Source organism: Mucilaginibacter sp. OK268, assembly GCF_900103125.1.
GTDB lineage: Bacteria > Bacteroidota > Bacteroidia > Sphingobacteriales > Sphingobacteriaceae > Mucilaginibacter.
Map to the genome: position 1 here is coordinate 1 of NZ_FNJV01000006.1, position 115,343 is coordinate 115,343.

At 42.8% G+C, this 115,343-nt stretch carries 102 protein-coding genes, 1 pseudogene and 2 riboswitches (1 of these 105 running past the window's edge); of the genes and pseudogenes, 66 read left to right on the forward strand and 37 right to left on the reverse strand.

The window, feature by feature from the left end; translation table 11 throughout:
* Nucleotides 1-263 precede the first annotated feature (263 nt).
* From BLR84_RS18425 to BLR84_RS18455, 7 genes are all read right to left on the reverse strand, one after another.
* Complete coding sequence (locus BLR84_RS18425; protein ID WP_090471076.1) at nucleotides 264-956, reverse strand: flavin reductase family protein; 693 nt, start codon at nucleotides 954-956, stop codon at nucleotides 264-266.
* Between the two features lie 378 nt (nucleotides 957-1,334).
* Nucleotides 1,335-1,682: an antibiotic biosynthesis monooxygenase family protein gene (locus BLR84_RS18430; protein WP_090471078.1), complete on the reverse strand. Its 348-nt coding sequence runs from the start codon at nucleotides 1,680-1,682 to the stop codon at nucleotides 1,335-1,337.
* 493 nt (nucleotides 1,683-2,175) lie between these two features.
* Complete coding sequence (locus BLR84_RS18435; protein ID WP_090471080.1) at nucleotides 2,176-2,484, reverse strand: 2Fe-2S iron-sulfur cluster-binding protein; 309 nt, start codon at nucleotides 2,482-2,484, stop codon at nucleotides 2,176-2,178.
* 2 nt (nucleotides 2,485-2,486) lie between these two features.
* Nucleotides 2,487-3,497, reverse strand: a complete 1,011-nt coding sequence (locus BLR84_RS18440) for an NAD(P)/FAD-dependent oxidoreductase (protein WP_090471082.1) — start codon at nucleotides 3,495-3,497, stop codon at nucleotides 2,487-2,489.
* Nucleotides 3,498-3,626: 129 nt separating this feature from the next.
* The gene (locus BLR84_RS18445; RefSeq protein ID WP_090471084.1) at nucleotides 3,627-3,980 is read right to left on the reverse strand and encodes a type II toxin-antitoxin system PemK/MazF family toxin; all 354 of its coding nucleotides are present in this window, start codon (nucleotides 3,978-3,980) and stop codon (nucleotides 3,627-3,629) included.
* Between the two features lies 1 nt (nucleotide 3,981).
* Entirely contained in the window at nucleotides 3,982-4,419 is a 438-nt protein-coding gene (locus BLR84_RS18450; protein ID WP_090471086.1) for a hypothetical protein, read from the reverse strand.
* 410 nt (nucleotides 4,420-4,829) lie between these two features.
* Nucleotides 4,830-5,729, reverse strand: coding sequence for a LysR substrate-binding domain-containing protein (locus BLR84_RS18455; RefSeq protein ID WP_255366982.1), 900 nt, complete (start codon nucleotides 5,727-5,729; stop codon nucleotides 4,830-4,832).
* A 461-nt stretch (nucleotides 5,730-6,190) separates the two neighbouring features.
* On the opposite strand from BLR84_RS18455, the gene BLR84_RS18460 reads away from it, so the two are divergent.
* Together BLR84_RS18460 and BLR84_RS18465 are read left to right on the forward strand one after the other, a co-directional pair.
* A complete protein-coding gene (locus BLR84_RS18460; protein WP_090471088.1) occupies nucleotides 6,191-6,802 on the forward strand; it encodes a class I SAM-dependent methyltransferase in 612 nt (203 codons plus the stop codon).
* A gap of 72 nt (nucleotides 6,803-6,874) precedes the next feature.
* Nucleotides 6,875-7,561, forward strand: a complete 687-nt coding sequence (locus BLR84_RS18465) for a VIT1/CCC1 transporter family protein (RefSeq protein ID WP_176852099.1) — start codon at nucleotides 6,875-6,877, stop codon at nucleotides 7,559-7,561.
* Nucleotides 7,562-7,659: 98 nt separating this feature from the next.
* On the opposite strand, the gene BLR84_RS18470 is transcribed toward BLR84_RS18465, so the two are convergent.
* Entirely contained in the window at nucleotides 7,660-8,181 is a 522-nt protein-coding gene (locus BLR84_RS18470) for an NADPH-dependent FMN reductase (RefSeq protein WP_090471092.1), read from the reverse strand.
* Nucleotides 8,182-8,494: 313 nt separating this feature from the next.
* Here BLR84_RS18470 and BLR84_RS18475 point away from each other — a divergent pair, with 313 nt between their 5' ends.
* The 7 genes from BLR84_RS18475 (at nucleotide 8,495) to lepB (BLR84_RS18505) (ending at nucleotide 16,571) form a co-directional block, all read left to right on the forward strand.
* Nucleotides 8,495-9,298 carry a ParA family protein gene (locus BLR84_RS18475; protein ID WP_090471095.1) on the forward strand — a complete coding sequence of 268 codons (804 nt, stop codon included), beginning with the start codon at nucleotides 8,495-8,497 and terminating at the stop codon, nucleotides 9,296-9,298.
* Nucleotides 9,299-9,301: 3 nt separating this feature from the next.
* Nucleotides 9,302-10,225 carry a ParB/RepB/Spo0J family partition protein gene (locus BLR84_RS18480; RefSeq protein WP_090471097.1) on the forward strand — a complete coding sequence of 308 codons (924 nt, stop codon included), beginning with the start codon at nucleotides 9,302-9,304 and terminating at the stop codon, nucleotides 10,223-10,225.
* Nucleotides 10,226-10,336: 111 nt separating this feature from the next.
* Nucleotides 10,337-11,023 (forward strand): DUF5683 domain-containing protein, encoded by a 687-nt coding sequence (locus BLR84_RS18485; protein ID WP_090471099.1) that lies wholly within the window; start codon nucleotides 10,337-10,339, stop codon nucleotides 11,021-11,023.
* Between the two features lie 115 nt (nucleotides 11,024-11,138).
* Nucleotides 11,139-11,885 carry a 4-hydroxy-tetrahydrodipicolinate reductase gene (gene dapB / locus BLR84_RS18490; protein WP_090471101.1) on the forward strand — a complete coding sequence of 249 codons (747 nt, stop codon included), beginning with the start codon at nucleotides 11,139-11,141 and terminating at the stop codon, nucleotides 11,883-11,885.
* Nucleotides 11,886-11,900: 15 nt separating this feature from the next.
* A complete protein-coding gene (gene lepB / locus BLR84_RS18495; protein ID WP_090471103.1) occupies nucleotides 11,901-13,352 on the forward strand; it encodes a signal peptidase I in 1,452 nt (483 codons plus the stop codon).
* A gap of 265 nt (nucleotides 13,353-13,617) precedes the next feature.
* Nucleotides 13,618-14,763 carry a signal peptidase I gene (lepB, locus tag BLR84_RS18500; protein ID WP_090471105.1) on the forward strand — a complete coding sequence of 382 codons (1,146 nt, stop codon included), beginning with the start codon at nucleotides 13,618-13,620 and terminating at the stop codon, nucleotides 14,761-14,763.
* A gap of 326 nt (nucleotides 14,764-15,089) precedes the next feature.
* Entirely contained in the window at nucleotides 15,090-16,571 is a 1,482-nt protein-coding gene (gene lepB, locus BLR84_RS18505) for a signal peptidase I (protein ID WP_255366983.1), read from the forward strand.
* A gap of 400 nt (nucleotides 16,572-16,971) precedes the next feature.
* Here lepB (BLR84_RS18505) and BLR84_RS18510 read toward each other — a convergent pair whose 3' ends face one another.
* From BLR84_RS18510 to asnS, 4 genes are all read right to left on the reverse strand, one after another.
* Nucleotides 16,972-18,054, reverse strand: a complete 1,083-nt coding sequence (locus BLR84_RS18510) for an Ldh family oxidoreductase (RefSeq protein ID WP_090471107.1) — start codon at nucleotides 18,052-18,054, stop codon at nucleotides 16,972-16,974.
* 155 nt (nucleotides 18,055-18,209) lie between these two features.
* Nucleotides 18,210-18,746 (reverse strand): RBBP9/YdeN family alpha/beta hydrolase, encoded by a 537-nt coding sequence (locus tag BLR84_RS18515; RefSeq protein WP_090471110.1) that lies wholly within the window; start codon nucleotides 18,744-18,746, stop codon nucleotides 18,210-18,212.
* Between the two features lie 119 nt (nucleotides 18,747-18,865).
* The gene (locus BLR84_RS18520; RefSeq protein WP_090471112.1) at nucleotides 18,866-19,318 is read right to left on the reverse strand and encodes an SRPBCC family protein; all 453 of its coding nucleotides are present in this window, start codon (nucleotides 19,316-19,318) and stop codon (nucleotides 18,866-18,868) included.
* A 50-nt stretch (nucleotides 19,319-19,368) separates the two neighbouring features.
* Nucleotides 19,369-20,805 (reverse strand): asparagine--tRNA ligase, encoded by a 1,437-nt coding sequence (gene asnS, locus BLR84_RS18525; protein ID WP_090471114.1) that lies wholly within the window; start codon nucleotides 20,803-20,805, stop codon nucleotides 19,369-19,371.
* 224 nt (nucleotides 20,806-21,029) lie between these two features.
* Here asnS and BLR84_RS18530 point away from each other — a divergent pair, with 224 nt between their 5' ends.
* From BLR84_RS18530 to BLR84_RS18545, 4 genes are all read left to right on the forward strand, one after another.
* Nucleotides 21,030-21,893, forward strand: coding sequence for a DMT family transporter (locus tag BLR84_RS18530; protein ID WP_090471116.1), 864 nt, complete (start codon nucleotides 21,030-21,032; stop codon nucleotides 21,891-21,893).
* Nucleotides 21,894-22,004: 111 nt separating this feature from the next.
* A complete protein-coding gene (gene dnaG / locus BLR84_RS18535; RefSeq protein ID WP_090471118.1) occupies nucleotides 22,005-23,939 on the forward strand; it encodes a DNA primase in 1,935 nt (644 codons plus the stop codon).
* Between the two features lie 162 nt (nucleotides 23,940-24,101).
* Complete coding sequence (locus BLR84_RS18540; protein ID WP_090471120.1) at nucleotides 24,102-24,470, forward strand: YraN family protein; 369 nt, start codon at nucleotides 24,102-24,104, stop codon at nucleotides 24,468-24,470.
* A 7-nt stretch (nucleotides 24,471-24,477) separates the two neighbouring features.
* Nucleotides 24,478-25,563 (forward strand): glutaminyl-peptide cyclotransferase, encoded by a 1,086-nt coding sequence (locus BLR84_RS18545; RefSeq protein ID WP_090471122.1) that lies wholly within the window; start codon nucleotides 24,478-24,480, stop codon nucleotides 25,561-25,563.
* A 49-nt stretch (nucleotides 25,564-25,612) separates the two neighbouring features.
* Here BLR84_RS18545 and BLR84_RS18550 read toward each other — a convergent pair whose 3' ends face one another.
* From BLR84_RS18550 to pgi, 3 genes are all read right to left on the reverse strand, one after another.
* Nucleotides 25,613-26,440 carry a CPBP family intramembrane glutamic endopeptidase gene (locus tag BLR84_RS18550; protein ID WP_090471124.1) on the reverse strand — a complete coding sequence of 276 codons (828 nt, stop codon included), beginning with the start codon at nucleotides 26,438-26,440 and terminating at the stop codon, nucleotides 25,613-25,615.
* A gap of 210 nt (nucleotides 26,441-26,650) precedes the next feature.
* A complete protein-coding gene (locus tag BLR84_RS18555) occupies nucleotides 26,651-27,004 on the reverse strand; it encodes an outer membrane protein assembly factor BamD (RefSeq protein WP_090471126.1) in 354 nt (117 codons plus the stop codon).
* Between the two features lie 231 nt (nucleotides 27,005-27,235).
* Nucleotides 27,236-28,882: a glucose-6-phosphate isomerase gene (gene pgi / locus BLR84_RS18560; RefSeq protein WP_090471128.1), complete on the reverse strand. Its 1,647-nt coding sequence runs from the start codon at nucleotides 28,880-28,882 to the stop codon at nucleotides 27,236-27,238.
* A 254-nt stretch (nucleotides 28,883-29,136) separates the two neighbouring features.
* Between pgi and BLR84_RS18565 the strand changes: the two genes are divergently transcribed.
* From BLR84_RS18565 to BLR84_RS18580, 4 genes are all read left to right on the forward strand, one after another.
* Nucleotides 29,137-29,574, forward strand: coding sequence for a hypothetical protein (locus BLR84_RS18565; protein ID WP_143013941.1), 438 nt, complete (start codon nucleotides 29,137-29,139; stop codon nucleotides 29,572-29,574).
* Between the two features lie 531 nt (nucleotides 29,575-30,105).
* Nucleotides 30,106-31,198 (forward strand): peptide chain release factor 2 gene (prfB, locus tag BLR84_RS18570; RefSeq protein WP_143013942.1). Its coding sequence is split into 2 segments (ribosomal slippage): nucleotides 30,106-30,165 and nucleotides 30,167-31,198, totalling 1,092 coding nucleotides; the frame shifts between segments, so codons are not numbered across the junction.
* Nucleotides 31,199-31,339: 141 nt separating this feature from the next.
* Complete coding sequence (locus BLR84_RS18575) at nucleotides 31,340-32,254, forward strand: alpha/beta hydrolase (RefSeq protein ID WP_090471132.1); 915 nt, start codon at nucleotides 31,340-31,342, stop codon at nucleotides 32,252-32,254.
* Nucleotides 32,255-32,259: 5 nt separating this feature from the next.
* Nucleotides 32,260-32,664, forward strand: a complete 405-nt coding sequence (locus BLR84_RS18580) for a hypothetical protein (protein WP_090471134.1) — start codon at nucleotides 32,260-32,262, stop codon at nucleotides 32,662-32,664.
* On the opposite strand, the gene BLR84_RS18585 is transcribed toward BLR84_RS18580, so the two are convergent.
* Both BLR84_RS18585 and BLR84_RS18590 read right to left on the reverse strand, forming a co-directional pair.
* A complete protein-coding gene (locus tag BLR84_RS18585) occupies nucleotides 32,654-33,229 on the reverse strand; it encodes a GNAT family N-acetyltransferase (protein WP_090471136.1) in 576 nt (191 codons plus the stop codon). The genes BLR84_RS18580 and BLR84_RS18585 overlap by 11 nt on opposite strands.
* A gap of 21 nt (nucleotides 33,230-33,250) precedes the next feature.
* Nucleotides 33,251-34,108: a transglutaminase family protein gene (locus BLR84_RS18590; RefSeq protein WP_090471138.1), complete on the reverse strand. Its 858-nt coding sequence runs from the start codon at nucleotides 34,106-34,108 to the stop codon at nucleotides 33,251-33,253.
* Between the two features lie 45 nt (nucleotides 34,109-34,153).
* On the opposite strand from BLR84_RS18590, the gene BLR84_RS18595 reads away from it, so the two are divergent.
* On the forward strand, nucleotides 34,154-34,942 hold the full coding sequence (locus BLR84_RS18595; RefSeq protein WP_090471140.1) for an O-methyltransferase: 789 nt from the start codon (nucleotides 34,154-34,156) through the stop codon (nucleotides 34,940-34,942).
* Between the two features lie 108 nt (nucleotides 34,943-35,050).
* On the opposite strand, the gene BLR84_RS18600 is transcribed toward BLR84_RS18595, so the two are convergent.
* A complete protein-coding gene (locus BLR84_RS18600; protein ID WP_090471143.1) occupies nucleotides 35,051-36,184 on the reverse strand; it encodes a BamA/TamA family outer membrane protein in 1,134 nt (377 codons plus the stop codon).
* Nucleotides 36,185-36,413: 229 nt separating this feature from the next.
* Here BLR84_RS18600 and BLR84_RS18605 point away from each other — a divergent pair, with 229 nt between their 5' ends.
* From BLR84_RS18605 to BLR84_RS18700, 20 genes are all read left to right on the forward strand, one after another.
* Nucleotides 36,414-37,394 (forward strand): deoxyhypusine synthase family protein, encoded by a 981-nt coding sequence (locus tag BLR84_RS18605; RefSeq protein WP_076378712.1) that lies wholly within the window; start codon nucleotides 36,414-36,416, stop codon nucleotides 37,392-37,394.
* Between the two features lie 253 nt (nucleotides 37,395-37,647).
* Nucleotides 37,648-38,928 (forward strand): c-type cytochrome, encoded by a 1,281-nt coding sequence (locus tag BLR84_RS18610; RefSeq protein WP_090471145.1) that lies wholly within the window; start codon nucleotides 37,648-37,650, stop codon nucleotides 38,926-38,928.
* A 38-nt stretch (nucleotides 38,929-38,966) separates the two neighbouring features.
* Nucleotides 38,967-42,029: a TAT-variant-translocated molybdopterin oxidoreductase gene (locus tag BLR84_RS18615; protein ID WP_090471146.1), complete on the forward strand. Its 3,063-nt coding sequence runs from the start codon at nucleotides 38,967-38,969 to the stop codon at nucleotides 42,027-42,029.
* A gap of 27 nt (nucleotides 42,030-42,056) precedes the next feature.
* Nucleotides 42,057-43,529 carry an NrfD/PsrC family molybdoenzyme membrane anchor subunit gene (gene nrfD, locus BLR84_RS18620; protein ID WP_090471148.1) on the forward strand — a complete coding sequence of 491 codons (1,473 nt, stop codon included), beginning with the start codon at nucleotides 42,057-42,059 and terminating at the stop codon, nucleotides 43,527-43,529.
* Between the two features lie 5 nt (nucleotides 43,530-43,534).
* Nucleotides 43,535-44,071: a DUF3341 domain-containing protein gene (locus tag BLR84_RS18625; RefSeq protein WP_090471150.1), complete on the forward strand. Its 537-nt coding sequence runs from the start codon at nucleotides 43,535-43,537 to the stop codon at nucleotides 44,069-44,071.
* Entirely contained in the window at nucleotides 44,055-44,639 is a 585-nt protein-coding gene (locus BLR84_RS18630) for a c-type cytochrome (RefSeq protein ID WP_090471152.1), read from the forward strand. Before BLR84_RS18625 ends, BLR84_RS18630 begins: the two co-directional genes overlap by 17 nt.
* 13 nt (nucleotides 44,640-44,652) lie before the next feature.
* The gene (locus tag BLR84_RS18635) at nucleotides 44,653-45,906 is read left to right on the forward strand and encodes a quinol:cytochrome C oxidoreductase (protein ID WP_090471154.1); all 1,254 of its coding nucleotides are present in this window, start codon (nucleotides 44,653-44,655) and stop codon (nucleotides 45,904-45,906) included.
* 48 nt (nucleotides 45,907-45,954) lie between these two features.
* The gene (locus tag BLR84_RS18640) at nucleotides 45,955-47,142 is read left to right on the forward strand and encodes a cytochrome c oxidase subunit II (RefSeq protein ID WP_090471156.1); all 1,188 of its coding nucleotides are present in this window, start codon (nucleotides 45,955-45,957) and stop codon (nucleotides 47,140-47,142) included.
* An 18-nt stretch (nucleotides 47,143-47,160) separates the two neighbouring features.
* Nucleotides 47,161-49,050 (forward strand): cytochrome c oxidase subunit I, encoded by a 1,890-nt coding sequence (locus BLR84_RS18645; RefSeq protein ID WP_176852100.1) that lies wholly within the window; start codon nucleotides 47,161-47,163, stop codon nucleotides 49,048-49,050.
* A 95-nt stretch (nucleotides 49,051-49,145) separates the two neighbouring features.
* A complete protein-coding gene (locus BLR84_RS18650; protein ID WP_090471160.1) occupies nucleotides 49,146-50,207 on the forward strand; it encodes a COX15/CtaA family protein in 1,062 nt (353 codons plus the stop codon).
* Nucleotides 50,204-51,067 (forward strand): heme o synthase, encoded by an 864-nt coding sequence (cyoE, locus tag BLR84_RS18655; RefSeq protein ID WP_369829187.1) that lies wholly within the window; start codon nucleotides 50,204-50,206, stop codon nucleotides 51,065-51,067. The genes BLR84_RS18650 and cyoE overlap by 4 nt, the downstream gene beginning before the upstream one ends.
* Complete coding sequence (locus BLR84_RS18660; protein ID WP_255366984.1) at nucleotides 51,064-51,648, forward strand: cytochrome c oxidase subunit 3; 585 nt, start codon at nucleotides 51,064-51,066, stop codon at nucleotides 51,646-51,648. The genes cyoE and BLR84_RS18660 overlap by 4 nt, the downstream gene beginning before the upstream one ends.
* Before the next feature lie 21 nt (nucleotides 51,649-51,669).
* A complete protein-coding gene (locus BLR84_RS18665; protein WP_090471162.1) occupies nucleotides 51,670-52,395 on the forward strand; it encodes a cytochrome c oxidase subunit 3 in 726 nt (241 codons plus the stop codon).
* 11 nt (nucleotides 52,396-52,406) lie between these two features.
* Nucleotides 52,407-52,751, forward strand: a complete 345-nt coding sequence (locus BLR84_RS18670) for a cytochrome C oxidase subunit IV family protein (protein WP_090471712.1) — start codon at nucleotides 52,407-52,409, stop codon at nucleotides 52,749-52,751.
* The gene (locus BLR84_RS18675) at nucleotides 52,751-53,446 is read left to right on the forward strand and encodes an SCO family protein (protein WP_090471164.1); all 696 of its coding nucleotides are present in this window, start codon (nucleotides 52,751-52,753) and stop codon (nucleotides 53,444-53,446) included. Before BLR84_RS18670 ends, BLR84_RS18675 begins: the two co-directional genes overlap by 1 nt.
* A 139-nt stretch (nucleotides 53,447-53,585) precedes the next feature.
* Nucleotides 53,586-54,161, forward strand: a complete 576-nt coding sequence (locus tag BLR84_RS18680) for a DUF420 domain-containing protein (RefSeq protein ID WP_090471166.1) — start codon at nucleotides 53,586-53,588, stop codon at nucleotides 54,159-54,161.
* A gap of 184 nt (nucleotides 54,162-54,345) precedes the next feature.
* Nucleotides 54,346-54,624, forward strand: a complete 279-nt coding sequence (locus BLR84_RS18685) for a hypothetical protein (RefSeq protein WP_090471168.1) — start codon at nucleotides 54,346-54,348, stop codon at nucleotides 54,622-54,624.
* A gap of 135 nt (nucleotides 54,625-54,759) precedes the next feature.
* The gene (locus BLR84_RS18690; RefSeq protein WP_090471714.1) at nucleotides 54,760-55,164 is read left to right on the forward strand and encodes a DUF983 domain-containing protein; all 405 of its coding nucleotides are present in this window, start codon (nucleotides 54,760-54,762) and stop codon (nucleotides 55,162-55,164) included.
* Nucleotides 55,142-55,807, forward strand: a complete 666-nt coding sequence (locus BLR84_RS18695; RefSeq protein WP_090471170.1) for a DUF2461 domain-containing protein — start codon at nucleotides 55,142-55,144, stop codon at nucleotides 55,805-55,807. The genes BLR84_RS18690 and BLR84_RS18695 overlap by 23 nt, the downstream gene beginning before the upstream one ends.
* Nucleotides 55,808-55,900: 93 nt before the next feature.
* Nucleotides 55,901-56,710, forward strand: coding sequence for an OmpA/MotB family protein (locus BLR84_RS18700; protein WP_090471172.1), 810 nt, complete (start codon nucleotides 55,901-55,903; stop codon nucleotides 56,708-56,710).
* A 445-nt stretch (nucleotides 56,711-57,155) separates the two neighbouring features.
* Here the strand turns inward: BLR84_RS18700 and BLR84_RS18705 are convergent, their stop codons facing one another.
* Nucleotides 57,156-57,458, reverse strand: coding sequence for a DUF4286 family protein (locus BLR84_RS18705; RefSeq protein ID WP_090471174.1), 303 nt, complete (start codon nucleotides 57,456-57,458; stop codon nucleotides 57,156-57,158).
* Nucleotides 57,459-57,811: 353 nt separating this feature from the next.
* The gene (locus BLR84_RS18710; RefSeq protein WP_090471176.1) at nucleotides 57,812-59,617 is read right to left on the reverse strand and encodes a tetratricopeptide repeat protein; all 1,806 of its coding nucleotides are present in this window, start codon (nucleotides 59,615-59,617) and stop codon (nucleotides 57,812-57,814) included.
* A 267-nt stretch (nucleotides 59,618-59,884) separates the two neighbouring features.
* Here BLR84_RS18710 and BLR84_RS18715 point away from each other — a divergent pair, with 267 nt between their 5' ends.
* From BLR84_RS18715 to BLR84_RS18725, 3 genes are read left to right on the forward strand one after another with little or no spacing between them, the layout of a single operon-like run.
* Nucleotides 59,885-61,669: an alpha/beta hydrolase family protein gene (locus tag BLR84_RS18715; RefSeq protein ID WP_176852101.1), complete on the forward strand. Its 1,785-nt coding sequence runs from the start codon at nucleotides 59,885-59,887 to the stop codon at nucleotides 61,667-61,669.
* A gap of 8 nt (nucleotides 61,670-61,677) precedes the next feature.
* Complete coding sequence (locus BLR84_RS18720) at nucleotides 61,678-63,321, forward strand: sensor histidine kinase (RefSeq protein ID WP_090471181.1); 1,644 nt, start codon at nucleotides 61,678-61,680, stop codon at nucleotides 63,319-63,321.
* A gap of 3 nt (nucleotides 63,322-63,324) precedes the next feature.
* Nucleotides 63,325-64,017 carry a response regulator transcription factor gene (locus BLR84_RS18725; protein WP_090471183.1) on the forward strand — a complete coding sequence of 231 codons (693 nt, stop codon included), beginning with the start codon at nucleotides 63,325-63,327 and terminating at the stop codon, nucleotides 64,015-64,017.
* A 363-nt stretch (nucleotides 64,018-64,380) separates the two neighbouring features.
* On the opposite strand, the gene BLR84_RS18730 is transcribed toward BLR84_RS18725, so the two are convergent.
* From BLR84_RS18730 to BLR84_RS18760, 7 genes are all read right to left on the reverse strand, one after another.
* Nucleotides 64,381-65,004 carry a class I SAM-dependent methyltransferase gene (locus tag BLR84_RS18730; protein ID WP_090471185.1) on the reverse strand — a complete coding sequence of 208 codons (624 nt, stop codon included), beginning with the start codon at nucleotides 65,002-65,004 and terminating at the stop codon, nucleotides 64,381-64,383.
* Nucleotides 65,005-65,008: 4 nt separating this feature from the next.
* Entirely contained in the window at nucleotides 65,009-65,893 is an 885-nt protein-coding gene (locus BLR84_RS18735; protein ID WP_176852102.1) for a UbiA family prenyltransferase, read from the reverse strand.
* Nucleotides 65,894-65,925: 32 nt separating this feature from the next.
* Nucleotides 65,926-67,203 carry a metallophosphoesterase gene (locus tag BLR84_RS18740; RefSeq protein WP_090471187.1) on the reverse strand — a complete coding sequence of 426 codons (1,278 nt, stop codon included), beginning with the start codon at nucleotides 67,201-67,203 and terminating at the stop codon, nucleotides 65,926-65,928.
* A gap of 107 nt (nucleotides 67,204-67,310) precedes the next feature.
* Nucleotides 67,311-68,819: a sigma 54-interacting transcriptional regulator gene (locus tag BLR84_RS18745; protein ID WP_090471190.1), complete on the reverse strand. Its 1,509-nt coding sequence runs from the start codon at nucleotides 68,817-68,819 to the stop codon at nucleotides 67,311-67,313.
* A gap of 12 nt (nucleotides 68,820-68,831) precedes the next feature.
* Nucleotides 68,832-69,209: a VOC family protein gene (locus BLR84_RS18750; protein ID WP_090471192.1), complete on the reverse strand. Its 378-nt coding sequence runs from the start codon at nucleotides 69,207-69,209 to the stop codon at nucleotides 68,832-68,834.
* A gap of 82 nt (nucleotides 69,210-69,291) precedes the next feature.
* Nucleotides 69,292-70,389, reverse strand: a complete 1,098-nt coding sequence (locus BLR84_RS18755) for a vWA domain-containing protein (protein WP_090471194.1) — start codon at nucleotides 70,387-70,389, stop codon at nucleotides 69,292-69,294.
* A 349-nt stretch (nucleotides 70,390-70,738) separates the two neighbouring features.
* The gene (locus BLR84_RS18760) at nucleotides 70,739-71,617 is read right to left on the reverse strand and encodes a carbohydrate kinase family protein (protein ID WP_090471197.1); all 879 of its coding nucleotides are present in this window, start codon (nucleotides 71,615-71,617) and stop codon (nucleotides 70,739-70,741) included.
* Nucleotides 71,618-71,788: 171 nt separating this feature from the next.
* Between BLR84_RS18760 and BLR84_RS18765 the strand changes: the two genes are divergently transcribed.
* Nucleotides 71,789-72,208 (forward strand): YybH family protein, encoded by a 420-nt coding sequence (locus BLR84_RS18765; protein WP_090471198.1) that lies wholly within the window; start codon nucleotides 71,789-71,791, stop codon nucleotides 72,206-72,208.
* A gap of 112 nt (nucleotides 72,209-72,320) precedes the next feature.
* Here the strand turns inward: BLR84_RS18765 and BLR84_RS18770 are convergent, their stop codons facing one another.
* From BLR84_RS18770 to hemW, 3 genes are all read right to left on the reverse strand, one after another.
* On the reverse strand, nucleotides 72,321-73,202 hold the full coding sequence (locus BLR84_RS18770; protein WP_090471200.1) for a cupin-like domain-containing protein: 882 nt from the start codon (nucleotides 73,200-73,202) through the stop codon (nucleotides 72,321-72,323).
* A gap of 258 nt (nucleotides 73,203-73,460) precedes the next feature.
* On the reverse strand, nucleotides 73,461-74,009 hold the full coding sequence (locus BLR84_RS18775) for a fasciclin domain-containing protein (protein ID WP_090471202.1): 549 nt from the start codon (nucleotides 74,007-74,009) through the stop codon (nucleotides 73,461-73,463).
* 213 nt (nucleotides 74,010-74,222) lie between these two features.
* Nucleotides 74,223-75,344, reverse strand: a complete 1,122-nt coding sequence (gene hemW, locus BLR84_RS18780) for a radical SAM family heme chaperone HemW (RefSeq protein ID WP_090471204.1) — start codon at nucleotides 75,342-75,344, stop codon at nucleotides 74,223-74,225.
* Nucleotides 75,345-75,528: 184 nt separating this feature from the next.
* Here hemW and BLR84_RS30590 point away from each other — a divergent pair, with 184 nt between their 5' ends.
* The 16 genes and pseudogenes from BLR84_RS30590 to BLR84_RS18860 all read left to right on the forward strand — a co-directional run bounded on the left by BLR84_RS30590 (nucleotide 75,529) and on the right by BLR84_RS18860 (nucleotide 95,754).
* Nucleotides 75,529-75,897, forward strand: a complete 369-nt coding sequence (locus tag BLR84_RS30590; protein ID WP_090471206.1) for a hypothetical protein — start codon at nucleotides 75,529-75,531, stop codon at nucleotides 75,895-75,897.
* Nucleotides 75,849-76,892: a site-specific integrase gene (locus BLR84_RS18790; protein ID WP_176852103.1), complete on the forward strand. Its 1,044-nt coding sequence runs from the start codon at nucleotides 75,849-75,851 to the stop codon at nucleotides 76,890-76,892. Before BLR84_RS30590 ends, BLR84_RS18790 begins: the two co-directional genes overlap by 49 nt.
* A gap of 644 nt (nucleotides 76,893-77,536) precedes the next feature.
* On the forward strand, nucleotides 77,537-77,956 hold the full coding sequence (locus tag BLR84_RS18800; protein ID WP_143013943.1) for a hypothetical protein: 420 nt from the start codon (nucleotides 77,537-77,539) through the stop codon (nucleotides 77,954-77,956).
* Nucleotides 77,957-78,081: 125 nt separating this feature from the next.
* Complete coding sequence (locus BLR84_RS18805; RefSeq protein ID WP_143013944.1) at nucleotides 78,082-78,429, forward strand: helix-turn-helix transcriptional regulator; 348 nt, start codon at nucleotides 78,082-78,084, stop codon at nucleotides 78,427-78,429.
* Nucleotides 78,430-78,688: 259 nt separating this feature from the next.
* The gene (locus BLR84_RS18810) at nucleotides 78,689-79,375 is read left to right on the forward strand and encodes a toprim domain-containing protein (RefSeq protein ID WP_090471215.1); all 687 of its coding nucleotides are present in this window, start codon (nucleotides 78,689-78,691) and stop codon (nucleotides 79,373-79,375) included.
* 238 nt (nucleotides 79,376-79,613) lie between these two features.
* On the forward strand, nucleotides 79,614-79,994 hold the full coding sequence (locus BLR84_RS18815; RefSeq protein WP_090471217.1) for a plasmid mobilization protein: 381 nt from the start codon (nucleotides 79,614-79,616) through the stop codon (nucleotides 79,992-79,994).
* Nucleotides 79,991-80,686, forward strand: a complete 696-nt coding sequence (locus BLR84_RS18820) for a relaxase/mobilization nuclease domain-containing protein (RefSeq protein ID WP_255366985.1) — start codon at nucleotides 79,991-79,993, stop codon at nucleotides 80,684-80,686. Before BLR84_RS18815 ends, BLR84_RS18820 begins: the two co-directional genes overlap by 4 nt.
* 87 nt (nucleotides 80,687-80,773) lie before the next feature.
* Nucleotides 80,774-81,052 carry a hypothetical protein gene (locus BLR84_RS30405; RefSeq protein WP_255366986.1) on the forward strand — a complete coding sequence of 93 codons (279 nt, stop codon included), beginning with the start codon at nucleotides 80,774-80,776 and terminating at the stop codon, nucleotides 81,050-81,052.
* 40 nt (nucleotides 81,053-81,092) lie between these two features.
* Nucleotides 81,093-81,233, forward strand: a complete 141-nt coding sequence (locus tag BLR84_RS30095) for a hypothetical protein (protein WP_176852104.1) — start codon at nucleotides 81,093-81,095, stop codon at nucleotides 81,231-81,233.
* 56 nt (nucleotides 81,234-81,289) lie between these two features.
* Nucleotides 81,290-81,577, forward strand: coding sequence for a hypothetical protein (locus BLR84_RS18825; protein ID WP_090471219.1), 288 nt, complete (start codon nucleotides 81,290-81,292; stop codon nucleotides 81,575-81,577).
* Nucleotides 81,578-81,877: 300 nt separating this feature from the next.
* The gene (locus tag BLR84_RS18830) at nucleotides 81,878-82,093 is read left to right on the forward strand and encodes a hypothetical protein (RefSeq protein ID WP_143013945.1); all 216 of its coding nucleotides are present in this window, start codon (nucleotides 81,878-81,880) and stop codon (nucleotides 82,091-82,093) included.
* Between the two features lie 26 nt (nucleotides 82,094-82,119).
* Nucleotides 82,120-82,578 (forward strand): annotated as a pseudogene (locus BLR84_RS30410) (zeta toxin family protein).
* Nucleotides 82,579-83,646: 1,068 nt separating this feature from the next.
* Nucleotides 83,647-87,051 (forward strand): RHS repeat domain-containing protein, encoded by a 3,405-nt coding sequence (locus tag BLR84_RS18845; protein ID WP_090471227.1) that lies wholly within the window; start codon nucleotides 83,647-83,649, stop codon nucleotides 87,049-87,051.
* Between the two features lie 32 nt (nucleotides 87,052-87,083).
* Nucleotides 87,084-92,675 carry a DUF6443 domain-containing protein gene (locus tag BLR84_RS18850; RefSeq protein WP_090471229.1) on the forward strand — a complete coding sequence of 1,864 codons (5,592 nt, stop codon included), beginning with the start codon at nucleotides 87,084-87,086 and terminating at the stop codon, nucleotides 92,673-92,675.
* 6 nt (nucleotides 92,676-92,681) lie between these two features.
* Entirely contained in the window at nucleotides 92,682-93,389 is a 708-nt protein-coding gene (locus BLR84_RS18855) for a DUF4262 domain-containing protein (protein ID WP_090471231.1), read from the forward strand.
* An 856-nt stretch (nucleotides 93,390-94,245) separates the two neighbouring features.
* On the forward strand, nucleotides 94,246-95,754 hold the full coding sequence (locus tag BLR84_RS18860; protein WP_090471233.1) for a M60 family metallopeptidase: 1,509 nt from the start codon (nucleotides 94,246-94,248) through the stop codon (nucleotides 95,752-95,754).
* A gap of 93 nt (nucleotides 95,755-95,847) precedes the next feature.
* Here BLR84_RS18860 and BLR84_RS18865 read toward each other — a convergent pair whose 3' ends face one another.
* The 4 genes from BLR84_RS18865 to BLR84_RS18880 are packed head-to-tail and all read right to left on the reverse strand — an operon-like array spanning nucleotide 95,848 to nucleotide 100,796.
* Nucleotides 95,848-97,134, reverse strand: coding sequence for a cation:proton antiporter (locus tag BLR84_RS18865; RefSeq protein WP_090471235.1), 1,287 nt, complete (start codon nucleotides 97,132-97,134; stop codon nucleotides 95,848-95,850).
* 9 nt (nucleotides 97,135-97,143) lie between these two features.
* The gene (locus tag BLR84_RS18870) at nucleotides 97,144-97,962 is read right to left on the reverse strand and encodes a serine O-acetyltransferase (protein ID WP_090471237.1); all 819 of its coding nucleotides are present in this window, start codon (nucleotides 97,960-97,962) and stop codon (nucleotides 97,144-97,146) included.
* A gap of 7 nt (nucleotides 97,963-97,969) precedes the next feature.
* Nucleotides 97,970-99,892, reverse strand: a complete 1,923-nt coding sequence (locus BLR84_RS18875) for a family 2A encapsulin nanocompartment cargo protein cysteine desulfurase (protein WP_090471239.1) — start codon at nucleotides 99,890-99,892, stop codon at nucleotides 97,970-97,972.
* Complete coding sequence (locus BLR84_RS18880) at nucleotides 99,876-100,796, reverse strand: family 2A encapsulin nanocompartment shell protein (RefSeq protein WP_090471241.1); 921 nt, start codon at nucleotides 100,794-100,796, stop codon at nucleotides 99,876-99,878. The genes BLR84_RS18875 and BLR84_RS18880 overlap by 17 nt, the downstream gene beginning before the upstream one ends.
* A gap of 149 nt (nucleotides 100,797-100,945) precedes the next feature.
* Nucleotides 100,946-101,061: riboswitch (SAM riboswitch) on the forward strand.
* Between the two features lie 617 nt (nucleotides 101,062-101,678).
* Nucleotides 101,679-101,782, forward strand: a riboswitch (SAM riboswitch).
* 226 nt (nucleotides 101,783-102,008) lie between these two features.
* Here BLR84_RS18880 and BLR84_RS18885 point away from each other — a divergent pair.
* From BLR84_RS18885 to BLR84_RS18915, 8 genes are all read left to right on the forward strand, one after another.
* Nucleotides 102,009-103,325, forward strand: a complete 1,317-nt coding sequence (locus BLR84_RS18885) for a peroxiredoxin family protein (RefSeq protein WP_090471718.1) — start codon at nucleotides 102,009-102,011, stop codon at nucleotides 103,323-103,325.
* A gap of 26 nt (nucleotides 103,326-103,351) precedes the next feature.
* Nucleotides 103,352-104,674: a peroxiredoxin family protein gene (locus BLR84_RS18890; protein WP_090471243.1), complete on the forward strand. Its 1,323-nt coding sequence runs from the start codon at nucleotides 103,352-103,354 to the stop codon at nucleotides 104,672-104,674.
* A gap of 83 nt (nucleotides 104,675-104,757) precedes the next feature.
* Complete coding sequence (locus BLR84_RS18895; protein ID WP_090471244.1) at nucleotides 104,758-105,420, forward strand: YceI family protein; 663 nt, start codon at nucleotides 104,758-104,760, stop codon at nucleotides 105,418-105,420.
* Between the two features lie 184 nt (nucleotides 105,421-105,604).
* Entirely contained in the window at nucleotides 105,605-106,567 is a 963-nt protein-coding gene (locus tag BLR84_RS18900) for a cytochrome-c peroxidase (protein WP_218128387.1), read from the forward strand.
* Nucleotides 106,568-106,669: 102 nt separating this feature from the next.
* The gene (locus tag BLR84_RS18905) at nucleotides 106,670-109,432 is read left to right on the forward strand and encodes a TonB-dependent receptor (RefSeq protein WP_090471247.1); all 2,763 of its coding nucleotides are present in this window, start codon (nucleotides 106,670-106,672) and stop codon (nucleotides 109,430-109,432) included.
* Between the two features lie 18 nt (nucleotides 109,433-109,450).
* Nucleotides 109,451-110,290 (forward strand): DUF4397 domain-containing protein, encoded by an 840-nt coding sequence (locus tag BLR84_RS18910; RefSeq protein WP_090471250.1) that lies wholly within the window; start codon nucleotides 109,451-109,453, stop codon nucleotides 110,288-110,290.
* Between the two features lie 99 nt (nucleotides 110,291-110,389).
* Nucleotides 110,390-110,593 (forward strand): hypothetical protein, encoded by a 204-nt coding sequence (locus BLR84_RS29750; protein WP_143013947.1) that lies wholly within the window; start codon nucleotides 110,390-110,392, stop codon nucleotides 110,591-110,593.
* 54 nt (nucleotides 110,594-110,647) lie between these two features.
* Nucleotides 110,648-111,391 (forward strand): superoxide dismutase, encoded by a 744-nt coding sequence (locus tag BLR84_RS18915; RefSeq protein WP_090471252.1) that lies wholly within the window; start codon nucleotides 110,648-110,650, stop codon nucleotides 111,389-111,391.
* Between the two features lie 231 nt (nucleotides 111,392-111,622).
* Here the strand turns inward: BLR84_RS18915 and BLR84_RS18920 are convergent, their stop codons facing one another.
* The 3 genes from BLR84_RS18920 to BLR84_RS18930 all read right to left on the reverse strand — a co-directional run.
* A complete protein-coding gene (locus BLR84_RS18920; RefSeq protein ID WP_090471254.1) occupies nucleotides 111,623-112,969 on the reverse strand; it encodes an MATE family efflux transporter in 1,347 nt (448 codons plus the stop codon).
* Between the two features lie 227 nt (nucleotides 112,970-113,196).
* Nucleotides 113,197-114,486, reverse strand: coding sequence for a lysine N(6)-hydroxylase/L-ornithine N(5)-oxygenase family protein (locus tag BLR84_RS18925; RefSeq protein ID WP_090471256.1), 1,290 nt, complete (start codon nucleotides 114,484-114,486; stop codon nucleotides 113,197-113,199).
* A gap of 95 nt (nucleotides 114,487-114,581) precedes the next feature.
* Nucleotides 114,582-115,343 carry the final stretch of a GNAT family N-acetyltransferase gene (locus tag BLR84_RS18930; RefSeq protein WP_090471258.1) on the reverse strand. It continues 1,677 nt past the right edge of the window, so 762 of the gene's 2,439 nt are visible here — the last part of the coding sequence; its start codon lies beyond the right edge, outside the window — the gene reads right to left on this strand; the stop codon is at nucleotides 114,582-114,584.

Consider the following 115,343-nt stretch of genomic DNA (forward strand, 5'->3'; position numbering starts at 1 on the left):
AATGTGAGTCACTAACTCGGAGCGAAGCTTAGTTTACCCTGCTTCTTGCTCAATCAAATAGTCCAATATAATAATTATGCTAATCTAAAGGAGCGGAGCGTGGCAATCTCATCCCAGGTAGAGGTGCGCGAGGAGATTGCTTCGTCGTTCCTCCTCGCAATGACATGAGGGAGACAGGCCATGCACCGTCGAAGCATGGTGGGCAGGCCTCTGCGCCCTACCCTTCGACGGTGCTCAGGGTGACACCCCCTTTTTACGTTTTCTCAGGCATCCACCGGCTCCATGATACTTTTCATATTCCGGGCTATCTCTATATCCGGGCTGCGGTATTTGTTCTCCGGAATGCTGGCCAGCGACGAATCCTGTACCTGTTCGCCCAGGCCATAAAACTGCTGGAAACTCATGATGAGTGGTCGCCATTTGTCGGGGTCAACACGGTTAGGGTCGTCATTCATGATGATGGATTCTTCCAGGTAAACCTGTACTATTTTTAACTCCATGGTCACGATGCGGCCGCGTTGCTGTTCGTTATCTTCGCCAATGGGGTGGATTTCGGCTACGTGTGCCTCCATTTGTACCGGGCATTCCATGGCCCGCGGAGCAGCCACTTTTTGCGATGGTACGGGTGTTAATCCGGCAACACCAAACTTATCGGGCTCATAATAATAACCCCTGCCTTGTTTAGCCTCGGGTACCGGGTTCATGCCGGTTTTCAGGGCCAGGTTATTAACCGCCTGCACCTCATTAACCGATGGCAGGTTTAAAACACACTGTCCAGTACGCCGTAGGTTTTGCACCGTTTTGGAGGTGGTGGCCATACCGATGATACAACGCCAGCCCAGCCAGAAAACTGATGATATGGGCGCTAAATTATATGATCCATCCTCGTTCAGGGTACTGATGAGCACCACCGGGGTGCCGAAGTACAGGATGGCGGGTTCGCTTATTTTATGCATGATGATATCGTTTTGATAATTATTGAATACGCTTATTTACTTATTCAAAATTGCCAAATCATGCGCCTCCGTGAAACCCGGAACTTGCGGTGTTTGGTCAGCTTTGCGTCATCCTGATTTATAAAATTTGGTGAAACTCTGAAAGGGAAATGACATGTTGTAAAGGAAAACTCAGTTATTTATAGAATATGTCATTGCGAGCGCAGCGTGGCAACCTCATCCTAAGTAGAGGCACGTGAGGAGATTGCTTCGTCGTACCTCCTTGCAATGACATAAAGGAGGGGTGTCATGGTGAGCTCCGTCGAACCATGGTGGGCAGGCCTCTGCGCGCGCGTCTTCCACAAGCTCAGACTGACAGGCTTTTCTTTATACAATAAGTTACCCATGATGGGCCTGCTTACTATCCTGGGGTGCTTCCTTTCTATCGAACATGCCGTAATCACGTACCACATGTGCTATGCGTAAGTGATAATCTTTAAATACATAGTCTCGACCTTTGGCCTGGGCATCCCGGTGTACTTCTACATTGCGCCATTGTTTTACAGCCTCCTCATCGCGCCAAAAGGATAAGGATAATATTTTATCCGGATCGGTCAGGCTTTGAAAACGTTCTATCGAAATAAAACCATCAATAGTTACCAGCGTCGGTTTCAGATCAGCGGCTATATCCAGGTATTCCTGTTTTTTACCCTCCGCGGGCATTACTTCAAAAATTACGGCTACCATTTTATTTGTTTTTGATGATGTAACAGATCAAAGGTAGGGTAATTTGGGGAGGGATATTTCGGATTGGGGTGAAGTGTGAGGGAGAAGAATAAAAAAACACGTCACTGCGAGCGTAGCGTGGACAACCGACCGGAGGGAGCTCATTAATACCTTTAAAGATAATTAACAATATTAATAATCCCCAATTAGCAGGGCCGCTCTGTAAGTAGGGGATTGCCACGTCGTTCCTCCTCGCAATGACTCGTGAAGAGAAAGGGCATCCCTTCCTTTCCGCGGAGGGCGCACATGGGCTGAGTCTTCGCCGCTAAGGCAAATCTCCCGGTTTTAGCACCATAACTTAGTGTATCAATTTTGCACCTATTTTCCCCTATTTGTTAAAAAGTGTTAAAATGACCCATTTTTGAACGTTTAACATCAAAAAGCGATCTTTTTGATCGCTTAAATTGTTAAAATATGTCAAGTTTACTTAGTGTACGAAAACTTTGCACATAACTTAAAGTAATCTAAACACCATCCCATCCATTTCCTGGCTCAGGTGGATCTGGCAGGCCAGGCGGCTGTCCGGACCGGCATTGGGCAGGGTGTCGAGCATGTCGAGCTCATTATCTGTAGGGGTAAAATATTGTTCAGGACCTTCCACTACCTGTACATGGCAGGTGGCGCACAGTGCCATGCCGCCGCAGGTAGCCAGTATCTCGTATTCCGATGCTTTGAGCACTTCCATCAAACTCAGGTTGATGCCCTCTGGAATCTCGACTGGGGCACGATGGCCTTCGCGGTCTTCAATTATTAAGTTGATCATGGCTAAAACTCGGTTACGCCGTAAACGGTGGTGTATTTAAAACTTAGTTTTTGTTCGGGGTAAACGTATTTAAAGGCGCTTTGAGCCATCAATGCCGCCTCATGGAAGCCACAAAGTATCAGCTTTAATTTACCGGGATAGGTATTGATATCGCCAATGGCATAAATCCGTTCTACGCTGGTGCTGTAATCGCGGGTGTTCACCACGATGGCCGAAAAATCGATGTTGAGACCCCAGTTGGCAATTGGTCCCAATTTAGGGCTGAGGCCAAACAAGGGTATCAGGTTGTCGGCAGCAATATGGCTCACCTCGTTATTACGATCCAATAAAGTAACCTCCTGCAGGTGCCCTTCGCCGGTTAAAGCTACTACGTTCGATTTCAGGATCAGGTCGATCTTGCCTTGTTTGGCCAGTTCAAAAACTTTTTCGGCAGCATCGGGCGTACCACGGAAAGTATCGCCCCGGTGTACCAGCGTAACCCGTTCGGCCACATCGGCCAAAAATATGGCCCAGTCCAGCGCCGAATCACCGCCACCAGCGATCACCACTTTGCGGCCGCGCAAGGCTTCGGGGTTTTTAACCATATAAGCTACGCCTTTGCCTTCAAATTCCAGTAGGCGGTCAATCTCCGGTTTGCGGGGTTCAAAGCAACCCAGGCCACCTGCAATTACTACCACCTGACAATGTACGGTGGTGCCGTCGTTGGTTTGTATAAAATAGGAGCCATCGTCGTTTTTAGTTAATGTTTCAACCCGTTCGCCCAAACTAAAAGTAGGGTGGAAGGGCGCTCCCTGCTCCATGAGCCGGTCGACCAGTTGCTGGGCGGTAATATCCGGATAACCGGGAATATCGTAAATAGGTTTGTGAGGATATATTTCGGAAAGCTGACCGCCAACCTGCGGCAGCACGTCAATTAAATGGCAGCGCATTTTAAGTAAACCCGCTTCAAAAACAGCAAATAAACCAACAGGGCCTGCGCCTATAATGCAAATATCGGTATTGATGTGTTCCATAAAAATGCTTTTACTAAGCACTCAAATGTGGCTATAAGTCATTCAGAAATCAAATGATATTTAGTAATGTACGATTACTTTAGGTTATAGTTGGCTAAGCAGAAACGCTTAAAAAGATCGATCAGTGGATTATGCAGCATCAAAGGTGGCATCATTTATATGGGCGATTAGACGTTCCATAGCTTGTGGTGTTAGTTTATTAAAAGGCTGCAAATCAAGGATATACTTTTCTAATACATAAAGAATTAAATGGCATCTGACTTGAGATTTTTTACCTATATGGGGCTTTTCATACATTGTGCTATCTAATTTAAAAGAAAATCTGTCTGTTTGTTCCGTGCCTGAAATCATAACGCATACATAACATTTATCTTTACTATAGACTTCATCACAAGAAATAATTACAGCTGGATGTTCAAGATAACTTCCGTCATTAGGCATTTCAAAGTTTAAAGCAACTATGTGACCCTCCTTAAAAGACATTTTAAAGATGTGAAAGTATAGACTTAGTCCCTAAATTAGATATTTGATTTTTAAGGGTTTCTGAGGTCTCTATAACTTCATTGTCCATATAAGCAATCCTGTGTAGTCTTGCTTCAGTTTTGTAGGTTATTTTTTTTAATTGTCTAAATGCAGCCTTGATTTTATGACTATCAACTTCGTAAAGTGATTTATCAACTTTATTTATAAAGTTTACAAAGATTTTAAAGTATTTTAATTCTTTTAATGCTTCTTTTGGAGTAAGCTTAGACAATTGTAAAAAATCATTTTCTAATGCGCGATAGTCCCGTTCAAAATCTTTTACAAGGGAAGCCTCAAGCTTATTACTATAAGATTTTAAATGATTATAAACCCAAATGTTAAATAAAATTAAAAATGAAGGTTTATTGCTTTTATATAGATATGTATCAGCAGTCAACATATTTTAAAAGATGATTGAGCAAGTTGGTTGTTAATCTAAAAATTAAATGAACCATAACACTAATAGATTCTGCTATTGTATTATAATTATTTTTAATTGGGTTAATGTTCTGTTACAAATGTAGACAATAAATGTACCATTTTGAATGTTTACATAAAAGTTATCAACAAAACACTACTTTTTGATGATAATTATATATGAAATGTTAATAACTATTGCGTTAAAACATTTGCAATTGTTATTTATTGTAAAATAAACTATTGAAACTATAGTCAAAATAAAGAAATACCAACATTTCTTTATTTCATTTTAAGCTATATACATTTCTTTTGTCATCTCTTACAGCAGTTATCTGATCTATCTTAAACAGTTTACTTGATGCATAAGTAATATGCCTGTAAAATGTCCAATTACTTTAAGTTATAATTAGCGAGACAGAAACGCTTAAAAAGATCGATCAATTTGCTGTTTTTGCCATGCAGCTGGATGAACTGAAAAGTGCGGAAAATTTCCATCCCCTTAATTTCAATAATGCTCAACTCATTGTATTTCAGCTCACTTAATACTGATTGGATAGACAGAAAGGTGGCGGTATCTGAGTACAGTAAATATTGTTTGATGGCGATGCTGCTTTCCAGCTGTATCTCGATGTTCAGGTCCTTGGGGTTGATCTGTACATTGGCCAGGGCATTAAAGATCACATCCAGCGTGCCTGAACCGGCTTCACGTAGTACCAGTGGTATATCCAGTAATTGTTTGGGACTAATCTCCTGTTTTTTGGATAACTTATTGTTGGCCCGGGTCACCAGAACGATCTCGTCCTTGGCAAAAGGGGAGTAGGCCAGCTGGGGCGAATGGGCGGCACCTTCCACAATAGCTACGTCAATTTTTTCGTCGAGGATCAGCTGCGAAATATAGTCGGTATTACCCTGTATAAAGTTGAAGGTAACATCGGGATAGGTCTTTTTGAACAGCGCCAGGATCTTGGGTAAAATAGTTTGGGCCACGGTAGTGCTGGCGCCAATGTGCAGCGTACCGGCCTCCATATTGTTGAGCTGGGCCAGTTCGGTTTCGAGTTCGGTATAAGTTTGGAAGATCTTTTCGGCGTATTGAACCAGTACTTTACCCGCTACGGTAAGCGCTATATTATTGCCATTGCGCTTAAACAGCTGTATGTTCAACTGCTGCTCCAGCTCTTTAATATGTTTGGTAACCGCCGGTTGGGTAATGTACAGCTCATGGGCAGCCTTGGTAAAGCTAAACCTTTGGGCAACCGTATAAAAAACCTTTAACCTGAAATCAAAAATCATTGGGTTAAAATTAGTGGTTTTATGGCAGAAAACAGGATGGAACTATTGCTCCCGCGAACATTTCATAAGGTTGGCAAAAGGAGCCGAAGTAAAGGCAATTACAGCCAGACAACATACCGAGATAATTCTTGTACTGAGGTAGATGAATGTTTCCATACCTATGAGATTTATTTTGGCAGGAAATGTTACAGTGGAAATTAATCAATGTCCCTGAAAAATTGAGTTAAACCCCATCGGGGTTAAAGGTCGGTAGAAAATAAAAGTATAAGAATGTCGTGCCGTAGGTATGAAACTGTCGCGGTTGTGTATCAACACGGTGGGGTAGCGTACCTACGGCACGCAAAATAGCCTTATGTTAATTTCTATCGAGCTTTTGCACCTAACGGTGCACTACTAATCAACTAATCAAATAAATGACATTGGCTAAAATTCCTTAATTTTCCCCTCCAAATCATCACCCCATGCAAAATAACCTGCAGCAAAGCTTTGGCAATATTGATATCTATTTGTTTGATCAATTATTGAAAGGGCGCTTTGACCATTGCGCAACCGTACTGGATGCCGGCTGCGGCGGCGGGCGCAACCTGGTATATTTTATGCAGAACGGCTTTGATGTATATGGTATAGATCAAAGTGTAGAAGCCGTGGAGGCGGTAAGGCAGCTCTCGGCAAAACTTTCATCTACACATGCGCTCAACAAGTTCCGGGTATCGGGAGTAGAAGACATGCCCTTGGCCGGTGATTTTTTCGACCTGGTGATCTGCAGCGCCGTATTACATTTTGCCAAAAACGAACAGCATTTTGATCGCATGATGCGCTCCCTGTGGCGGGTGCTGAAACCCGGCGGTTATCTGTTTGCGCGCCTGGCATCGGATATTGGTATCGAAGAACTGGTAGTAAGCAGAGGTAATGGCCGTTACCTGCTGCCCGATGGTTCTGAACGTTTTTTGGTGAACGAGCAAACGCTGCTCCGCTACACCGCCGAATTAGGCGGCTCCCTTTATGAACCTATCAAAACCACCAATGTGCAAAACCTGCGTTGCATGACCACCTGGTGTGTGCAAAAGCAGTAAAGTTTAATTCAAACTAATAACAAATAGTTATTTATACCGATTACTAAGCTTAATGCAGGTACATTTATCATTATGCATCACGAACATCATTTACAAAGCTCAGACACCATCAGGGATATTGTTATTGGCATGTCTGATGGCTTAACGGTACCTTTTGCGCTGGCCGCGGGTTTAAGCGGGGCGGTAAATTCATCGGGTATTGTAATCACAGCCGGGATAGCCGAAATTGTGGCGGGTTCCATCGCTATGGGCCTGGGTGGATTTTTAGCCGGTCGCACCGAAGTTGATCATTATGCCTCCGAACTGAAACGGGAGTATGAAGAGGTAGAAAAAGTACCTGAGCAGGAAAAAGCGGAAGTAAAGGAAGTGTTCGCTGCCTTTGGTCTGTCGGAAAAACTACAGAACGAGGTTGCCGAAGAAATGGCCAAAGACAAAGATAAATGGGTTGATTTTATGATGCGCTATGAACTGGGACTGGAAGAGCCCAAAGCTAACCGGGCCACGCAAAGTGCCATCACTATTGGTGTATCCTATATTGTTGGGGGCATTATCCCGCTGTCGCCCTATTTTTTTATCGCCGATTCTACACAAGCCTTGTATTACTCCTGTGGTATCACCATGATCTGCCTGTTTGTGTTCGGTTATTTCAAAAGCAGGGTAACCGGGCAGCCTGCCATCAAAGGAGCGCTGAAAGTATTATTGATAGGGGCTTTAGCCGCAGCCGCAGCGTTTGGTATGGCCAAATTGATCAGCGGGTAGTATTCTTACGTAGAGACGCATCACATGCGTCTCCCGATTGCAACCACCATTTGGATTTTTTGGAGACGCAAATATGCGTCTCTAAGGTTAAATGATGATCAGAATTTAATAAACTTATCTATCTGCTCGTTGGTAAACTTTAAAGTATCGGCATTTAACAAATTGCCATCCTGATCCATCTCTTTGTTAATAGATGAAATATGGATTTTTAACGACATGATATTGAGGTGCATATAATGACAAACTCCTGTAAAGTGGTCGATACCCCTGATGTTGCCGTACTTGCCTGACGACAGGCCAACCAGCGCGGCTTTTTTATCGTAAAAGCTAGCCGGAAAATCGCAGGCATCCATCAACACTTTCAGTACTCCGGGGAAACTGCCATTGTATTCGGGAATAATAAATATGAATTTATCGGTGCGACTGATCAGGTCCTGTATGGGTAGGAACTCCGGGCTGCGTTTGCCGTAAAGATCAGTCTGTATTACGTTTGCCGGCAGATCGGCCAATGAAAATATACCTGCCTCAAGGCCTTTCTCGCTCAATTTTTGCTGATAATATTGAGCAAGTTTAAGTGTATGGCTCCCGGGGCGGTTGGTTGACGATATAATAGTGATCATTTATTTAATTAATGAATTATTGGGTTAGTGATTTATTGAATTATTTAAAATGCTGAGTTGATAATTTTTTAACTATAATAAAAATAATGACTATTTAATTCTGATAATCAGGGCTTAAAGTAGTCGCTCAATCACTAACTCAATAATTCACTAACTAAAATATTGTTTGTAAATTGCCAAAACCTGTGGATTTCGGAATAGTTTTAAATCCGTATCTTTAGCACCGGACAAAAACTTTTACGAAAGTAGAAATTTCCGGTTCTATTTTTCGTTGTTATAAATCATTGTAATATAAATTTTGTAAGGATATAGAATGAGTAAAATAATTGCTTTAGCCAACCAGAAAGGTGGCGTAGGAAAAACTACATCATCTATAAATCTGGCCGCAAGTTTGGCCGTATTAGATTTTAAAACCTTGTTGGTTGATGCGGATCCGCAGGCTAATTCAACATCGGGTATCGGTTTTGATCCCCGTAACATCAAGAATAGTATTTACGAGTGCATCATTAACCAGGTTGACCCACATGAGGCTATCCAGAAAACGGATACCCCTAATCTCGACCTGCTGCCGGCTCACATAGACCTGGTAGGTGCCGAGATAGAGATGATCAATCTGAGCGGACGCGAGTATAAAATGAAACAGGTATTTGAAGCCATACAAAACGAGTATGACTTTATTATTATCGACTGCTCGCCATCATTAGGTTTGATCACTATTAACGCCTTAACCGCTGCCAACTCGGTAATCATCCCCGTACAGTGCGAGTATTTCGCCTTGGAAGGTTTGGGTAAATTGCTTAACACCATCAAAATTGTACAGTCGCGCCTGAACCCGCAGCTGGAAATTGAAGGTATTTTGTTAACCATGTACGATGTGCGTCTGCGTCTGAGCAACCAGGTGGTTGATGAGGTGAAAACGCATTTTGAGGATATGGTTTTTGATACCATTATTCAGCGTAACACCCGTTTAAGCGAGGCGCCAAGCTTTGGCGTATCGGTAATTATGCACGATGCCACCTGTAAAGGTGCCATCAATTATTTAAACCTGGCCCGCGAAATTATTGAAAAGAACGGCCTGACCAAGGATGAGGCAAAAGCAGCCACCGCAACAGTGTAACCAATGAGTAGTGAAAGAAGAAATGCCCTGGGCAAAGGATTAAGTGCGCTGTTGAATGATTCTGTAAACGTACAACCTTATAATAAAACTAAGGACAAAGATAAAGAAGCCTCCACATCAGCTGCGGAGGTTAACAGCCTGGGCTCGGTAAATGAGATACAGCTGGCCGAAATTGAGGTAAACCCTTTTCAGCCCCGTACCGATTTTGATGAACAGGCACTGGCCGAACTGGCCGACTCCATCAAATTACAGGGCTTAATACAACCCATTACCGTAAGGCGCATCAACGCGCATAAATACCAGCTCATATCGGGCGAGCGCCGTTTCCGTGCTTCAAAAATAGCCGGCTTAACGCAGATCCCCGCCTATGTGCGTACGGCCAACGACCAGCAAATGCTGGAAATGGCCCTGATCGAGAACATCCAGCGCGAAAACCTGAATGCCATTGAAGTGGCGCTCAGCTTTCAGCGTATGATAGAAGAGTGTAACCTGAAACAGGAAGAACTGGGCGACAGGGTGAGCAAAAACCGCTCAACCGTAACCAACTATCTGCGCCTGTTAAAGTTGCCGCCAAGCATACAGGCATCCATCCGCGATGGTGGGCTTACCATGGGACATGCCAAGGCTTTGATCACTATTGACGATCCCGCCAAACAATTATATTTACATCAACATATCATTCAGCAAGGTTTATCCGTTCGTAAAGCTGAAGAACTGGCTCGTGAAATGCAGAAATCGCCGGTAAAGAAGGAAGGTAAACAACCCGAACCGGTATCATACCAGCTGCAAAAAATACAGGACGATCTGGCTTCAAAGTTTAGTACAAGGGTAAAACTCAAGGTAGGCAACAAAGGAAGTGGTGTTATTGAAATACCTTTTCTTTCAGAAGATGATCTGGGCCGGATCCTCGAGATGCTGGATTGGTAAGACCGAGATCCAAGAAATTAGAGTCAAGAATCAAGACATGAAGATAAATCTATGATTATCACTTTTTCTTGATTCTTGTCTCTTGATTCTTGCCTCTTAAATATTATAAAGATGTATAAATTCCTGCTTGTTATTGGTTTGGTTTCGGTATTTGCCTTAACGGCGAAAGCACAGGGGCTTGGACCGGATACCGCGAAGTCTGGTAAAAGCGATACTTTAAAAAAAGCGTCGAACACAGCCCCCGGCTCCTTTGCGCCACCCATCAGAAAAGAAAAAGCCTATCACCCCGATAGCTTGCATAGTCCGCACAAAGCTGTCATGCACTCCTTAATGGTGCCGGGATGGGGCCAGCTATACAATCATCGCTGGTGGAAAGTGCCTATCGTTTATGGCGGTATAGGGCTTTTGGTTTCGGCGGTTATATTTAACCAAAAATATTATAACCAGGATCTGGCGATATACAATTACCGAAAGCAGGGTATAGCCCCCACGCCCGGTCAAAAGTATTATGCCGAATACCAGCTATATGCCCAATATAATGTACCCGATGCCAGCATCATCAGCGAGCTTGATGGCTACAGACGTAACCGCGACCTGAGTATTCTGGGTATTTTGGCTTTCTGGGGTATCCAAACCATTGATGCTTATATCGATGCTAAATTCATACATTCCTATACGGTTGATAATAACCTGGGCATGAATATGAAAGTTACCCCTGGTTTAATGAACCAGCCACTTTTTGCACAAAGTGGTAATCCTTCTTATATTCCGTCGATAAAAATTACCTTTACGTTTTAGGATAGTATCGAATTTTAGTATCAGGTAGTTAGTATCAAGTATCAAGATTTTTAAAATCTAACTATACCAGATACAGGGGTCTTGATACTAGCTACTTGATACCAATATAAAAATTATGAAAATTGCATTACTGGGTTATGGAAAAATGGGCAAGATCATCGAGAAGATCGCCATTAGCCGCAAACATGAAATTGTATTAACGATAGATCACGACACCCTGGATGATCTGACGGTTGAAAACTTACAAAAAGCCGATGTGGCTATTGAATTTACCATGCCGGCATCAGTATTAGGTAACATTAAGCAATGCTTTAGCGCGGGCGTACCCATTGTAGTTGGTACAACCGGCTGGTACGATCAGATCCCTGAAATAAAACAGCTTTGTCAGGAAAACAACAGCACCTTGTTGTACGGCTCAAACTTTAGCGTCGGCGTAAATATATTTTTTCATGTTAACCGACTGTTGGCCAAGGTGATGAATAACTATCCTTATTATGATGTGCAGGTAGAAGAAATTCATCATACCCAAAAGCTCGACTCGCCCAGCGGTACCGCTATCACCATTGCCGAAGGTATCCTGGAAAACCTGGAGACAAAATCTGAATGGGTTAATGTTTTAACTACCGATGATAAGAGCGATGATGACGCGGTTTCCAATAACCAATTGCTCATCGAGTCTTTACGTATCGACAGCGTTCCGGGTACGCATACCGTTATTTACGACTCCGAAGTAGATACCATCGAATTTAAACATACCGCCCATAACCGTAACGGGTTTGCCCTGGGCGCGGTACTGGCCGCCGAGTGGCTGCACAATAAAAAAGGTTTCTATTCTGTTGATGCTATGTTTGATTTTAAATAGCACCGCTATTTTTAAATGGATATAGCAACTTATACCGCCTTCTGCTTAACTGCCGGGCCGATAATAATTTTAATTACTATCGGCTTATGGAAGCTATTTGAAAAAGCCGGTCGTCCGGGTTGGGAATCGCTGATCCCGGTTTACAGTATCTATATCATGCTCAAACTCAGCGGCAGGCCCTGGTGGCTATTATTGCTGTTGCTTATACCCGGCATCAACATTATTGTTGGTGTAGGCATAGCGATTGACTTTATCAAATCATACGGCAAATTTAAAATAAGCCAAAACGCAGCGGTTATTCTGCTGCCGTTCATTTGCCTGCCCAAATGGGGTTTTGATAAAAACACACGCTACCTGGGTCCATCGGCAAGTGCCGATTTTCATGAAGAACACCACAAGGATCTTCGTAAATCAAGCACCCGCGAATGGGCCGAAGCGGTTATTTTTGCAGTAGTTGCCGCCACGCTTATCCGTTCGCTTTTTATCGAGGCCTATACCATCCCCACACCATCTATGGAAAGCTCCTTACTTGTGGGCGATTTTTTGTTTGTGAGCAAAATAAATTATGGTGCCCGCCTGCCCATGACGCCCGTTGCCTTCCCCTTTGCACACCATACCATGCCGCTTACCGGTGGCAAGGCTTATTGGGATGGCATCAAACTGCCCTATTTCAGGCTGCCCGGTTTTGGCGATATAAAAAGGGGTGATGTGGTGGTGTTTAATTATCCCATGGATGCCGATTCGCCCTATTACCGCCCGGTTGATAAACGCGAAAACTATATCAAACGCTGCCAGGGAACCCCCGGCGATACCCTGAGCCTGCTTAACGCGCAAGTGTATGTAAATGGCAAAGCCGCCATTACGCCGCCCCGTGGCGAAATGGAATACATGGTACGTAACAATGGCAGTAGTTTTAACCGGCAACTGGCCTACGATCTGCACTTGTCAGATATTCAGCAGTTTACCAATCAGGATTTTATGATGAACATGACTGCGCGAGCGGCCACATTGTTAAAGCAACAATCCGATATCAGGTCGGTTAGGGCCAACATCCGGTTCAGAGGGGTGTATGATCCCGAGATATTTCCGCACGACCCTAAGTTCAGGTGGAATGTGGACAATTTTGGTCCCATCATTATCCCCAAAAAAGGCTGGACGGTAAAGCTCGACAGCCTTACACTGCCCATCTATCGCCGGGCCATTGAAGTTTATGAACAGAATAAACTGCAGGTAAATGGTAATAATATTATCATCAATGGTAAACCGACCAGCACGTATACTTTTAAGCTCAACTATTACTGGATGATGGGCGATAACCGCCATAATTCAGAAGATTCGCGTTTTTGGGGATTTGTACCCGAAGATCATATTGTTGGCAAGGCTCTGTTTGTTTGGATGAGCTGGGATGCCACATCGCCGTCGGTCAACAAGATTAGGTGGAGCAGGGTGATGAGAGTGATAAAATAGATGTGCAAATGTGCAGATTTCAGATGTGCAGATTGTCTGAACCCGAATTTTTGGAATTTATGAATTAACAGAATTAACTCATTCGTTCATCTATTTTCTCATCTGCACATCTGCATATTTGCACATCCGCACATTTGAATAGTAACATATAGCTTACAAAACAGTCATAGGGAATAAAAAATAATTACATACTTTTAAACCAATCTGCACATTTGCACATCTATCATTTGCACATCTGCATATTTGAAATCTGCACATCTGAAATATGAACTGGAAATTCTGGAAAAAAGATAAAAGCAAAACCAAAAAGAAAAAGAGTGCTCTGCGTGAATGGGGCGATGCTATAATTTTCGCGGTGATTGCGGCCACACTGATACGTACCCTTTTTATTGAGGCTTATGTTATTCCCAGCGGATCGATGGAGAGCTCCCTGCTCATCGGCGATTATTTATTTGTAAGCAAGGTTAACTATGGCGCCCGTACGCCTATAACTCCCGTAGCCATACCTTTTATGCACCACACCATACCTTATACTACCAATGCAAAGGCTTATTGGGATGGTATCCAGTTGCCATATTATCGCTTGCCTGGTTTCAGCGATATTAAAAAAGGCGACATCGTGGTTTTTAACGCGCCGATAGAGGCCGATTCGCCCTATTACCGCCCGGTTGATAAGCGCGAAAATATTATTAAACGCTGCCAGGGAACACCCGGCGACACCCTGAGCCTGGTAAACGCCCAGGTTTACATCAATGGTAAACCCGAAACAACCGCCGCTAAAGGCGAAATGGCCTACATCGTAAAAACCGATGGTAGCCAGATAAACCCACAATTGATCAACGAACTCCATTTAAGCGATATTGGTATTATCGACAGTACCACATTTAAAACCAATACTACCGTTGAATCGGCCAAGGCATTGAGAGGGTATTCCAATATCAAGTCGGTTACGGCAGATGTCGCGCCAAAAAACATTGCCGACGATCTGAACCCGGTTTATCCTGCTAAATACCCACGCTATAAAAACACCCCGGCATTCCCGCATTATACCTGGAACGTGGATAATTACGGACCCATCATTATCCCTAAAAAAGGCTGGACAGTGAAGCTGGATAGTTTAACCTTCCCGGTTTATGGCAGGGCTATTGAAATTTATGAGCATAATAAAGTAAAAGTTGTGGGCCGGGATATTTATATAAACGATAAAAAAGCCGATACTTACACTTTTAAACTCAATTACTACTGGATGATGGGTGATAACCGCCATAACTCCGAAGATTCGCGTTATTGGGGATTTTTACCCGAAGATCACGTAGTAGGCAAGGCCTTATTTACCTGGATGAGTGTTGACAGTACCGCATCATTTGTAAATAAGATACGCTGGAGCAGGTTGTTTAGAGGGATACATTAATAATTAGAACAGTTAGTAATTGGAAAAATATAAAAGTTATGTCAATCTGAGAATTAAAAATATGTCATTGCGAGCGTAGCGTGGCAATCTCCTCGCGTTCTCACCTATGAGAATAGCTACGAGATTGCTTCGTCGTTCCTCCTCGCAATGACATGAGGGAGACAGGGCATGGGTAAATGAGGTACTAAGCGAAAAACCTTTTACATTGTTTAAGTCCGACGCAAAAGATCTCTCCTCGTACCTCGTTCGAGATGACATGGTTTTGAATTAATGATTTTTTCAATAGCTAAACACAGAACATTAATTAGTACTTAAAAAATAGAATAGTGAACGTTGTAGAATTTGTAATTGCATTTATAATACTGATCATATTGCCTTATGTAGGCTTATGGAAATTGTTTGAAAAGGGCGGCAGGCCCGGCTGGGAAGCTGTTATTCCTTTTTATAACTTTTACGCCATGATCAAATTAAGCGGCCGTCCATTGTGGTGGATGGTGCTGATATTTATACCCGGTGTGAATATTTTGGTGGCGATAGGGATCATGGTAGATTTTTTAAAATCATATGGTAAGTTTTCTTTAAGGGAGCATTTTGCCGGTATAGTGTTGGAATTTATATATCTGCCCAAATGGGGTTTTGATAAGGATACCAAATACCTGGGCCCATCAGCCAGTCCGGAGTTTAAGGAAAAATACAAGTTGGCTTTAAAAAAGAGCTCAGCCCGCGAATGGGCCGATGCTATTATTTTCGCGGTGATAGCCGCCACGCTGATCCGTACCCTGTTTATTGAGGCTTACGTGATCCCCAGCGCATCTATGGAAAGCTCGTTGTTAATTGGCGATTACCTGTTTGTAAGTAAAGTGAACTATGGCGCCCGTCTGCCTATGACACCCGTTGCTTTCCCCTTTGCGCATCATACCATGCCGCTCATCAATACCAAAGCGTACTGGGATGGCATCGAATTGCCTTATTACCGCTTACCCGGCTTGAGCGATGTGAAAAAAGGTGATGTAGTGGTATTTAACTATCCAATGGATGCCGATTCTCCACTATATCGCCCGGTTGATAAACGCGAAAATTATATTAAACGCTGCCAGGGTACACCCGGCGATACGCTGAGTGTAGTGAACGCGCAGGTGGTTATAAACGGCAAACCTGCCATTACACCACCGCATGGAGAAATGAACTATGTGGTAAAATCAGATGGCAGCGAAATTAATCCGCAGTTGGTTAATGAGCTTCACCTGGAAGATATTGCACCCGGGGCGGATAATACTTTTACCACCAATACAACCCTGGCATCGGCCACTGCATTAAAGGGATATTCGAACATAAAATCAGTTACACCCAATATATCACCTGCCGGGGTTCCGGATCAGTTGAATGGTGATGTGTACCCGGTAAAATTCCCGAATTATAAGATCACACCCAACTTCCCGAATTTTAAGTGGAACGTAGATAATTACGGCCCGATCATCGTACCTAAAAAAGGTTGGACAGTAAAACTGGATAGTTTAACCTTCCCGGTTTATGGTCGTGCTATTGAAATTTACGAGGGTAACAAAGTACAGGTAGTGGGCAAGGATATCCTGATCAACGGAAAAAAAGCTGATACCTACACCTTTAAGCTGAACTATTACTTTATGATGGGCGATAACCGCCACAACTCCGAAGATTCACGTTTCTGGGGATTTGTGCCCGAAGACCACATAGTAGGTAAGGCCCTGTTCATCTGGATGAGTATCGACGATAACGCCAGTTTCCTGAGCAAGATCAGGTGGAGCAGGTTGTTTAACATTATCCACTAAGTCCCCTAAGCTCCTGAGTAGGGAATAAGAGATTTGCATAGCCTGCCTGGTTTACCGGGTGGGCTTTTTTGTGGATATTACTAAACAAGCGCCATTGCGAGGTACGAAGCAATCTCTATACCGTACAGGGCGGCTCTGCCAGTCGGGGATTGCCACACTACGTTCGCAATGACGCGTTTAGTCTTATACTAGAAAAGATAAGTCATCCTGAACTTGTTTCAGGATCTCACAGGACAAGTCGGTTATCATGTTGTACACCTTGCCAATGGGATGCCGAAACAAGTTCGGCATGACTGGATTTTATAGATTAACAGAAAAGAAAAGTCATCCTGAATTTGTTTCAAGATCCTACAGGACGCGTTAGTCATCATGTAGTGCACATGTGTAGCGCCGGAATAAATTATAATCCCTGCAAGGGTTCCACCCCAAAACGTTCGGCCAAAATATGGAGGTCGGCAACAACGGCGTCAACCAGGGGTATACCATGGGTACCGCGATGGTGCTCTGCCTCCAGTTCGGGCTCACCGGGGATAATGACCTTCCGGGTTGGGTCGACAGTTGCGGAGGTCTTAAAGCGCATTATCCAGTTATCCAGGTGGCTCTTAAACTCATCAACCGGCCGAAAACCATCCACCCGCATAGCGCCCACAAAATGACCGATACCTTGCCCCACCGGGTTAGCCGGCGGATCCAGAAAAGCCACAAAAGGAGGCACCCAGGGCCCATAATTGGCACCGGATAGCACCGCCGACAAAATATCCACCGTGGCGCTCAGCCCGAAGCCTTTATGGCTACCATGGTCACGGTCGCCACCCAGTGGTAACAACGCCCCGCCGGTTTTAAGGGCATGCGGATCGGTAGTATAGTTGCCGCCTTTGTCCTGAATCCAGCCTTCGGGTACCTGTTTACCTAATCGCTGGGCTATTTCCAGCTTGCCATTGGCCGCTGCTGAGGTAGCCAGATCGACCACGACAGGTGGGTAATGACCAGCCGGGAAGGCATAGCACATAGGATTGGTACCCAACAGCCGCTCGCTCGAAAAAGTAGGCGCCACCAGCGGACTGGCATTGGTCATGGCAAAACCGATCATGTCTTTTTCTACTGCCATCAGCGCGTGATAGCCCGCAATACCAAAATGGTTGGAATTGCGTACCGATACCCAGCCCGAGCCATATAATTCGGCCTTTTTGATGGCCACTTGCATAGCAAAGGGAGCAACCACCAAGCCAAGACCTGCATCGCCGTCAACGGTGGCCGTAGTGGGCGTTTCGTGTACTATGTGGATATTGGGTGTGGCATTGATGCGATTCTTCTCCCAAAGGCGCACATAGCCGCTCAAACGGGCTACCCCATGCGAGTCAATCCCCCGCAGATCAGACCGCAGCAAAACATCAGCGGCAAGGGTGGAATGCTCAACACTACAACCGATAGCCTTGAAAATGTTTTCGGTAAAAACGCGGAGTATGGAGGAGTTTACAAGCATGATGTCTATACTAAAAAGTATGTCATTGCGAGGAGGAACGACGAAGCAATCTCATCAGGACAAGTGGACCATCAATGAGTGATTTGCATTGATGAGATTGCCGCGCTACGCTCGCAATGACATAATTTATTAAATGTGTTTACAGGATAAATATATCAATTATCCAATTGCTTCAACAACTCCAATCCCTGGGGCCATTCGCCAAAGCCTGATGCCAGGTTAATATGGCCCGCATCGCCAATTTCTACCAGTTCGCTGCCCCAGCTATCGGCAAATAAGCGGGCACGTTCGCCGGTTACATAATAGTCGTTACTACTGGCTACGGTGATGCTCTTGAAAGGCAATTTTATCAATGGTACGGGCGTAAAACCTGTAGTGCCTTCGGGATAGGTATCGGCTTCGGTATCGCTGGGAGCAACCAACAGGGCGCCTTTAATATTTACGTTGTATTGTTCTGCCCAATAGGCTATGGTGGTGCAAGCCAGGCTGTGCCCAACCAGGATCACGTTTTTGGGATCATGTTGCTGCACATAGCTGTTGAGGGTTGTTATCCAGTCGCTGCAAACCGGGGTGTCCCAGTCCTGCTGTTCAATACGACCAAAGTTAAACTGCTTTTCCCAAAGCGACTGCCAGTGTGCCGGACCGGAGTTTCCCAGTCCCGGATGGATAAGAATAGTTGAGTTAAAGGTCATAGTAAATGCTTTAAATAAGAATATTGAACACCGAATCTTGAATAATGAATTTCGAAGTACTTTGGTGTTCGATATTCGAAATACGATATTTTTACTTTAAATTATTAATTGCTCCCCCTTTAGGGGGCTGGGGGGGCCTCAGCCATTTCTTTGATCACCAGGTTGCGTTTTTCTAAAAGCCGGCGCATATGGTTTTGCAAAAAAACAAGATCGAATACAGTGCCGTACGGCGACTCGTACCGGAAAATGTCCTTCATGAGCGTTTCCTCTTTGATCGCAAAGAAGTAATGCTCATGCCTGAAATTTTTGAAAGCGCCCTGCACCATTTCGTCGGTAAAAAAGTTGGGGTATTCCAGTTCGGTGATCTTTGAGGTTAAGGTTTGCCAAACACCAAAATGTTTAGCGCGCCAGGTAACCCATTCACCCAGTTCAATGAGTCCGCTGGTTCGACCCGCGATTGCGGTTTCGCCAGTATGCCGGGTTGAGGCCACATGCACATCAATATTCCGGGCCAGGTCGAAACACTTTTCGATAGGCGCATTGATATGGGTAGCTAATTCAATTACGGGCATGGGCTAAAAATACAAAACCCCCTCCTAAAAGGAGAGGGTTAAGGTGAGATTTAAAACTCAGCATTTTTCGGGAACCTTGGGAAAGGGATCACATCGCGGATATTGCCCATGCCGGTTACAAACAGCACCAGGCGTTCAAAACCCAGGCCAAAACCAGCGTGCGGACAAGAGCCAAAACGACGGGTATCCAGGTACCACCAAAGCTCGTCTTTAGGGATATTCATTTCATCCATGCGTTGCTCCAGTTTATCCAAACGTTCTTCACGCGCCGATCCACCTATAATTTCACCAATGCCAGGGAACAGGATATCCATAGCGCCAACGGTTTTGCCGTCGTCGTTCTGGCGCATGTAAAATGCCTTGATCTCCTTTGGATAATCGGTCAGGATCACCGGTTTTTTGAAATGTTTCTCCACCAGGTAACGCTCGTGCTCGCTTTGCAGATCGGTTCCCCAGCCCTCAATAGGGTATTGGAACTTTTTCTTTTTGTTCGGGGGCGATTCCTTCAGGATCTCAATAGCTTCGGTATAAGTAAGGCGTTCAAAATCATGGGTTAAACAAAACTGCAGTTTTTCGAGCAGGGTCATTTCGGAGCGTTCGTTCTGCGGTTTTTGTTTTTCTTCCTCGGCCAGGCGTTCGGTTAAAAACTCGATATCATCGGCGTTTTTGTCCAAAGCGTATTTGATCACGTATTTCAGCATCTCTTCGGCCAGGTCCATGTTATCGTCCAGGCTGTTGAAGGCAACTTCGGGTTCTATCATCCAAAACTCGGCCAGGTGGCGGGTGGTATTGGAATTTTCGGCACGGAAAGTTGGGCCAAAAGTATACACATCACTCAGGGCCATGGCGCCAAGCTCCCCTTCCAACTGCCCGGATACGGTAAGGTTGGTAGGGCGGCCAAAAAAGTCCTGTTTAAAATCGATCTCGCCGGTATCTGTTTTCGGGATGTCATCCAGGTCGAAATTGGTTACGTGGAAAGTTTCGCCCGCGCCTTCCGCGTCAGATGCAGTGATCACCGGGGTATGCAGGTAAACAAAACCACGCTCCTGGAAAAACTGGTGTACCGCGAAAGCCAGGCTGTTGCGCACCCTAAATATCGCCCCAAAAGTACTGGTGCGGAAACGCAGGTGGGCGTTCTCCCTCAAAAACTCCAGACTATGTTTTTTAGGCTGGATGGGGTATTTTTCAGGATCGCTGTCGCCCAGTATTTCAATATCGGTGGCTATAACCTCAACGTTTTGACCTTTACCTTGTGACGCAACTAATTTACCAGCAACGCTTAAAGCAGCGCCTACAGTAATGCGTTTTAACAGGGCAGGATCGGTATTTTCAAAGTCGACAACAATTTGGATATTATTATTTGTTGAGCCATCATTTAAAGCAATGAAACGATTGGAACGGAATGCACGCACCCATCCTTTTACTGTTACATCAATGTCGGTTTGCTGACTTTGCAGCAATGCTTTAATCTTTACTCGCTGACTCATATTGTATAAAATTTTAGAGCCGCAAAAATACAATTAATTATGTAATGGTACGGGTAATTTTGGCCTTAATGATTATAATCATGAGGGTTAGGAGACACATGTAATGTGTCTCTACGGTTGATTCTGATTGTAGAGACACGTCACATGTGTCTCTCTTTAAAAATAAATATCAGGATCTTAATGATAACCTATTTCCTTAAATTTGCCGCTCACCTATCGCCCCTATGAACCCCAAGATCAGCCTTTTTATTGGTATTTTATGTATAGCCTTTTCACCCATATTTGTAAAGCTTTGCGGAGCGCCCCCAATTACTGCGGCTTTTTACCGGGTGTTTTTGGCCTGGCTGGTATTGGCTCCATGGTGTTTCTGGAAGGTAAATCTTAAAATAGCCACTAAAGATCTGTTAACCGCTTTTTTGGGCGGCCTCATCTTTGCCTCAGATATTGCCGTGTGGAATATTTCATTGGGACATATCAGCGCCACTGTATCAACCTTGCTGGCTAACCTGGCCCCGGTTTGGGTGGGGCTTATTAGCTTTTTTATTTTGCGTAAAAAGTCGGGCATGTTGTTTTGGGTGGGTACAGGTATTGCTATTTTGGGGATGATCATTTTAGTGGGTTATCAGAATATAATAAATCTCCAGTTTAATATTGGCATTGTATTGGCGCTTTTAGCCAGCATGTTTTATTCGGTTTACATTGTGATAACCAATAATATTTTACAAAGGATAGGCACCCTGTCGTTTATGTTTTATAACATGTTGGCGGCGAGTTTATTTCTGCTGATCATCAGCTGCTGGCAGGGTAATAACCTGGTTAACTTTTCTTTAAACAGCTGGCTTTGCTTTTTAGGGATGAGCCTGCTTTGCCAGTTAACCGGCTGGATAACCATTAACTATTCGCTGCGGTTTTTGGAGAGTACAAAGGTAGCCATAGCGCTTTTGGGACAAACGGTAATTGCCGGTATTATAGCGGTGATTTTGCTGCACGAAAGTTTACAGTTGAAAGAAATAATAGGCAGCATAATTGTACTTGCAGGTATAGCCGTAACATTTTTAAAAGGAAAGCAATCGGTTAGTATCAAGTAGTTAGTATCAGGTATCAAGACAAACGCAATTCTTTTTATAAAAGAACCCATGATACTTGATACTAACTACTTGATACTTGATACCCGATACTCTACCTTTGCATTTTAGCGCATGATCATAAAATCCACTATCGACCGTATTATGGAAGCCACCGACATTGTGGAGGTGATAGGAGAATTTGTGCAGTTAAAAAAGCGTGGTGCAAACTACGTGGGCTTGTCGCCTTTTGCCAATGAGCGTACTCCATCGTTCACGGTATCGCCGGCGAAAGGTATTTTTAAGGATTTCTCGACAGGTAAGGGTGGTTCGGCTGTTACTTTTTTAATGGAGCTGGAGAAATTCAGTTATCCCGAAGCTCTAAAATGGCTGGCCAAAAAGTACGGTATCGAGGTTGAAGAAACCATTGATCACCCGGAAAATAAGGAAGAAGATCTGCGCCGCGAAAGTCTCATGATCGTGACGGCTTTTGCTGCCAAATTTTTTCATGAAAGTCTGCTGGATAGCGAAGAGGGTAGAAATATCGGCCTGAGCTATTTTAAAGAGCGCGGTTTTAGTACCGAAACCATTAAAAAATTCGAGCTCGGCTATTCGCCAGATCAATGGGAGGCCTTTACCGGTACCGCCATCAATCAGGGTTATCAGCAGCAGTTTTTGGAAGAAAGCGGGCTGTCGGTGAAGCGCGATAATGGTACCTTGTACGACAGATACCGGGGCCGTGTGATGTTCCCGATACATAGTTTTACCGGGCGTGTTATAGCCTTTGGTGGCCGTACGCTGAAGAAAGATAAAAATGTACCCAAATACGTAAACTCTCCCGAGAGCGAGATCTACCATAAATCAAATGTACTTTACGGCTTATATTTTGCCAAAAAAGCTATCCGCGATGAAGATAATTGTTACTTGGTTGAAGGTTATGCCGATGTGCTTTCGGTTCACCAGGCGGGTATCGAAAATGTGGTGGCATCGTCGGGTACCTCATTAACTTCGGAACAGATCAGGCTGATAGGTCGTTTTACGCAGAATATCACCATTTTGTATGATGGCGATGCGGCTGGTATCAAAGCCTCGCTGCGGGGATTGGATATGATATTGGAAGCGGGACTTAATGTAAAAGTGGTTTCTTTCCCCGATGGACATGACCCCGACTCCTATGTGCGATTGGTAGGTACCAACGCCTTCAAAAAGCACATCGAGGAAAATAAAAAGGATTTTATCCTCTATAAAGCCAACCTGCTTTTAAAAGATGCCGGTAACGACCCGATAAAGAAAGCCGAGATCATCCGCGAGATTGTGGAGAGCATTGCCAAGATCCCCGACTCGATCAAGGCTTCGGTTTTTATTAAGGAATGTAGTTATCTATTACAGATAGATGAGCGTTCGCTGCTATCTGAACTGAATAAAATGCGGCAGGCCAAGGCCAAAAAGGATGGTCAGCAGCAACAAAATACCCGGTACTCGCCGCAACAGCCTCCGGATGAGCCCAACTTTTTTGATGAGCCCGAGATTCAGGAGGCAAAAGACGAGAGCTCGCAGGAAAAAGAGATCATCAGGCTATTGCTTTTGTATGGAAATAGAATGATCGACTGGGACGGCATCGCCAATACTTATATCGGCCCGTTCATGATAGCCGAACTGGGCGACGTTACCTTTGAACATCCTGTTTGCAAGATGTTTACAGACCTGTACCGGCAGGAGGTAGAGAACGGTGTGCTGCCCGACGATACCTATTTTATCCATCATCAGGATAAGGGGATCGTTGATCTCACCGTAACCATGCTGGCTACCAAGTATACGCTGAGCGAGAACTGGTACGAGATGCACCGGATCATGATACATGATGAGCAGGATAACATGAAGGCTGCCATCCTGGGTGCCATATTCCACCTCAAAAAGCATAAAGTGGGTAAGATGCTCGAGAACCTGCGTAACGAGCTGCAAAAGGCCGAGACCGAGGCCGATCAGGAAATATTGCTGAACCAGTATATGCGTATGAAGAAGGTCGAGAAAATGATCTCCGATTTTTTAGGCTCGGTAATTATCAAATAATGCAAAACGGGAATCAAGATATTAGAGTCAGGAATCAAGATAAGCGCAAAAAAATCAGCTCATATATGATTTTTAGTACAGCGGTAAATCCACTTAACTGCACGCTTGCTGTTGTCTTTTTTTATTATTGTCTTAATTCTTGGTTCTTGACTCATATAAATAATGGCCAAACACCTTGATCTGGGCCGCGCCGGCGAAGCTTTAGCCAAAACACACCTGGAAAATACCGGTTATGAAATACTGGATGAGAACTGGACCCACGGAAAAGCCGAGATAGACCTGATTGCTTATAAAGACAAGGTTATTATATTTACCGAGGTAAAAACCCGCACTGGCAACGGTTTTGGTGAACCGGAGGATTTTGTGGATGCCCGTAAACAAAAATTACTGGCTGATGCTGCAGATGAATATATTTACCTCATGAACCACCAGGGCGATGTGCGGTTTGATATCATCGCTATTTTGTTTGACAGGGATAAAAATTATATACTAAACCATATTGAAGATGCGTTTTGGCCTTCGACCAGCTGATATATTGATGAATAATAAAATAAAAGTACTTTTTGCCGCCTGCGCCTTATTGGCATTTGGCTGCAGTTGCAATAATAAGCCAAAAGATACCGGCGCTGACTATACTATCAGTCCGGAAGCGGGTACCTCCTACAAGTCAGGTGATGAGGCAAAGATCAAGGTAAGTCTACCTGCAGATGCAAAGCCCGACTCTATTGTGTACATGCTGGATGCCTTAAAATTAGGTGTGGGTAAAGATTCGGCAGGAATCAGTCTGAAAACTGATACCATCCCTTTGGGGATTAAATTGATTACCGCTAAAGTATATGCCGGGGGCAAAGACCAGGAGGTAACCACCAATATTATTTTGACAGCAGCAAAAGCACCTGAGATGCTGACCTATAAGGTTGAAAAAGTGTTTCCGCATGATACCAGCTGCTATACCGAAGGCTTGCTTTACCAGGATGGCGCGCTTTATGAAAGCGGGGGCGGTTATCTTGACCCTCCGCCGGGACAATCAAAAGATGTGCAGTCAAGATTAAGAAAAGTTGATCTGGCTACCGGCAAATCGATCAAACAAATTATGCTTGATCCCAAAGTTTTTGGCGAAGGTATCTCTATTGTAGGCAACAAGCTCATTCAGCTTACCTACCTGGAAAAGATAGGCTATGTGTATGATAAAGATACTTTTAAATTACTGAGCACTTTTACCAATAATGTGGGCATAGAAGGTTGGGGTATGTGTTTTGACGGTAAAAAACTGTACATGGACGATAAAACCAACCGGATCTTTTTCCTGGATAAAGACACTTATAAGCAAATTGGTTTTATAGATGTGTATGATGACAAAGGCCAGGTAGAAGAAGTTAATGAACTGGAATATATTGATGGCAAGTTGTACGCCAATGTTTATAAGACTAATAATATATTGGTAATTGACCCTAAAACCGGTGCGGTACTGCAAAAGATTGATCTGAGCAATTTATATCCGGAAGCATCCAGAAATCCCAATGCCGATGTAATGAATGGCATTGCCTGGGATGCACAAGGTAAGCGCTTGTTTGTAACCGGCAAAAAGTGGCCGCATTTGTACCAGATAAAGCTGGGTAAATAGCCCCCGCCCCCCTAAAGGGGGAACATCAAGATGTGTAGATATGAAAATTTCAGATGTGCAAATGCCCTTCAGGAGATTTAGGAGCTATTAAAGTAAAGAAAACTATGATGGCTGGTACTGCATAAATAATGCTTAGTACAGCCCACATATTTAATATATCATTCCAGCTATGCCCGGTGGCAAGGGCCCTGCTTTCGAAAAAAGCTTCCGGAAAATCAACTGAAGCATGTGCAATGGCCAGTACAAATATGTTTCCGTTTACCCGTTGCCATACGCAGGTGAATATGATAGACATTGATAAATTGATAATCAGGAAAGGGATGGCCACTTTGTAACCACTAAGCAACAAAGGGAAATGCCACAATGCCCAAATGATGAATACCATCAAGATTGCTGATGTTATCGTTCGGCCTTTTGAAAGTCTGGGCAATAACCATCCCCGCCATCCTAATTCTTCACCAATACCGATGATCAGCGTTGTTAGTGCCAAATGCGCTAAAAAAAGGCCCCTGTTTTTGACGATCGCGCTAATCATTTCTTGCGTTGTAGCCCCTTGAATCATAAATGCCAACATCGTGAGTAATGTGCCTGTCACAGGAAGAGCCAGCCACCAAATAAGATGTTTTGTGTTTGGTTTTAATTTACCAAGCAGGGCTGTTATTCCGGCTTTACCTGATGTGACGGAGGTTACTATAATAGCTGCCAACGCCGGGCCAAAAACTATAAAAATTTTAGAATAATAATTCAAGCCAAGTTCCTGGCCCCGGAATAGCTGATTAAGAATAAATAGTTTCAGCGGAAAACCGATCAGAAAACTGATGGCAAAAGTTAGAATAATAAACGCGGCTACAGGATGTTTGGTAATAAAGGTTTTCAATGGCAGGGTTTAAGTTTAGATGTTTTAAACGGAGCCATGTTACAAGCCATAATTGGCCGCTATCAAAAAAGGCTGTCATGCTGAACTCCGTCGAAGCATGGTGGGCAGGCCTCTACGCTCGCCCCTTCGACGGAGCTCAGGGTGACAGCCCTCTTTTTTTACCAATATTGCTATTACTCTTCAAAGAATCAGAATCTGACGGCTGGGGAGCTAAATCCAGGGTGTGTGATGTGGGTTGGCTTTTTCCCATTTGTCGAGTTTATCGTTTACAAAATATAGCCAGTAGCTTTCACTTACGGGTCGGTTTGTATCGCCATTCTGATAGTATTGTTGGCTGTATTGTACTACCTCAATAAATGTTTTAGTGTCGGGATAGTTTTTTGCAGCCACGGTATTATCTGGCTTTTTGTTTAAGTATTTCTGCGCTTCATCTTTGCTCATCCCTAATTTTAGTACGCTCAAATTTACAGGTCTTCCCGCATTTATGTTTTCGCGGATTACACCGCATGATGCAAGCATAACAGTCAACAGTACTATTATGATAGGTTTAAAAGGTTTGGTCATATTAATTGCTCTTAAATTATACAGGTATAGAGACTGTTTTAGCGCTAAAGTTTAAGCGTGGAGAAAATAAAAAACATAAAAAAAGCAGGAGCCGATTAAATCGACTCCTGCTTTTTGATGTGCAAATTTCAGATGTGCAGATATGCAAATGATCCGAGATATTAAAAGCATCTGCACATCTGAAATTTGCACATCTGACATCTTGATGCCCCCCTTTAGGGGGCTGGGGGACTACCTCCAGGCTTTATACTGATTGATCAAACCGTTAGTTGATGAATCATGACTGCTGATCTCGCTGTTATCTTTTAGCTCAGGGAGAATTTTGCCGGCCAGTTGTTTGCCCAGTTCAACACCCCATTGATCAAAGCTGTAAATGTTCCAGATAATACCTTGTACAAATATTTTGTGCTCATATAGGGCAATTAACGAACCCAGGGTATGCGGAGTGATCTTTTTAAGCAGGAATGAATTGGTAGGGCGGTTGCCTTCAAACACTTTGAAAGGTGCTATTTCAGCTATCTCTGCTTCTGATTTTCCGGCTGCTTTTAACTCGTCGATCACTACTTCTTCGGTTTTGCCGTTCATTAAAGCTTCGGTTTGCGCAAAGAAGTTTGACAGTAACATGTTATGATGTTCGCCAAGCGGATTGTGTGATTGTGCAGGCGCTATAAAATCGGCAGGGATCAGTTTAGTACCCTGGTGTATGAGCTGATAAAAAGCGTGCTGACCATTGGTGCCTGGTTCGCCCCAGATGATCGGGCCGGTAGAGTAATCAACCTCTTTGCCGTTGCGATCCACATGTTTACCATTGCTTTCCATATCGCCTTGTTGAAAGTAAGCGGCAAAGCGATGCATGTACTGATCATAAGGCAAGATGACGTTGGTTTCCGACTCGAAGAAGTTGTTGTACCAGATGCCAATTAAAGCCTGTATCACCGGGATGTTCTGGTCGAACTCGGTAGTGCGGAAATGCTCGTCGGTAGCATGAGCGCCTTCCAGCAATTTCACAAAATTATCAAAGCCAATGCTTAAAGAGATAGACAGGCCAATAGCGCTCCATAAAGAGTAACGACCGCCAACCCAATCCCAAAACTCAAACATGTTTTTGGTGTCGATACCGAATTTTCCGACAGCAGCTGAGTTGGTTGACAGAGCCGCGAAATGTTTGGCCACATCAGCCTCTTTGGCCCCGGCAGCTAGGAACCAGTCGCGTGCGCTATGGGCATTCGCCATTGTTTCCTGCGTAGTGAATGTTTTAGAAGCGATCAGGAATAAAGTAGTTTCCGGATCAACAACTTTTAAGGTTTCTGCAATGTGCGTACCATCAACGTTAGATACAAAATGCAGGGTCAAATGGTTCTTGTAAGCCTTTAATGCTTCGGTAACCATTACCGGGCCCAGGTCAGATCCACCTATACCAATATTAACCACATCGGTGATCGGTTTACCGGTGTAGCCTTTCCAGTCGCCTGATATAATGGCGTGACTAAAATCTTTCATGTGATCAAGCACTTTATTTACATCGGGCATCACATCTTTGCCGTCAACATAAATAGGTTTGTTGCTACGGTTACGCAGGGCAATATGCAGCACCGGGCGGTCTTCAGTAACGTTAATTCTTTCGCCAGAGAACATAGCCTCAATTGCCTTATTTACTGAACATTCCTTAGCTAACTGTATCAATAAAGCGATAGTTTGCTCGTCTATCCGGTTTTTGGAATAGTCAAACAAAATGTCTTCAAACTGGATATGAAATTTCGTAAAACGCTCTTTATCAGTATCAAATAGCTCTTTCAGGCTTTTCGATACGATATCGATGTAATGATCTGTTAAATATTTATAACTCTGGGTGGTGGTAAAATCGATATTTGGCAGCATAATTGAAGTGTTTTTTAACAAAAGTAACAAGTTAATTGTTAGGTGGATATTAAATATTAAACTAACAATTCTTAGTGTTGTTTTAACACTGCTTAGATAGTGTTTGTTTTACACCTAAAAATTACGAAAATTTTAAAAATATTTGACAATTGTTTGGATATTTCAAATAGTTATTTGATATATTTGTCTTGTTGGTAATCAAATGGACGATTTATCATCAATTTGTAAATTTAAAAGTAAAAATAAAAAAGGTCATGTTTGAAAAACTTTTTTTGCTTGTAAAAAATAACGCCGGGACGGCTGTTATTAACAACCCTGTGATACCTGCTAAGCACCGCGAGGCAGTGATGATTGAAGCCTCAAGTTCAATTATTGAGGTTTTAAAAGGCCATATGGAAAATGGCAAATTGAAAGAGCTTGTTAAGTACTTTCAATCGTCGGGTATTTACAATCATTCATTAGTATCAAGCATGGTTAACCGCTTTGCCAATCGTTTAAATACTTTTTATCATATCGACCCTGTGCAATCACTGGCTACTGCAAACGCGCTGATACCGCAGGTGATGCAGGAATTGGTAAGAGAGTCGAAAAGCGAACAGATCAAAGAATTTGGATTAACTAACATGCTTACCAAACTAAATGGTAACAAGGCCGACCTGAGCTTATTGGTTAATAAACTGATGGTGGCTTAATAAAATATAACCCCCTGATAAGGCCCGCAAATTTGCGGGCCTTTTTTGTTGGTGCAAACGTGTGGGTTTACTTTGACCGATTCCTTCCGGAATTTATTCAGATGGCAATACGGTCGAAAATTATGGTTTACAGTGTAAACCCACTTTTGATATAAAAATTAATGTAATTATCTTATTTTCAAATATATAAAAAAGTGTAAACCATGAAAAGTGTAAACCATGTAAACCCACTTTTTAGCAAAATAGCCTCTGTTTAAAGTAATAGCACACGGTTAGACAGAACAAATAAATAATATCCAAAAAGGGGGGCTGTCACCCTGAGCTCCGTCGAAGGGTAGAGCGCAGAGGCCTGCCCACCATACTTCGACGGAGCATGACAGCCTTTTTTGAAATGTTTAACCATAGGCTATTACTTTGTCCATGGATCATATTTCCCTCCCTCTTTTAAGCATAGCTTAATAGAATATCACCCTCACTGCTTTACGGAACTTTTTTATTTATGCCGATTATCAAATTGTATATATTTGCCAAATGACTAAAGAACAGATTCAGGATTTAAGGGATAGATTAGTTTCCCTGAGGAGGCATCTTTGACATCGACAAGAAGCTTGACCAATTAAAAATAGAACAGGAAATAACTGTTGGCCCCCATTTCTGGGATCAGCCCAAAGAAGCCGAAAAAGTACTGGCATCCATCAAAACCAAAAAAGTATGGACAGATGAGTTTCAGAAAGTGTCATCCGTAATTGATGATGCCGGCGTGCTTTTTGAATTTTACCAGGGTGGTGATGCTACCGAAGCAGAAATGCAGGAGCAATATAACACAGCCATCAAAGTAGTTGAAGAGCTGGAATTCAAAAATATGCTTTCGGCTGAGGAAGATCAGTTTAATGCCGTATTGCAGATTACAGCAGGTGCCGGTGGTACCGAAAGCTGCGACTGGGCGGGTATGCTCATGCGTATGTATATTATGTGGGGCGAAAAAAACGGCTACAAAGTTACCGAGCAGGATTACCAGCCAGGTGACGTGGCCGGTGTAAAAACCGTAACCCTGCAACTGGAAGGCGACTTTGCTTATGGATATTTAAAAGGGGAGAACGGTGTTCACCGTTTGGTACGGGTATCGCCGTTTGATGCCAATGCCAAGCGCCATACCTCGTTCGCGTCGGTATATGTTTATCCCCTGGTTGATGATACGATTGAGATCGATATTAACCCTGCCGATATTGAGTTTGAAACCTTCCGCTCTGGCGGCGCCGGCGGGCAGAACGTGAACAAGGTGGAAACCGCGGTGCGTTTATATCACAAGCCATCGGGTATTATTATCAAAAACCAGGAATCGCGTTCGCAGCTGCAAAATAAGGATAATGCTATCCGCTTGCTCAAATCGCAATTGTATGAAATTGAAATGCGTAAGCGCATGGAGATCTCGAATGCTATTGAAGGCAACAAAAAGAAAATTGAGTGGGGCTCACAGATCCGTAACTACGTGCTTCACCCATACAAACTGGTGAAAGACCTGCGTACCGATCATGAAACCTCCAATGCCGCCGCGGTATTGGATGGTGAGCTTAACGAATTTTTAAAAGCTTACCTGATGGAATTTGGCGGGCCCAAAAGCTAAATAAATACACGCAAGTCATCCCGAATTTATTTCGGGATCCCACATGTCTTATTAAAAATTTAACGGTGCTTCAATTATGATAGCACCGTTTTTTGTTTTAAACAGAAATTGTAACTTGCTAAACCATTTACAAGTCTTTTTATGAAAAACATTTTATCAGCTTTTATTTTAATGATAGTAACAACGGCGGCATATAGCCAGGAAAAAGCAATCCCATTATATCCCAAAGGTGTACCCGATTCCAAGCCGACCCCTGCTGCTTATGTTGAGAAAACAAATGAATCTTCCTGGATAGATCACGTTAGCCAGCCAACACTTACACCCTATTTTTTGTCAAAAGATAAAGCTAATGGAGCGGCAGTAATTGTTATCCCGGGGGGTGGTTATTCTGGTTTGGCTTCGGGACATGAGGGTATGGCCATTGCGCAGGAGTTTAATAAAATTGGTGTTACCGCTTTTGTTTTAAAATACCGCCTGCCTAGCGACGAGATCATGCAGGATAAATCCATAGGGCCGCTGCAGGATGCGCAAACTGCCATTATGATCGTCCGCAAACGGGCGGCAGAATGGGGTATTGACCCTAACAAGATCGGTATCATCGGTTTTTCGGCAGGAGGTCACCTTGCCTCTACAGCCGGTACTCATTTTGATAAACCTGTCATTGAAAATAAAGAGAACATCAGCGTACGTCCCGATTTTATGATGCTGATTTACCCGGTGATCACTTTTGGAGCGCAGGCCCATGTGGGTTCGCGCGAAAACCTGATCGGTAAAACACCATCTGCGGCACAGGTTGATCTGTATTCCAATGAGAAACAAATTACCGCCAGCACACCACCTACGTTTTTAGTACATGCCGAGGATGATAAAACCGTACCTGTACAAAACAGCCTGCTGTTTTATGATGCCCTGCTTAAAAATGGCGTAAAGGCCGAAATGCACCTGTTTCAGGAAGGCGGTCATGGCTTTGGCTTAAACAATTCCAAAAACAAAGGCAAATGGTTTGATTGGGCTACCAACTGGTTAGATGAGAATGGGTTTTTGAAGGGGAAGTAAACAGGATGATAAAATCGATTCCAGAGAATTTTCATGACGGTATTATTCAGGACATCTGCATAAGTTTTCACAAGAAGATTACGGCGTTAACCTTAGAAAATTATCTTTTAAAAAACGATAGACCTAACGGCTTAACTATTAAGCGTAAGCTCAGCTTTTATGGTGTAGTTTTACAGGAGTTTAGTAGTTTTCAGCAAGACAATATTGTATTTGATATAACCGAATCCGAAAGCTTCGATGATTTTTTGGTCGAACAAAAGTTATACTTAGAACGGATGCGCAATTATTTTAATCCAGGTTTTCTTGAAAGTATCAGGATTGATCAAGATTTAAAATACTATTCCATTCACACATCCACAGGAGTTGAGGGATTTGTGATAAGTCGAGGGTATGAAATAGTTAGCTTATAGCCCCGCCTATAATACGCTGTACCTCATATAGTAAAACATACTCCAAACCATCCACATCATCCATCGCTTCGCCAATTTTTATAAAACCTAAACGGCTTACCAACTGCATGGATGGTATATTCTCCGGCGATACTGAAACAACAAATTTGTTAACGCCAAATTCGGTTTGTGCCCAGGTCATCACCGCGGTTATGGCTTCGGTAGCATAACGGAGCCTTTGGTAACCTTTGAATATCCGGTAGCCCAATTCAACGGCGTCCCGAACGTAAGCATGAAGGTATTTCGCATCCGGGCGACTGTGAAAACGGATCAGGCCAATCATCACCTGTTCCTCGGGTAAAATAACAGCCCGGGCCGACCATGGGAAATAGTCAGGGTCATTCTGTAATTGTTGTTGTCCATATTTAAAACTGCTGGTGTGCTCCAGTAGTTCTTTGGGAATGCTGGCTCCAAGCAATCGCCCGGCGCTTCGTAAATTACCGGCTAAACAAGCATCAACAACATCACTGCTCATGAGGCGAAGTATCAATCGCGGAGTAATGATATCATCCAATGGGGTATGCATCAATGAGGGTAGGGGATTTGATTATTCCAAAATCAACAGCAACTCGTTCATCTCATCAACCTTTTCTGCTGAGCCCAGATTCTCATAGGCGCTGATCAGGTTGCGGATCACCCGGCGAATGATATCGATATTGGAGCAGGGTTCATAAAACTGCTTATCGGCTTTCAGGTTCAGCTGCTTCAGGAACATATCTACATCTCGACGACCAAATATAAAGCCCTTATTAAAGGCGTTGATGTAAAACAGGATGCCGCTTTCAAATTCGCTTTGCTGACTTTCGTCCAGGTAAGCTAAAATAAAATGCTGCGGCAGGTTTACACCGTATACCGGTATATCCAGCTTCTGAGCCACTATCGAATAAATGATAGCCAGCGATATCTGATTCCCCTTTTTGATATCCAGCACCTGGCTCAAATAGCTGTTTTGCGGATCGAGGTGATTAGAGGTATTGCCGCTAAAACCATAAATATTATAAAACACATGGTTGATCAGCTTGATCTGCTCCTTTGGACTGGCCTCATGCATCATCTGTATCCAGATGTCGCGTTTGATGCCTTCTATCTGGTTAATGATCTTTTGTTCGTCCAGATCGGGGTATTGGTAGCGGTTAATGATGAGGATGCCTTGCAGCAAATCAAACGCCCCGCTTTGGTGCCAGAGTTTCAGGTCGTTTTTAAGGGTGATGAACTGAATTTCATGAACCAGGTTGGCTATACGCTCTTGTTGTACGGCATCAAAAGCCTGCTCAAAAGCGCTTTCCAGGAAAGCGATGGCCTCCACACCGTATGATAACAGCTTGTCATGCACATGCTCATATATCTCACTATCAGGGTCGTCAAGCAAGCGGATCAGGGAATTTACTTCAGTTGGATTAATCATACGCTGTAATGCTAAAATACTAAACCTTTATTTATTTTTACAGCGATGTTAAATTTTAGGTTTGTTAAGGATTACCTGTTGCACCGCATTCGGGCAAAAAACAGGCACGGCTTACACTCTCCGTTTGTTTATCAGCTGGTTGATTCAGTTATTTACGATCACACCGCCCAAAAAACATACCACGAGATCGAAAATATCCGCAAAAAATTACTTGTTGACAATCGTGTGATTACCGTGACCGATCTGGGCGCAGGATCACATTTGAATAATAACCGCCAAAAACGAATAGGCGACATTGCTGCCAATGCTTTAAAGCAACCCAAGCTGGCCCAACTGCTTTACCGGCTGGCTGCCCGCTTTAAACCTCGCAATATTATTGAACTGGGTACCTGCCTGGGTATCACCACACTTTACCTGCAGGAGGGTGCCCCCAACGCCCATATTTACACCATGGAAGGTTGCCCGCAAACGGCAGGGGTAGCCAAAGAAACATTTGAGCAAGCAGGCTTTAAAGAGATTGAACTGATAACCGGCAACTTTGATGACAACCTGCCGGGCGTTATCCGTAAACTCGATCAGCTCGACTTTGTATTTGTGGATGGCAACCATCAAAAAGATGCCACTTTGAAATATTTTGAATGGTGCCTGCCAAAAGTGCATGAAGATACCCTGCTGATATTTGATGATATTTACTGGAGCGAAGGTATGAAAGAAGCTTGGGCACAGATCAAAGCTCACCCACAGGTTACCGTAACGGTCGATCTGTTTTGGATCGGCCTGGTATTCTTCAAATCAGGCAGGGCCGAGAAAGAGCATTTTAAGATCAAATATTAATGGGAGCAAGGATTTTTAGAGCAAGGAACAAGGACTGGAAGAATAAAGACAGAAGATAACAAAAGAAAAATCCTTGCTCTTTGTTCCAAAAATCCTTGCTCCAAAAAATTAAAACGCCTGCCCTAATCCCACATAAAATCCGCTTTGCCTGGCTTCGCCGGCAATTTTTTGGCCAATACCGTAGTCGGCACGTATACTCAGGCCTTTTTCTATGTCGAAAAAGTAGCGGAGACCGCCGCCGTAGTTTGGTTTCAGTTCGCTAAAGCTGAAGTCTTTGTTAAACACCTCGCCGGTGCCTATAAAACCTACTACGCCAATACGTTCAGTGAGGCGATAACGCAATTCGGTTTGACCAACGGTAAGGTTACGGTCACGGTAACGGCCATTGTAGTAGCCGCGCATAATTTCGTCATTACCCAGGGTTGGCATCATAAAAAATGGCGACTGACCGCCTATCAAGCTTTGGTCTTGGATGTCTATCCCCAATACCAGTTTCTTGCTTAGTGAGAAAAACTGGCTGTACTCAATATTAAAAAAGCCCCCTTTGTAATCAAAACCGGATAAGCCTTTGGTTAACTGCAAGGAAGTGGAGATCAACGCACCACGGGTGGTGTAAGTGTTATTGTTTCGGCTGTCGAAAATAAGGCTTGGCCCTACGTAAACACTGGTACCACCGCTTCTGAACTGTACCCGAGGGTCGGTATAAAAAATACTGTTGGGTTGCCCATCGCTAAAACTGTAATGATCGCCACCGGCAACCAGGCCCACATAAAAATTATCGGCTACCTTTTTTTCTGCGGCAAAATTGAGTTTAAGTCTTTTTTGACCAATACGGTCGGTATTTGCTTTGAGAGTATTATTGCCAATGCCATAAAAATCAAATGGAAAGTTGATATAACCGATACCCGCTGTAAAATGATATTTGTTTTGCGGTGTCCAGTAACTGGTGCTCAGGCTTAGCCTGTTTTGGCCCTTAGTGGTTATGGTGGCATATCCGAAAATGTTGGATACCCGGGTATTCCGGCTTACGGTATCGGTGTAAAAAGAATATAAGCCTGCGCCGCCTACCTCAAGCCCGGTTTCGGGAGCGGAACTTAGCACTGGTAAAATAACAAAGCTGCTTTTTTTAGTGGTGTCTTTATCAAAATACATTTTCCTGATAAATTTGGGCAGGAGATGTGTTTGCGAAAATGCAGATGGAACGCTGATAAATATAAAGAGAACGGTAATGACTTTTTTCATATATAGTGTGCAGCAAATATAGGATTTCAAATGTGCAAATGTGCAGGTGTGCAGATGTGCAAATTTTGGATGAATAAATGACCAGAATCTAATTTCATGGAGTAGGAATCATCTGCATATTCGCACATCTGCATATCTGCACATCAATTTTCATCTGCACATCTAAAATTTGCATATCTGCACATCTGAAAAATGTCTACTTTTGTGCCGAATTTTTAATAACGATACTATGAGCATCACAAGAGGACCTATTTCGCAGTTTATTGAAAAAAACTATCTGCATTTTAATGCGGCAGCATTAATGGATGCGGCAAAAGGATATGAAACACACCTTGACGAAGGCGGCAAAATGATGGTTACCCTTGCCGGTGCCATGAGTACCGCCGAACTGGGTATTTCGCTGGCCGAAATGATCCGTCAGGATAAAATCGCCATTATTTCCTGTACTGGCGCCAACCTGGAAGAGGATATCATGAACCTGGTAGCACACTCACACTATAAAAGAGTGCCTAACTATCGTGACCTGAGTCCGCAGGAAGAGTGGGACCTGCTCGAGAACCATTATAACCGTGTTACTGATACCTGTATCCCGGAGGAAGAAGCCTTCCGCCGTTTGCAAAAACATATACACAAAATATGGAAAGATGCTGATGATAGCGGTGAGCGTTATTTTCCGCATGAATACATGTATAAGATATTATTGAGCGGCGAGTTGGAGCAGTACTATGAAATAGATCCTAAAAATTCATGGATGCTGGCCGCTGCCGAAAAAAACCTGCCCATTGTTGTACCAGGATGGGAAGACAGTACTATGGGTAACATCTTTGCGTCGTACATTATCAAAGGTGAGCTAAAAGCATCAACCATGAAGAGCGGTATTGAGTATATGGCATGGCTTGCCGACTGGTATACCAAAAACTCATCGGGCAAAGGAATAGGATTTTTCCAGATAGGTGGTGGTATTGCCGGCGACTTCCCGATATGTGTAGTACCTATGCTTTATCAGGATATGGAGATGCACGACGTTCCGTTCTGGAGCTACTTTTGCCAGATATCAGATTCAACTACCTCGTACGGCTCCTACTCAGGCGCGGTACCCAACGAAAAAATAACCTGGGGCAAGCTAGATATACATACCCCTAAGTTTATTGTAGAAAGCGATGCAACCATTGTTGCACCATTGATATTTGCCTGGATATTAAAACAATAATTTAAATTTCAAATATGCCGGCAATGCAGTTTGGTGTTTAAAAAATTGCATTGCCGGCCAAAAAGCCTCCCTGCGTTGTTTAAAAGGCTTTTTGTAATTATTTAGAACGATTATAAATTATAGGTTACTGTCATTTATGTGTCAGCGATACTGTAATAAATTTTACTTTTGTGCCTGAAATAATGAGATGGAGCGTACATCTTTACAGCGGTTTCAAACATTAATATAAAATTATTTAGCATAAATACACTTTATGAGAAATTTCTCATTGATTTTTAAACAATTCTCAAGGTCGGTTCTCTTAATTGCCGGGTTTGCTTTTTGGGGTTTTTCAAATGCTTATGCTCAGGCCGACGCGGCTAAAGGCGAAGCCATCTTTAAATCCAAATGTACTGCCTGTCATAAGATCGATCAGCAATTAATTGGCCCGGCATTGGGTCCGCAACTTACTGAAGAAACGGACGACAAATACCTGATCAAATGGATTCAGAACAACCAGGCCCTGATCGCTGCCAAGAATCCTAAGGCATTGGCGATCTATAACAAGTTCAACCAGGCAGGAATGACGGTATTTACCGAGCTTTCTGACGCTGATGTAACCAATGTTATAGCTTATGCACGTGCCGAATGGAAAACCATAAAGGAAAAACCAGTAGTTGCTGCTGGTGCTACCGGTGCTGCTGCTGAGACTGGTCCGAGCAGTATGGTTATCTGGGGCTTAGTTGCTGTTATCATTATTGCATTCATTGTGATACTGGTATTAAACAGGGTAGTAGCCACTTTGGAGCGTCTGCTGTTAAAAGGTAAAGGTGTTGTTATTGATGAAGAGGTTGAACCAACTGCCGAAGAAGTAGCCGAGGCTAAGAAAAAAGATCTGATCAAAAGGATCCTGAAAAATAAGAAACTGGTATTCTTTATCATTATCTGCGGTACGCTTGCTATGGGCAGCTGGGGATGGGTTACCTTGTGGAACACTAACGTGCACACAGGCTACCAACCGGTACAGCCTATCAAATACTCACACGAGCTACACGCTGGTACCATGAAAATTGATTGTCAGTATTGCCACACCGGTGCTTACAAATCAAAGAACGCTTCTATTCCTTCGCTTAACGTTTGTATGAACTGCCACAAGGTTGTTAAAACCGAGTCGCCGGAGATACATAAAATATACGATGCTTTGGGTTATGATCCAAAAACTCAAAAGTATGACAGCACCGCAGCTAAACCTATCCAATGGATACGCGTTCACAACCTGCCAGATCTGGCTTACTTTAACCACTCACAGCACGTGAAAGTTGGCGGCATCAAATGCCAAACCTGCCATGGTCCGGTTCAAACTATGAAAGAGGTTTACCAGTATTCACCATTAACTATGAAATGGTGTATCCAGTGCCACAAACGTACCGAAGTTAACGGTAAAGGAAACGCTTACTACGATAGCATACTTGCTGCTCATGATAAGATCAAGAAGGGCGAGAAAGTTACAGCCGCGGTGTTAGGCGGTATCGAGTGCGGCAAGTGCCACTATTAATAAATAAGAATTTTAGCATTACAGTTTATATAACTTAAATGGACAGCAATAAAAAATACTGGAAAGGTTTAGAAGAACTAAACAGAACACCAGAATTTGTTGAGAAAAATAAAAACGAATTTGCCGAGCCTATTCCAATTGAGGAAATACTCAGCGGAGATGGTTTATCTGCTAAAACCCCACGTCGCGACTTTTTAAAGGCGCTTGGGTTTGGTGTAGGCGCGGTTACCCTGGCAGCTTGTCAGCGTGTACCTGTACATAAATCAATCCCTTACCTTATAAAACCTGAAGAGGTTACACCTGGTGTGGCTAACTACTATTCTTCAACTTATGAGGGGCAGGCTATATTAGTTAAAACACGTGAAGGTCGCCCTATTAAAGTTGAAGGTAACCCTAACGATATTTTTTCAAAAGGCGGCTTAAGCGCGCAGGCACAGGCATCTGTTCTGGATCTGTATGATGTAAACCGTTTAAAAGATCCAAAACTGAAAGGCAGCGAAGCCGGATGGTCTGAGATCGATGCTTTTGTGATCAAAGAACTGGCCGCTATTAAAGCAGCTGGTAAAAACATCCGCTTAGTAACATCAAGCATCAACAGCCCTTCTACTTTAGCTGTAATTGCCGATTTTATTAAGCAATACCCAACAGCTAAACATGTTACTTATGATGCCGTATCTTATACAGGTATTATACAAGCTAACCAAAACAGCTTTGGTAAAGCCGTAATACCGCACTATAACTTTGATAAGGCTGATATAATTGTAAGTTTTGGCGCTGATTTCCTGGGAACCTGGATCTCTGGCGAAGAGTTTACCCGTCAGTACGTATCAAACCGTAACAACAAGTCGCTTGAAAGCAAAAAGATGTCACGTCACATCCAGTTTGAAAGCGGCATGAGCATTACCGGTACCAATGCCGATAACCGTTTAGCGATTAAACCATCAGAAGAAGGTATCGCAATCATCAACTTATATAATGCCATTTCTGGTACTACTTTACCAGGTTCAAAAAAATTAAGCAGCAAAGCAGCAGAAAACGCTATCACTATTGCCGCTAAAGAATTGGTTGCCGCTAAAGGAAAAGCTTTGGTAGTAGCAGGTTCAAATGACGTAGCTACACAGGTTTTAGTAAATGCCATCAACTCCCTGCTGGGCAGCTACGGTACTACTATTGATCTGGATAACCCATCAAAACAATACACTGGTAACGATGCCGAGTTTGTTGAGTTTGTAAATGAATTAGGCCGTGGTGAAGTTGCAGGTGTATTATTCCTGAATGTTAACCCTGCTTACGATTACTTTAAAGCAAAAGAATTTAAAGACGCGCTGGCTAAAGCAAGTCTGAGAATATCCTTCGCTGATCATGATGATGAAACAGCATTAGTATCAAATGTAATAGCACCAAACCACCATTACCTGGAATCATGGGGCGATGCTAATGCTACTGAAGGTTACTACACCGTTATACAGCCAACCATTAACCCGGTATATAACACCCGCCAGGCCGAGCACAGCTTACTGGTATGGGCACAAAACCCGGTTAAAGATTACTATACCTTCGTTCGTAACACCTGGAACGAAAGCCTGCTTGCTAAAGGTGGTTTATCTGGCCAAAAAGGTTGGGAAACCCTGTTGCAAACCGGTATGATCAAAACTACGCCGAACACTGCAGGTACTTACACCTTTAACCGTGACCTGAACGCTGTAGCACAAACTATTTTAACCCACAGCGCTTCAATTACAGCTGGCGAAGGCAAGTTTGAATTACAAGTTTACCAGTCACCTGCAATAGGCGATGGTAAACGTGCCAACAACCCATGGTTACAGGAATTGCCAGATCCGGTTTCGAAAGTTACCTGGGATAACTTTGTAGCTGTTTCTGTTGCCGATATCAAAAAACTGAAACTAAGCGAAGGCGATGTGATCAAAGTAACCGCTAATGGTTATACTGTTGAGCTTCCTGTACTGGCACAACCAGGCCAGGCGCAAGGCACGGTATCCATAGCTGTTGGTTATGGTCGTACAAATGCTGGTCCGGTAGGTGATAACGTAGGTAAAAACGCATTCCCTTTCTACAGCTTCCGTAACGGAACTTTCCAGACTACTGCTGTAGTTACCGAATTTAACCCAACAGGTATCAAATCGCCGCTTGCGCAAACACAAACGCACCACTCTTACGAGGGTCGTAGTGTAATCCGCGAAGCTAAATTTGCCGAATACAAAAAGAATCCTGCTGTACACAGCGGCAACGAAAAAGGCCATAAGAACTACGACGAAGAAAGCTTATGGGATGTACCAAGCCATGATCGCCCGGTTTATGACTGGGTTATGGCTATCGACTTAAACGCTTGTACCGGTTGCGGTGCCTGTGTGGTAGCTTGTAACGCAGAAAATAACATTCCTGTAGTTGGTAAAGACGAAGTACGCCGCCGTCGCGAAATGCACTGGATCCGTATCGACCGTTATTACAGCTACGAAGAAAAAGGCGAAAGCATTACTGAAGAGTACGAAATTGATAAATTAAAGGATGATGCTTTTGATAACGTAACCGTTGTGCATCAGCCAATGCTTTGCCAGCACTGTGACCACGCACCTTGCGAAACAGTTTGCCCGGTATTAGCAACCGTTCACTCATCAGAAGGTTTAAACCAGATGGCATACAACCGTTGTGTAGGTACCCGTTATTGCGCAAATAACTGCCCTTACAAAGTACGCCGCTTTAACTGGTTTAACTACTGGAACGATTCACGTTTTGATAACTACCTGAACAATGAGCATACTCAACTGGTGTTAAACCCGGATGTTGTTACCCGTTTCCGCGGTGTAATGGAAAAATGCTCAATGTGCGTACAACGTATACAAGCTGGTAAACTGAAAGCTAAAATTGAAAAACGTCCGTTGAAAGATGGCGAGATCAAAATGGCTTGTCAGCAAACATGTTCTGCAAACGCTATTGTTTTTGGTAACAGAAACGATCCTAATTCAGAAGTTTCAAAAGCACTGAAGAGCGAAAGAACTTACTACGTGCTGGAAGAGTTAAACGTACAACCAGGTATCGGTTACCAGGTAAAAGTTAGAAACGCAGTTGAATTAGAGGCTTAAAATTTTTATATACAGAGATTAAAATATATGGCATCTCATAGTGAATCAATAATAAGGGAACCGTTAATAACGGGTAAAGACATTACCTATGGTCAGATCACTGACGATATATTACGTCCCGTAGAAAATATGCCAAGTAAAGCTTGGTGGATCGGTTTTACGGTAGCCTCGCTCGGAGCATTACTTTGGGTTGTTTCTATCAGCTACACCTTCTGGTACGGAATTGGATCATGGGGACTAAACAAAACAGTAGGATGGGCCTGGGATATCACCGGTTTCGTGTGGTGGGTAGGTATCGGTCACGCCGGTACCCTGATCTCGGCCGTATTGTTACTGTTCCGTCAAAACTGGCGTAACTCTATTAACCGCTCGGCCGAGGCGATGACCATCTTCGCGGTAATTTGCGCGGCCACCTATATCGGCGCTCACATGGGTCGTCCGTGGATGGCTGTTTATTCATTGCCTTTACCAAACCAGTATGGCTCATTATGGGTTAACTTTAACTCACCGCTGATCTGGGACGTATTCGCGATATCAACTTACTTCTCGGTTTCACTGGTGTTCTGGTACACAGGTTTATTGCCAGATATGGCTTCTATCCGTGACCGTGCAACAGGCTTACGCCGCCGCATTTATTCGGTAGCTTCATTCGGCTGGACAGGTTCAGTTAAAACCTGGCAGCGTTTTGAAACCGTATCATTAATATTAGCAGGTTTATCAACACCACTGGTACTTTCGGTACACACCATTGTATCTATGGACTTTGCAACCTCGCTTGAACCGGGATGGCACACTACCATTTTCCCTCCTTACTTCGTTGCGGGAGCTATCTTCTCAGGTTTTGCCATGGTGCAAACACTGTTACTGGTAACCCGTAAAGTATTAGGTCTGGAAAACTACATCACCATGTTCCACATCGAATCGATGAACAAAATCATCCTGGTAACAGGTTCGGTAGTAGGTGTGGCGTACATTACAGAGTTCTTTATCGCTTACTATTCTGGTGGCGAGTACGAACAATATACCTTCTTAAACAGGTTTATCGGTCCGTACTGGTGGGCTGCCTGTATGATGTATGGCTGTAACGTATTGATGACCCAGATGATGTGGTCAAAGAAAGTTAGAACCAATATCCCAATTTCATGGGTACTATCTATCATTGTAAATATAGGTATGTGGTTTGAGCGTTTTGTGATCATCGTTGTTTCCTTACACCGCGATTACATTCCTTCGAGCTGGGCTATGTTTTACCCAACCTGGGTTGATGTAGGTGTGTTTGTTGGATCTATCGGTATATTCTTTACCATGTTCCTGTTGTTCATCAGGGTAATGCCTTCTGTAGCTATTGCCGAAGTAAAATTACTATTGAAGAGCGCGAGTGAGCAGGCTAAGAAGAAACAAATTGCCGAAGGTCACTTTGATCCGTCTCACGTAGAATTCTACAAAGAGAACCTAATCAAGTTTGATAGTATTGACCATTCTGAATACGAAAAAGCATAATAAAGATGAGTAGCACCAAATATATATTAGGCATTTTTGATGATCCCGATGATCTGATGCACGGGATTGACAAACTACAAAAAAATAGTGTTCCTATTTACGATGTTTACACGCCAATGCCTATCCACGGTATCGACGCTAAACTGGGTATCAAGGACTCCAGATTAGGTTACGCGGCCTTCATGTTCGGCTGTATGGGGGGTACAACCATTTTTACAATGGTTTATTATTTCCTGGTACATGACTGGCCAATGGACATCGGTGGTAAAAACTTTTTTGCCATCCCCGATTTTATCCCGGTAACTTTTGAGTGGACGGTATTATTCGCATCATACGGTATGGCATTTACCTTCTTTTTCGCCACGCACCTTTTCCCGGGTCGTGCACCACGGGTAATGGACCTGAGAGCTACAAACGACAAGTTTGTGATCGCCATTGACGCCAAAGGAAATATACCGCACGAGGATATCAACACAATATTAAAAGAAGCAGGGGCAAGTGAAGTTAAGCATAACGACAGAAAATATGTTAGCTATGAATAAATTAAGAATATTAGGAACAATAGTTATCATTATCGCTGCTTCGATTGTAGTAACGTCGTGCAAAGATAAGAGGAGTACCGGATGGGAGTACGCCCCTAATATGTATGAGCATATCGCATACGATCCGGATCAAAAGAACCCGAATTTTAAGGATGGCAAAACCGCGCAGGTACCGCCAGCCGGAACTATACCGGTAGGTTTTACCAAATTTGATTATCCAAACACAAAAGATGGATATGAACTGGCAAGCGTTGAGGTTAAAACCGTACTAGCTCAAACCCAGGCAAACTATAAAGAAGGCAAAATTTTGTTTGAACATTTTTGCTCTCCATGCCATGGTGTTAATGGTCAGGGTGATGGTTTGGTAACACAACATGGTTATCCGCCGCCGCCATCATATTCAAAAGGCCAGTCATCACGTGGTGGTGCCATGAAAGACTTAACAGACGGTAAAATATATCATACCATTACTTACGGTGTAAATGCAATGGGTTCATACGCTTCACAGCTGGCCCCGGAAGAACGCTGGAAAGTGATCATGTATGTTCACCATTTACAAACTTTATAAGAATTAGAACTGAATGAATACTCATAATAGTTTAGACGAGCAATTTGTTTTTACCGGTAAGGCAAAAACATGGAGTTTAGCTGCCATAGCCCTGGGAGTTCTGGCCATAGCCCTTGGTTTTTTAACTAATCAGGGTGAGCGTACATTTGCCAATTTATTGCTCATGGGTTATTATTTTACCTGTGTTTGTACGGCCGGTGTATTTTTCTGCGCTTTGCAGTATGTAGCTCAGGCGGGCTGGTCGGCTTCATTGCTGCGTGTACCTCAGGCATTTGCCAGGGTATTACCTATAGCAGCTCTTATATTACTGGTTATTATTATAGCTGGTTTAAATTTAACACATCATACCGAAATTGAAGGTAAAGATGTAGTAGCCCCATATTTATACAAAGTATGGCACCAGGCTGGTGTTACCACACCCGGCAGCGAAAATTACAATCCTGTTTTGGCAGGCAAATCGGGATTTTTGAACATGCCGTTCTTCCTGATCCGTATCATATTATTTTTAGGCGCTTATATGACATTTGGCTGGTTACTGGCTAAATATTCTGAAACTGAAGACGAACTGGGTGGATTATTTTACTACAAAAAGAGCTTTACCATTTCGGCAGCGTTCCTGGTGATCTTCGGATTTACCCAACCGGTGTTTTCTTTTGACGTGATCATGTCCTTAGAGGCGCACTGGTTCTCCACCATGTTTGGTTGGTACAACTTCGCGGCCATGTGGGTAAGCTGTTTATCAGTGATCACCTTAACCATTATACTATTAAGGTCTGCAGGTTACATGCAATGGGTTACACAGGATCACCTGCATAACCTGGGCCAGTTAATGTTTGGTTTCTCCATATTCTGGACTTACGTATGGTTTGCACAGTTCCTGCTGATCTATTACGCTAACATCCCTGAGGAAAGTGTTTACTTCCTGAAAAGATGGGAGCCTGAATTTAAGCCATGGTTCTGGTTAAATATCGTGATTAACTTTTTAGCTCCTTTATTGATCATCATGGCCCGTGATTCAAAACGTAGCACAAGCATATTGAAGGCAACCTGTATCATCCTGATCCTGGGCCACTGGTTGGATTACTTTATCATGATCATGCCTGGTACCGTTGGTGACAAAGTTGGATTTTTCTATATCGAAGTAGGTGTAGCCATAGGATTTGCCGGATTGTTTACTTATTTGATGTTGAATGCTTTAAGCAAATTCAAATCGCTTATTCCTAAAAAACATCCGTTCCTGCAGGAGAGCCTTCATCATCACATATAATAATTGTTATTTTTGCAACAAAGTACAGAATACCAAACTGACATTAAAATGGGATTCAGAAAATTTATAAATTCTAAAACATTACTATCGTTTATCACAGCGTTTATGCTTTTGGGCACAAACCTGCTGATGGCGCAAACAGAAGCAGCGGCAACTACCGGAGGGCAAACTGATGCCCCCCAGGTTGATTGGACTGGTGTTGCATACTATTTGCTTTTATTTTTCCTGGTATGCCTTGGCGTAGCTGTAATAGGTAAAATTCTGAAGATATACGATCTTACACTTAAAATACAAGGAAAAAAAGGAATGAAATGGAACACAGTGATGGCAGTAGTTTGCCTGGTGTTCCTGATAGCAGGTTTATACGGCGCTTACTGGTCGTTCACAGTACAAGGTAGCATGACCTTGCCTGAGGCCGCATCTGTACATGGTGTTAAAATTGATGAGATGTTCACAGTCACTACGGTTTTAACCATGATCGTGTTTTTTATTACCCAGATATTGTTGTTTGGTTTCTTATTCCAATACAGGCATTCTGACAAGCGCAGGGCTCACTTCCTGCCGCATAACAATACTATTGAAAAGATCTGGACAATTGCTCCGGCCATCGTTTTAACTGTATTGGTTGTGTTTGGCTTTTTCACCTGGCAAACCATAATGAATACCACAGATACTAAAGGCGATATCAATATTGATATTACCGGTCACCAGTTTGCATGGGAGCTTCGCTACCCGGGTAAAGACGGTGTGTTGGGCCCTAAAGATTTCAGAATGGTATCTGCTGCTAATAAATTAGGTGTTAACTTTAAAAAACGCAGCAGCTTTGATGATTTGCAGGTTGATACCATGTATCTGCCGGTAAACAAATCGATCAGGTTAAATATCCAGGCATTGGATGTGATACACTCTGTTTACATGCCTCACTTCAGGGTTCAGCTTAATGCGGTTCCGGGATTACCGACCTTCTTTAAATTTACCCCAACAATTACTACCGCGCAAATGCGCACCCAGCTTGACGATCCTAAATTTGAATACTTGGTTTATTGCAACAAAATATGCGGTGGCGGTCACTATAACATGCAAAAAGTTGTACGTGTGGTTACCGAAGCTGAATATCAGGCCTGGCTGTCAAGGCAAAAACCTTACTTAAACGATGCTTTAAGGAAAGAATTGCATTTTGCCGCTGCGGATCAGCCAAAAACAGAGTCACAAAATAGGTTAGCGTTAAATAATTAATATAGAAAGAGAAGCGATATGTCAACATTAGCAGTTCACGACCACGGAGTAGCACATCACGACGATCACGGTCACGAACATCATCATAACCAATCGTTCCTGTCTAAATACGTATTTAGTATGGATCATAAAATGATTGCCAAGCAATTCCTGATCACAGGGATCACCATGGCAGTTATTGCAATGATATTGTCTATTTTGTTCAGGATTCAATTAGCCTATCCTGATAAAACTTTCCCATTGTTAACCACATTGTTAGGTCGTTTTGCACCTAACGGTCGTATAAGCGCCGATTTTTACCTGTCGCTGGTTACCATTCACGGTACCATCATGGTATTCTTTGTGTTAACAGCCGGCTTGAGCGGTACTTTTGCCAACTTGCTGATACCTTTGCAGATAGGTGCACGTGATATGGCATCTCCGTTTATGAACATGTTATCCTACTGGTTTTTCTTTATGGCCAGTGTGGTTATGTTATCATCCTTCCTGGTTCAAAAAGGCCCAGCCAGTGGTGGTTGGACAATTTATCCGCCACTATCAGCACTGCCAAAAGCGATGCCGGGCTCGGGTGAGGGTATGACCCTTTGGCTCATCAGTATGGTAATGTTCGTAGCATCTTCATTAATGGGTGGTATCAACTACGTAAGTACTGTATTGAACATGCGTACAAAAGGTATGGACCTTTGGAAAATGCCTTTAACTATCTGGGCTTTATTCCTTACTGCTATATTAGGTATCCTGGCATTCCCTGTACTAGTAGCAGGTGTGGTGTTATTGATATTTGACCGTAGCTTTGGTACCAGTTTCTACCTGTCAGACATCGTGTTGAACGGTGTACAACAACCTTATGAAGGTGGTAGCCCAATCCTGTTCCAGCACTTGTTCTGGTTCCTGGGTCACCCGGAGGTGTATATCGTAATTATGCCGGCGATGGGTATCTCATCAGAAGTAATGTCTGTAAACTCACGTAAACCGATCTTCGGTTACCACGCGATGGTTTACTCTTTAATAGGTATCACCGTATTATCGTTTATCGTATGGGGTCACCACATGTTTGTTACAGGTATGAATCCGTTCCTGGGTGGTGTGTTCATGATCACTACACTGATCATCGCGGTACCATCGGCAGTAAAAACATTTAACTGGCTGGCCACATTATGGCGCGGTAATATCAGGTTTACGCCTGCTATGCTATTCGCTATCGGTATGGTGTCATTCTTTATATCAGGTGGTTTAACAGGTATATTCCTGGGTAACGCCGCGCTGGATATTAACCTGCATGATACTTATTTTGTGGTTGCTCACTTCCACCTGGTAATGGGCTCGGCAGCTATATTTGGTATGCTTGCCGGTGTTTATCACTGGTTCCCTAAGATGTTCGGAAAAATGATGGACGAGAAATTGGGCTATCTGCACTTCTGGTTAACCTTTATTGGTGCTTACCTGGTGTTTTTCCCGATGCACTTTATGGGTCTGGATGGTGTGCCACGTCGTTACTATGCCTTTACCGAGTTTGTAAGCATGCAACGCTGGTTAACCGTAAATACCTTTATTACATGGGCGGCTATCATGGCGGCTTGTGCCCAGGTAGCATTCCTGTATAACTTCATTTCTTCTATATTCATTGGTAAAAAAGCTACCCAGAATCCATGGGAGTCAAATACCCTGGAATGGACAACTCCTGTTGAACATTTGCATGGTAACTGGCCTGGTGAAATACCAACCGTTTACCGTTGGCCATATGATTATAGCAAGCCAGGTGCCGAAGAGGATTATATCCCTCAAACAGTTCCTTTCTCACAAACCATGAGCTCAAACCAAGCTCATGACTTTGAAGATAACCCTAAAGGTTTAGAAGAACTGAACAAGTTTAACAGTACGCTGAAAGCAAACGAACAAGTAAAGTAATTTTTAAGATAAGAGTGGTGAGTGATGAGTGGTGAGTAAGTTCTCGGTTAGAAAACTTATAACTCACTGCTCATTGTTCACCACTCATCATTTCAATGAGCATATCCGCATCAAAAATCCGGTTCCAGAAAGTCACTCTCATAACAATAATCATACTTTTTGTTTTGATACTGGCCGGTGGAGTTGTGCGTAGCTCAGGCTCAGGAATGGGTTGCCCCGACTGGCCAAAATGCTTCGGAAGATATATCCCGCCCACCAGCAGTGCCGATCTGCCAAAGGATTACAAGCAGAAATATGTAGACCAGCGTTTAGCCAAAAATCAGCGCTTTGCCAAAACATTGGACGTATTTGGTTACAGTGATCTGGCTAAAAGGATCCGTGAAGACAGGTCTATCCTGGTTCCCGAAGAATTTAATGCCGAAAAAACCTGGACAGAATATATCAACCGCCTTATTGGTGCAATATCTGGCTTATTTCTATTTTTATCGGCTGTATATGCTTTCAGTTACTGGAGCAGCAGCAAGCGGATAGCTCTTTTAAGCCTGTTTAATTTTGTGCTGGTAGGCTTTCAGGCATGGTTAGGCTCCATCGTGGTATCAACCAATTTGGTAGCCTGGATAGTTACCGTACATATGCTGCTGGCACTAGCCATATTAGCCATATTGATATATACTTATCATAGGGCTAAAGTGTTGGATAATGCTAAATTGAATACCGGTACACTAGTGTACATTATTACGATCCTTGCTTTGCTTGCCAGTATTTTCCAGATAGCTTTTGGTACGGAGGTACGCGAAGAAATTGATGCTGTGGCTACTCATTTTCAAGGTGGATACCGTAATAACTGGATCAGCAGTGTGGGCGAGATATTTACACATCACCGCGATATGGCCATACTGGTGTTGGTGCTCAACATCATGCTGTATGCTTTAATACGCAAAAACTTTGGTCGTCATTCTGTACATCAGCAATTGATGAGCTTTACTTTTTTAATGATCATGCTGCAGATAGTAACCGGTATATTATTATCATACTGGGCCTTGCCTCCAGCAGCACAGGCCTCGCACATTGTGTTGGCGAGCCTTATTTTTGGGGCACAGTTTTATTTGCTTTTAAATTTATACAAACCGGTTAGTGTTAGGGGGATAAGCAAATGAACATGAAAGATTTTTCAAAGCTGATCAAAACGCGACTCACCTTTCTGGTGGTGTTTTCGGCTTCTATATCCTTTTTAATAGGAAGTAAAGTTAACGGTCATATCGACTGGCTAAACTGGGTAAAACTCATAGTAGGCGGCTTTTTGGTAACAGCTGCAGCAAATAGCTTTAATGAGATCATCGAGAAGGATCTGGATAAGCTCATGAAACGTACGATGGATCGTCCAATCCCTTCGGGGAAGATGAATACCGGTCAGGCGCTTGTTCTGGGTTTGGGTATGGGTATGGCGGGCACCTATTTATTGGGTAGCCTTAACCTGCTAACAGGCCTGCTATCCGTATTTTCGATCTTATTATACGCTTTCGCTTATACACCGTTAAAACGTAAATCGCCAGTAGCGGTATTTGTTGGCGCAATACCGGGCGCATTGCCTCCGCTTATTGGCTATGTAGCTGCTCACGAAAGGATTGACGAGATCGCTCTGATCCTGTTCGCTATACAGTTTGTATGGCAGTTCCCGCATTTTTGGGCTATTGCCTGGGTACTGGATGATGATTACAAACTGGCCGGCTTCAGGCTATTGCCAACCGGCAATCGTAATGCAGGAAGTGCCGTAATTACCTTTATATTTACACTGATATTACTGCCAGTAAGTTTATTGCCAACCATTTACGGTTACGGTGGTTATTATGTAGGCGGTGTATCCTTAGTTTGCAGTTTAATATTCTTATACCAGGCTTTTGGCCTGTTACGCGCACAGTCGATAGAGACGGCCCGCAAATTAATGTTCGGCTCCTTTATGTATTTGCCTGTAGTGCAGTTAATGTTTTTATTTGATTTTATAGGAAAAGTGAAATGATGGCTCAGATTCAAAAAGATAACGACAGGCTTGATCTGGCTCCCAAAAAATTCAACATGTGGATATTTATATTCACCTCGTTTATGTTTTTTGCGGCTTTAACCAGTGGGTTTATCGTTTATAGTGGTGGAAAGGGGCATGGCCTTAATGTAATTATGCCCGATGCTTTTAAATACAGCACCGCCGTAATTATCATCAGCAGTATTACCTTGCTTTTGGCCTCCAAGGCGGCCAAGCAATTACAGTTTGCCAAACAGCGCATGTTTTTATGGCTTACGTTTGTGCTGGGCGTAGCGTTTTTTGCTATACAGGTTTATGCCTGGTATGTATTAACCTACAAAATGAATGTGTATCTTACAGATCCAAACGCGTCCCGCTCATTTGTTTATATATTTACAGGGATGCACTTATTACACATAATTGCAGCTATATTGTTACTATTGAATACCCTTGCAGGTACATATAAGAACATTCCGCAGGTGCGAAACCTGTTTAAAATGGAAATGACCTCTATTTTTTGGCATTTTCTCGGAATTATATGGATTTATCTGTATGTTTTTTTACTTTTGAACCAAAATTAATACACCCATATTTAAGTACAAATGAGTACAGCAGTATCACAAATTGATGAAATAAAAACAACTCCATGGTCTGGAGGGAGATCACCCTTCAATGTGGAGTACGGAAAAATAATGATGTGGTTCTTCCTCCTTTCGGATGCGTTTACCTTTTCGTCATTATTGATTTCTTATGGTGCATTACGTTTCAGCGCAAGCGTATGGCCGGCGGCTGATAAGGTTTTCCAATCGGTACCATTTTTATACGATAGCGGTAAACCCCTGGTTTTCGTAGGTATCATGACGTTTATCCTGATCCTGAGCTCTGTTACCATGGTATTAGCTGTGGAAGCTGGGCACCGTAATTCAAAAAAAGAGGTAATAACCTGGATGATACTAACAGTTCTTGGCGGTTTTGCATTTCTTAGTTGCCAGGCATTAGAGTGGAGCCACTTACACCACGAAGGTTTCTGGTGGGGAAGCACGCCAAGCTTACATGCGTTAAAGGAGTTTTTTGCTGAGGGTACAGGTACCGATGTAACGCGTCATTTAACCGCGCAGGAATTTGCTAACTTATTCTTTACCATCACTGGTTTCCATGGTTTTCACGTATTTACTGGGGTCGTCATTAATATCATCATTACCGTTAACGTACTGTTGGGGACTTACGAAAAACGTGGCAGCTATTTAATGGTTGAAAAAGTAGGCCTTTACTGGCACTTTGTAGACCTGGTATGGGTATTCGTATTTACATTCTTTTACTTAGTATAAAAATATTATATATGTCAGCAGAATCACAAGAAGTTCACCACGAAGAAGGTGATCATCAAACAATGACCAAAAAGCGGATTTGGAAAATAGCTCTTTATTTGTCAATTATTACTGCAATTGAGTTTACGATAGCGTTAGCGATAATACCTGGCCATCCGGAATATTTAAAATACGCAAACCCAGCGTACATTCTTTTAACGCTGGTTAAAGCATTCTATATTGTGGCTTTCTTCATGCACTTAAAATTCGAAAAAGTGGGTTTAGCGCTATCTATCATTGTGCCGATACTATTCATTATAGGTTTGATCCTGGTATTGACTAACGAAAGCCATCACTGGATTACACTGAGGCAATAATGGCCGCAATAGCGAAAAAAATTGTAATCCTGGTGCTCATATTAGCAGTGCCAGGATTTTTGTATTATTTACTCACCGCTAAAGGTAAAAACAGGTATAAGCCATTGGCTATTTACGGCCAAAAAATAGTGGCCAAAACCGGGCACAAGTTTCACGGTAAATATATACCCGATACTATCTATCATCAGCTGCCTGCTTTTAAGCTTACCGCGCAAGATGGTAAACCGGTGAGCGATTCAACTTTTAAGGGTAAAATAATGGTGACCGGATTTTTTTATACCCATTGCCCCGCGGTGTGCAGCACCATTAACCGTAACATGAGTTATTTGGTGGATACTTACCGCAAAAACAAGATGGTGTATTTTACATCTATCACGGTTGATCCGCAACGCGATTCGGTATCGGTATTGAAAAAATACGCCGACAGCTTTAAGCCGGCCTCCAACCGTTGGTTGTTTTTAACCGGTGATACTAGCTCTATCTATAGTCTGGCACGCAAGGGTTTCCTGGTTAATGCCATAAAGGAGAGTGACGACGATTTTATTTACAGCGATAACCTGGTACTGATTGATTCCGAAAAACGCATCCGCGGCTATTACAAAGGCGCTAATACCAATGATATCAATCGCCTTACCGACGAGATCAAAGTACTAATTGCCGAGGAATTGCGTAAAGTGGATAAACCGTTGTATTGATTTGGGATTTCGGAATTTCGATTTTTCACTTTTGTTTACACTCAACGGTGTTCAAGAGAGCTTCGCTGTTTCGGATTTAGAGTTTAGAATTTCGGACTTCGGGTTTAGAGTTTAGAATTTAGAGTTTAGAATTTACAATATGTCTGATAAATTTATATTTCGTTTTGTGACGGTTATTACCATAGTAGTGATAGGGCTGGTAATTTTGCTCAACAGGCACTTGATACCAGGGCCAGCTGTCGCGCCATCATTTACACCTTATTTGCCTATGCTTAATGCCATATTGAATGGTACCTGTACCATACTGTTACTGGTGTCGCTATACTTTATCAGGCAGGGCAATATCAAGGTGCATAAAAATCTGAATATCCTTACTTTTAGCTTATCGGCATTGTTCCTGGTATCGTACGTGCTGTTTCATTACCTTATGCGTAACGAGATCTTATACGGTGATATCAATGGCGATGGCTTGCTGTCCGATTCAGAACGGGCCGCAGCGGGTGGCATGCGTACTTTGTACCTGTGTATCCTTACCCCGCACATTATACTGGCGGCAGGTGTATTGCCGCTTATTTTGCTCAGCTTTCACCGCGGCTTGCAAATGCAGGTGGCCAAACACAAAAAGCTGGTACGCTGGACATTCCCGATATGGCTTTACGTAACCGCATCCGGCGTTATTGTTTATTTAATGATACGGCCTTATTATCATTTTTGATTGGATAGTATCAAGTAGTTAGTATCAAGTATCAAGACAGGAGATACGCAATTTTAAACATTGTGCATAAGGAAAAGATGAAAATATCAATACGCTAAAGTAAAAAGTCTTGATACTTGATACTAACTACTTGATACTGATAAACCACTTGCTACGACATTAATAATTAGTTAAATTTGCCCATATGAAAACAGGTTTTAAGATTATATTATTTGTATTTGCCCTGGGCCTTATGGTTTGTAGCAGGCAACCTGTAAAAGCCCAATGCGCACAATGCGCCGCCACGGTTGAAACCAATGCCAAAAGTGGTGGCAATGCCGCCAAGGGTTTAAACAATGGTATTTTGTTTTTATTAGGGGCTCCTTACCTTGTAGTAGCTGTTGCGGGTTATATCTGGTACAAAAACTATCGCCGTAAAAACGTTGATTTGAACATCCGTAAGGAAAAACTGCACCTTAATTAAAAATCTTTAACAGGTTGTACGTTTGACGTGATACGTTTTACCTACAACATTGAATATTATGTTCTAGAAAACGCAAAATACTGCGCTACCAAAAAACGTACTACGTATCACGTACAACGTAAAACACAAATCATCATGCCGCCAACTCCCAAGTCATGGGCTATGCTTCACTGTAAATGTCCGCGTTGCCGCAGGGGGGATATGTTCCAGGGAGGTGCTTATAGCTTTTCTAATAAAATAAACCTCAATTGTCCGCATTGTAATTTATACTTTGAAATTGAGCCGGGGTATTTTTATGCCGCCATGTATGTAAGCTATGCCTTAAATGTTGGCGAAGCGCTGGGCCTGGCCTGGCTCACCTTTGTAATCACCCATAATGCCGATTCGCCCTGGTTGTATCTAAGTGTCATAATTTTGGGATGCTTTGCATTGGCTCCTATAAATTTCAGATATTCGCGGGTACTATTGTTATATTGGTTATCACCAAAAATACATTACCAGCCATATTTAGATACCGATGATAAACCAGGAAAGTCTTGAATTTTTAAAGGATCTCGCAACAAACAATAACCGGGAATGGTTTTCAGAGAACAAAGGGCGATATGAAAAAGCCCGTGAAAATGTAATTGAGTTTACCGTTGAGCTCCTGGGCGAAATGCACCAGGTAGACCCGGCCATAGACGAGACGCTCGACCCCAAAAAATGCGTAATGCGTATTTATCGCGACATCCGTTTCCGGAAAGATAAAACACCTTATAAGATCAACTTTGGCATCAGTCTGCCTACACAAGGTACAAAGCTGGGCGGAGCCGAATATTATTTACAGATACAGCCCGGCGGTAACTCCTTTATTGCCGGAGGCTACTGGATGCCCGACGCCGCTCATTTAAAATCCATACGCCAGGAAATTGATTACAACGCGCATGATCTGAAACAGATCATCGATGCCCCTGAATTCATCAAGCTATTTGGCGATTTCAGTGCGCAGGAGCAATTAAAAACCGTTCCGCAAGGATACAGTCCCGATAATGAAAATATCGACCTGCTGAAGCTTAAAAGTTTTATAGCCTGGCATAAGATAAGTGATAAAGATATCGTTAAAAAGAACGCGGCGGCGCAAATTGCCCAGGACTGCAAGCTCATCTATCCGCTCAACGTATTTTTAAGGAATGCGATGGCGTAGTTGTTTTTTTAAATTCTAAATACTAAGCTCTAAATCCTAAATTAGGATAAATCCGAATTTGAACATCCGAAATCCGAAATAAAAATAATCACAATGAAGATCACCTACTACCTGTTGGCCCTGGCCCTGAGTCTTACCTTTTACTCCTCCTGTAAGATCATGTCGCCAAAGGCTTACAAAGCATTGATTGCCGAGCGCGATTCTTTAACCACCCGTACCGAAACACTGGAAACCCAGGTTTTTCAGCTCAAGGCCGATACTATGCGCCTGCACCGTGAACTGGCCAATTTGAGTAACAACAACACCGCTTTGAACAGCAACCTGAACACCAGCTCGTCAAAATTAAAACGCCTGGCAGCCGATCTGGAAAAACGCGAGGCCCGTTTAAAAGAGGTAGAAGATATTTTGCGTAAACGCGATGAAGCTGCCAACGCGCTCAAAAATAAATTGCAGCAGGCCTTGCTGGGCTTTCAGCAGAGTGGCTTAACGGTTGATATCCGCAATGGTAAAGTGTATGTGTCGCTGGCCGACAAGCTGCTATTCCCATCGGGTAGTATAGTTATTGATGATAAAGGTAAGGCTGCCCTGAAACAACTGGCCGTAGTGCTGAACAAAGAGCCGGATATTAACATGGCCATTGAAGGGCATACCGATGATAAAAAGGTAATTAACCTGGGCCAGATCAAGGATAACTGGGACCTGAGCGTATTGCGTGCCACCTCGGTTACCCGTTACCTGACTGAAGTTGAAAAAGTTGATCCGCACCGTTTAACAGCTACAGGAAAAAGCGAGTTCCAACCTATCGATCCGGCTCCAACCAACGAGGCCCGTGCCAAAAACCGTCGAATCGAAATTGTGCTCACCCCACGATTGGATGAATTGTATAATCTGATTACCAAATAATCCCCTAACCCCCTGAAGGGGGAATAAGAGTTAAAAGTCTTGATCAAAAAACGGGTAGGTGTCACCCTGAGCTCCGTCGAAGGGTAGAGCGCATAGGCCTGCCCACCATGCTTCGACGGAGCTCAGCATGACACCCTTTTCTAAAAGGATTTCGGCTTGCAACTGCCACGAAAATTGCGTATATTTATAAAACAAAACAGCCCGGCGCTCCTGAAACAGGAACGCCGGGCTGTTTTGTTAAGGGGATAAGCACCCCAAAAACCGGCCGTTTGGTAGGTAGTTATTTGATAATCAATAAATTAATACTTTTTAAAGTTTTAAAAACACGTTAAAACCATGCTAAAATTTGTTAAAAAGTGTTAAAATGAGTGCTTTTTTATGATTTTTGACCCGTTTTTGCCCTGTTTAAGCCAGAAAAGTGTTAAAATTTAAGGTTTAAAAAGTTTTATTCCACCTCTTTCATCAAGGTATTGAACATCACAAACTTTTCATCAAACTGCTGCTGATGGATAGCCTGGAACTTGTGCAGGTGGTTCATATAATATTGCTGAAACTGCTCGATGTTATCGGCATTGTACTGGATGCAATAGGTAACCCCTTCGTTGGGCGAATCAATAACCGTTAGTATCTTATAGGATTGGAAACAGCCCGTAGCCATTATAGCGGGTATGTGAACAGTCTTGATCCAGTTAAGCCACTCATCGTGAATGGTTTCTTCAATTATTATGGTGTCGTTGTATACAATCATGGTGCTGCAAAAGTAATTAATTAGTTCATTGGTTCAATGTTCATTAGTTGAACGCGTCCTGCCCGATGAACCATTTAACGTGAGCCCTGGATAAGCAGTTCAGGTTATTTAAAGGCTCCCTGAATACTTTGCTTAAAGCTGATCAATGTAAACCCCATTATTTATGGTTTACACTGTAAACCGTTTTTTTTGATATAAAATAAGCTAATTAATTGATTATCAGTAATTTGAAATGATGTAAACCATAAAAAGTGTAAACCATGTAAACCCAATTTTAACATAACGGACATCGGGATCAGGCTTGCATTTCTTATCCCGAACTCACGTTATTTACCAATAAACCAATGAACCACTCAGGAATCCGCCTTATCGCCCCGCAACAGTCTGAAACGTTTGCGAGCCTCATTGATCCATAGGCTGCCGGGGTAGTTTTTAACGATCTTCTCGTACCAGATTTTGGCGCTGGCTTTGTCGTCGAGGCGGTTCTCATAGATATCACCCAGCATAAAAACGGCGTCATCGGCCCACAGGTCATTCGGATGGTCATCGGCTATTTTTTTTAGAAGGGGTACGGCAGCAGCATAATTCTTCTGCTGTATCAATATCCTTGATTTTGACATCAGGATATCATCGCTCAGGCTGTTGTTCGGGAACTTTTTGTCGATACTGTCCAGGGTCATCACGGCCTTGTCAGGCTGTTCTGCAAATATCAGCAGATCAGCCCGGGCATATATTTTCAGGGCGTTGCCTACACTGTCGGTTGCCGTATTATCGTCAATCAGCAGCTGTAAATTAAGGGCATCGTTGGCAATTAATTGCGATGTGGCGGCTTTTAATACATTAAGCTGGCCTTTGGCCCAGGTGAAATCGCCGGTGTAGTAAGCCAGTTTGGCGTTCCTGAATTTGGCATCCTGGTTAATATCGGTATTAGGGAAATCTTTTTCAACCTGACTGTACAACAAGGTTGCTTCCCAGGGCTGCTTATTGATCAGGTATACATCGCCCAGGTCAAGCTTGCACGAAGCCAGCAACTCGGGCCTGATGTTGGGGATATTTGTTGCGTCCTCGAGCAGTTTTTGAGCTTCGTTAAGTTTATGTAGTTTAAAGGCCTGGAGGTTAGCCAGTTTCTGCATGGCAAAAACGGTGCTGTTATTACGACCGAACTCAGTAAGCAGGTCGGTATAATCCTGCTCCAGGCCGGTTAGATCGGCTGGTAGGTATTTGCCCGAGGTTACTTTTAAATTTTTAGTGTTGATGAGCTCAATTTTAGCGGGAATGTACATGGGCGATGTTTTACCCTTGCTAATGATATACTCATACCCACGAATCGCGGCATCATAAGCTTCGTTGGAGTTGAGGGTACGGCAAAGCTCAAAAATGTTGGTGCCATCGTCATTTTGCCTGCGGCTTAAAGCCAGGGCCTGGTTCAGCGCCTGGTCGAACTCCTTTTGTTGCATAAATTGCCAGGTAAGCAGCTCGGCATATATCGTTTGCTGCGGGTCTTTTTGGATGCGTCGCAGCAGGTTCGATTTCAGCATATTATAATCGGGATCACCCTCATAAATGGTCGAGAACGCGTTTTCGGCCTGGGAAATAAAATTAGGGTTTGCCGGTAAAAAGTTCAGGTATTCTTCGGTAAGGTTTACCTTATCCCTTTTAAAACGGTAAAGATTGATGAGTTCATAGGTAAAGGCCTCATTACTGTTGAGCGTTTTACGGCCCTGCTGAAATATTTTGATAGCATAATCCAGGTTAGAACTCTGGTAAAACTGACCGGCCAGCATCGCTATTTCATTGCGATCAGGGGGTAAATTCTTGATCAGGTCGTCATAGATGGCGTCGGCCTTACTTAGGTTACCTTGCTGGGTATAAACTGTGCCCAGTGTAATTTGGTACTGATTTTCGTTAGGATGTTTACGTACCAGCTTTTTTACCACGCTTTCGGCCTCATCAAATTTTTTGAGGCTGAGCAGGGTGTTCACGTAGTAGGAGTAATAACCTTCGTTGTTCTGTTTGTATAATTTCTGGTATATTTCCAGGGCTTTTTGAGGTTCGCCATTGGTGGCGTATTGTTTGGCTAACTGCAGGTCATTATCCTGTGCAAAAAGCCGGGTAGCCATCACCAAAACAATAATAACAGTATTTATTAAAGCCCTCATCTGCTCAAAAATAGTCAATTAATAATTACCACGTTTCGGGGAATTTATTTTAATATTATATAACGTTACAGGTGGGTAAAATTGTAGTGACATTTTGATAACATTAAGTTATTTAGCTAATTTGACCAGAATAATAAAATTGGGGTGATTACCATGTTGGGTCGAGTAAGACATTTACTGTTAATTGTTTTTGTACTAACCTTATATTCCTGCAAGAATAAAGTAAGGCCAATTCCTATTGCCGATTTTTTTAAGGCTCCGGAAAAGATGTTTTATAAACTATCGCCTGATGGTAAGTATATATCTTATCTAAAGTCATATAAAGAGAAGAGGAATCTTTTTGTACAATCATTGAGTGATGGTAAAGAGCATATGGTGACCTCTTTTGATGATTTTTCTGTACGTCCTGATTATTTCTGGACTTATAATGATCAATTGGTTTTTAGCCATGAAGCGATTGATTTTGACAGTTTGGAGATGTATGCCATTGACGTGGAATCCCTTAAGCTCCGTACTGTGTTGACCTTGAAAAGGGTAAAGGTGGCCATGCTTAATCGCAGTAAGAGTGAACCCGACATGATCACTATCAAAATGAACAAGCGCGACCCCGCGAATTTTGACATCTACCGTCTCAATATAAAAACAGGTGAACTTAAGCCTTATCTTATCAATCCGGGTAATATAACGGAGTGGTTTCCGGATGCTGATGGTAAAATACGTTTGGTTAAATCATCAGACGGTGTAAATGAAACCATCTCCTACCGAACCGGGGACGATGCGCCTTTTAAGCCTATTATTGAAAATAACTTTAAAAATTCGGTAAAGCCAATTGCGTTTACGGGGGTGAAAAACTATTTCTACGCCCTATCGAACGTTAACCGCGACAAAATGGCCCTGGTTGAGATCAATGCCGAAGACGGTAAAGAGCAAAAAACTATTTTTAGCTGTAACAGGGCTGATATATTGAATGTAGAATATTCCAGGAACAGGCACCGGGCTGAGTTTGCCTCATGGGAGGATTCCATACCGCATAAACACTTTCTGATACCCGCTATTGAGCAAATATATAAGAACCTGCTACAGCGACCCGAGCTGAAAGGAAATGAAATAAGGGTAATGGATCGGGATAGCGCCGAAAACAAATTTATCCTGAATACTTATACAGATCGCAATCCCGGCTCCTTTTATCTGTACGAAAAAAGTACGGATAAGCTAACCAAACTGGGTGATGTTAACCCGGCTTTAACACCCGACAAGCTTTGTGCCATGCAGGCTATATCCTACAAAGCGCATGATGGTTTGCTATTAAACGGTTATTTAACATTACCGCAGGGTAGTAAACATACTAATTTGCCTGTAGTAGTGATACCACATGACGAGCTTTGGCGTAACCGGGATTCCTGGGGATATGATGAGCGCGTACAGTTTTTAGCTAACCGGGGATATGCTGTTTTCCAGGTAAATTATCGTGGTTCAACCGGATATGGTAAAGCTTTCAGGAGTGCCGGATTTAAGCAGGTGGGCGGTAAAATACAGGATGATATAACCGATGGCGTACACTGGCTTATAGCGCAAAAGATAGCCAACCCCAAAAAGATAGCCATCTTTGGTAATGGCTTTGGCGGTTTCTCGGCATTGTATGGTATATCATTTCATCCCGAGCTTTATAATTGTGCGGTTGTACAAAACGGGCTCATTAACTTTTTTACTTTTATTAAGGATGCACCGCCATTTTTAAAACCCTATTTAAAAATGATATATGAAATGGTAGGTAATCCCGAAACGGATGCTGATCAACTCAGGGCTATTTCCCCGGTGTTTCATACGGATAAGATAAAAGCACCGTTAATTATTTTCCAGGGAGCCAAAGATCAACGGGCCAACATCAGCGAGCTTAACCAGTTTGTGGGCGAACTACGTAAGCATAATGTTGATGTAAAATATTTTTTAAAACCCAATGAACGGGCTTTTTTCAGAAATGAGCATAACCGCATGGAAATGTACGCCGAGATAGAAAAATTCCTGGATTATAACATGCGGGTTAAACCATAATACCCCTTATGCCTGTACATAAAAATGCTTACCGCAAAAGCTTTTTGCTGATCATCATATTTTTGGTGCTCATATCGGTAACTTTTGTGGTGGCGCTTTTTGTATCCTACAACCTTACGGCAAAATATGTGGAGAATGAGTTTGGTTCAAAAAAAATTGAAGTATTGGAGCAAACTATAAAGCCGTATTATGATTTTTTTCAGAATAAAATACCTGAGATCACCTCGTACCAGGGTTTTTTAGACTCTGCTTCGGCAGCCAAATATGCAGCATCGGTTTTTCATGATTATGCATTTGTAAGAAGTATCGTTTTTTATGACGTACTGATAGGCAGTAAAGCTCCTATCACCATCCGCAGAAACAACCTGGATATATCTGTTAGAGGGATATATCAATATTGGTATAAAAGAGGGAAGGTGTTTGGAGCCAAAAGGATCAGTCCCTCTGATGAGTCTGATTTTAAAGAAATGGCGGTTAAGCTCGATAACTATATCGCTTTTTCTGATACAAGCCGGGTATCCAGCCAGGATGAGTTGTTCAAGACATTTTGGGATGTAAAACCCAATAAGATCACTTACACCAATATATTAAGGCGTGAGGATATCAGAATATACCGTGATCTGCAGCAACGAAATACCGTTAAGGCATCGTACAAACAAAACATGATGACCTTTCATCTCGACCCGTACCGGTTAAAGATAAAAAACACACGCCATGAGCTGTACCAGAGTGTATCTATACAACCTGTTGTTTATGATCCTGTTGATAGCGAAGGTGATAAGTTGATAACCGAAGTTTCGCTCCCTATTTCATTTTCTGATTATAAATTATTTTTTAGCTCAGAGCGGGGTTACCTGGCTAACGAAATTAACCGGCGTTTTATGCCCATAGGCGCGGTGGTGCTATTAATATCGCTTTTTTTAGTACTTATTGGCTGGCTCATATACCGCAATTTGAATGTCAATATCAAGTTGTTTAAGCTGCAATATGACTTTATCAATAATTTCACCCATGAGTTTAAAACGCCGGTAAGCGTTATAAAAATCGCGGGGTCAAATCTGCGCGGTGACGGGGAGCTTACCGAAAGGCAGCGTAAGCATTATGGCAAAATACTGGATGAAGAGGCTGATAAGCTTAATGATCTGATGAATAAGTTGCTGTCATTTACCCAGCTAGAAAATAAATCCATCACCCTTAAAAAGGAAGAGATAGTGGTGGATGATTTTGTAAGCCGGTATACCGAAACGTTTAAAATAAAGTATCCCGACTTTAAATTGAATTGTAAAGTAAACGGTGTTGACACATTTTATACCGATCCGGTGTTGTTAGGTAGTGTATTCCAAAACTTGATCGAAAACGCTTATAAGTATTCCCATCCGCAAAAAAAGGAGCTGAATATAAATATTACGCACAAAAAGGGTGATATTGTATTTTCATTTGTTGACAGGGGCATAGGTATACCTAAAGAGGAGTTAAATAATATATTTAAGAAATTTTACAGGATAGAAAATCAGTATAACCAAAACGGGAGCGTGGGCTTGGGTTTGGCTTTTTGTAAAGAACTGGTTAATTTTATGGATGGCGATATAGTTGTTCATAGTAAAGTTAATGAGGGTTCGGAATTTATAGTTACGCTTCCATATGAAAATTAAAATATGAACAAAGAAATTAAAATTGCGCTGGTTGAAGATGATGAAAACCTGCGTTTTCTGGTGGCAGAACGTTTACAGTCAGAAGGATATAAAGTATTGGAAGCTGATAATGGCGACGATGCCGAACGCATTATACTGGATGAACAACCGGATATTGTATTGCTCGACTGGATGTTGCCAGGTAAGCCAGGATCACAGGTATGCAGCAGCATTAGGGAAAAAGGATATGATAAGCTGATCATTATGATGACTGCAAAAGCCCAGGATGTTGACAAGATAGAGGCTTATAACTTTGGTGTATCCGACTATATTACCAAGCCATTTAATATGGATGTGCTGGTAGCGATGATCGACAATAAGATCAAATTCTCACTCAATAGTGAAAAATCAGAGTCGTATCGTTTTGCCAATATGGAGCATTTACCCAATACGCACTTACTGATCAGGGATAACCGCAAAATTGAACTGACCATATTGGAAAACCGGATATTGCTTTATTTTCTGAAAAATAAGAATAAAGTGATTAACCGCGAAGAGCTGATGATGGAGGTTTGGGGTTACAATGCCGATGTAAATACACGTACCCTGGATATGCACATTGTACGTTTGCGTAAAAAGATCGAAACCAATGCCGATTCACCACAATACCTGCAAACGGTAAGGGGAATAGGGTATAAGTTTGTGTATAACCAGTAAGAGCTCACATTATTTACCCCAGCGTCATTGCGAGGTACGAAGCAATCCCCAATAAGAAGGTCCGCTCTGTATAGCATAGAGATTGCTTCGTACCTCGCAATGACGCGTTTTTTGTTAAAAAGCGGGTTTACATGGTTTACACTTTTTATGGTTTATATTTTTTATATATCTGAAAATGAGATAATTATATTAATTTTTATATCAAAAGTGGGTTTACACTGTAAACCATGTTATTTATTCCTTTGGAGATGGGGGATTTCCAGCCCAATTTTATTGTGCAGGGTACTCTATGAAAGACTCAGAGTGGCTTAAAATGCGAACCGGAGTTTATGTGCGCATAAAAGTGGACTCCTTGTTCCCCCTTTAGGGGCTTCTTCCGTACACGCTTGCCACAATAAAATCATTAAAAAAGGTCTTTTCATCCACCATGGCATAGCTGTTAGCAGTGAAACGTGTCTTTATCCCGGGTAGTTTACTGGCCTCAATACCACAGATCAACCTGAAAAAAACAAACATGCTTTTTAATAAAAGCTGTTGCCACCACCTGCCGGTAAGCTGAAAATCTGCATTAAGCCACAGTCCCAGTGGTTTTAGTAAAGCATGAATATGGTTGAATACTATATGTAGTGTTTGCTCCGTAAAATTATCAAACAGGAAGGAGGTGATCACCACATCAAAATCGGGTGTTAAGGTTACTTGTTCAATGGCACTTTGAATATAAACTACCTCGTTGCTGCCAGTATCTCTTTTTTTTGATAGATCCATCATGGCTGCTGCAATTTCTACATAGGTAATGCATAGACCTGAAGGGTGTATTTTTGTAAGCTCTTCCAATATCCAGCCGGTACCGCCGCCCACAATAAGTACCCGGGAGTCGGGCTCAATAAAACTGAGCAGGTATAATTGCGCGTTTATCAACGCACGACCATATACCAGGCGGGAAAGACCATCATAAAACCAGGCTGAATTGTTGAAGTTAGCCGCCATTGTTCTAATGGCCAAAAAGGAACCGGAATGCCATCAGTATCACATATTGTAATATGAGCACCCCGTCCATATAAAAGAAATAGTAATACTCATCTTTTTCCCAGGCCGATTTAAATATGAGCCAGCCTGTTAAAATAACGGTAGCGGTTAAAGCCCAAAAATCAGTACTAAAGCCATTAGCTCTGAACAGAAATAATAAAACAACATAGCCAGCGAGCAGAACCTGGCAAAACAGGTAGGCGTTTTTTTCACCCCATGCAACCGGGATGGTTTTTAAACCTTGTTTGCGGTCGTCAAATAAGTCGCGGATATCAAAGGGAATGGTGAGGGCGCCGATAAACAGAAAGCGTTTGGCTATCAGGATGGTAATATCGTGCATAGAGATATCATTGGTATGCAGATGTAATATCTCCAATACCGGGAACAGGACGCAACTCAAGGTCCATACCAGCGTGATCAGGAATGGTTTTAAGCCGGGTATGTTACGAAGCCCGAATTTATGATCACCAACCGTGAACAATGGCAGGCCATACGTAAATGATAAGCAAGCCAGAAAAATGAGTAATATTTTTGATTCGGTAGTAATTAAAAAAAACAGGGGTACAAGGGATAGTAAAGACACAATAGTAAAAGTTACCATGAGCCTGTAGTGTGCAAAAAACCAGCGTACCCGTTTATATGGGGATAATTCGGGCTGTTTGGGGCGTGCAATGAGAATGCAAAAATTGTAAATGCCCAGGGTTGATGTAAATAACAATGCTAAAACCGGAAACATCGGTTTTTCACCAACCAGCTGAAAGGTGAGCAGTGCCTGGGCAACAGCGCAAAGCGACATGAAAATATTACTGAAAAGCAGAAAGTCAAAAACAGGTTGAAATATTTTTTTCATTTGTTATGAATGTCCGCCTGCATTTTGATCTGTTATGATCGGTATCCCGAAGGGTCCTGGCCGGCTTTTAATGTAAATATCGTAATCTCCGGTAATATTCCAACCCTGCCTGCCAAACCAACAAAACCGTAGCCCACGTTCACGTATAATTGCTGTTTACCTTCCTGGTACAGGCCAGCCCACTCTTTGTAAACGTACTCAATAGGGCTCCATTGAAAGTAATCGGTACGAACGCCAAACTGCATGCCGTGGGTATGACCCGAAAACATGGCATCTATTTGAGGGTATTGAGACAATACCTCTCCGCGCCAATGTGAGGGATCATGAGACAGCAATAGTTTCACCGGGAGGTCATCCGTATTCTTGGTAGTCAGATCCATGCGGCCATACTTGGGGAACATCGTCAGTTCGCCCCAGTTTTCAACCCCCAGTATGCCTATTTCTTCGCCATTAACTTTTAAGCGCCGGTGTTCGTTAAGTAACAGATTCCAGCCCATATTTTTATGTGTGGCTATCAGGTCCTCATGATCTTTCTTTTTATCGGCCATGGAGGGCCATGTCCCATAATCGCCATAATCATGATTGCCAAGCGAACTATAGACGCCTAAAGGAGCTTTTACTTTGGAAAAAATATCCTGGTAATGGATCATTTCATTGGACTGTCCGTTTACCAGGTCACCGGTAAAAAATATAAGGTCGGGTTTTTCTTTAAGAAGCATTTCAACACCGCCAAGTACTGCTTTTTTATTGTAAAAGCTACCCGAATGTATATCGGATATTTGCCCCAGTTTGATACCATCAAAGGCTTTGGGCAAATTGGGCAAATACATGGTTTGATATTTTACATGATAATCATACAAGCCTTTAGGCATGCTGATCTTGATAGCAGCCAGGGGGATGGCACCTGCAAGTAAACCAGCTTTCATCAAAAACTCCGAACGGGGTATGGCGTGCTCTTGTGGAGGGATACTGATATCTTCGGGTTTTCTTTTTAACCGGTTACGCCGCAATACCAGCATTCGTCTCAGGTCATCGATCATGAGAAAGGGTAGAAACGATATCTTCCCTAAAAAGATCAGGAAAAAAGCCATCAATACCGCCGCCCTTATCCCTACGCCTAAGTTGATATAAATAGCCAACAGCAAAGCGGCTATCAATAAAACAGAAATAAACCAGTAAAAAAAAGTAAAGTCGCCCGAGTGGGGCAACCTCCATTTTTTAAACGCGCCGCGTATGCCGTGCAATACATACAGGTCAATAAGCAGTAGTATAGTAACAATCAGTGTTATGTTGAGTGCCTGTTCCCTCATTTTATTTTTAGTATCAAGTAGCTAGTATCAAGTATCACGAAAGTCGCAATTTTTTAAGCACTTCAAAAGTCTTGATACTTGATACTAGCTACTTGATGCTTTTTTAATTAATAACGATCATCGTCTAAATCGAGATCGTCTTCATCATCGGGCTGCAAATTAAACAAACTGTTGAACATATCTGAAAACGCGAAGCCATTATCCAGGAAACCTTTGTTGAGTTGTGAAAACTCCGACAGGCCATGCAATACAAATTCCATCAGCAGTAACTGTTGATTTTCGGTGAGGCGTGGATGGGTTTTTTTAACCAGGTCTTTTAATCCGGCCACCTCATTAAGGGCTTTTTTATATTCCTGTAGTGGCATATCATCAACCAGCGCCAGGTTATTGCCTTCGCCAAACCAGTTTATGATGCTGGCATATGGGTTTACGCCCTTAGCCTTTTTTGCTTTTTCAGGGTCAGGGAAAAACTCCAGTAAAGACGATTTAATGGCTTTACCTATCAGGATATTGGCCACTTTACCCGGACCTTCCAGTTCGCCTTCATATACCAGTTCAATTTTGCCGGTAATGGCCGGTATTACACCTAAAAAGTCGGTGATACGCACGAACGTGGTGATTTCGTTATTGATGATCATGCGGCGTTCGGCATTGCTGATCAGGTTTTCAAATGCTGAAATGGTTAAACGTGCTGAGACACCAGATTTTTTATCGATGTATTCAGAATTGCGCGCTTCAAAAGCGATCTGCTCTACCAGGTTTTTTACCAGGCTATCGGCCTCAATATTGGCACGCTGCTCATCGGTAAGGGAGGCTTCCTGCTGGGTGATCTTTCGGGAAATTTCAACCGTGCGTGGATAATGCGTTAATATCTGGCTTTCGATACGGTCCTTTAAAGGCGTAACAATGGAACCGCGATTAGTATAATCCTCTGGGTTGGCGGTAAATACAAACTGGATATCCAGTGGTAAACGCAGTTTAAAACCACGGATCTGGATATCTCTTTCCTGTAAGATATTAAATAATGATACCTGGATACGGGCCTGTAGATCGGGAAGCTCATTGATCACAAAGATGCCACGGTGTGCGCGGGGGATCAATCCAAAATGGATAACCCGTTCGTCTGAATAGGTTAGTTTTAAAGTGGCAGCCTTGATAGGGTCGACGTCACCGATCAGGTCGGCAACGGTCACATCAGGTGTAGCCAGTTTTTCGGTATAACGCTCTGAACGGTGGATCCAACCTATAGGGGTTGCATCGCCTAATTGAGTTACAGCGTTATGGCCGTACCAGGAGATAGGGTTATACGGATCATCAAACAAGTCGGAGCCTTCAATATAAGGTATATATTCATCCAACAAGTTAACCAGCAGGCGCGCGATACGCGTTTTGGCCTGACCACGTAAGCCCAGCAGTAATATGTTGTGCCTTGACAGGATAGCAGTTTGCAGATCGGGTATAACAGTATCTTCAAAACCAACGATACCTTCAAAACCGCCTTCGCGTTTTTTTAATTGGGTAATGAGGTTGGCACGTAATTCATCTTTTACCGATCGACTTTTGTAATCCGTTTTTTTTAATTCACCAAGGGTTTTTATATCCAGTAGTTTATTCATCTAAATGCTTTGTTATAGGTAATTACTAACCTCGATCAGATTTTGATCAGGGTCGCGGAAATAGATCGACCGTATTTTGCCAGTTGCGCCAGTACGTTCAAATATTCCCTGTGTTTGTATGTTCTTATTTTCGAGTTCTGCTTTAAGCTGTTCAATAGTGTCTGTTGTGATAAAACAAATATCAATAGCACCGGGGGTAGGATGATCAGCTTTTGGCTCAAACTCCTTTCCTTTTTGATGCAGGTTGAGTTTTTGATTGCCAAACTTCAGGGCTTTTCTACCCTCACCAAATGTTTCAACCTCCATACCTAACACGTTTGTATAAAATGCGCAGGTTGTCTCTATGTCATTTACGGTTAAAACCAGGTGATCTATACGGTCAATCTTCATTGCTTTGATTTCACTGATGCTTTTTTGATTTCACCGATTGCCTTTTGTCCTGATTCTTGACTCTAACTTCTTGTATCTGATCTTACCTTACCGATTTCCTTCTGTTTCTGGCATAATCCTCAAAAATATACTCCCCTAAATTATTTAAAGAACTGTAAAAAGCCTTGCCGCCGTTGGTTTCCGTAAATTTACGAACAAACTGCTGCAGATAAGGATCTTTAGCTATCATAAAGGTAGTAATGGGGATTTTTAAGCGTTTACACTGGGCAGCCATGTTGAGTGTTTTGTTAACCACTTTTCTGTCGAGCCCGATGCTGTTTTTATAGTACTGGGTACCCTCCTTTAAACAGGTAGGTTTACCATCGGTGATCATAAAGATCTGTTTGTTGTGTGTTTTACGCCGGCGAAGCAGATCGGTAGCCAGTTCCAGCCCGGCATAAGTGTTGGTATGATATGGGCCAACCTGTAAATAAGGGAGATCCTGTAAAGTAATGGGCCAGGCATCGTTACCAAAAACTACAATATCCAATGTGTCTTTAGGGTATTTGGTGCGGATCAGTTCGGCCAAAGCCATGGCTACTTTTTTTGCAGGGGTTATCCTGTCTTCACCATATAGGATCATAGAGTGTGAAATATCGATCATCAGCACGGTAGAAGTAAGGGTTTTATAGTCCATTTCCTCAACTTCCAGGTCGCGCTCGGTCATCATAAAATCGCCTATGCCATGGTTAACCTGTGCATTATGGATAGATTGGGTCATATCTATCTGATCCAAACTGTCGCCAAACTCAAACTCGCGGCGTTCGGCATTTTTTTCATCACCCTGACCCGATTGTGGACTGCGGTGATTGCCTTTACCTGATTTTTTGAGCTTGCCAAAGATCTCTTCCAGTGCTGATTGCCTGATGCTTTGCTCTGTTTTTGCGGTGATGTTAAAACCACCGTTCTGACGGTCCTCATCCAGGTAGCCTTTTTGTTTCAGTTCGTCAATAAAATCACCCATGCCATAATCATCATTGGTTAGGTTGTATTGTTTATCGAGTTCGTTAAGCCAGGCTAAAGCTTCGCCCGCATCGCCCGAAGTATAGTTGAGCAATTCCAGGAATAATTTTAATAATTCTTCAAATCCGCCTTTGGGGATCTGGTTTGGCTTAAATTTGGAAAATCCAAAACCACGCATATCGTATCCTTTCTTATATAAAGAAACGGATAATTATTCTTAAAAGTTTGGTTTGACAGATACTAAAGCAAATTGTTAGGTAAGTATGACAAAAGGTAGATGTGGGGATATGCGGATTTCAGATGTGCAGATTAAAGTGCTTTTCTTTGCACGTTATTGCGAAACTTATAACATATGTCATTGCGAGCGATAGCGTGGCAATCTCCTCGCGTTCCCGTAGATAGGAATAGCTACGGGATTATTAATATTGTGTTTGTTTTTAACGGTATTAATGAGCTCCCTACGGTCGGTTGTCTTCGTCGTTCCTCCTCGCAATGACATATTAAAAAGCATTTAGAGTTTAACGAACTTACAAATACGCCAGGCTATTCAGCAATTCCGATGGGTAAACAGGGTTGGCACCACGCTGGCTGGCCACAAAAGCCCCTACAGAACATGCTTTATCAACAATGGTTTGCATAGGGTGTTTGGCCAGTAAACCAGCTACGAAAGTAGCCAAAAAGGCGTCGCCGGCACCTACAGAGTCGCTTACTTTTACAGGGCAGCCGGGGCTTTCATAAAATTCATGGTCGTGCCATACTATAGCGCCGTTTTCACCACGGGTTACGCAAATGGTTTGATTATGATATTTGGAACGGAACTCGGTGATCTGGTCGCGTAATGAATCACTGCTGCCACCTATTAAAAGGGTTGCTTCTTCCTCGTTCATTTTTACTACATGAGCACGAGCGGCAAGTGTTTCGATGGTAGATAATGTATAGTGAGGGGGCCTGAGGTTTACATCAAAAATTTTCAGCGCCGGTGTTTCATCAAGCAGGTTAAGCAAGGTTTCACGGGTGGTGGTATCACGGCAAGCCAGGCTACCATACACAATGGCTGATACCTTTTTGCCGGCTGAGGTTAATTCATCAGTGGTTTGGATATTATCCCAGGACACTGGTGCAGGTATAATATAAGTAGCCTGATTGTTTTCATCCAGTTGCACAGTTACTTCGCAAGTCGGCAGATCCTCATCGCGCTGGATAAGGGGGGAGTTAAGACCGCTTTTTTGTAAAAAATTTACCAGACCATCGCCACTGCTATCTATACCAACCGAGCTTGCAAAAGCAACACTAACGCCCTGCTGCACTAAGTGCCTTGCCACATTCATGGGGGCACCACCGGCTTTTTTACCATCGCCAAAAGCATCCCACAAAACTTCGCCGAAGCTTAATACCTGATTTTTCATAAAGCTGATTGTAAAGGAGGTGTAGTATATTTCAAATATAGCAGGATTTTTAACAGGATTTAGCGATTGGAAGGATTAACCGAATTTTTGACATTTCCCGGAAATTAAAAATCTACAGAATCTTTTTCATCCAGATCGTATTCATCCGCTAAATCCTGTTTATATTAGGGTATGAAAAAATACATATTATCCTGTTTCCTGATCATAATCTCTTATTTCGTGCAAGCCCAGGACAGGCAGGCCATACTCAAAGTGATGCATGACCAGGAACTGGCCTGGAACAAGGGCGATATTGATGGTTTTATGCAGGGTTACTGGAAATCAGATTCGCTGTTGTTTGTAAGTAAAGCAGTACCCAATTATGGATGGCAAACAGCGCTTGATCATTATAAAAAAGGCTATCCGGATAAAGCGGCCATGGGACAGCTTAAATTTACCATATTACAGGTAAAAGTGCTGGATGCTACCAATGCCTTTTTGTTTGGTGGCTGGAAATTAACGCGTGAAAAAGATGCGCCTGGTGGATTTTATACTTTATGGTTCAGAAAAATAAATGGGGAGTGGAAGATCGTTTGTGATCATACATCATAGGGATATGAGATGTTAGATATGAGATTTGAGACGGAAAAGCTTCAACAAAAATAGCGATGAGTGAAATCATCGCTATTGCATATTTTAAAACGTACAATGTAATACGTCCAACTTAAAAAGGTTTCCCGGCAGCAAGCTCGCGGTTAGCCCATTTTACGGCCAGCTCTTCGCGGAATTTGGCATATTTTTCTTTGAATGCCATTTTCAATACGCTGTCGACCCCGCCTTTGATGGCCAGGTTATATAAGCTTGCCGCTTTACGACTGATGGACGCGTCCCAGGCGCGCAGGCTTAAGGAGTATGATCCGTCGATATATTTCATCCAATGCCAGTAACCGGTTGGCATAAACAAGGTATCGCCATGCTCTAAAAATACTTCAATGCCTTCTACGCCATCCAGCGCAGGGAATTTTTTGACATCCGGATTTGCCACATCATAATCTTCCAAAGCATAGGTAGCATTCGGGATGCAGTATAAGCGACGTTTCCATTTGTTTTCAAACAGGATCACGTGCTTGCGGCCACCAAAATGCGTATGGAAAATATGCGGCAGATCGATATCGTAATGTAAAAAAGTAACGGAGTTGGAGCCGCCGAAAAACATGGCTGGCATGCTTTCCAAAAAGCCACCCATCAGGTCTTTTGGCAATACGATGTCATCCAAAAGCTGAGGGGCCTGTTTGAAAATATTAAAAAAGAAGATCCTCAGTTCGGTAGGCTGGCTGCGGATCATATCAATATACTCATCAAAAGGCATTTCGGTTGCCGATGAATTGATGGGTTTTGAAGGATCGGCTTTTGAATTATCATATAAAGGCACCACCTTTTTGCCTACAACCTGCTTTAAATATTCCGGGGTCCATTTTTCGCGGGCGGGCCAGCTTTTGGTCAACCCTTTTATAACCAGCGGACGGCGGGGATCTAAATAGTTCTTCTTAAAATCTTCAGGAGAAATATTTTCAACAGTATCAATCGGGCGGAGGATAAAACTCATATTGTAATTGCTTTTCGGCTGTTTTATTTAAACTAATTTAACTTAAATACCGAAAAGCAAACAAAATAACGAAATAAAACCCCAAAAGGTATAAGCTTTTATGTTAAAAAATATAATTGAGCCTAAGGTTTGCCGGCTGGCAAAAAGAAAACCCGGCATTGCCAGGCTTTCTTTTGGGGTTATGAGTTAAATGAATGATAATAATATTACAAGTATTCCATCCAAAACTTATAACTCACTACTCCAAACTTATAAAACTTAGTTAGGCATTAGTACGGCATTAACTACATGTATTACGCCATTGCTCTGATTAACATCGGCAATGGTGATCCATGATTTGCCACCTTTCTCATCCACCAGGTATAGTTTTTTGCCTTGCTCCATAACGGTTAAAGTTCCACCACTTACAGTACTCAGTTCGGCTTTGCCATTTCCATCTTTTACCTTTGCCAAAAGATCGGCCGCGCTTAGTTTACCGGCGATTACGTGATAGGTTAAAATTTTTATTAGGGTAGCTTTGTTTGCGGGTTTAACCAGGTTATCGACAGTACCGGCTGGTAATTTATTAAATGCCTCGTTAGTTGGTGCAAACACAGTGAATGGGCCTGCTGATGACAATGTAGGCACTAAACCTGCAGCTTTAACAGCGGCTACCAGTGTGGTATGATCTTTTGAGTTAACAGCATTTTGAATGATATTTTTTGTAGGGTACATGGCCGCGCCACCTACCATTTTTGTTTGCGCGTTGGCTTTAAGTGTTATTGCAGAAGTTGCCAATACTAAGGCCGCTATGATCAGTTTTTTCATGATGTGATTAGTTTATCAAATTGTTTTTAAATGACACCTAAAGGTGCTGGTTTGTTTTGTTTTTCAATGTAACAAAACTATCATGAGCTCTTGAAAGTTTTGTTAAGTTTTATAAGAATAGCTATTTGAAAGAAGATACGGGGAGTATTGCTTAACGGTTTTTATTGAAACAGTTAATTCTTACAACCTATTGATTTAAGTACTATTAATCAATTAAAAAAACAAGCCAGCCGCGATATTATCAGCATAAAGTTTACCGGTAGGGCTAAGGTATAAAATGTTATTCTGTTGATTTATCCAGCCATTATCAAAATATTGCCGGGCTGCAATAAGCAATGGAGTTGCAGATGCTTTGGCTATCGCATTCAATTTATCCAGATCGAGGCCCCATATTGTTCGTATGGAGGTCATGATATATTCATTAAGTCGATTTTCTTCTGTGAGCGTCTCGGTTTCGGCCGGGAGCTTGCCGGTTTCAATGCTTTGTATGTATTTGGCATTATTGGCTATATTCCATTGCCGGGCTTCGCTGTTATAAGAATGAGCCGAAGGGCCTATACCCAAATATTTTACGCCCCGCCAATAATTGGAGTTATGCCTGGAATAATGCCCGGGTTTGCAAAAGTTTGATATTTCATAATGCTCAAAACCATGATCGGTCATCGCATCCATCAACACGGTGAACTGAGCTGCACTCTGCTGATCATTCATAGGGGGCTGCTTTTTTTTGCTGATGAAGGCTGCCAGCGCGGTTTGCGGTTCAACAGTCATGGAGTAGGAAGATATATGAGGGATAGACAGTGCAAATATCTTATCCAGGTTCTGTTTCCACTTAGTATCTGTCAGCAAAGGATAGCCATAGATCAGGTCAGCAGTGATATTTTCAAAGCCTGCATCCTGAACCCTTTTTACAGAAGCTTCAGCATGTCTGCTACGGTGCGCCCGGTTCATCCAAAGCAGATCTTCGTCAAAAAATGATTGGATACCAATGCTAAAGCGGTTCACATCGGTTTGGCGAAGTGCCTTTACTTTGGCATCATTCAGGTCGTCGGGATTGGCCTCCAGTGTTATCTCTGCATCAGACGATACTGTGTGCAGTTCTGTAATGGTATTGATCAACTGGTTAATATCATCAGCTTCCAATAGTGAAGGGGTACCACCACCAAAGTAAACGGTTTCTACAGTTTCATTATCCAGATAGTTTTTTTGCAGTTTGATTTCCTTTACCAGCGCATGCAACAGCTCGTCTTTGTATTTAAGCGAGGTACTAAAATGAAAATCACAGTAATGACATGCCTGTTTGCAAAAAGGAATATGTATGTAGATACCCGCCATACTTTTAAGGGTGAATAATAAAGGATAAAGTGAAATAAGATAAGGTAGTTATATATGTCATTTTCAATATTTTATGTTAATTTATCTTCTTTTACTTTTTTGCAATTGATCTTATTTTATGTTATTTTTGTTACTGGTATGTTACTTTTTGGATATCGTGAGTAACAAAAGTAACAAATAAATTATGGTAACGGTCAGATATAAAAAGTTAAGCAGCGGCAAATTTAGTGCTTATCTCGATATTTATTCAAATACCGTAGAGAGCAAAGGCAAGCGCAATTATGAGTTCCTTAAGATTTATGTCGGTAAGGACTATTCTGTTCCGGGCACCCGAATCACTGAGTCAGACAAAGATAATCTTAAGATTATAAATGCTCTTCGCAATAAAAGAGAGAACGAATTAAATTTTTCAGATCACGGTTATAAGCAGCCTGTCAAAATAAATTATAACCTGTTAGACTACTTTGATCAATGTTTGGCCAAGAAATTTAATTATAAATTGGAGTGCCTTATTATTCACCTTATGAGGTATTTCCCCAAAAGAGATGTTTAGTTCAGGACGTAGATGAAGATTTGTTAGACAACTTTCAAAGTTACCTGCTTAACCAGGTCAGTAGAAATACCACTAACGCGTATTTATCCGTTTTTCGGCAACATTTTAATAAGCTGGTAGTTAAAGGCGTGATTACAGCATCGCCGTTCAGTACATTTAAGATCATTGAAGAAGGCGACACCGAACGCACTACCTTGACCATCGAAGAGGTCAGGACTTTAGCCAGCTTTATTCCGAAAAGGGGAAATAGCCAAATTCGGCAAGCATTTTTATTTTCATGCTTCACGGGGCTGCGGTTCTCAGACGTAAAAAAATTAGTTTATAGTGAAATTGAAAATGATCAGATCACTTTCCGGCCAGCTAAAACCACGAAAAAAATTGTCATGGTGCCACTTACCGATGATGCCAAGTCAATCTTAGAAAATCTCTCAAAGCACCCGATCAATAAAAAAATTTTCTGGGATTTGCCATCAAGCCAGGTAGTTAATGTCTACCTAAAGTTTTGGGCACTCGAAGCGGGGCTAAAGAAAAATCTGCACTTCCACGCTGCACGACATACATTCGCCACCATTGGGCTAACGTTTGGCATGGACATCTACACCGTCAAAGAAATACTTGGACACAGCAAAATTGAAATGGCGCAGATTTATGCCAAAATAGTCGATCAGAAGAAAAAGTTTGAAATGTTAAAATTTCCACCCCTCATACAAACAGATAATATTATAAACTATATTCTGTCAATAGGTTACCAAAAAAAACAACACCCCAATTTTCCCGATTCTTTTAAATTTGTAAAGTCAATTTCTGATGTATTAATAGCTGTAGTCGAGCTGTTCAATGATGGGAGTTTGCAGTTAATTGGACTGCCTATTGATGTTGAGGATAATGAATTAACATACTGGAATGAAAGTAAGTCCGTTTTCGATACTGATGTAATTAACCCAACTTTAGATGAATTTAAGATCATAGAAAACACGTTTACTAAAAAAAGATAATTCAAATTTGCTTAGTTAGATTTCCGGCTTTAAAAACCGAGATGATATACGTTTATGCTAAAGTTGTTGATCAAAATAAAAAAGTAGAAATGTCAAAGTTTCCGAGTTTGTCAGATGAATAGGATATTCATTGAAATTATAACCGTCATTATATTTTGCATATTTTACAGTTTATTACCAACGTTTCGCACGACAATAATAATCTGTAGTATTTTACTGGCGCTATGGATTGTGCCTGTACAATTGATTTTATCTGTTAGTTACAGAAATTGGCTCGATGAACTGGGTGACCGTTTTGGAGGTCTTAGTTTTGAAGACAGGCTGGCGCAAATAAGAAATAACTTTAAAGGCTTGACTGAGGCTGAATGCCAAAAGCTGCGATGGTTCTATATACAGGCTCTGGTGTTTCACTATATTCTATTAGTAGTATATTCTTTATCAATAATAATCTGTATCTCTTATTTATTGTACTATGGAAATAATAAATCCAGTTCAATAATGGTTACGGAATCAGTTTTAGCAGCGCTGGTTGTTGCCATAGAGGATATTTTTTCGGGAGTAATATGTTTTCTTTGAAACGAAAAAAGGTACGTGACGAGATTTATTTTCTTCTGATCAGCAAAGACTGGAAAAGGAAATTAAAAATGCCAGATCAATCCGAGTTTACGAGTTCATTTGATGAAATTAATGGTACTTCTTTTTACAGTTTCTGGTTGCAAGGTAGGACTTTAGAAGAAAGGAAAGAGGCCTTTAATCAGTTCCTGATCAGCCTGAACCTGGGCAGCAAAAATGGTGAACTTTTCCAATTTGATAACGACAAAGTTAAGATCGTTTCAGCAGTCTATGCCAATGCGGCTAATAAGTCCATTGCAGGTTTTCTTCGGTTCTGTATTGAAGAGCATAAGGTGCTTTCATCAAATATTTTGCATCATAAAAATCGTGAACTTCTACGTGATATTTTTATACTTAATCCCGAAAAGGATTTAGTCTTTCTGGAAGGTCAGCGCTATATCACCACCTCGGCAGAATACACGGATGTGTATAAACAAGCGCTCAAAAATTAGGTTAAAACACGACCTTGATAATACTTAAAGACTTAATATAAACACGGTCATTCGATACCGACCAACCGTTCGTATAAGTTTATTTTATGCTATTTATTTGCTTCCGAAATCAATACGGAATGCAAATGAACATAAATGAAAACACCCGTGTAATAGATCTGAAGGTTTCCGATCTCATTACCATTCTAAAAGAGTCTACTCCAATTCTTGCCGCACCAGTACAGGCGTCCGAAGAGGACGACGAAATTGGTGGCTACGAAGTGGCAGAAAAAACTACCGGATACGCCCGGCAAACTATCTACCAACTAAAGTCGAAAGGCAAAATTCCTTATATCGCCATGCCCTCTGGCGGTGTCCGTTTTTCCAGAAAGGAAATTCTCAAGTGGCTGATGTCCCATAAAAAACTAACCTATGAGGAAATAGCTGCAAAGGCGGATGATTTTGTGCTTAAACGCAGGGCGCGACGTAAATGACAGGTGCTCCATTAGTTGACCATCTCCCATGCGAATTGCATCCGGTCCGAATGGCGGCAGTAACCGGCCAGGTCTCCAACACAGGTTCGCTCGCGGTGCCCCCGTTCTATTGCCGATGAAAAAAAGCTAATCAACAAATTTTTGAACAAATCTTTAATCCTATGCGCAAAATGAATTGCGACGAAGCCAGGCAAATTTCGATAGTCGATTACCTGGCGCAATGCGGGTTCCGGCCACAATATATTAAAGGGGTTAACCATTGGTATCTCTCTCCGATTCGGGAGGAAAACACACGGCCTCTTTTAAAGTTAATACCCAACGCAATGCTTGGTTTGACCATGGCGTGGGGGTAGGTGGGAATTTTATAGACTTGGGCATTCGGCTGCATCGATGTACAGTAGAACAATTATTAAGCCGGCTAAGCGCCGGGGATCGTTCTCTTTCTTTTCATCAGCCCGTAAAAGAAACGAGGGCTGAACCAGAGCATAAAATAAAGATCATAAAGGTTGAGGAATTACAAAACCTGACGTTAGTAAAATACCTACATGAGCGTGCGATAGATTACTACACAGCTAAAGCATGGTGCAGGGAAGTATTGTTTACATTGAACGAGCGGCGTTATCTGGCTATCGGATTAAAAAACAATTCGGGTGGCTATGAACTGCGTAATGCACAGCTTAAACTATCCTCATCCCCCAAAGATCTGACCTACATCGATAATGGGATAGGCACGGTTCACGTATTTGAAGGCTTTACAGATTTCTTGTCTTTGCTAACGCTAAATGGCCGTGATATGGCCGGTGATTTCCTGGTGTTGAACTCACTCAGCTTTGTGGCCAAAAGTTTGGAAATTTTGCAACAATGTCCTACAGTAAAATTGTACCTGGATCACGATAAGGCCGCAGCTAAAGGGGGGCTTTCATTAAGCAAACAATTCCGACTGTAGAGGATGCCAGTCACTTTTATAGCGGCCATAAAGACCTTAACATCTATCTCAAAATTCAGCAGCAGAGCAAAGGGTTGAGCCTATGAAAAGGATCGGCATGGCGGCATCGGTATTTTCGTTTTTTGTGGAGCCAGCTATGTTTCGGCCCTGCCGAAACTCGCTGGCCCCTCTCATGCTATCGCATTCGGGGGGGAGGCTTTATTAAGACAGATTTAGGTCTAATCGGATATACATCTATATGGAATCACCAGTAAAGAAAAAACGGACCGGGGGCAAGGGCGGCCGCCCAAAAGCACCGATCAAAAGAGATCGGCACCTGACGGTGATGTGCAATATCGTTGAAAAAAAGATGATCCAGGGCAATGCCAAACGTGCAAGGACAAATGTATCCGTTTACCTGCGGCAATTAGGTTTAAATGGCAGGGTGACGGTAAAGACCTTACCGAGAGAAGTGTTGCAGTTCACCAGTATATTAAACCATATGGCGGCCAATCTGAACCAAATCGCTAAGAAACGGAACAAGGGAGAAGACCTGAATACGCTGGACAGGGCCCTTTTGAACCAGGAGGTCCGGGGACTGCAAACATTGGTTAAAGAAGTAAAAACCTATTTAGTATGATCGGAAAAATCACAACAGGTAAAAGTTTTTGGGGCTGCATGAAATATCTGCACGAGGGCCGGTTGCAGGAAAATGAGGAACTACAAAAGTTGGAAATGGAGAAGAAACAGGCCGAGGTGATTTATTACAATCAATGTTTCGGCAACAAAAAAGAATTAATCCGGCAATTTGTCGAGGTTGCTGCGCTGAACCCAAAGGTCAGCAGACCGGTCTTTCACATTTCCATCAGTCTGGCGCACCTGGACGCTCACCAGTTAGATAGGCAGGACAAAGCGGACATCGCGGCGGCGCTGGCTCAGAAATTTGACTTTGCGGATAAACAATATGTAGTCATTACCCATGCAGATACTGCACACGAACACTTACATATTGTGGCCAACAGAATCGGTTATGAAGGTCCGACTGCCAGCGACAGCAACAGTTATAAACGGATGGCGGAATTTTGCCGCGGCATTGAGCGGGTATATAAACTTACCGAGGTACTCAGCCCCAATAAGTTCCTGGCACCGGAACAAAGGGTATCGCAAAGTCAACGGATCGACCAGCGCAAGGAAAGCCTAAAACAGCAACTTGCCAAAGCGATAAAACAATGTCACAATATAAAAGAGGTCAAAAATTACATGGAACAAAAAGGCTATGAGGTAGAGCTTGGCAGGGGCATCGCTTACCGACCAGCAGCATGTACGGTTTAAAGGGAGCAAGGTTGGCCACAGTCTGGCGAGATAGAAAAAAAGCTCAAACCGGAACAGGCCCAACATCAACAACAGCAATCAAAGAGCTTGGCCCAGCAGTTAAGGGCGGTGATCAGTCAGGCGCAGGAAGAGGATCAACGGATCGGCCTGCAAGCGGAACCGGAAAGGCGATACCTGAAACAGGAACCGGAAACACATTATCTGAAGCAAGAGTCGGAAAAGCATTACTTAAGGACAGCACTGGCGGCTGGAGGGGAGCTGTCAGCCGGGCTGCTTCAGCAGATGCCCGAAGAAGAACCGGCTACACCGAGCCGAAAAAGAAAAAAGAAGCATGAACAGGATCAAAGCTATCACATGCACAGATAAGAATTGAAATTTAGAAGTGAACCAATTAATTAGCAATATCATGAAAAATGAAGAAACCCAAATTGACGAAGTTACCATGACAGAAATGTTGACAAATATCTTCCATCACGAAGAAAAGATGCAGACGTATATGGAAACTCAGCAGCCTTACTGGAAAAAGACAGCCTCATTAAACAGTTAATTGCTGAAAACAAGGAACAGCGTGAAACATTTGATAAACGTGTAGCCAATATCCAGGTGACGGCACCGCAACCGGACTTATCCGGTGTATATAAGGCTATAGAAACCGGGCTGGCCAGTGTAAGTAAAGTTGTCGGCACCCAGCTATCGGAAATTAAGGTAACCATCGAAAACGGGCCTAAGCCTATCACCAGGAAATGGCAACTGTTTTCTGACCAACTCAGGAGCCCGGAGTACTACAAAACTATTTTTTCATGGAGTACTTACTGTATTTTGGGTATAGGATTTCTTCTAGCTGCATATGGGTTGCTTACGCACCTTATGAACCTACATGCTGGTAAATAACAATAAAAAACAATATGAAATCAGGTAGCCGCCGTTGCGGCTGCCCTTTAAAACCACCAAAAATTTTGTTAATTTGATTAACGTTATGGAAAAGATTAAAGAACCACAATTTGAGAGAGACGCTAACTGGACACCTGTGAGAGCCGTATTTGACTACGAGGAATATGTAAAGATGTAAAGATCGCAGAACAGCTCAACCTACCCTTAGCTGCCGCAGCGCCAGTAAAAGAGCAAAATCCCCTGGATTGGTTTGAACTGACGGAGAGCGCCCATTCAATCTTACACGGGCTGGTTGCACTGGTGGACCGCGAAGAAATGAACGAGCGAAATGAACCTAACCATGATCAGCAGCGCATTGATGAACTGAAAGCATTGGGCAACGAGGCGATGGTTGAGCAGCCGGAGAACTTCTCTAGCCAGGAGCAGATGCGTAAACTGATTGAAAAATACCAACCCATCTTAGCAGCTGAGAAAAAAAACTCCGGTTTTAGGCGCCTTTTCGGTCGACCTGACTAAATCGTTAGAAAAGCTATATCCTCTTAGTGATCAACAGGTCAGCGAGCGGCAGCAACGCATCATTGACCGTTTCACGGCTGGGAAAAACTCGTTCGGTAGTTCCTGTTGTCGTTATTATAGGGGCTCAACCCGGAGCGGGTAAAACCCAATTAGAAGACTTGGCCCAAAAGGAGTTAGGCGGTAATGTTGTTAACTGTAATGCCGACCTTTTTCGCGACTTTCATCCCCGTGGTGAGGAAATCAAACACAAATTTGAAGCTTATTACCCTGAACTGACATCCGGCTATGCGCAGGGCTAGAAAAACGGTTTGCGGGAATATTGTGAGGGCAACCGCCTGAATTATATCATGGAAACGACGTTTTCATCGGGCTCGGACATCACCAGGACAATTGCAGAAATGAAGGAAAAAGATTACCGTGTGGAAATCAAATTACTAGCCGTTCACCCCCCGGTTAAGCTTTTTGGGCACTCAACTGCGCTTTGAAAACATGAAAGTCCAGGAGGGTGTAGGGCGAATAGTGGACAAGGAAGCACATGTCTGGCGCTATCAACGGCTTGCACCAACAGTTTTCCTGGTGCAAACGGAGGGTATGCATAACAAATTTATGGGCGAAATTATGAGGTGGCGTAAGGTGTCTCCACAAGTGGTGTACGGCTACTGGCCACAAACCCGCGAAATACCTTGCAAGTGTTTCAACAGGAGATCTACCGAAAATGAGGTTTCCGGAACCGCCGAGCCAATTGCAAACCATAGCCAGCACCATTAACGAGATCTTATCGTATATCAAAATTTTAAAAGAGCGTGCTATTTAAATACTACCAAACTCTAACACTATTTTATGCTCGTTGAAGTCATAGTTTTACGAACAAAAAATACCAGTACAAATTAAATTACATATTAGAATAGTCTAAGAAAAAATATTGCTTGAGTTTAATAGGTGTTTTAACGGATTTATGAATCCGTTAAAACACCTATTGCGCATACCGCTAATTTTTCATATACTTATACCAGTATATGCATGTTACGTTGTGTATACTTAAGCAAATATTAATTAGGTTAAACTTAACCTTTATTGGAACTGGAACCGCCTTATCACATGAAAAAAACACAGCAAAATCTCCCGTTGATTTTATCTACTTTAATAAACAAGCAATTTAATAATGAGAAAAATTGCAATTATCTAAACCCTCTCTATCCGGCTCTTGACACTGCACCATTTAGGAAGTCCGTTGGTGTAAGCACAAGTCTATTATCAGACGCCGCTAATTTCTCTTCCTCGCTTGTAGATTAAACTTCCAAAAGTATATCTATCGGTATCGAATTGAATTTTAAAAAAAGAATAGAGCCCACAGCTGTAATTATTCAACTAAGTATATATCCCAGGCTTAACTTAAAGCTCTCTGAGAATATGAGTATGAAAATACTTGCCACTCTAATTTTGCTATTAACCATTATCAGATTTGAATCAAAAGCGCAAGCTACCGTCTAATAGCAAATCAATTAAAGCTAAAACCTCACCAGAACCATAAACTCATCATATTCAATTAAGTAATGAAATTTTTTACCCTTGTTTTTTTTATATTATTTGTATCATTCCATGCCATTGCTCAATCAGCAGCCGACTTTCAAAATATTATCCCGGTAAGTACCGTTTCTCCAAATGCAGCCAGTCTGGGTAAATTTGGGGACGTTCCGGTAAGCTATGCTACAGGAATCCCTTCAGTAACCATCCCACTTTACGAAATAAACGTAGGCAAAATCAAAATACCATTATCTCTCGATTATCATGGAGGGGGGGTAAGGGTGGATGAGGTATCATCGAGCGTTGGTACCAGTTGGGCTTTAAGTGGTATAGGGGAGATCTCCCGGAGCATGATCGGTTTACCTGATGAAAATAGCGGGGGCTATCTTTCTGCTCTTTCCTTAGATTCCCTGTATAATTACTATCTGTATACCAACTACAGGTTGCCCAGAAAGCTGGCGTTCGCCCAATATATACTCGATGTAAGGGATAATGCAAAGGAAACCCAACCGGATGTTTTTTCCTATACGTTAAACGGCAGCAGTGGCAAATTCATGTACCGTCCCAATGGTACGATTATGCAAATACCGGTGACTAATAACCGCATTGAAAGAACAACTGGCAATAACTTTAAAATAACGGATGACCAGGGGCTGGTTTATCTATTCGATCAGCAGGAGCGAACGCAAATGGTATCCGAATCCGCGACTGGTCCGGGCAGCTACACCAGTACATGGCGACTATCGAAAATGATCTCACCAAATCTGGCGGACACGATATACTTTAAATACACATCGGTTAATGGTGATTTAGAACATAACTGGAGTTTCTCTAATATCTTAGGTGATGAGCCCGGTGACGGAAATTACACTCGTCAAAGTTCATCTGTTTCAACAATTTCCCACAGTATAGAATTAATCCCCAATGAAATTGATTGGCGCGGAGGAAAAATCACCTTTTCTAATAAACAGGATCGATCAGACCGAACTTCTGAGTTGCGAATGGATAGTGTAAAGGTATATTCCAAATTGAATGGGGCTTTTCAATTGATTAAAAACATTAAACTTTATCAATCCTATTTTTATAGTAATCCCACCAGTAAAACTCCAGATAATAGGAATTATCGCCTGAGATTAGATTCCGTAGCTTATTTACCTGTAAACGCAGGATTGCCAACTCAATCCTATCAAATGACCTATAATAATAGCCCCATAGCACCAAATGAGTCTTTCGGGCAGGATATCTGGGGATATAATAACGGACAGTTCAATAATCGTACATTAATGCCCATCCAAACAGTACTTTGGAGTGGTACCTATCGAACTATAGGAGAGGCCAATGTGGATCCTGATAGCACCAACACCTATGTGCAGGCCTGTATGCTTCAGTCGATAAAGTATCCGACAAAAGGAAAGTCAGTTTTTGAATTTGAACCGCATCAATATCCGCAGGATTATTCAACGATGCAAACGCAATCTGTTAACTGTGACGCTTACGGAAGTGTGCAACTTAGCAACACGACCAGCTTTACGGTCAGCAGCACTGTTCAACAAGCTTTCCGTTACAGTGCCACCCTTTCTGCCTACAATTATCCCGGCGTAACCGACAGACCACAGATAAAAATGGTTGACCAAACTACAGGACAACAAATTTTTCTGGTCAATAATGTGAGCAGCCCCGGACAAAGTTACAGCACAGGAACTATAGCTCTTTCCCTGGTTACGGGGCATACCTACGTGATCACTACCAATATTTATACTGCGGACTCCAGGGTGTCCGCCACCTGTCAAGTCTCCTGGTCGGTGCCAGTTAGTGGTACTACGATTAAAACAGGCGGCGGCTTAAGGGTAAGCACAATTACCAATTATGACAATAATGGCAATTTTATAAATAAGGAGAAATATCAGTATGGTAATGATGGTACAGGTCAGCTTTTAACGGCGGCCTCGTACTTATTTATTAATTATGAGAACCCGTTCTATGAAAGTGGCTCCCAACCCCCCTTACAACCTAATTCTTGTATTATCACTACATCAAATATAAAAGCTGTATATTATTCAAGGGGTATTTATCCGGCAACACAGTTCAGCGGAAGCCCCGTTGTTTATGGTGCAGTAACTAAATTTGATACCGACAATAATGGCGCTGCAAATGGCAAAAAGATATTCACCTACACGTTTTTTAGTGATCAGGCCGGATTGCCGATTGCAGATTATGGAACAATGGGGGTCTGGCTTATTTCTCATAACTGGAGAAACGGGTTTTTAAAACAAGAGTACACTTATAAATCAGTTGGTGGTTCTTACAGTCCGGTTAGTATTAAACAATACAACTATCAAATATACCGTCCAGATACTTTGCTGCAGCTAAAAATTAAACCCCTATATATAAGGGATGGCGGCTGTCAGCTTTCCAAGGACACTAGCATTACCAGGGCCGGCTCACCGAACCATGTTGGCGATGCTTCCAGAACCCATTTTTTTATGGGCCGGATACCAACTTATACCGGTGCCATATTGCTCCAGTCAGAATCAGACACGACCTTTAATGATGCAGGAAATAAGATCATCGCTGTTAATAACAACTATTATGATGATCCGACTCACATTTTACCAACCCGGAAAGAGACTTTTAACAGTATCGGAGATAACCTGACCGATGTAATTAAGTATCCCCATGACCTTGCAGCAGGAGGAAATGTCTACCAGACAATGGTTTCCAGAAATATTATATCCCCCATTGTAAAGTTTCAGCAATTAAAAAACGGCGTACAACAAACCTTATCAAGTATTAATTATAATGACTGGTTTGGTAATACTAATCTTTTATTACCCCAGACAGTCGATGGTCAGGTGTTGTCCAATCCGAGTGAGAACAGGGTAAGGTTTAATAAATATGATATTTATGGTAACATTCAGGAACAGCAAAAAACAAACGCACCGGTTTTAAGCTACAAGTGGGGATACTACAACCAATATCCAATAGCTCAAATAACCAATGCGCTATCCTCAGAGTTTTATTATGAAGGTTTTGAAGAAAGTACAGCAACAGGGGTAACTACAGGAATAGCGCATACAGGACTAAAATATACAACCAATGCAGCGATAAGCTGGACAAAGCCCAATAGCCGTATTTATGTAATCAGTTATTGGTACCGCAGCGGCGGTACCTGGAAGTATCAAGTCGGGCAAACTTATACAGGAACAGGTTTTACAATGACTGGCGGAGACGCCTATGATGATATTCGTATCTACCCCAAGGACGCTCTGATGACCAGCTATACCTATGATCCCTTAGTTGGCATGACGAGTATGACAGATCCCAAAAGTGAGACAACGACTTATGAGTATGACAATTTTCAGCGCCTGATGAATGTGAAGGATAAAGATGGTAAGATCATCAAGCGTATAGATTATCATTATCAGGGACAATAAACCGAAGGCACAACCTATATCTCTATTTCAAAATGATCAAAAATATCAAAGCTTGCCTGCTGTTAACTTCTCTTTTTATGTTATCGGCTTTTAGATCGCAGGCACAAATGTCGATTTCGGGTACTACCTGTCCTACTGCGGGTCAGACTTATACCTATAGCGTCAGCAGCAGTTACACTTCGGGTCAGCCCACGCAATGGCAGGTAAATGGAGGTCTTATCGCGGGGACCAGCAGTAATAGTCAGAATGGCACCGGCCTGTCAAGTATATCCGTAGTCTGGAATACGGGCGTGAGCAGCGGAACGGTTTTTTGCCATGTATACAGCTCTACACCCCAGGACGCGTCATTAACCGTTAGTGCTTCCTCCCCTCTGGTGCCGGGAAATATAACTTCCAATGTGGGCCAGAGTGTTTACAAAACGACACCGGCTACTATTGGCTGTTCAGCGGCCAGCGCCGGTGGTTGCGCACCGATCAGTTATAGCTATCAATGGCAGCAAAGCACCAATCAGGCTGACTGGACCAATGTACCAGGCGCTACCGGTCAGGATCTCAGCTTTTCTTCGGCACCGGCGCAAACTACCTCTTACCGCAGATACGTATCGACCAATTCCGGCAACAACGGGTATTCGGGTGTGGCCACCGTCAATATCCTTCCACCCCTTTCAGGGGGTAGTGCCAACCCTTCAACGCAAACGATCTTCAGCGGATCGACACCGGCCACTATTGTCGTTTCTCCCGCAAGCGTGGGTGGAGGCAATTGTAATAACAACTATGGCTATCAATGGACTTCCTCCTCTAATGGCACTGACTTTTATCCCGTGTCCGGCGCTACGGGTACTTCTTATACGCCCCCAGTACTCACCCAAACGATGTATTACCAATTACGGGTAACCTGCAACAGCGAATCAGCTACCAGCAATTCAACTGTGGTGAATGTAGTCCCCCATCTGGTATCAGGAACGATCAGTTCTTCCGGGATCACCATTAACTATGGAACAGCGCCTGCCGCGATCAGTTCAACGACTGCCACTGGAGGTATGTGCAACAGCAGCTATAGCTATCAATGGCAGCAAAGCACCGATGGGAATAATACATTCACTGATATCAGTGGAGCAACGGGGACAAATTATACACCAGGCACACTGACCGCAACAACAGGCTACCGCCTCAGGACCATCTGTAATTCAGAGACGGTATATACCGGTGTTTATACGGTTACCGTATATCCTTTGCTGGTGCCAGGAACAGTCAGTTCATCGGCTGGAACGATCAATTACAATAGTGCTGTAACTTTAACCAGTACGGCCGCAACAGGCGGTAGCAGGACTTATACCTATCAGTGGCAGAGTTCGACAGGTGGCGCCGCCTATACAAATATTACAGGAGCAACAACACAGAACTACGGGCCCGTTAACCTGGTAGCTACTACCTCTTACCAACTGGTCGTTAACAGCAACGGTCTGCCCAAGACAAGTAATAGTGTCACCGTGACGGTATACCCGCAGTTGCTGGCTGGTGCAGTAACGCCAGCGTCGCAGACGCTAAACTATAATGTTCCGTCATCAACCCTGTCCGGAGTAGCGGCGACAGGAGGTAACGGAACCTATACCTACCAATGGCAAAGCGCCGCAGCATCGGGTGGCCCTTATACGCCTATCAGCGGGGCAACGGGTTTAGGTTATGCACCGGGTACGCTCGCGGCTTCGAGCTATTATCAACTAGTGGTGACCAGTAATGGGGCGACTGCAACCAGTAATACAGCCGCGGTGACCATGTATCCACAGTTCACAGCCGGAACCATCAGCCCGGTGTCGCAAACCATCAATTACAATACCGCCGCTGCGGCCATAACCAGTACGGCGGCTACAGGAGGCAGTAGTAGCTATACCTATCAATGGCAAAGCTCACCAAACGGCACTACCTGGACCAATATCCCTTCGGCCACGGCATTAAGCTACTCACCCGGCATATTGACAAGTACTATATATTATCGTCTTGTGTCTACCAGCAATGGTGTTAACGCAACGAGCAGTACGGCCATGGTTACCGTGTACCCGCAGTTGATCGCCGGTACCATCAGCCCCTCCAGTCAAAGTATTGCTTACGGTACAACTCCCGCATCCTTGATTGCTACAGCAGCCACCGGCGGGAACAATGTTTATGCATATCAATGGCAACAATCAGCTGATAATGTATCCTGGGCAAATATACCCGGAGCAACATCTGATAGCTATAGCCCCGGTGCATTGACAGCAAACACCTATTACCGCCGATCGGTTACCAGCAATGGGTTAATCCTCAGCTCAGTAGCCGCAGGGGTTACCGTCACCGGTGCTTCCCTGGTAATGGGTACCAATCCCAGCCAGGCAATGAATTATATTGTCACTAGTACCTTGCGTACAGGCATAAGCGCGATCAGCGGCCCGGCACAGCTGGCCGCTATGAAAATAGGCGATGTGAACCAGACGGTACAGTACTTCGACGGGTTGGGCAGGCCGCTGCAAACAGTGGAAGTAAAAGGAAGCCCGGCCCGAAATGATGTAATTCAGCCGGTTGCCTATGATCAGTTCGGACGGGAAGCGCAGAAATATTTACCTTATGTTACCACAGGTAGTAATGATGGAAGCTATAAAACCAACGCGTTGAGTGGAGGCCAAAGCCAGTTTTACGCTGCACCCCCAGCAGGAGTAACCGCGGTCAGCGGCCCTTTCGCTGTCACGAATTTTGAACCATCACCTTTAAACAGGGTCCTGGAACAAGGGGCGCCGGGAACCGACTGGCAGCCCGCGGCGGGTCATACCCAGAAGATCGTGTACACGACCAATAACGAGATACCTCTTTCTAATACCTCAGGTACGATGCTGGCCATGTTGTATACCGCCACGATTAATGCCAACGGCAGCCGGACGCTGGTATTAGGCAATAACCAGGTGAATTTTTATAAATCGGGTCAGCTATATGTAACCGTCAGCAAAGATGAGAACTGGGTGAGCGGCAGAAGTGGTACAACGGAAGAATACAAAGATAAAGAGGGCCATGTGGTGCTGAAACGGACGTTTAACGGTGCGGAAAACGCATTGCAGATCCTGTCGACATATTATGTGTATGACAATCTGGGCAACCTGGCCTATGTACTGCCACCTGGCACCAACCCGGATGCTGCCAGCATCCCACCCTATGCGGGCAGCCTGGGCTATACCTACCGATATGACGAAAGAAACAGGTTAACCCAAAAGAAAATCCCGGGCAAGGGCTGGGAGTTTACCGTGTATAACAAGTTGGATCAGCCGGTATTGACCCAGGACAGCCTTCAAAGACAAGCCAACCAATGGACAGTAACCAAATACGATGGTGTGGGAAGGGTGATTTTGACTGGGTTATGGAATGCGGGCTCTGCCAAAATACTAAAAACCCTACAGGATAGTATCTATGGCAAAAAGCAATGGGATAAGCGGGATAGTACCAATACCCTGGCAAATTACCCAACCGGCTATATTTTGAGTAGTTATCCTACACTGAGCAAAGCACTGACAATCAATTATTATGACGATTACAATATTCCGAAACTGCCTATTGGTTATAAAGTAACCAACGGAGTAAGTATGATGACCCAGGGCTTGCTGACAGCCAGTACGACTGCGGTATTGAATACGATCACCAATCCTACCCCTGATATGCTTTTGGACGTCAATTATTATGATGATAAGGGAAGAAACATCCGGAGCTATAAACAACATTATCTGGGTGCCGTAGCAGACACTGCCAATTTTGATGTGGTATTGAATACTTACAATTTCAATGACCAGGTAACCAACATCAACCGGAGACATTTTACCCGGGCGACGATGGGAACGCCGCGGCTGACGATCATAAACGACTACAGCTATGACCATATGGGCAGGAAGCTGACGACACGGGAACAGCTCCAGAACGGGCTCCTGAGCGGGCTCCAGCCGGCTGATATGAGACCGATCCTGTCGAAGATAGAATATAACGAACTGGGGCAAGTATGGAAGAAAAACCTGCACAGTACAGACAGTGTCACCTTTAAACAAACCATCACTTATAGTTATAACGAACGGGGCTGGTTGTCGATTAGCAACGCGCCTATGTTCGCTGAAGCTTTATATTACAACGAAAATAGCAGCAATAAGCAATATAACGGAAATATCGCCTACCAGCTTTGGGGAACGTCGGCAGGGCTGAACAATAACTATACCTATGGCTATGACCAGCTGAACCGGCTCATCACGGCCAATTCAACTACAGGGAATAATGAGAACGGTATTACCTACGACCCGATGGGCAATATTACGGCGCTGAAACGTTACGCGGCCAATGCGCAAATCGACCAGCTGACGTACAACTACACGGCCGGGACAAATACCCTGCAAAGCGTGACGGATGCGAATCCTAGCAATGCGGGGCTGAAAAGCGGTACAGCCAATTATACTTATGATGGTAACGGTAACCTGACAGCAGACAACAGCAAAGGGATCACCGGTATCAGCTACAATTTACTGAATCTGCCGCAGGCGATCACAGGCAAAAGCACTACCTATACTTATGATGCCACAGGGCAAAAACTAAGCAGATTGATCGGTACCAATAAAACGGATTATATCTCTGGTATTCAATATGATGGCACAGCAGCATCCTCAACGATCAGTTTTATCCAGACGGAAGAAGGCCGGGCCTTACCGAAAGATGCCACAACCTACAACTACGAATACAGCTTAACCGACCACCTGGGCAATAGCCGGGTGAACTTTGATACGGGCACAGGCACAGCCCGCCAGGTACAGGTGGATGATTACTATGCCTTCGGGATGGAGATCAGCACCAGTGTGGCCAGTCCAAAAAATGAGTATCTTTACAATAAGAAAGAGTTGCAGGAAAACCTGGGTTTATACGATTATGGCGCCAGGTTCTACGATCCAGTTATTGCCAGGTGGACGAGCGTGGATCCATTAGTTGAAGAGGATCAGGAAAGCACTACGCCTTATGGATATGTGTTTGATAATCCTGTTAAATTAACCGATCCGGATGGTAGAGAACCATGTTGCGAACTGGAATTACAGATACTTGGAGGGGGCGCAGCAGCTGCCGAAACGGTTGAAGTCGGAAGCCTTGGTACAGGAACGTTACTTGCGGGAGGAATTTTACTTAGTGCAGGGGCAGGTGCCGGTCTAGCGTACTTGAGCGAACATCTCCCTCATTTGAGTGGTTCTTTTCCTTCTAGCTCGGGCGATCATCCAGTAATGTCTCGAGACAATACCAGAGTTAATAGCTATTTGCCACGAACTGCTCCCACTATTATTAACAATAATACAAGTAAAAAGGGTGATACAACAGAAAGAGGTACAGCAGGAAAACTTGAAAAATCTCCAACTGGCAAAGGAACAGTCCCTCCTTCAGAAAGAGCGAAACAAAGAGTTCCTTCAGCCAAAGAAAAAGCAAAAGAAAGAGAAGATAATGACAATAAGTGCGCTAATTGTGGTAATGAAACAAAAGCAAAAGATACAAGGCCACATCATTATCCAGATAGACATGCAGATGGCGGCAAAAAAACAGTTCCTGTTTGCAAAGAGTGTCATACATATTTACATAGTAAAAATTAATGAACAATGACAAATACGGAATTTTTAGACATCATAAGAAAAAACATTGATGAAAATGGCTATCATATTACGCTAGTCAATGGTGGGCAAAATCCAAATTTTTCTTATTCAATAGGATTATCCGAAAGGTTCGGTTTTGAATTGATTATTGCAGGAGGATTTAAATCTATAAAAGAGAATGAATTTATATTTGGACATATATATGAAAAGCTACAATCTGGATCTACAGTTAATTCTCAGTTTTCATTATCCGACAACGACGTTTTCTATTTAGGTACTGTAGATTCATCTTGGTGTGAAAAATTAATGTTAGGAGTTTATGATTATTATAGTGTAGATAAAATCACGGCTTATCAAATTATTCCTATAGAAAGAACATTGGACACACCACTAATGTCAGATGCAGTAATTCCAAATGACCCTGTTTGGAAATGGCTATATACGGATTGGAATATCGATGCGCCTAAAAATTCTTATGTAATAACTGATCTTAATGCTTTAAAAGGCAAAACAATAACTGAGGTCGCTAAATGGGAAGACCATGTATGGGAAATGTTTTCAGGGCCGGGGCCAGATGTAGAAAAAGAGGATATAAGGATAGTCCCATTAGGAACCATCTTAGGAATTGACGCTACATTAAAACCAATTGTAAACTTGATTGTCGGTCAAGGTTTGTGGCGAGATAATAAAGATTCAAGCTGGCAAGATTGGTAAACCCTGCCTATATCATGTGAATAAGAATTGAGATGTAATAAGTAAGCCCAATCATTCGTTGGGCTTTTACTTTTTCAATACGAGTTGCTTTGAATTAGTATTCTTGGCTTTGTAATCCTTAATAAGAGCATCTATCACAGAATACAATTGTTTCCTGTCGTCATTAAATAACCTGCTGATTTCTTTCATGCAAGGCAAAAAAGAATACCAGGAAAAACTTTTCATCCGCTTCCAGCTTTCAGACTATGTTCCCAGCGACAATTTCTACAGACGGCTAAAAATATACTCGATCTCACCTTTGTTTACGATATGACTGCTAAATATTATGGCACAGAAGGGCAAAAGAGAACCCGCTGCCGCGAGTTTGTAACCATAAATGTTCGAAACCTTAATAGTTATTATATTTAAGGAATGACAGCCAACAGGTTTTAAACTTAATACCTTGACCAGTACGAAGAAAGGAAAGTAAGGGAACAACTTAAAAACGTACAACGGCTGCTTAAGTCATAGTATCGAATTAAAATTTAATTCTCCATTTTAAAGTCTGCGTGATAAATATTCTATCGCAGTGTTACTTATTTGTTACTTTTTGAATGTAACTAATTGTAATACAGTTATAAATTCAATACCCGCCATGTGGCAAAGTTCATAAATATATTCAGTAAATGATATTAAGTTAAGCGTAGTTTCAATGAAGAGAATTTAATTGTAATAACATATCAAACGTTTGTGCGGTATTTTATTACGATTGTTATTATCCGCACTCTATATTTATGACACTATGGTCTAATGGTTATTGCTAACAAGATTAGAACCTTATAACTAAAATTTATCACACACCGCATACAATCAATTCATGAAGAAATTATTAACCATTGTGTTTTTAGCCGCCGGGCTTACTGCCTTTGCTCAAACTGCCCAAAAAGATCCGGCAACAGTTCTTATTTCTCCCCAACAACCCCTTTCTAAAAACGATACCGATTTTAGAAAGGCAATAGCCAAATGGAGCGATGAAATATTAAAAAGCACCAATTATAAAAACGTCAAAGCGCAGCCTTCATCAGCAATTTTTCCGGGCGCGGTAAAACCAGGTTATCAATTGGTAAGCCAAACTGTAAGTATCTCGCACAAAAAAATAGCTGCTAGCCTGGTAGGTATTGTATCCACTTTAGGCTATTCGGGTTATGATCATGATATCATGTATAGTACCGGCTTGTATGCCGTAGCCGGGCAATATATTGAGATAGACGTACCTAAAAATACCAATACCGATAATTTGGAAGTGCAAATTGGCGCTCATAGCGATAGGCTGAATTATTGGGTAGCGGGCACCGAAGATTGGCGCCGTATGCCCATCATTACCAAAACACAAAAATTGGTGGTTGGTGTAAACAAACTGGCTTCGCCTTTTGGTGGTTTGATCTACATTAACCTAAACCCGAAAAGCGAAAGCAGAAAAATTGATCTTAAAATTAGCCATGCCGTAACCGCCCCGCTTTTTGTGTTGGGCAAAACCTCGCAAAGCGATTGGGAGAACCAACTCAAAAATAACAAAGCGCCCTGGGGTGAAATGGCTACCGAAAACGTAATTTTAACCTTGCCCGATAGTGTTTTGCAAACTGTTAAAAATCCACAGGAAGTAATGAAGCTTTGGGACCTGATTATTGGGGGCGAAATGGACCTTGCCCAAATGCCCTTACCATTTTACAGGGCGCAACGTTTGGTTCCCGATGAGCATATTGGCGGTGGCTATATGCATAGTGGTTATCCAATAATGATACATCACTCCCCTACAAAACACATGTTATCCAACGAAATTATGGCTAACCCAGAGCTTTTGATGAAGCCCAGCGGTGGTGGGGCCAATTGGGGCTTTTTTCACGAAATAGGTCACAATATGCAAAACCTGAACTGGGTATTTGGCGGTACAACCGAAGTAAGTAACAACTTTTTTTCGTTGTACATGTTTGATAGATTGATGGGTGGGCGAGACAATGCACATACAGCAATTTCAAATGCCAATACACAAAAGCAGATGAAGAAATATTTTACTGAAGGGGCCAATTACGAAAAATGGAAAAAGGACCCGTTTTTGGGTTTAATAATGTTCCGCCAAATGCAGGAGGGCTTTGGTTGGGAAAGCTTTAAAGCTTTTTTTAGAGAATATCAAAAAATTGGACCAGGCATCGGTGAGTTAAATGATCAGCAAAAACGAGATCTATGGGTGAAAACCTACTCAAACATTGTAAAAAGAAACCTGGCGCCATTTTGGAATATCTGGGGTGTAACCATCAGCGATAGTGTAAACAAAGGGCTTTCTGTTTACCCGCAATGGATGCCTTATAATTTTCCACCGCAAAACTAAAATGGTGAGGTGCTCGATCAAACAAAAATAAACGTTTGTGTGGACAATACCGAGCCCTTGACCATTTGATTCGGAAATAGAGGCTATTCTGATTTATTCATCTGAATTGACCAGATGTGACAAAGGCGGAGTAGATACTTGTAAATTTTGTTCTTTTAAAAAGTAGTATTTCATAATTGGGCCGGAGATGATCATGGTAACCACGGTCATCACCACCAAGCCTTCAAATACAGGTTCGCTGATTATTTTTGCCTGTAGGGCCAGTAAGCCTAAAACAATTTCCTGCGAGCCTCTGGCATTCATGCCGAAGGCTACTGCTATGGATTCGTTTTTGGTCATGCCACTCAAGGCGCTGCCAATTCCGGCGCCTATGAGCTTTGCAAGGCAGGCAATAATCAGAATGATGACCACAACCTCAAGGTTAAAATTGGCGATAAAGTTGAGCCTTAATCCAACGGAAGCAAAGAATAATGGCGCGAGCACGTTGATGGTAAACTGATGCAGCACATGTTTATGTTTTTCGGTAAAGTATTCCGAATCATTAATACCTACGCCAACTAAAAAAGCGCCAAAAACGCCACGAACACCAAGCCCTTCTGTGATACAGGCGCTAATGAGACACAAGCAAACGGCTACAGTAAGTACTCTGCCCGGTTTATTTTTCTTGCCCGCAAATGCCAGTAGTTTATGCATGAGCCAGCGCCCTGCCGTTAACATAAAAATGGCATAAACTATAACGGTGCTCACCTTCCAAAAAGAAGCTTCCTGTTTACCGGCGTTCATGAGTTGAATGATCACCGAAAACAGTATCCAGCCCAAAAAATCATCAACCATAGCGGCGGTAAGTACAATGTTGCCTATGCGGGTATTCAGAATATCCAGGTCAAGCAGGATCTTGGTAATAACCGAAAGCGCGGTGATGGATAAAGCCGTGCCAAAAAAAAGCGACGTTACCAGCTGATTGTTAAAGCCATTAGCAAAATGACTTTGGTACAGAAACCAAACTGAAGCAAACCCTATGGCAAACGGAAATATAATGCCGGTGAGACTTATACTGATAGCTTGCTTGCCATTTTGGCGGATCTGTTTCAGATCTACCTCAAAGCCGGCAATGAACATGAGCAGGATGATACCAATATTAGCTATCCCGTCAAATGCTTCAAAAGCGTGAGGGGCCGAAATGAAAATGCCTTTGAACAGATCCGGAAAAAGTAATCCCAGGAGAGTTGGTCCTACAATGATACCCGCAAAAATTTCGCCTATGATGGCCGGTAGTTTATACCTGCGACAAAGCTCACCAAGTAAACGTGCTGGTACAAGGATGATTAAAAGTATGAGTAAAAAGTGTACGATCTCTGCCGAACTGAGTTTGGAAACCATGATGAAATATTATTGCAAACTTTCTTTTACTTCTATCCTAAGCTGATGCGTGTTAAACACATGAGAGTAAGGTTGAACACTTTTTGTTAAAAATACACTTCCACCAATTACGCTATGATGGCCAATCACTGTTCGGCCGCCCAATATGGTGCTGCGTGCATAAATGATCACATTATCCTCAACTGTGGGATGACGTTTGACATCTGACAATACCTTGCTAACCTGCGATGCCCCCAATGTTACCCCCTGATAAATAGTAACGTTTTTACCTATAATGCTGGTTGCCCCAATGACAATGCCTGTACCATGATCAATACAAAATGGTACACCGATAACTGCCTTGGGATGGATATCAACCCCGGTTTTACCATGCGCATGTTCGCTCAATATTCTTGGTAAAATCGGGATGGAAGCCTGCGTTAATTTATGAGCTATACGATAAACCGCTATTGCATAAAAGCCTGGGTAGGAAACGATAACCTCATGTACACTGATAGCTGCCGGATCGTTTTCATAGATCATAGATGCATCATGCCGCAGGTCCTGGTAAATTTCATTGAGTGAATCGTAAAAAAGATTTACTGCTTTTTGTATATCGACATCACGAGGGTCGAGGTAGCTGAGCAGGATATTCTCCAGATCGATCTGGTTCTTTTTCAAATGACCGCCATAGATAGATAATTTGTGTGACCGGTTATTCGGGAACAGGAACTCAAACAGATCAAATAACCAGCCAACACAATCGCGGATGGATGGCGTAGCTTCCCACTCTGCTTTATGGGTTTGATAAAGCAGCTCAATGAAACTGTCGAATTTATCGTCCTTCATATAGCAGTTATCGTTTAAGGCTGTGAAGCGTGTTTACCAACAGGTCGATTTCGGCACAGGTATTATAAAAAGCTAAGGACGGTCTCACAGAGCTTTCAACACCAAAACGGCGTAATATGGGTTGTGCACAATGATGACCTGAACGAACCGCTATGCCTTCTTTATTTAATGCCGCGCCAACATCTTCGGTTTTGTAACCATCAAGCACAAATGATATTACGCTTGCTTTGTCGGGTGCTGTGCCTATCAAACGTAAACCTTTAACCTCTTTTAAAAGCTGAGTAGCATATACAAGCAGATAATGCTCATACTTTGCTATAACAGGCATACCTATTTTGGTAACATAGTCAATAGCAGCGCCAAGACCAACCGCGTCGGCAATATTGCCTGTCCCTGCCTCAAATCTGCCGGGAGCATCATGATATTGGGTATGCTCAAAAGTTACATCCTTTATCATATTGCCGCCGCCTTGCCATGGTTGGGTTTCATTGAGTAAAGCTTCTTTGCCATATAACACCCCGATACCTGTTGGTCCAAAAACTTTATGTCCCGAAAAAACAAACCAATCGGCGTCAAGTGCCTGTACGTTGACCGGCATATGCGATACCGATTGAGCGCCGTCAACCAGTACCTTAGCGCCGGCAAGGTGTGCCAGTTGTATGATCTGCGCGGCCGGGGTAACGGTACCCAGTGCATTTGATACCTGCGTAAATGAAACCAGTTTGGTTTTAGGGCCAAGCAGTTTCACATATTCGTCAAGCAATACCTGCCCATCATCATCAACCGGGATAACTTTTATTTTCAGGCCTTTTTTTGTTACCAGTTGCTGCCATGGAACAATGTTGGCATGATGTTCCAGGTGACTTACTATAATTTCATCACCGGGATGCAGATTTTGTTCGCCCCAGCTTTTGGCTACCAGGTTGATAGCTTCGGTAGCTCCACGTACAAAAATGATCTCGTTTATGGAGCCTGCATTCAGGAAGGCCTGTACTTTTCTGCGGGCGCCTTCATAAGCGTCGGTAGCCCTCGCAGCAAGTTCATGGGCAGCGCGATGGATATTGGAGTTTTCGTGTTCGTAAAAATAACTGATACGGTTAATTACTTGTTTAGGCTTTTGCGTAGTGGCGGCATTATCAAGCCACACTAATTGTTTGCCATTAACATGCTCCTGTAATATTGGGAAATCGCGCCGGATAATATTTACATCAAAAGGAAGATCTATAATACTGCTGATCCCTGCTTTTGAGGCTTTATCAGCCGTGGGTTTTACGCTCGGTAAACCATGGTTGCCATTCAAAAAGTAAAATGGGATCTCGGGTGTTAACGATGCCCCATTAAAAGGAACAGAAACAGCAGAGTTGGATGTATTTATTCCATCAAGCACTTTTCGAAGCTCTGTTTCAAAATGCTGATCCTGTTGATAAGGAAGCTGTAATAGATTATCGGGTACTACGGATAACTGTTCAATAGAAAATTGCTGCTTTGTTGGAGTATGGGGGATCAGATCTGTTTTCTCTAAATAAGAATCGTAACTGAAGCCTTGTTGTGTAGGTAATTGTCCACCAAAAACGGGCGGATTGTACGCAGGTAAATGGGGCAAAGCTTGTTGGTCACCTTTCAAATTAGGATCGGCAAAGCTGGTTTGCGGATCTTTCAGATTTACAGCATTCCCCTGGTTTATGGCAGATGGTGAAATTCCACCACCGCCAATCGTACTCGGTGGAATGGGTTGATCAGGCGCAGTGTGCGGTATTGGCGCATCAAATGAGCCAATACCTGGTAGTTCGCCGGGCAGTGCTGAACCCTGTGGAGCAAATGCCTGTGAATGACCGAAGAAACCCGTTGGAGCGGCTTTAAAAAGCTGGTTGGCCAACTGTTCCAGTTCCTGTGCACTGGGTAGGTTGTCTGGATTAATATTTGTACTCATGATAATTACCTAAATCAACATCTTCTAAAACAGCAATAGCATCGTCAACTAAAACAGCCAGGGAGCAGTAAAGCGAAACCAGGTAAGAGGCGATAGCTTTGTTGTTGATACCCATAAAGCGTACTGATAAACCAGGTGATTGCTCGCCGGGAAGGCCAGGTTGATAAAGCCCTACCACTCCTTGTCTACTTTCGCCCGTGCGTAAAAGGATGATCTTTGATTTATTATTTACGATAGGTAATTTATCAGATGGAATAAGCGGGATACCTCTCCAGGTGATGAATTGCGAGCCAAAAAGCGATACTGTTGGCGGTGGTACACCCCGGCGGGTACATTCACGGCCAAAAGCGGCAATGGCCAGCGGGTGCAGCAAGAAAAATCCAGGTTCTTTCCAAACTTTGGTTATCAGCTCATCCAGATCATCAGGAGTAGGGGGGCCGAGTCTTGTCTTAATTTTCTGAGATGGGGCGATACTGCTCAGTAAACCATATTCGGTATTGTTGATCAATTCGCTTTCCTGTCTTTCCTTAACTATTTCAATGGTAAGGCGCAATTGCTCGCTGATTTGATTATAAGGTTTGCTGTACAGGTCAGAAACACGGGTATGTACATCCAAAACGGTGTTAACAGCGCTCAGGTTATACTCGCGTGGATTTTCTTCATAGTCAACAAAAGTAGAAGGTAGTTCGCGTTCATCGCGCGATGAGCAGTCAACTTCTACATTGTTGGCGTCAACAACTTTATTTAGTCTGTAAACACCAGATTCAACAGGGATCCAGTTTAACAAATGAGTTAACCATCGTGGTGTAATGGTTGATAATTGCGGAACAGTACGTGTTGCTACGGCTAACTGTCTGGCTGCTACATCGCCAAGGGCTGTTTGTTTTGCTTTTTGATCGGGCATTTTTTTGATAGTAAATAGTTGTTTTAAAGAGTGATTTGTGAGGAGCTGTTCAATCAATGGCTACCTGCTTTGCAATGATAAGAAATAAAATATATTAAATCTATAGGATTTATAGATTTAATTATATATTTGCCACATCAGTTCTTTAATGCTTATCGAGATAAGACGGAGGGAAAGGCCCCATGAAGTCTTGGCAACCTGTACAAATTTTATATGATGTAAAAGGTGCTAATTCCTGCTCCTGCTAAAAGGAGAAAGATAAGAAGCTATAGGTTTATATAAATATCTCCACAGCTCTTTTCCCGATAAAAGTTTTTATAGAATACAAGCGAATAACCGAAAGATAAAAACCAGGTACATGAAATCCTATCAAACCTTAATCACTGATCATGCAGGTATATGTTGTTGCTGTTAACCATTTAAGTGTTCAGCAATAAAAACAGCATAATACTTTAATTAATATAGATTAACAGATCAATCGCCACCACTTGAACTGTTAAATGGATCGCAAAGCCGAAGGTCATCTAAACCGCATGCTTTGGATCCAACTTATCAACAAATACCATGAATCTGAAATTGAATTTTATCACTAAAGCCCGCATACAGAATGGTGGCATCCTTTTCTGTTGTTACCAGTATTGTTAATTCGCACAGTTCATTCCGGAAATTGATCCTGAAATAAGATCAACATCCTGGCTGTACTAAGTGCGTTGCTTTGCTATGGTGGTAAAAAAGGCGTGTGCTGTACAGTCCAGGATGTTGATTATACTATAAAATATGAACTAATTATAAAATATACTACTAAATCTATAGATTTACTTGTAATTATAAATATTCTTGTTATCTTTACAGCATTCTAATTAACCCCACCATTAATTAGTTGATTTATAAAGACGAAGGGAGAGGAAGTCTCGATGATCTTCAGCAACTTTTCAGTTTGAAATAAGTGCTAAACTTTTTTCTAAATTTTTTTAGAAATATAAATTAACTATCATCATGAAAACAGTAAATTATCTACAATCTTATGTGCAGGCGGCATCAGGCTTACGATGTTGCAGCATCCAGTTTGCCTTTTGGTTTTAAGCATTAACAGCTAAAGTTTTTTGCGTGTACTTTTTTCGGGTCTTTAATAGGGCCATGGAATTGCTATGCCCAAATTTCAAACCCGGCAATTATCATGTAAAACTTCCAATAACTAGATTTTATAAAAATATGAACATTCACAATTATTTAACTAAAGCAAAATACCTGTCGTTAGGTTTGCTGATCAGCAGCGCGGCGTTAGCAGCTGATAAAAATCCCCCATCAAAATTTATTAAAGAAGGTGTATGGCGGGGTGTATTTACGGTAAGCGAATCGCAGGTGCCATTCAATTTTGAACTAAAAGGTAAAGATGCGGAGCACGCCGTATTTACACTGATCAATGGTTCGCGCCGTGATAACTTCCATGTAAAAGCAGTAGGTAAAGATTCTGTTTACATTAAAATGAATACCTATGACGCGGCCTTGGTAGCTAAAATTGAGGACGACGGTAAAATAAGTGGTGAATACCGCAGCCTGGTACCCGGATTTAGGGGTAATGCACTGCCCTTTACTGCCGAATATGGTAAAAGCTACCGCTTTGTTGAACCCGGTAAAGATGTTGCCCCAAAAGCAGATCTTTCCGGTAAATGGGAGATCAAGACTTATAGTAAAGAAGCCGTCCCTGCATCTATCGCCATTTTAAAACAAAAAGGGAATAAACTTACGGGCGTTGTTATGACCGTTGTGGGTGACACCCGCGAACTGGAAGGTACCGTTCAAGGAGATGAGTTTGCCTTGAGTGGCTTTACCGGCCCGAGCCCCTTTATCATCAAAGGAAAGATCAATGCCGATGGTACTATCAGCGGCGAGGAGGGTTTTGGTATCTACAAGAACCTGAAGTTTGATGCCGCCAAAAATGAAACCGTGGAATTGCCCGATCCTTATAAGCTTACATTTTTAAAAGAAGGCTATAAAAAACTTGATTTCTCTTTCCCGGGTATTGATGGTAAAGCGGTTTCACTGAGCGACAATAAGTACAAAGGCAAGGTGGTTATTGTAGAAATTATAGGTACTTGGTGCCCTAACTGTACAGACCAAACCGTATTCCTGTCACCATGGTTCAATAAAAACCGTAACCGCGGTGTAGAAGCCATCGCCATTGGTTTTGAGCAAAAAGATAGCCTTGACTATGCCAAATATACTTTAGGCAAGCTCAGAGAAAAATATGCTATTAATTATGATATAGCTTTTGGCGGCCTTGCCGATAAAAAGCTGGTTGCTCAAAAACTACCCGCGCTCAATAAATTCATTGCATTCCCAACAACTATCATTATCGACAGAAATGGTGATGTACGCGAAATATATACCGGTTACACAGGTACAGTAACAGGTAAATACCACAAGGATTATGAAAAGAAATTTAACCAGTTGCTGGATAAACTGATAGCTGAGCCTGCGTCTGAAAGTGCTACAGTAAAAGATCCGGCTGTGCAGTCAGGAAACTAATTAATAACCGATCCATAATTTATCAAATGAAAACACTCAATCTGATTACCTCATTCAAATGCCTGACAATAGGCTTATTGTTTAGCGGGGCTGCCATAGCTGCAGATACCCCGCCGCCTGCAAAATTTATAAAAGAAGGTGTATGGCGTGGCGTATTTACCGTAGCCGAATCAAAAGTACCGTTCAATTTTGAGTTTAAAGGTAAAGATGTCGAACATGCTGTATTTACCTTGCTTAATGGAACCCGTCGTGATAATTTTCATGTGCAGCGGATCGGCAAAGATTCTGTATTTATAAAAATGAATACCTATGATGCGGCGCTGGTTGCCAAAATAGAAGATAACGGAACCCTTAGCGGCGAATATCGTAGCCTGGTACCGGGTTTCAGGGGAAACTCTTTACCTTTTACAGCAGAGTACGGAAAAAGCTACCGCTTTGTTGAACCCGGTAAGGATGTTGCGCCTACGGCAAATTTAACTGGTAAATGGGAGCTTAAAGTTTATTCAAAAGAGCAGGTACCCAATAAGATCGCGATACTAAAGCAAACAGGTAACAAACTTACAGGTGTTATTCTGCAGGTAACCGGCGACAGCCGTGAATTGGAAGGCACCGTTCAGGGCGATGAATTTGAGTTATCAGGCTTTACTGGTCCAAGTCCTAAGATCTATAAAGGAAAGATCAATCCTGATGGTACCCTAAGCGGCGAAATAGGACAGGGTATTTATGATAATACCAAGTTTGATGCCGTTAAGGATGATAAAGCCGAATTACCCGATCCCTACAAGCTTACCTATTTGAAAGACGGTTACAAAAAGCTCGATTTTACTTTCCCTGATCTAACAGGAAAACCAGTATCATTAAGTGATGCCAAGTACAAAGGCAAGGTTACCATCATTGAAATTGTTGGTACCTGGTGCCCTAATTGTACCGATCAAACCGTATTTCTATCACCCTGGTTCAACAAAAATCACAATCGCGGGGTAGAAGCTATAGCCATAGGCTTTGAGCAAAAAGACAGCCTGAAATATGCGCAGTACACATTAGGGAAACTGAAAGAGAAATACAACATTCAGTATGATATTCTGTTTGGTGGCCTGGCTGATAAGAAGCTGGTATCACAAAAATTACCTGCCCTGAATAAATTCATCGCTTTCCCAACCACAATCATTATCGATCGTAAAGGTGATGTAAGGGAAATATACACGGGCTACACCGGTACGGTAACAGGCAAGTACTATGCAGATTACGAGCAGAAATTCAATAAACTTTTAGATGAACTGATTGCGGAACCGGTTCCGGCCAGCGCCTCAGCAACAGACTCAGAAAGTAATACACAAAAAGGTAAATAATCATCATACATTCCCGGTAAAGTATTGTGCTTTACCGGGTAACATTTAACATATTGAAAATAAACACAACAAAACTACCCACCATGACAACTAAATTAACCATCGCAGTTTACGCAACAGCTATTATTTCTATAGCCACTTTGGCTACAGCTTTTACCCCAAATACAACCATAGTCAATCTGCCTATAAAAACAATTACAGCGCACAGACATTATAAAGCTCAAAGTTTTAAGGTTGATAATCAGGGTAGTAAGCTTACCTGGCAAGCTAAAAAAGCAACCGGCGATCATAACGGAGAAGTTAAAATAAGTAACGGCCAGTTTACAGCCGAAAATAATATTTTAAAAAGCGGCACTTTTGATATCGACCTGAATACCATTACCGATGCCGACCTGACAGATCAGGCTTCGAACGATAAGCTGGTAAGCACGCTTAAAAGTGAAACATTTTTCAGTACCGATAAATTTCCGAAAGCCAATTTTGCAATAGTGTCTGCAACTAAAACGTCTGGTAATCAATACGATATTAAAGGTAAATTAACTATTAAAGGTATCACCAATGATGTGAGCTTCCCGGCAACCTTAGCTATTAATGGCAAGAAATTAAATGCTACCGCCAAAATTACGGTCGACCGTACCAAGTATGATATCAAATTCAGGTCGAAGAATTTCTTCGAAAACCTGGGCGATAAAGTGATCTACGATGATTTTGACCTGAATGTAAACCTGGTGGCCAACGCGCAATAAGGCCTGGTTTTTTAACAAATTTTAACAAAATATCACGCAATTAAAGCCGCTTTACGGAGCGGATGGCCATTGTTTTGACTAAAAAGACATCAAAAAATCCAAATTAGGTGGTTAGTGAACAATTAGCCGGGGTAGCGGCTCATGCATACCCCGGCGAAAGTTCTCCGGAATACCTGTAATTGATATGAAAAAGAAAAGTACGCTATTGATTTTAACTGTATTTAGTTTAATGATAAGTCTCACCGGTTTTATGGGCAGTAGGGATGAAGTGCAAAACAAAGAACAACTGGGTGAGAAACTTTTTTTCGACCCGATATTGTCGCTTGATAAAACTATCAGTTGTTCATCCTGCCATAAGCCGGAATTTGCCTTTGCAGATACCGCTACTTTTAGCTTAGGTATTAAAGGGAACCATACCACCAGAAATTCACCGGGGCTTACTAATCTGTCTGGTCGGCCACATCTTTTTTGGGATGGGCGCGCTTCCTCTTTGGAAGAGCAGGCCATGGGACCTATCACATCGGCCACAGAAATGGGCTTGTCGTTGGATGAAGCAGTTAAAAGATTAAATGATGATGTTGTTTACGCAACGGCTTTTCAAAAAGTATTTAAAGCGCCGGCCAATAAAGATAACCTGCTCAAAGCCATAGCTTCATTCGAGCGTACACTGGAAACATCAAACAGTCCTTACGACCGGTACATCAATGGTGATGATAACGCGCTATCCGCTTCGGCGGCAAGAGGTAGACTATTGTTTATTGGTAAAGCCAACTGTAACAACTGCCACTCGGGGGAAGACTTTACGGCCGACAGGTTTAAAAGTATCGGTCTGTACAACGGGAAGGATCTGAACGACCCGGGCCGGTCGGTGATCACCAAAAACAAAACTGAAGACGGCGAATTTAAAATCCCAAGCTTACGCAATGTGGCTGTTACCGCGCCTTATATGCATAATGGTAAGTTTAAAACCCTGCGCAGCGTGGTGGAGTATTATAATAACCCTTCGGCTATAGTTAAGGATGGTATTAACCGCGACCTCTCGCTTGATAAACCTTTAAACCTCAGCAGCAGCGAAATTGATGACATTGTTGAATTTTTAAAAGCGCTCACCGACGACCGCTTTAAACAAAAGACCGCCGCTAATTGAAAATATAATCCCCTAAATAATTAATCAGGGCATCAGCAGGGTGCTGGCAGGTGTTTTTCGCATTGCCCAGGCCACTGCTTTGCCTTTAAACTATATTGTAAAATGAAGAAAATATTACTCCTGTTTTTATTTCTTAGCCTGTACTATGGGCAAAATGTATGGGCACAAAAACGAACGGTAAGCGGTGTAGTTACATCCGCTGATGATAAAAAACCCTTGCCCGGTGTTTCGGTGACTGTAAAAGGTCTTAACCAGGGAGCTGTGACCAAAGCCGATGGCTCCTTTGAGATCGTGATACGTAATGGCAAATACCTGGTGTTTTCCTTTATTGGCTTTGAAAGCCAGGAGGTAGAAATTGACGGGATTAAAAATTTCAACATCAGTCTGAAACCGGCCGGAAATGCATTGAATGAGGTGCAGATCGTCGGATCGCGCAATGCCAACCGTACTAAACTCAACTCGGCATCACCGGTTGATGTTATTGATATAAAACCCCTGCTGGAGTCGGCTCCCCAGGTGAGCGTTACCCAGATATTGCAATACATATCGCCGTCTTTTCACTCAGTGAACGGCAGTAATGCGGGCGATGCAGGTTCTGCTTTAAGTTTAGCCCAATTACGCGGCCTCGGTCCGGATCAGGTGCTTGTGCTGGTTAACGGAAAGCGCCGGCATAAAAGTGCAAACGTAAACTATGGTGGCCTGGGTAATGGTTCAACCGGGTACGATCTGAACTCCATACCGACAGGGTCTATTGATCGTATTGAGATACTTCGTGACGGTGCCGCGGCACAGTACGGATCAGATGCTATTGCCGGGGTGATCAACATCGTGCTGAAGAAAAAAACAGATGATCTGGCGGTAAGCAGTACCGGAAGCACCCGCCGCCGCGGCGATGGTGCGGTAACACGAACTAATGTTAACTACGGAGTTGGTTTAGGTAACGGTGGTTACCTAAATGTTACCACCGAATATGCCACTCAGGCTATTTCGCTGCCGGCGGGTAAGGCCGATGCCGGGCTTTACAATGGTCCGATATACGGCGGCGGCGCTAACACCCGCGGATATGATGCTATTTATACCAAAGACATTGATGATGCCATATTAAAAAGCCGTGGTATCGACCGTCATTTTTTTGATCAGCGGGCCAGCGGCTCCAATGCCGGGCAGGATGCTTTATTATTTTTTAATGCGGGTCTTCCTTTAAAAAACGCTGCTGAGCTATATGCTTTTGGTGGTATTAGCAGTCGCAATTCACAATTTACAGCTACTTATCGCCTGCCGGGTTGGACATCAAGGAATAACAATTTTATTTATCCCGATGGCTTTTTACCGGCTATGGAAAACAATATTGTGGATGAGTCAATAGCCATAGGTTTAAAAGGTAAGGTTGGCGACTGGAATGTCGATCTGTCCAATGTGTACGGTAAAAATATTTTTGGCAACAGGGTTGATAATTCACTGAATGCCAGTTTGGGTTTAAAAAGCCCCACCAGTTTTGATGCTGGTAGTTATAACGCCAGCCAAAACACTACAGCTTTAGATTTTACCCGCTATTTTGATAAAATATTAAAAGGGCTCAACATCGCTTTCGGCGCACAACACCGGGTAGAAACCTTCCAGATCAAAGCAGGGGAGGAAGCCTCTTATTCCAAAGCCGACCAACGCACTATTGTTGATATAGATACAACCACCGGAGGCATACCTTACTTGTCAGCGGCAGGCGTTACCTCTTTGAATGGCTTATCAGCGGGCTCGCAGATCCATCTGGGTTTCAGGCCCGAGAATGCGGTTAATGTAAACCGCTCGGTAACCGCGGGCTATGCCGATGTGGAGTTGAACGTAACTAAGGAATGGTTGGTATCTGCCGCGGGCAGGGCCGAATACTTTTCGGATTTTGGTAATGTATTTACGTGGAAGGCAGCAACCCGATACACTTTTGCACCTTGGTTAAATCTACGTGGATCTGCCAACACTGGTTTCAGAGCACCCGATCTGGCGCAGTCATATTACACCTCGGTATCTACTACCTTTCAACAAGGGAGAGGGGTTGATATCCTGACCGCTTCAAATCAAAGTGCTGCGGCAAGGGCCCTGGGGATTCCTAAATTATCGCCCGAAAAATCAAAAGGATATACGATCGGACTTACCTCGGCCCCCAGCAGTAACGTGGAGTTAACTGTTGATGCGTACCTCATTAATATTGATAACCGGGTAGGTAACACAGGCAACTTTACTGCTACTGATGCCAACCTGCCTGCCGATGTAAAAGCATTATTTCAGCAAACCGGTGCGGCACAAGCCAACTTTTTTTATAACGAATTTAGTACGCGCACCAAAGGGATTGAGTTTACCGGCAGCTATAACGTATTGCTGAACAAAGGAAGTATCAACTTTTTATTCGGTGGTAATTTTGCCAAGAACGAAGTAACCAAAGTAAATACTCCTAAAGGTTTGGAGGCCTACAAGAACGTGATCTTGAGCCCGGGCGAACGCGCCAGGGTAACCACTAATATCCCCGGTCAAAAAATTAACCTGCAAGGTATCTACAGCATAGATAAATTTACTTTTCTGGCCCGTACCGTATACTTTGGCAGCGTTACCACGGCTACCTTATTGAGCGCTGCCGATCCACTCAACCCGGTTTATTTCTACCAGAAACTTAAACCGATATGGGTAACAGATCTGTCGGTAGGATATAGATTTACCGCCAAACTACAAGGTACCGTAGGGGTAAATAATGTATTCAATAGCCTGGGCGATTATTCCGATCCAACCATATCAGGCCTGCGTAACCCTACTGTTGTTGGTATCCAAAATGGCAGCGCGGGTATCCAGCCATTTATCAGGTTATCAGCCCATTTTTAATCATTCATCATACAAAACATGAACAAAATATATTCAATAAATAAAAAGGCGATGAATAGTACAGTTTTCATTTCGCGGTCAAAGGGATTATTATTGGCAGGAGCATTGATGCTGATCATCTCATCCTGTAAAAAAACAGATTACCTGGATATTAACGCCGCCGATAGACCTCTACTTGCGGCACATATCAGTTTTGTGAATGCCCGCCCGGTTAGTGTAGGCATACAATTCTGGACATATACCACCCAGGTAACAAAAACGGCAGTGCCTATTAACGGAAAATCAGATTACCTGGACGCACAATTTGGCGATGTACAGATCAACTTTACTGAAGGTACTAATACCTCTTACAAGGCATCGCGCCAGTTTGGTAACAGCGCCACATTTACCAGCAGTGGTGGCCCAAATGGCCCTATAGCCAACTATTACCATACGGTGTTTGCCATTAAGAATACCAAGGCAACTGCCGATTCACTGATCCTGTTTTATGATGACCTGGCAGTACCTGCGGCAGGCAAGGCCAAGATCAGGTTTGTGAACCTGGCCCCGGGCAGTCCAAATGTTGATTTTGGGATAACCGGGCAAACTACTCTGTTTACCAATACCGCTTATGGCAGGGCTGGGGGTTCAGTTTTATCCGGAACTGGTTTCAACACCTGGTCAATAGGGCCATTTATTACTATCGACGCAGGTACGCTTAATTTCCAGGTAAGTAAAACAAGCGATCATTCGGCAGTAAGCATCCTGAATAATCAGTTGAGCAACATTAGTTTACAGGCTGGTAAAATTTATACCATTTACATCAATGGAACGCCGGGCAGCGCGACCATCGGTGCAACCATACTTACACATAATTAAAATACAGCACATTATATAAGTGATTTAATAGCGTGTGCTTTAAAGCCTGCCCGGTTTAGTTCCTGGCTGCTTTTAATTTATTAAGCCTTTTTTAATATCATGAAAACAAACAGTCGAAGAAGATTTATTGAAAATACCTTAATGGCAACGATAATAGCTGCGGTAGGCGACCCGATACTTATAAAAAGCACATCGGCTTCGGTTACTGGCAATCACCATTTGGTTAATGCAGATGAACTCTTAAAATTTGCACAGGTATCATCAGGGTTTGATTATAAGGTGTTAATTTTAATCAGCAAATAGTAATATTAAGGGTAAATTAGATAAAAAGTTTAATGCCACTAAAATATCATCATTATGAAAACCAATAGCCGAAGAAAATTCATAGAAGATTCGTTTAAAGTAACTGTAGCAGTTGCAGTAGGAGGTCCAATAATTTTAAATAGTGCATCGGCCCTTGCCGCCAACGAGAGTCATGATGCCAAAGTAAATGCGGATAATCCCTTAAAATTTGTACAAGCCCCATTAGGTTTTAGTTATGCGGCGCTGGAACCCAACATAGACGCGCTGACCATGGAGATCCATTATACCAAACATCACACTGCCTATATCAAAAATGTAAATGATGCTATTGTTGCCGAAAAACTCAATTATACATCAGAGAAGGAGTTTTTCGATAATGCTTCAAAGCTCTCTGCCAAAGCACGAAATAATGGAGGAGGCGCCTGGAACCATAATTTCTTTTGGGCCAGCCTGAAACCCGGTACAACCAGTGGGCCTAATGGTAAAGTGAAAGATGCTATAACCAACACGTTTGGCAGTGTAGATAAATTCAAAGAGCTGTTTACCCAGGCGGCCTTGACCCGTTTTGGCTCGGGTTGGGCATGGTTGGTTAATGATAACGGTACTTTAAAAATAACATCTACAGCAAACCAGGATAATCCTTTATTTGATAAGGTGGAAGTTAAAGGGACGCCATTATTGGCCCTGGATGTTTGGGAGCACGCCTACTATTTAAAATATCAGAATAAACGCAACGAATATATAGCCAACTGGTGGAATGTGGTTAACTGGGACGAAGTGAACAAGCGGTTGGTTTAATATTGGTGTTTTGTTATCGTACACAGGCCTTTTCTCGCAACCCTTCGACAAGTTATGCAGCCAAATTATTCATAAAGAATATGTCATTGCGAGGTACGAAGCAATCTCATCGCGTTCTCATTGGTAAGAATAGTTACGAGATTGCTTCGTCGTTCCTCCTCGCAATGATATGATGGGGGCTTGTAGAGACGCAATTATGCGTCTCTACATTTAAAAATAATAAACAGTTTCTTAGATTGGTTTTGCCCTGAATTTTAGTATCGGGCTTTTTAACATCCAAAGCGTAATTAATATAACCAGGAGCTCAATACACGCGCTGCCCCAAAAAATGCTGTTAACGCCAAAAAATACAGGAAGTATTAATGTTGCCGGGAGATAAAAGAACAGCTGCCGGAGAATAGCTAGTTGACTTGCCTTTTTTGCCTGATTAATAGCAGGGAAATAAGCCAGGGCCATTACAATGACCGGTAGAAATGGTAACACTGATAGGTAAATACGCAGATTTAAAATATGTACTGCTGATAAAACCACATGAGGAACCATCCATGCCCATAATACATTAGGGAAAAACAGCGCGACAATCCAAAATGGCAAGACGATCACAATACCGGCAGTGATAGCGATCAGTAGTGATTTTTTTGCTCTTGAAATATTTCCGGCGCCATAGTTTATGCCGGCTACGGGCTGCAGACCCCGCATCAAGCCAAACAGGGGCGTTAACAAGAGCAAATAAAAACGGTTCACGATGGTGTAAAAAAGTAGGTCCTGCTGGGTACCATACCTGGAAATAGCCTGCAATATCAGCATACTTTGTATGACCGACATGATAGAAAATAGCATTTCGGGAAAGCCCAATGTTATTATTTTTTTAGCTACGATTTTGGTTGGTTTTAAGGAATACCATTGATCCCGGAAGATACTTTTGTTGCGGGCAAAATAAATGAGCCCCATGGCCGAGTAAATAAACATGGCCGTATTGGTGGCCCAGGCCGCTCCGGCTACGCCTCCGTGCAGAACGAGGATGAAAACAGGTTTTAATATAATGTCGATCAGGAGCCCAATGCCGATCATACAGGCGGCGGTTTTCATTTTCCCTTCGCCCCGGATAAGCATATTCGCAGAAAACCCATGGATCCAGAATACCGAACCTATTAACGTCACCTTGAAATAACTGGCTGCTATAGTAACCAGTCCGCCTTTAGCACCCATCAATGCAAGTAGGTTTTCGGCAAAGAGATAAGCTGGTATGGCAAAAAGTGCCGCGCAAACAATGGATAATATATTCAAATTTCCAAACAGCTGTTTAAGCTTTGCAGAATCATTAGCACCCAGCCAAATGCTAAGCGCCGCCGAAGCACCCGTACCGATCAACCGGCCAAAGCCCATTACAATTTGCGACAAGGGGTAAGCCAAGCCAACGGCAGCCAAAGCTTGCGGGCCAACCAAGCGCCCAACCAGCAAAGCATCCAGAAAATTGTTCAAGCCGTATAGTACAATAGCAGCCACGGCCGGCCAGGAGGTTTGCCACATGACCTTACGCAGGTTCATGGAGAGTATGAAGTCTTTTCGGTTATCCATTATAATCTACCTAAACACAAGAGGAATCGCTTTTAAATAGGTGGCACCTACGGAGCCAACATTTTTCTATATTTTATCATCTACAAACACGTTACTCCTCTGGAGTTTAACGAACGGTACAAATGAAACTCCGGAGGAGTAACATGTTTGTAGGCGGAACACATTCTTTTTAAAGGCTCCGGCAGGTGCCTCCTATCAACTATTGATTTAAAAGCGATTTTCCTGACCTAAATACTAAACTGCTGAAAGGCAATTCGTTCTTCTACTTTATAAATTTCTTTGCCGGCAACCTGGTTAATGATACATGAATTGCGGTAGGCACCCATTCCTAAATCGGGGGTTACAAAACCGTGGGTATGCAATTCGGCGTTTTGCACAAAGATCTCATCGCCGTTGACATCAATACTGTAATTGCGTTTTACATCAAAAAGACCATCTTCATTAATAGCAATGCGTTGTTGAATACCGTTGATGAATGCCGGGGTGTTATACTTATATCCCGTTGCCAGGATCACATAATCGGCCTGGTGTGTAAAGGTTTGCTGTTGTTGTACATGTGTAAATTGCAGCTCATTCGAATCATCCTGATTTATTGTAATGCCATCCAGTTGGGAATTGGGGCGCAGTTGCACATTTAAAGGCGCATCATCAACACTCATTTCATAAAGGGTATCAAATATCTGGTTGATGAGCTCAAAGTTGATGCCCTTGTACAATGGCGGTTGTTTGGCCAATACTGCCTTTCGTTTTTCCGCGGGCATGTTATGAAAATAATCTACATACTCGGGTGAGGTTAGCTCCAGGGTCAGTTTTGCGTATTCCATCGGGAAAAACCTATCCGGGCGGCTAAACCAGCTGAGTTGCAAACCATCCTCGGTATAAGGTAGCAGATCCTGAAAAACTTCGGCAGCACTTTGCCCGGAGCCAATTATCGCTACCGATCTGCCCTGTAGAATGTCAGCCTTTTTATATAGATAATTAGAAGTATGCAGAATGTTGGGTGATTGAATATCCTTCATAAAATCGGGATAACGGGGTTCTGTACCGGTACCTAACACTATTTTTTCGGCGTAGTAAACCTCGGGTTGGCTAGTTAAGCTATTAGTAACCTTAATTTTATAGTGTTTTGCAGTTTCAATGTATTCAATCGCCTCCACCGATCTGGAGAACAGGCAGCTGGATAATTGCGCGGCTACCCATTTACAATAAACATTATACTCCTTACGCAGAATAAAGAAGTTTTCGCGGATAAAAAACTTATAAAGCCGGTTGGTTTCCTTTAAGAAATTAAGGAAACTATAACGGCTGGTTGGGTCGGCCATGGTCACCAGGTCGGCCATAAAGGGCACCTGTAAAGTGGCATTGCTGAGCATTAAGCCCGGGTGCCAGTCAAAAGCCGGCGAACGGTCCAGGAACAGGGTAGTCAGTTCGTCTACCGGCTCTGTTAACGCAGCAAGTCCCAAATTAAACGGGCCAATACCAATGCCGATCAGATTGTATATTTTTTTAGTCTTCAATTGTACTTTTTTTATTAGAGTCAGGAAACAAGAGCCAGAAATTGAGACCGTTTTACATATCTTGTTTCTTGACTCTTATCTCTTGATTCTTTCTCCTACAGTTCTATCTTAATTTCCTTTGTGCCGGGATTTTTTTCCCAGTACCATTCGCGATATAAAAAGGTAAGATTGGCGTTTTTGTGAGGCATATCTATCACTCTTTGCTGCTGGTAACCAATCCTGTTGGCCAGTGCACGCATAGCTCTGGATTCAACGGCCGCTTCGCCTATGCATTTACCAACCTCGGGCTGGGCAAACAGGTAATCTAAGGCTACTTGTAAGGATTGATAGGCAAATTTTTTCTCCTTTTCTGCCGGGGCTACCAGTAAGTGGGTACCGTAATCTGTAGGCAGGCATTCGTAATAGGCACCAACCAGATCACGAGCAGGCCAGTAGGGTTCGAAGGTGAAGTTAGGCACACCGTTTACTTCACCAATAAAACTGTGGGTAGCATCGCCTGGGATGATGGTTCTGTAAAACAATTCCAAGCCGCGTATCGGGCCGTCCATTTTCCAAATAGGCTTGGCTTGTTCCTGGTTAAACCAGTCGTGCACCATTTCCAGGTCGCGGTCAATATCAAATGGGCGAATGCTCAGCGTTACATCTTCTTTCGGGAAATACCTGCTGTACACAATATCTTTCCGCTCTGGCTTGATGAGGTTTTTGCAAAAGAAAAACTTGTTCAACGGGTTTGGATAATCTACATAAACCGCCGGGTACTCTAACGAAACATTAGCCTCGTTCATGTTATATAAACTGGTCAACAGGTTAGCTTTCACGCTCCAGTTGCGACTGTTGATGATGTAGCTGACCAGGCC

What these genes read in the sequence shown, in the direction of transcription:
- BLR84_RS18425 (WP_090471076.1), bottom strand. Translation starts at nt 956, where the DNA reads ATGCATAAAATAAGCGAACCCGCCATCCTGTACTTCGGCACCCCGGTG.
- BLR84_RS18430 (WP_090471078.1), bottom strand. Translation starts at nt 1,682, where the DNA reads ATGGTAGCCGTAATTTTTGAAGTAATGCCCGCGGAGGGTAAAAAACAG.
- BLR84_RS18435 (WP_090471080.1), bottom strand. Translation starts at nt 2,484, where the DNA reads ATGATCAACTTAATAATTGAAGACCGCGAAGGCCATCGTGCCCCAGTC.
- BLR84_RS18440 (WP_090471082.1), bottom strand. Translation starts at nt 3,497, where the DNA reads ATGGAACACATCAATACCGATATTTGCATTATAGGCGCAGGCCCTGTT.
- BLR84_RS18445 (WP_090471084.1), bottom strand. Translation starts at nt 3,980, where the DNA reads ATGTCTTTTAAGGAGGGTCACATAGTTGCTTTAAACTTTGAAATGCCT.
- BLR84_RS18450 (WP_090471086.1), bottom strand. Translation starts at nt 4,419, where the DNA reads ATGTTGACTGCTGATACATATCTATATAAAAGCAATAAACCTTCATTT.
- BLR84_RS18455 (WP_255366982.1), bottom strand. Translation starts at nt 5,729, where the DNA reads ATGATTTTTGATTTCAGGTTAAAGGTTTTTTATACGGTTGCCCAAAGG.
- BLR84_RS18460 (WP_090471088.1), top strand. Translation starts at nt 6,191, where the DNA reads ATGCAAAATAACCTGCAGCAAAGCTTTGGCAATATTGATATCTATTTG.
- BLR84_RS18465 (WP_176852099.1), top strand. Translation starts at nt 6,875, where the DNA reads ATGCATCACGAACATCATTTACAAAGCTCAGACACCATCAGGGATATT.
- BLR84_RS18470 (WP_090471092.1), bottom strand. Translation starts at nt 8,181, where the DNA reads ATGATCACTATTATATCGTCAACCAACCGCCCCGGGAGCCATACACTT.
- BLR84_RS18475 (WP_090471095.1), top strand. Translation starts at nt 8,495, where the DNA reads ATGAGTAAAATAATTGCTTTAGCCAACCAGAAAGGTGGCGTAGGAAAA.
- BLR84_RS18480 (WP_090471097.1), top strand. Translation starts at nt 9,302, where the DNA reads ATGAGTAGTGAAAGAAGAAATGCCCTGGGCAAAGGATTAAGTGCGCTG.
- BLR84_RS18485 (WP_090471099.1), top strand. Translation starts at nt 10,337, where the DNA reads ATGTATAAATTCCTGCTTGTTATTGGTTTGGTTTCGGTATTTGCCTTA.
- dapB (WP_090471101.1), top strand. Translation starts at nt 11,139, where the DNA reads ATGAAAATTGCATTACTGGGTTATGGAAAAATGGGCAAGATCATCGAG.
- lepB (WP_090471103.1), top strand. Translation starts at nt 11,901, where the DNA reads ATGGATATAGCAACTTATACCGCCTTCTGCTTAACTGCCGGGCCGATA.
- lepB (WP_090471105.1), top strand. Translation starts at nt 13,618, where the DNA reads ATGAACTGGAAATTCTGGAAAAAAGATAAAAGCAAAACCAAAAAGAAA.
- BLR84_RS18510 (WP_090471107.1), bottom strand. Translation starts at nt 18,054, where the DNA reads ATGCTTGTAAACTCCTCCATACTCCGCGTTTTTACCGAAAACATTTTC.
- BLR84_RS18515 (WP_090471110.1), bottom strand. Translation starts at nt 18,746, where the DNA reads ATGACCTTTAACTCAACTATTCTTATCCATCCGGGACTGGGAAACTCC.
- BLR84_RS18520 (WP_090471112.1), bottom strand. Translation starts at nt 19,318, where the DNA reads ATGCCCGTAATTGAATTAGCTACCCATATCAATGCGCCTATCGAAAAG.
- asnS (WP_090471114.1), bottom strand. Translation starts at nt 20,805, where the DNA reads ATGAGTCAGCGAGTAAAGATTAAAGCATTGCTGCAAAGTCAGCAAACC.
- BLR84_RS18530 (WP_090471116.1), top strand. Translation starts at nt 21,030, where the DNA reads ATGAACCCCAAGATCAGCCTTTTTATTGGTATTTTATGTATAGCCTTT.
- dnaG (WP_090471118.1), top strand. Translation starts at nt 22,005, where the DNA reads ATGATCATAAAATCCACTATCGACCGTATTATGGAAGCCACCGACATT.
- BLR84_RS18540 (WP_090471120.1), top strand. Translation starts at nt 24,102, where the DNA reads ATGGCCAAACACCTTGATCTGGGCCGCGCCGGCGAAGCTTTAGCCAAA.
- BLR84_RS18545 (WP_090471122.1), top strand. Translation starts at nt 24,478, where the DNA reads ATGAATAATAAAATAAAAGTACTTTTTGCCGCCTGCGCCTTATTGGCA.
- BLR84_RS18555 (WP_090471126.1), bottom strand. Translation starts at nt 27,004, where the DNA reads ATGACCAAACCTTTTAAACCTATCATAATAGTACTGTTGACTGTTATG.
- pgi (WP_090471128.1), bottom strand. Translation starts at nt 28,882, where the DNA reads ATGCTGCCAAATATCGATTTTACCACCACCCAGAGTTATAAATATTTA.
- BLR84_RS18565 (WP_143013941.1), top strand. Translation starts at nt 29,137, where the DNA reads ATGTTTGAAAAACTTTTTTTGCTTGTAAAAAATAACGCCGGGACGGCT.
- BLR84_RS18575 (WP_090471132.1), top strand. Translation starts at nt 31,340, where the DNA reads ATGAAAAACATTTTATCAGCTTTTATTTTAATGATAGTAACAACGGCG.
- BLR84_RS18580 (WP_090471134.1), top strand. Translation starts at nt 32,260, where the DNA reads ATGATAAAATCGATTCCAGAGAATTTTCATGACGGTATTATTCAGGAC.
- BLR84_RS18585 (WP_090471136.1), bottom strand. Translation starts at nt 33,229, where the DNA reads ATGCATACCCCATTGGATGATATCATTACTCCGCGATTGATACTTCGC.
- BLR84_RS18590 (WP_090471138.1), bottom strand. Translation starts at nt 34,108, where the DNA reads ATGATTAATCCAACTGAAGTAAATTCCCTGATCCGCTTGCTTGACGAC.
- BLR84_RS18595 (WP_090471140.1), top strand. Translation starts at nt 34,154, where the DNA reads ATGTTAAATTTTAGGTTTGTTAAGGATTACCTGTTGCACCGCATTCGG.
- BLR84_RS18600 (WP_090471143.1), bottom strand. Translation starts at nt 36,184, where the DNA reads ATGAAAAAAGTCATTACCGTTCTCTTTATATTTATCAGCGTTCCATCT.
- BLR84_RS18605 (WP_076378712.1), top strand. Translation starts at nt 36,414, where the DNA reads ATGAGCATCACAAGAGGACCTATTTCGCAGTTTATTGAAAAAAACTAT.
- BLR84_RS18610 (WP_090471145.1), top strand. Translation starts at nt 37,648, where the DNA reads ATGAGAAATTTCTCATTGATTTTTAAACAATTCTCAAGGTCGGTTCTC.
- BLR84_RS18615 (WP_090471146.1), top strand. Translation starts at nt 38,967, where the DNA reads ATGGACAGCAATAAAAAATACTGGAAAGGTTTAGAAGAACTAAACAGA.
- nrfD (WP_090471148.1), top strand. Translation starts at nt 42,057, where the DNA reads ATGGCATCTCATAGTGAATCAATAATAAGGGAACCGTTAATAACGGGT.
- BLR84_RS18625 (WP_090471150.1), top strand. Translation starts at nt 43,535, where the DNA reads ATGAGTAGCACCAAATATATATTAGGCATTTTTGATGATCCCGATGAT.
- BLR84_RS18630 (WP_090471152.1), top strand. Translation starts at nt 44,055, where the DNA reads ATGTTAGCTATGAATAAATTAAGAATATTAGGAACAATAGTTATCATT.
- BLR84_RS18635 (WP_090471154.1), top strand. Translation starts at nt 44,653, where the DNA reads ATGAATACTCATAATAGTTTAGACGAGCAATTTGTTTTTACCGGTAAG.
- BLR84_RS18640 (WP_090471156.1), top strand. Translation starts at nt 45,955, where the DNA reads ATGGGATTCAGAAAATTTATAAATTCTAAAACATTACTATCGTTTATC.
- BLR84_RS18645 (WP_176852100.1), top strand. Translation starts at nt 47,161, where the DNA reads ATGTCAACATTAGCAGTTCACGACCACGGAGTAGCACATCACGACGAT.
- BLR84_RS18650 (WP_090471160.1), top strand. Translation starts at nt 49,146, where the DNA reads ATGAGCATATCCGCATCAAAAATCCGGTTCCAGAAAGTCACTCTCATA.
- cyoE (WP_369829187.1), top strand. Translation starts at nt 50,204, where the DNA reads ATGAACATGAAAGATTTTTCAAAGCTGATCAAAACGCGACTCACCTTT.
- BLR84_RS18660 (WP_255366984.1), top strand. Translation starts at nt 51,064, where the DNA reads ATGATGGCTCAGATTCAAAAAGATAACGACAGGCTTGATCTGGCTCCC.
- BLR84_RS18665 (WP_090471162.1), top strand. Translation starts at nt 51,670, where the DNA reads ATGAGTACAGCAGTATCACAAATTGATGAAATAAAAACAACTCCATGG.
- BLR84_RS18670 (WP_090471712.1), top strand. Translation starts at nt 52,407, where the DNA reads ATGTCAGCAGAATCACAAGAAGTTCACCACGAAGAAGGTGATCATCAA.
- BLR84_RS18675 (WP_090471164.1), top strand. Translation starts at nt 52,751, where the DNA reads ATGGCCGCAATAGCGAAAAAAATTGTAATCCTGGTGCTCATATTAGCA.
- BLR84_RS18680 (WP_090471166.1), top strand. Translation starts at nt 53,586, where the DNA reads ATGTCTGATAAATTTATATTTCGTTTTGTGACGGTTATTACCATAGTA.
- BLR84_RS18685 (WP_090471168.1), top strand. Translation starts at nt 54,346, where the DNA reads ATGAAAACAGGTTTTAAGATTATATTATTTGTATTTGCCCTGGGCCTT.
- BLR84_RS18690 (WP_090471714.1), top strand. Translation starts at nt 54,760, where the DNA reads ATGCCGCCAACTCCCAAGTCATGGGCTATGCTTCACTGTAAATGTCCG.
- BLR84_RS18695 (WP_090471170.1), top strand. Translation starts at nt 55,142, where the DNA reads ATGATAAACCAGGAAAGTCTTGAATTTTTAAAGGATCTCGCAACAAAC.
- BLR84_RS18700 (WP_090471172.1), top strand. Translation starts at nt 55,901, where the DNA reads ATGAAGATCACCTACTACCTGTTGGCCCTGGCCCTGAGTCTTACCTTT.
- BLR84_RS18705 (WP_090471174.1), bottom strand. Translation starts at nt 57,458, where the DNA reads ATGATTGTATACAACGACACCATAATAATTGAAGAAACCATTCACGAT.
- BLR84_RS18710 (WP_090471176.1), bottom strand. Translation starts at nt 59,617, where the DNA reads ATGAGGGCTTTAATAAATACTGTTATTATTGTTTTGGTGATGGCTACC.
- BLR84_RS18715 (WP_176852101.1), top strand. Translation starts at nt 59,885, where the DNA reads ATGTTTTATAAACTATCGCCTGATGGTAAGTATATATCTTATCTAAAG.
- BLR84_RS18720 (WP_090471181.1), top strand. Translation starts at nt 61,678, where the DNA reads ATGCCTGTACATAAAAATGCTTACCGCAAAAGCTTTTTGCTGATCATC.
- BLR84_RS18725 (WP_090471183.1), top strand. Translation starts at nt 63,325, where the DNA reads ATGAACAAAGAAATTAAAATTGCGCTGGTTGAAGATGATGAAAACCTG.
- BLR84_RS18730 (WP_090471185.1), bottom strand. Translation starts at nt 65,004, where the DNA reads ATGGCGGCTAACTTCAACAATTCAGCCTGGTTTTATGATGGTCTTTCC.
- BLR84_RS18735 (WP_176852102.1), bottom strand. Translation starts at nt 65,893, where the DNA reads ATGAAAAAAATATTTCAACCTGTTTTTGACTTTCTGCTTTTCAGTAAT.
- BLR84_RS18740 (WP_090471187.1), bottom strand. Translation starts at nt 67,203, where the DNA reads ATGAGGGAACAGGCACTCAACATAACACTGATTGTTACTATACTACTG.
- BLR84_RS18745 (WP_090471190.1), bottom strand. Translation starts at nt 68,819, where the DNA reads ATGAATAAACTACTGGATATAAAAACCCTTGGTGAATTAAAAAAAACG.
- BLR84_RS18750 (WP_090471192.1), bottom strand. Translation starts at nt 69,209, where the DNA reads ATGAAGATTGACCGTATAGATCACCTGGTTTTAACCGTAAATGACATA.
- BLR84_RS18755 (WP_090471194.1), bottom strand. Translation starts at nt 70,389, where the DNA reads ATGCGTGGTTTTGGATTTTCCAAATTTAAGCCAAACCAGATCCCCAAA.
- BLR84_RS18760 (WP_090471197.1), bottom strand. Translation starts at nt 71,617, where the DNA reads ATGAAAAATCAGGTATTAAGCTTCGGCGAAGTTTTGTGGGATGCTTTT.
- BLR84_RS18765 (WP_090471198.1), top strand. Translation starts at nt 71,789, where the DNA reads ATGAAAAAATACATATTATCCTGTTTCCTGATCATAATCTCTTATTTC.
- BLR84_RS18770 (WP_090471200.1), bottom strand. Translation starts at nt 73,202, where the DNA reads ATGAGTTTTATCCTCCGCCCGATTGATACTGTTGAAAATATTTCTCCT.
- BLR84_RS18775 (WP_090471202.1), bottom strand. Translation starts at nt 74,009, where the DNA reads ATGAAAAAACTGATCATAGCGGCCTTAGTATTGGCAACTTCTGCAATA.
- hemW (WP_090471204.1), bottom strand. Translation starts at nt 75,344, where the DNA reads ATGGCGGGTATCTACATACATATTCCTTTTTGCAAACAGGCATGTCAT.
- BLR84_RS30590 (WP_090471206.1), top strand. Translation starts at nt 75,529, where the DNA reads ATGGTAACGGTCAGATATAAAAAGTTAAGCAGCGGCAAATTTAGTGCT.
- BLR84_RS18800 (WP_143013943.1), top strand. Translation starts at nt 77,537, where the DNA reads ATGCCAGATCAATCCGAGTTTACGAGTTCATTTGATGAAATTAATGGT.
- BLR84_RS18805 (WP_143013944.1), top strand. Translation starts at nt 78,082, where the DNA reads ATGAACATAAATGAAAACACCCGTGTAATAGATCTGAAGGTTTCCGAT.
- BLR84_RS18815 (WP_090471217.1), top strand. Translation starts at nt 79,614, where the DNA reads ATGGAATCACCAGTAAAGAAAAAACGGACCGGGGGCAAGGGCGGCCGC.
- BLR84_RS18820 (WP_255366985.1), top strand. Translation starts at nt 79,991, where the DNA reads ATGATCGGAAAAATCACAACAGGTAAAAGTTTTTGGGGCTGCATGAAA.
- BLR84_RS30095 (WP_176852104.1), top strand. Translation starts at nt 81,093, where the DNA reads ATGAAAAATGAAGAAACCCAAATTGACGAAGTTACCATGACAGAAATG.
- BLR84_RS18845 (WP_090471227.1), top strand. Translation starts at nt 83,647, where the DNA reads ATGAAATTTTTTACCCTTGTTTTTTTTATATTATTTGTATCATTCCAT.
- BLR84_RS18850 (WP_090471229.1), top strand. Translation starts at nt 87,084, where the DNA reads ATGATCAAAAATATCAAAGCTTGCCTGCTGTTAACTTCTCTTTTTATG.
- BLR84_RS18855 (WP_090471231.1), top strand. Translation starts at nt 92,682, where the DNA reads ATGACAAATACGGAATTTTTAGACATCATAAGAAAAAACATTGATGAA.
- BLR84_RS18860 (WP_090471233.1), top strand. Translation starts at nt 94,246, where the DNA reads ATGAAGAAATTATTAACCATTGTGTTTTTAGCCGCCGGGCTTACTGCC.
- BLR84_RS18865 (WP_090471235.1), bottom strand. Translation starts at nt 97,134, where the DNA reads ATGGTTTCCAAACTCAGTTCGGCAGAGATCGTACACTTTTTACTCATA.
- BLR84_RS18870 (WP_090471237.1), bottom strand. Translation starts at nt 97,962, where the DNA reads ATGAAGGACGATAAATTCGACAGTTTCATTGAGCTGCTTTATCAAACC.
- BLR84_RS18875 (WP_090471239.1), bottom strand. Translation starts at nt 99,892, where the DNA reads ATGAGTACAAATATTAATCCAGACAACCTACCCAGTGCACAGGAACTG.
- BLR84_RS18880 (WP_090471241.1), bottom strand. Translation starts at nt 100,796, where the DNA reads ATGCCCGATCAAAAAGCAAAACAAACAGCCCTTGGCGATGTAGCAGCC.
- BLR84_RS18885 (WP_090471718.1), top strand. Translation starts at nt 102,009, where the DNA reads ATGAACATTCACAATTATTTAACTAAAGCAAAATACCTGTCGTTAGGT.
- BLR84_RS18890 (WP_090471243.1), top strand. Translation starts at nt 103,352, where the DNA reads ATGAAAACACTCAATCTGATTACCTCATTCAAATGCCTGACAATAGGC.
- BLR84_RS18895 (WP_090471244.1), top strand. Translation starts at nt 104,758, where the DNA reads ATGACAACTAAATTAACCATCGCAGTTTACGCAACAGCTATTATTTCT.
- BLR84_RS18900 (WP_218128387.1), top strand. Translation starts at nt 105,605, where the DNA reads ATGAAAAAGAAAAGTACGCTATTGATTTTAACTGTATTTAGTTTAATG.
- BLR84_RS18905 (WP_090471247.1), top strand. Translation starts at nt 106,670, where the DNA reads ATGAAGAAAATATTACTCCTGTTTTTATTTCTTAGCCTGTACTATGGG.
- BLR84_RS18910 (WP_090471250.1), top strand. Translation starts at nt 109,451, where the DNA reads ATGAACAAAATATATTCAATAAATAAAAAGGCGATGAATAGTACAGTT.
- BLR84_RS29750 (WP_143013947.1), top strand. Translation starts at nt 110,390, where the DNA reads ATGAAAACAAACAGTCGAAGAAGATTTATTGAAAATACCTTAATGGCA.
- BLR84_RS18915 (WP_090471252.1), top strand. Translation starts at nt 110,648, where the DNA reads ATGAAAACCAATAGCCGAAGAAAATTCATAGAAGATTCGTTTAAAGTA.
- BLR84_RS18920 (WP_090471254.1), bottom strand. Translation starts at nt 112,969, where the DNA reads ATGGATAACCGAAAAGACTTCATACTCTCCATGAACCTGCGTAAGGTC.